The 111,777-nt window shown below is 69.9% G+C and carries 112 protein-coding genes and 2 pseudogenes (2 of these 114 only partly in view); 66 read left to right on the top strand and 48 right to left on the bottom strand.

Going from position 1 to position 111,777, the window contains the following annotated elements; genetic code table 11:
* On the bottom strand, positions 1-402 hold the 5' portion of the coding sequence (locus AORI_RS54360; protein WP_016333036.1) for a cupin domain-containing protein. The gene continues 780 nt to the left of window position 1, outside the view; 402 of the gene's 1,182 nt are visible here — the first part of the coding sequence; it begins with the start codon at positions 400-402; its stop codon lies beyond the left edge, outside the window.
* Positions 403-534, bottom strand: coding sequence for a hypothetical protein (locus AORI_RS84560; protein WP_005157133.1), 132 nt, complete (start codon positions 532-534; stop codon positions 403-405). It lies immediately after the preceding gene.
* A 171-nt stretch (positions 535-705) separates the two neighbouring features.
* Between AORI_RS84560 and crcB (AORI_RS54355) the strand changes: the two genes are divergently transcribed.
* Complete coding sequence (gene crcB / locus AORI_RS54355) at positions 706-1,116, top strand: fluoride efflux transporter CrcB (RefSeq protein ID WP_016333035.1); 411 nt, start codon at positions 706-708, stop codon at positions 1,114-1,116.
* Complete coding sequence (crcB, locus tag AORI_RS54350) at positions 1,113-1,487, top strand: fluoride efflux transporter CrcB (protein WP_016333034.1); 375 nt, start codon at positions 1,113-1,115, stop codon at positions 1,485-1,487. The genes crcB (AORI_RS54355) and crcB (AORI_RS54350) overlap by 4 nt, the downstream gene beginning before the upstream one ends.
* Position 1,488: 1 nt before the next feature.
* Here the strand turns inward: crcB (AORI_RS54350) and AORI_RS54345 are convergent, their stop codons facing one another.
* Complete coding sequence (locus AORI_RS54345) at positions 1,489-1,914, bottom strand: MarR family winged helix-turn-helix transcriptional regulator (protein WP_016333033.1); 426 nt, start codon at positions 1,912-1,914, stop codon at positions 1,489-1,491.
* A gap of 86 nt (positions 1,915-2,000) precedes the next feature.
* Between AORI_RS54345 and AORI_RS54340 the strand changes: the two genes are divergently transcribed.
* Positions 2,001-3,077: an NAD(P)/FAD-dependent oxidoreductase gene (locus AORI_RS54340; RefSeq protein ID WP_016333032.1), complete on the top strand. Its 1,077-nt coding sequence runs from the start codon at positions 2,001-2,003 to the stop codon at positions 3,075-3,077.
* A gap of 69 nt (positions 3,078-3,146) precedes the next feature.
* Here the strand turns inward: AORI_RS54340 and AORI_RS54335 are convergent, their stop codons facing one another.
* From AORI_RS54335 to AORI_RS54325, 3 genes are read right to left on the bottom strand one after another with little or no spacing between them, the layout of a single operon-like run.
* Entirely contained in the window at positions 3,147-4,097 is a 951-nt protein-coding gene (locus tag AORI_RS54335; RefSeq protein ID WP_016333031.1) for an LLM class F420-dependent oxidoreductase, read from the bottom strand.
* On the bottom strand, positions 4,094-6,208 hold the full coding sequence (locus AORI_RS54330) for a prolyl oligopeptidase family serine peptidase (protein ID WP_043848719.1): 2,115 nt from the start codon (positions 6,206-6,208) through the stop codon (positions 4,094-4,096). Before AORI_RS54330 ends, AORI_RS54335 begins: the two co-directional genes overlap by 4 nt.
* Before the next feature lie 21 nt (positions 6,209-6,229).
* Positions 6,230-7,084 (bottom strand): PPK2 family polyphosphate kinase, encoded by an 855-nt coding sequence (locus AORI_RS54325; RefSeq protein ID WP_016333029.1) that lies wholly within the window; start codon positions 7,082-7,084, stop codon positions 6,230-6,232.
* Positions 7,085-7,240: 156 nt separating this feature from the next.
* Here AORI_RS54325 and rocD point away from each other — a divergent pair, with 156 nt between their 5' ends.
* Together rocD and AORI_RS54315 are read left to right on the top strand one after the other, a co-directional pair.
* Positions 7,241-8,443: an ornithine--oxo-acid transaminase gene (gene rocD, locus AORI_RS54320; RefSeq protein WP_016333028.1), complete on the top strand. Its 1,203-nt coding sequence runs from the start codon at positions 7,241-7,243 to the stop codon at positions 8,441-8,443.
* A 31-nt stretch (positions 8,444-8,474) separates the two neighbouring features.
* On the top strand, positions 8,475-9,836 hold the full coding sequence (locus tag AORI_RS54315; protein WP_016333027.1) for a DUF2252 domain-containing protein: 1,362 nt from the start codon (positions 8,475-8,477) through the stop codon (positions 9,834-9,836).
* A gap of 159 nt (positions 9,837-9,995) precedes the next feature.
* Here AORI_RS54315 and AORI_RS54310 read toward each other — a convergent pair whose 3' ends face one another.
* Entirely contained in the window at positions 9,996-10,871 is an 876-nt protein-coding gene (locus AORI_RS54310; RefSeq protein ID WP_016333026.1) for an FAD-dependent oxidoreductase, read from the bottom strand.
* 70 nt (positions 10,872-10,941) lie between these two features.
* On the opposite strand from AORI_RS54310, the gene AORI_RS54305 reads away from it, so the two are divergent.
* Positions 10,942-11,550, top strand: a complete 609-nt coding sequence (locus tag AORI_RS54305) for a phosphatase PAP2 family protein (protein ID WP_016333025.1) — start codon at positions 10,942-10,944, stop codon at positions 11,548-11,550.
* On the opposite strand, the gene zapE is transcribed toward AORI_RS54305, so the two are convergent.
* Positions 11,504-12,538 carry a cell division protein ZapE gene (gene zapE / locus AORI_RS54300; protein ID WP_016333024.1) on the bottom strand — a complete coding sequence of 345 codons (1,035 nt, stop codon included), beginning with the start codon at positions 12,536-12,538 and terminating at the stop codon, positions 11,504-11,506. The two genes, AORI_RS54305 and zapE, sit on opposite strands and share 47 nt — an antisense overlap.
* A 98-nt stretch (positions 12,539-12,636) precedes the next feature.
* On the opposite strand from zapE, the gene AORI_RS54295 reads away from it, so the two are divergent.
* From AORI_RS54295 to AORI_RS54250, 10 genes are all read left to right on the top strand, one after another.
* Positions 12,637-13,383, top strand: a complete 747-nt coding sequence (locus AORI_RS54295) for a pyrimidine reductase family protein (RefSeq protein ID WP_016333023.1) — start codon at positions 12,637-12,639, stop codon at positions 13,381-13,383.
* Positions 13,380-13,937: an RNA polymerase sigma factor gene (locus tag AORI_RS54290; protein ID WP_016333022.1), complete on the top strand. Its 558-nt coding sequence runs from the start codon at positions 13,380-13,382 to the stop codon at positions 13,935-13,937. The genes AORI_RS54295 and AORI_RS54290 overlap by 4 nt, the downstream gene beginning before the upstream one ends.
* A complete protein-coding gene (locus AORI_RS54285; RefSeq protein WP_016333021.1) occupies positions 13,937-14,362 on the top strand; it encodes an Asp23/Gls24 family envelope stress response protein in 426 nt (141 codons plus the stop codon). The genes AORI_RS54290 and AORI_RS54285 overlap by 1 nt, the downstream gene beginning before the upstream one ends.
* A gap of 134 nt (positions 14,363-14,496) precedes the next feature.
* On the top strand, positions 14,497-14,958 hold the full coding sequence (locus AORI_RS54280; RefSeq protein ID WP_016333020.1) for an Asp23/Gls24 family envelope stress response protein: 462 nt from the start codon (positions 14,497-14,499) through the stop codon (positions 14,956-14,958).
* Positions 14,958-15,134, top strand: coding sequence for a hypothetical protein (locus AORI_RS83870; protein WP_005157087.1), 177 nt, complete (start codon positions 14,958-14,960; stop codon positions 15,132-15,134). The genes AORI_RS54280 and AORI_RS83870 overlap by 1 nt, the downstream gene beginning before the upstream one ends.
* Entirely contained in the window at positions 15,131-15,487 is a 357-nt protein-coding gene (locus AORI_RS54270) for an Asp23/Gls24 family envelope stress response protein (protein ID WP_016333019.1), read from the top strand. Before AORI_RS83870 ends, AORI_RS54270 begins: the two co-directional genes overlap by 4 nt.
* 13 nt (positions 15,488-15,500) lie before the next feature.
* Positions 15,501-16,037, top strand: a complete 537-nt coding sequence (locus AORI_RS54265) for a DUF6286 domain-containing protein (RefSeq protein ID WP_016333018.1) — start codon at positions 15,501-15,503, stop codon at positions 16,035-16,037.
* Positions 16,034-16,621, top strand: a complete 588-nt coding sequence (locus AORI_RS54260; protein ID WP_016333017.1) for an Asp23/Gls24 family envelope stress response protein — start codon at positions 16,034-16,036, stop codon at positions 16,619-16,621. Before AORI_RS54265 ends, AORI_RS54260 begins: the two co-directional genes overlap by 4 nt.
* Positions 16,622-16,649: 28 nt before the next feature.
* Positions 16,650-17,729, top strand: a complete 1,080-nt coding sequence (locus AORI_RS54255) for an ATP-dependent DNA ligase (protein WP_043848718.1) — start codon at positions 16,650-16,652, stop codon at positions 17,727-17,729.
* A 72-nt stretch (positions 17,730-17,801) separates the two neighbouring features.
* Complete coding sequence (locus AORI_RS54250) at positions 17,802-19,358, top strand: alpha/beta hydrolase (RefSeq protein WP_016333015.1); 1,557 nt, start codon at positions 17,802-17,804, stop codon at positions 19,356-19,358.
* Positions 19,359-19,620: 262 nt separating this feature from the next.
* Here AORI_RS54250 and AORI_RS54245 read toward each other — a convergent pair whose 3' ends face one another.
* Positions 19,621-19,863, bottom strand: a complete 243-nt coding sequence (locus tag AORI_RS54245; RefSeq protein ID WP_016333014.1) for a DUF2630 family protein — start codon at positions 19,861-19,863, stop codon at positions 19,621-19,623.
* 90 nt (positions 19,864-19,953) lie between these two features.
* Here AORI_RS54245 and trxA point away from each other — a divergent pair, with 90 nt between their 5' ends.
* Positions 19,954-20,310, top strand: a complete 357-nt coding sequence (gene trxA, locus AORI_RS54240) for a thioredoxin (protein ID WP_007033511.1) — start codon at positions 19,954-19,956, stop codon at positions 20,308-20,310.
* A gap of 87 nt (positions 20,311-20,397) precedes the next feature.
* On the opposite strand, the gene AORI_RS54235 is transcribed toward trxA, so the two are convergent.
* Together AORI_RS54235 and pruA are read right to left on the bottom strand one after the other, a co-directional pair.
* Complete coding sequence (locus AORI_RS54235; protein WP_016333012.1) at positions 20,398-21,327, bottom strand: proline dehydrogenase family protein; 930 nt, start codon at positions 21,325-21,327, stop codon at positions 20,398-20,400.
* Between the two features lie 16 nt (positions 21,328-21,343).
* Positions 21,344-22,972 carry an L-glutamate gamma-semialdehyde dehydrogenase gene (gene pruA, locus AORI_RS54230; protein ID WP_016333011.1) on the bottom strand — a complete coding sequence of 543 codons (1,629 nt, stop codon included), beginning with the start codon at positions 22,970-22,972 and terminating at the stop codon, positions 21,344-21,346.
* 206 nt (positions 22,973-23,178) lie between these two features.
* Between pruA and AORI_RS54225 the strand changes: the two genes are divergently transcribed.
* A complete protein-coding gene (locus tag AORI_RS54225; protein ID WP_016333010.1) occupies positions 23,179-24,693 on the top strand; it encodes a PucR family transcriptional regulator in 1,515 nt (504 codons plus the stop codon).
* Positions 24,694-24,708: 15 nt separating this feature from the next.
* Here the strand turns inward: AORI_RS54225 and AORI_RS54220 are convergent, their stop codons facing one another.
* The 5 genes from AORI_RS54220 to AORI_RS54200 form a co-directional block, all read right to left on the bottom strand.
* Positions 24,709-24,945 carry a S1 RNA-binding domain-containing protein gene (locus AORI_RS54220; RefSeq protein WP_043848717.1) on the bottom strand — a complete coding sequence of 79 codons (237 nt, stop codon included), beginning with the start codon at positions 24,943-24,945 and terminating at the stop codon, positions 24,709-24,711.
* Between the two features lie 152 nt (positions 24,946-25,097).
* A complete protein-coding gene (locus tag AORI_RS54215; protein WP_016333008.1) occupies positions 25,098-26,138 on the bottom strand; it encodes an LLM class flavin-dependent oxidoreductase in 1,041 nt (346 codons plus the stop codon).
* 7 nt (positions 26,139-26,145) lie between these two features.
* Complete coding sequence (locus tag AORI_RS54210) at positions 26,146-26,538, bottom strand: DUF6221 family protein (protein ID WP_016333007.1); 393 nt, start codon at positions 26,536-26,538, stop codon at positions 26,146-26,148.
* A 224-nt stretch (positions 26,539-26,762) separates the two neighbouring features.
* Positions 26,763-27,782 (bottom strand): DNA polymerase domain-containing protein, encoded by a 1,020-nt coding sequence (locus tag AORI_RS54205; RefSeq protein WP_016333006.1) that lies wholly within the window; start codon positions 27,780-27,782, stop codon positions 26,763-26,765.
* Between the two features lie 19 nt (positions 27,783-27,801).
* On the bottom strand, positions 27,802-28,359 hold the full coding sequence (locus AORI_RS54200) for a GNAT family N-acetyltransferase (protein ID WP_051552939.1): 558 nt from the start codon (positions 28,357-28,359) through the stop codon (positions 27,802-27,804).
* A 24-nt stretch (positions 28,360-28,383) separates the two neighbouring features.
* Here AORI_RS54200 and AORI_RS54195 point away from each other — a divergent pair, with 24 nt between their 5' ends.
* From AORI_RS54195 to AORI_RS54160, 8 genes are all read left to right on the top strand, one after another.
* A complete protein-coding gene (locus AORI_RS54195) occupies positions 28,384-29,070 on the top strand; it encodes a TVP38/TMEM64 family protein (RefSeq protein ID WP_043848715.1) in 687 nt (228 codons plus the stop codon).
* Between the two features lie 166 nt (positions 29,071-29,236).
* Positions 29,237-30,838, top strand: a complete 1,602-nt coding sequence (locus AORI_RS54190) for a serine/threonine-protein kinase (protein ID WP_016333003.1) — start codon at positions 29,237-29,239, stop codon at positions 30,836-30,838.
* 73 nt (positions 30,839-30,911) lie between these two features.
* Entirely contained in the window at positions 30,912-31,217 is a 306-nt protein-coding gene (locus AORI_RS54185; protein WP_016333002.1) for a hypothetical protein, read from the top strand.
* Positions 31,218-31,236: 19 nt separating this feature from the next.
* Complete coding sequence (gene msrB / locus AORI_RS54180; RefSeq protein WP_016333001.1) at positions 31,237-31,659, top strand: peptide-methionine (R)-S-oxide reductase MsrB; 423 nt, start codon at positions 31,237-31,239, stop codon at positions 31,657-31,659.
* Positions 31,660-31,728: 69 nt separating this feature from the next.
* Positions 31,729-32,571, top strand: a complete 843-nt coding sequence (locus tag AORI_RS54175; protein ID WP_016333000.1) for a TIGR04222 domain-containing membrane protein — start codon at positions 31,729-31,731, stop codon at positions 32,569-32,571.
* A gap of 80 nt (positions 32,572-32,651) precedes the next feature.
* Positions 32,652-33,581: a TIGR04222 domain-containing membrane protein gene (locus AORI_RS54170; protein ID WP_016332999.1), complete on the top strand. Its 930-nt coding sequence runs from the start codon at positions 32,652-32,654 to the stop codon at positions 33,579-33,581.
* The gene (locus AORI_RS54165; protein WP_043848714.1) at positions 33,571-34,386 is read left to right on the top strand and encodes an MbnB/TglH/ChrH family RiPP precursor modification enzyme; all 816 of its coding nucleotides are present in this window, start codon (positions 33,571-33,573) and stop codon (positions 34,384-34,386) included. Before AORI_RS54170 ends, AORI_RS54165 begins: the two co-directional genes overlap by 11 nt.
* Positions 34,383-34,727 carry an SCO6045 C-terminal-like domain-containing protein gene (locus tag AORI_RS54160; RefSeq protein ID WP_043848016.1) on the top strand — a complete coding sequence of 115 codons (345 nt, stop codon included), beginning with the start codon at positions 34,383-34,385 and terminating at the stop codon, positions 34,725-34,727. Before AORI_RS54165 ends, AORI_RS54160 begins: the two co-directional genes overlap by 4 nt.
* A gap of 16 nt (positions 34,728-34,743) precedes the next feature.
* Here AORI_RS54160 and AORI_RS54155 read toward each other — a convergent pair whose 3' ends face one another.
* The 4 genes from AORI_RS54155 to hemE are packed head-to-tail and all read right to left on the bottom strand — an operon-like array spanning position 34,744 to position 39,269.
* The gene (locus tag AORI_RS54155) at positions 34,744-36,090 is read right to left on the bottom strand and encodes a CoA transferase (protein ID WP_043848713.1); all 1,347 of its coding nucleotides are present in this window, start codon (positions 36,088-36,090) and stop codon (positions 34,744-34,746) included.
* A gap of 11 nt (positions 36,091-36,101) precedes the next feature.
* Positions 36,102-36,794 (bottom strand): hydrogen peroxide-dependent heme synthase, encoded by a 693-nt coding sequence (gene hemQ / locus AORI_RS54150; protein ID WP_016332997.1) that lies wholly within the window; start codon positions 36,792-36,794, stop codon positions 36,102-36,104.
* Between the two features lie 25 nt (positions 36,795-36,819).
* Complete coding sequence (gene hemG, locus AORI_RS54145; RefSeq protein ID WP_016332996.1) at positions 36,820-38,199, bottom strand: protoporphyrinogen oxidase; 1,380 nt, start codon at positions 38,197-38,199, stop codon at positions 36,820-36,822.
* Positions 38,196-39,269, bottom strand: coding sequence for a uroporphyrinogen decarboxylase (hemE, locus tag AORI_RS54140; RefSeq protein WP_043848015.1), 1,074 nt, complete (start codon positions 39,267-39,269; stop codon positions 38,196-38,198). The genes hemG and hemE overlap by 4 nt, the downstream gene beginning before the upstream one ends.
* Before the next feature lie 88 nt (positions 39,270-39,357).
* On the opposite strand from hemE, the gene AORI_RS54135 reads away from it, so the two are divergent.
* From AORI_RS54135 to AORI_RS54125, 3 genes are all read left to right on the top strand, one after another.
* Positions 39,358-39,921 (top strand): DUF3000 domain-containing protein, encoded by a 564-nt coding sequence (locus AORI_RS54135; RefSeq protein ID WP_016332994.1) that lies wholly within the window; start codon positions 39,358-39,360, stop codon positions 39,919-39,921.
* Between the two features lie 902 nt (positions 39,922-40,823).
* Positions 40,824-41,540: a response regulator transcription factor gene (locus AORI_RS54130; RefSeq protein WP_034318331.1), complete on the top strand. Its 717-nt coding sequence runs from the start codon at positions 40,824-40,826 to the stop codon at positions 41,538-41,540.
* Between the two features lie 68 nt (positions 41,541-41,608).
* On the top strand, positions 41,609-42,874 hold the full coding sequence (locus AORI_RS54125; protein WP_016332993.1) for a ribonuclease D: 1,266 nt from the start codon (positions 41,609-41,611) through the stop codon (positions 42,872-42,874).
* A gap of 7 nt (positions 42,875-42,881) precedes the next feature.
* Here AORI_RS54125 and AORI_RS54120 read toward each other — a convergent pair whose 3' ends face one another.
* On the bottom strand, positions 42,882-43,538 hold the full coding sequence (locus AORI_RS54120; protein ID WP_016332992.1) for a TetR/AcrR family transcriptional regulator: 657 nt from the start codon (positions 43,536-43,538) through the stop codon (positions 42,882-42,884).
* Between the two features lie 177 nt (positions 43,539-43,715).
* Here AORI_RS54120 and AORI_RS54115 point away from each other — a divergent pair, with 177 nt between their 5' ends.
* The 6 genes from AORI_RS54115 to AORI_RS54090 all read left to right on the top strand — a co-directional run bounded on the left by AORI_RS54115 (position 43,716) and on the right by AORI_RS54090 (position 52,501).
* Positions 43,716-45,182, top strand: coding sequence for an amino acid permease (locus AORI_RS54115; protein ID WP_016332991.1), 1,467 nt, complete (start codon positions 43,716-43,718; stop codon positions 45,180-45,182).
* 11 nt (positions 45,183-45,193) lie between these two features.
* Positions 45,194-45,976 carry a DUF1989 domain-containing protein gene (locus AORI_RS54110; RefSeq protein ID WP_016332990.1) on the top strand — a complete coding sequence of 261 codons (783 nt, stop codon included), beginning with the start codon at positions 45,194-45,196 and terminating at the stop codon, positions 45,974-45,976.
* Positions 45,973-46,587 (top strand): urea amidolyase associated protein UAAP2, encoded by a 615-nt coding sequence (locus AORI_RS54105; RefSeq protein ID WP_016332989.1) that lies wholly within the window; start codon positions 45,973-45,975, stop codon positions 46,585-46,587. Before AORI_RS54110 ends, AORI_RS54105 begins: the two co-directional genes overlap by 4 nt.
* The gene (gene uca / locus AORI_RS54100) at positions 46,584-50,150 is read left to right on the top strand and encodes an urea carboxylase (RefSeq protein WP_016332988.1); all 3,567 of its coding nucleotides are present in this window, start codon (positions 46,584-46,586) and stop codon (positions 50,148-50,150) included. The genes AORI_RS54105 and uca overlap by 4 nt, the downstream gene beginning before the upstream one ends.
* Positions 50,147-51,760, top strand: a complete 1,614-nt coding sequence (atzF, locus tag AORI_RS54095; RefSeq protein ID WP_016332987.1) for an allophanate hydrolase — start codon at positions 50,147-50,149, stop codon at positions 51,758-51,760. Before uca ends, atzF begins: the two co-directional genes overlap by 4 nt.
* Positions 51,761-51,913: 153 nt before the next feature.
* Positions 51,914-52,501: a D-alanyl-D-alanine carboxypeptidase family protein gene (locus tag AORI_RS54090; protein WP_043848711.1), complete on the top strand. Its 588-nt coding sequence runs from the start codon at positions 51,914-51,916 to the stop codon at positions 52,499-52,501.
* 100 nt (positions 52,502-52,601) lie between these two features.
* Here AORI_RS54090 and bla read toward each other — a convergent pair whose 3' ends face one another.
* On the bottom strand, positions 52,602-53,519 hold the full coding sequence (gene bla / locus AORI_RS54085) for a class A beta-lactamase (RefSeq protein ID WP_043848014.1): 918 nt from the start codon (positions 53,517-53,519) through the stop codon (positions 52,602-52,604).
* Positions 53,520-53,704: 185 nt separating this feature from the next.
* On the opposite strand from bla, the gene AORI_RS54080 reads away from it, so the two are divergent.
* From AORI_RS54080 to AORI_RS54070, 3 genes are all read left to right on the top strand, one after another.
* Positions 53,705-54,946, top strand: coding sequence for a thiolase family protein (locus tag AORI_RS54080; protein WP_016332984.1), 1,242 nt, complete (start codon positions 53,705-53,707; stop codon positions 54,944-54,946).
* 1 nt (position 54,947) lies between these two features.
* Complete coding sequence (locus AORI_RS54075) at positions 54,948-57,059, top strand: 3-hydroxyacyl-CoA dehydrogenase NAD-binding domain-containing protein (RefSeq protein WP_016332983.1); 2,112 nt, start codon at positions 54,948-54,950, stop codon at positions 57,057-57,059.
* 224 nt (positions 57,060-57,283) lie between these two features.
* On the top strand, positions 57,284-58,885 hold the full coding sequence (locus AORI_RS54070; protein ID WP_016332982.1) for a CehA/McbA family metallohydrolase domain-containing protein: 1,602 nt from the start codon (positions 57,284-57,286) through the stop codon (positions 58,883-58,885).
* 16 nt (positions 58,886-58,901) lie between these two features.
* Here AORI_RS54070 and AORI_RS54065 read toward each other — a convergent pair whose 3' ends face one another.
* From AORI_RS54065 to AORI_RS54055, 3 genes are read right to left on the bottom strand one after another with little or no spacing between them, the layout of a single operon-like run.
* Complete coding sequence (locus AORI_RS54065; RefSeq protein WP_016332981.1) at positions 58,902-59,726, bottom strand: aldo/keto reductase; 825 nt, start codon at positions 59,724-59,726, stop codon at positions 58,902-58,904.
* A 27-nt stretch (positions 59,727-59,753) separates the two neighbouring features.
* A complete protein-coding gene (locus AORI_RS54060; protein ID WP_016332980.1) occupies positions 59,754-60,881 on the bottom strand; it encodes a sensor histidine kinase in 1,128 nt (375 codons plus the stop codon).
* On the bottom strand, positions 60,878-61,555 hold the full coding sequence (locus AORI_RS54055) for a response regulator transcription factor (RefSeq protein ID WP_007033550.1): 678 nt from the start codon (positions 61,553-61,555) through the stop codon (positions 60,878-60,880). Before AORI_RS54055 ends, AORI_RS54060 begins: the two co-directional genes overlap by 4 nt.
* A gap of 287 nt (positions 61,556-61,842) precedes the next feature.
* Between AORI_RS54055 and AORI_RS54050 the strand changes: the two genes are divergently transcribed.
* A complete protein-coding gene (locus tag AORI_RS54050) occupies positions 61,843-63,015 on the top strand; it encodes an IS481 family transposase (RefSeq protein WP_228688344.1) in 1,173 nt (390 codons plus the stop codon).
* Between the two features lie 281 nt (positions 63,016-63,296).
* Here the strand turns inward: AORI_RS54050 and AORI_RS83770 are convergent, their stop codons facing one another.
* Positions 63,297-64,781 carry a PucR family transcriptional regulator gene (locus AORI_RS83770; RefSeq protein WP_200870967.1) on the bottom strand — a complete coding sequence of 495 codons (1,485 nt, stop codon included), beginning with the start codon at positions 64,779-64,781 and terminating at the stop codon, positions 63,297-63,299.
* A 111-nt stretch (positions 64,782-64,892) separates the two neighbouring features.
* Between AORI_RS83770 and AORI_RS54040 the strand changes: the two genes are divergently transcribed.
* The 5 genes from AORI_RS54040 to AORI_RS54020 are packed head-to-tail and all read left to right on the top strand — an operon-like array spanning position 64,893 to position 71,832.
* Entirely contained in the window at positions 64,893-66,344 is a 1,452-nt protein-coding gene (locus AORI_RS54040; protein WP_016332977.1) for a sodium:solute symporter family protein, read from the top strand.
* A gap of 21 nt (positions 66,345-66,365) precedes the next feature.
* On the top strand, positions 66,366-67,319 hold the full coding sequence (gene speB, locus AORI_RS54035) for an agmatinase (RefSeq protein WP_016332976.1): 954 nt from the start codon (positions 66,366-66,368) through the stop codon (positions 67,317-67,319).
* The gene (locus AORI_RS54030; protein ID WP_016332975.1) at positions 67,316-68,965 is read left to right on the top strand and encodes a thiamine pyrophosphate-binding protein; all 1,650 of its coding nucleotides are present in this window, start codon (positions 67,316-67,318) and stop codon (positions 68,963-68,965) included. Before speB ends, AORI_RS54030 begins: the two co-directional genes overlap by 4 nt.
* On the top strand, positions 68,962-70,368 hold the full coding sequence (locus AORI_RS54025; protein WP_016332974.1) for an aminobutyraldehyde dehydrogenase: 1,407 nt from the start codon (positions 68,962-68,964) through the stop codon (positions 70,366-70,368). The genes AORI_RS54030 and AORI_RS54025 overlap by 4 nt, the downstream gene beginning before the upstream one ends.
* Positions 70,369-70,389: 21 nt before the next feature.
* On the top strand, positions 70,390-71,832 hold the full coding sequence (locus tag AORI_RS54020) for a purine-cytosine permease family protein (protein ID WP_016332973.1): 1,443 nt from the start codon (positions 70,390-70,392) through the stop codon (positions 71,830-71,832).
* On the opposite strand, the gene AORI_RS54015 is transcribed toward AORI_RS54020, so the two are convergent.
* A complete protein-coding gene (locus tag AORI_RS54015) occupies positions 71,829-72,644 on the bottom strand; it encodes an oxidoreductase (protein WP_016332972.1) in 816 nt (271 codons plus the stop codon). The genes AORI_RS54020 and AORI_RS54015 overlap by 4 nt on opposite strands.
* 92 nt (positions 72,645-72,736) lie before the next feature.
* Between AORI_RS54015 and AORI_RS54010 the strand changes: the two genes are divergently transcribed.
* Entirely contained in the window at positions 72,737-73,264 is a 528-nt protein-coding gene (locus AORI_RS54010; protein ID WP_016332971.1) for a TetR/AcrR family transcriptional regulator, read from the top strand.
* A 204-nt stretch (positions 73,265-73,468) separates the two neighbouring features.
* On the opposite strand, the gene dxs is transcribed toward AORI_RS54010, so the two are convergent.
* Positions 73,469-75,373 carry a 1-deoxy-D-xylulose-5-phosphate synthase gene (gene dxs / locus AORI_RS54005; RefSeq protein WP_016332970.1) on the bottom strand — a complete coding sequence of 635 codons (1,905 nt, stop codon included), beginning with the start codon at positions 75,371-75,373 and terminating at the stop codon, positions 73,469-73,471.
* A gap of 216 nt (positions 75,374-75,589) precedes the next feature.
* Here dxs and AORI_RS54000 point away from each other — a divergent pair, with 216 nt between their 5' ends.
* The 5 genes and pseudogenes from AORI_RS54000 to AORI_RS84265 all read left to right on the top strand — a co-directional run.
* Positions 75,590-77,074 (top strand): aldehyde dehydrogenase family protein, encoded by a 1,485-nt coding sequence (locus AORI_RS54000; protein WP_016332969.1) that lies wholly within the window; start codon positions 75,590-75,592, stop codon positions 77,072-77,074.
* 16 nt (positions 77,075-77,090) lie between these two features.
* Positions 77,091-78,602, top strand: coding sequence for an APC family permease (locus tag AORI_RS53995; RefSeq protein ID WP_016332968.1), 1,512 nt, complete (start codon positions 77,091-77,093; stop codon positions 78,600-78,602).
* Positions 78,599-80,152 (top strand): GMC family oxidoreductase, encoded by a 1,554-nt coding sequence (locus AORI_RS53990; RefSeq protein WP_016332967.1) that lies wholly within the window; start codon positions 78,599-78,601, stop codon positions 80,150-80,152. Before AORI_RS53995 ends, AORI_RS53990 begins: the two co-directional genes overlap by 4 nt.
* A gap of 232 nt (positions 80,153-80,384) precedes the next feature.
* Positions 80,385-80,927, top strand: coding sequence for a DUF1062 domain-containing protein (locus tag AORI_RS53985; protein WP_016332966.1), 543 nt, complete (start codon positions 80,385-80,387; stop codon positions 80,925-80,927).
* Between the two features lie 230 nt (positions 80,928-81,157).
* Positions 81,158-81,304 (top strand): annotated as a pseudogene (locus AORI_RS84265) (HNH endonuclease); the annotation flags it as partial.
* Positions 81,305-81,565: 261 nt separating this feature from the next.
* Here AORI_RS84265 and AORI_RS53980 read toward each other — a convergent pair.
* From AORI_RS53980 to AORI_RS53970, 3 genes are all read right to left on the bottom strand, one after another.
* Entirely contained in the window at positions 81,566-81,910 is a 345-nt protein-coding gene (locus AORI_RS53980; RefSeq protein WP_228688343.1) for a hypothetical protein, read from the bottom strand.
* Between the two features lie 191 nt (positions 81,911-82,101).
* Positions 82,102-83,307: a class I SAM-dependent RNA methyltransferase gene (locus tag AORI_RS53975; RefSeq protein ID WP_016332964.1), complete on the bottom strand. Its 1,206-nt coding sequence runs from the start codon at positions 83,305-83,307 to the stop codon at positions 82,102-82,104.
* Positions 83,304-85,331, bottom strand: a complete 2,028-nt coding sequence (locus AORI_RS53970; RefSeq protein WP_016332963.1) for an APC family permease — start codon at positions 85,329-85,331, stop codon at positions 83,304-83,306. The genes AORI_RS53975 and AORI_RS53970 overlap by 4 nt, the downstream gene beginning before the upstream one ends.
* 97 nt (positions 85,332-85,428) lie before the next feature.
* Between AORI_RS53970 and AORI_RS53965 the strand changes: the two genes are divergently transcribed.
* A complete protein-coding gene (locus tag AORI_RS53965; RefSeq protein ID WP_016332962.1) occupies positions 85,429-86,094 on the top strand; it encodes a potassium channel family protein in 666 nt (221 codons plus the stop codon).
* Positions 86,094-86,750: a potassium channel family protein gene (locus AORI_RS53960; protein WP_016332961.1), complete on the top strand. Its 657-nt coding sequence runs from the start codon at positions 86,094-86,096 to the stop codon at positions 86,748-86,750. The genes AORI_RS53965 and AORI_RS53960 overlap by 1 nt, the downstream gene beginning before the upstream one ends.
* On the opposite strand, the gene AORI_RS53955 is transcribed toward AORI_RS53960, so the two are convergent.
* Positions 86,747-87,475, bottom strand: a complete 729-nt coding sequence (locus AORI_RS53955) for a DUF3159 domain-containing protein (protein WP_016332960.1) — start codon at positions 87,473-87,475, stop codon at positions 86,747-86,749. The two genes, AORI_RS53960 and AORI_RS53955, sit on opposite strands and share 4 nt — an antisense overlap.
* Positions 87,476-87,484: 9 nt before the next feature.
* The gene (locus AORI_RS53950; protein ID WP_005164535.1) at positions 87,485-87,865 is read right to left on the bottom strand and encodes an OB-fold nucleic acid binding domain-containing protein; all 381 of its coding nucleotides are present in this window, start codon (positions 87,863-87,865) and stop codon (positions 87,485-87,487) included.
* A 103-nt stretch (positions 87,866-87,968) separates the two neighbouring features.
* Between AORI_RS53950 and AORI_RS53945 the strand changes: the two genes are divergently transcribed.
* Positions 87,969-88,676 carry an alpha/beta fold hydrolase gene (locus AORI_RS53945; RefSeq protein ID WP_200870966.1) on the top strand — a complete coding sequence of 236 codons (708 nt, stop codon included), beginning with the start codon at positions 87,969-87,971 and terminating at the stop codon, positions 88,674-88,676.
* Here AORI_RS53945 and AORI_RS53940 read toward each other — a convergent pair.
* Positions 88,673-89,326, bottom strand: coding sequence for a DUF3710 domain-containing protein (locus tag AORI_RS53940; protein WP_016332958.1), 654 nt, complete (start codon positions 89,324-89,326; stop codon positions 88,673-88,675). The two genes, AORI_RS53945 and AORI_RS53940, sit on opposite strands and share 4 nt — an antisense overlap.
* Positions 89,326-89,808, bottom strand: coding sequence for a dUTP diphosphatase (gene dut, locus AORI_RS53935; RefSeq protein ID WP_007033571.1), 483 nt, complete (start codon positions 89,806-89,808; stop codon positions 89,326-89,328). The genes AORI_RS53940 and dut overlap by 1 nt, the downstream gene beginning before the upstream one ends.
* 24 nt (positions 89,809-89,832) lie before the next feature.
* Here dut and AORI_RS53930 point away from each other — a divergent pair, with 24 nt between their 5' ends.
* On the top strand, positions 89,833-90,327 hold the full coding sequence (locus AORI_RS53930) for a DUF3093 domain-containing protein (protein ID WP_046199774.1): 495 nt from the start codon (positions 89,833-89,835) through the stop codon (positions 90,325-90,327).
* Positions 90,328-90,435: 108 nt separating this feature from the next.
* On the opposite strand, the pseudogene AORI_RS82170 reads toward AORI_RS53930, so the two are convergent.
* Positions 90,436-90,745: pseudogene (locus AORI_RS82170) on the bottom strand (DUF4193 domain-containing protein).
* 454 nt (positions 90,746-91,199) lie between these two features.
* Between AORI_RS82170 and cei the strand changes: the two are divergent.
* Positions 91,200-91,883, top strand: a complete 684-nt coding sequence (gene cei, locus AORI_RS53920) for an envelope integrity protein Cei (protein ID WP_016332954.1) — start codon at positions 91,200-91,202, stop codon at positions 91,881-91,883.
* Positions 91,884-91,967: 84 nt separating this feature from the next.
* Here the strand turns inward: cei and AORI_RS53915 are convergent, their stop codons facing one another.
* Positions 91,968-92,786, bottom strand: coding sequence for an inositol monophosphatase family protein (locus AORI_RS53915; protein WP_016332953.1), 819 nt, complete (start codon positions 92,784-92,786; stop codon positions 91,968-91,970).
* A gap of 67 nt (positions 92,787-92,853) precedes the next feature.
* On the opposite strand from AORI_RS53915, the gene ppgK reads away from it, so the two are divergent.
* The 3 genes from ppgK (at position 92,854) to AORI_RS53900 (ending at position 95,874) form a co-directional block, all read left to right on the top strand.
* The gene (gene ppgK, locus AORI_RS53910) at positions 92,854-93,615 is read left to right on the top strand and encodes a polyphosphate--glucose phosphotransferase (RefSeq protein ID WP_043848708.1); all 762 of its coding nucleotides are present in this window, start codon (positions 92,854-92,856) and stop codon (positions 93,613-93,615) included.
* Positions 93,616-93,861: 246 nt separating this feature from the next.
* Complete coding sequence (locus tag AORI_RS53905) at positions 93,862-95,262, top strand: RNA polymerase sigma factor (RefSeq protein WP_016332951.1); 1,401 nt, start codon at positions 93,862-93,864, stop codon at positions 95,260-95,262.
* A gap of 93 nt (positions 95,263-95,355) precedes the next feature.
* A complete protein-coding gene (locus tag AORI_RS53900) occupies positions 95,356-95,874 on the top strand; it encodes a pyridoxamine 5'-phosphate oxidase family protein (protein ID WP_016332950.1) in 519 nt (172 codons plus the stop codon).
* A gap of 192 nt (positions 95,875-96,066) precedes the next feature.
* Here the strand turns inward: AORI_RS53900 and AORI_RS53895 are convergent, their stop codons facing one another.
* Positions 96,067-97,266, bottom strand: a complete 1,200-nt coding sequence (locus AORI_RS53895; RefSeq protein WP_228688342.1) for a hypothetical protein — start codon at positions 97,264-97,266, stop codon at positions 96,067-96,069.
* 46 nt (positions 97,267-97,312) lie between these two features.
* On the bottom strand, positions 97,313-97,579 hold the full coding sequence (locus tag AORI_RS53890; protein ID WP_016332948.1) for a hypothetical protein: 267 nt from the start codon (positions 97,577-97,579) through the stop codon (positions 97,313-97,315).
* 62 nt (positions 97,580-97,641) lie between these two features.
* On the opposite strand from AORI_RS53890, the gene AORI_RS53885 reads away from it, so the two are divergent.
* Together AORI_RS53885 and AORI_RS53880 are read left to right on the top strand one after the other, a co-directional pair.
* The gene (locus tag AORI_RS53885) at positions 97,642-98,433 is read left to right on the top strand and encodes a class I SAM-dependent methyltransferase (RefSeq protein WP_016332947.1); all 792 of its coding nucleotides are present in this window, start codon (positions 97,642-97,644) and stop codon (positions 98,431-98,433) included.
* Positions 98,430-99,620, top strand: a complete 1,191-nt coding sequence (locus AORI_RS53880; protein ID WP_016332946.1) for a hypothetical protein — start codon at positions 98,430-98,432, stop codon at positions 99,618-99,620. The genes AORI_RS53885 and AORI_RS53880 overlap by 4 nt, the downstream gene beginning before the upstream one ends.
* Here the strand turns inward: AORI_RS53880 and AORI_RS53875 are convergent.
* Together AORI_RS53875 and AORI_RS53870 are read right to left on the bottom strand one after the other, a co-directional pair.
* Complete coding sequence (locus AORI_RS53875; RefSeq protein ID WP_016332945.1) at positions 99,612-99,821, bottom strand: hypothetical protein; 210 nt, start codon at positions 99,819-99,821, stop codon at positions 99,612-99,614. The two genes, AORI_RS53880 and AORI_RS53875, sit on opposite strands and share 9 nt — an antisense overlap.
* The gene (locus AORI_RS53870) at positions 99,818-100,402 is read right to left on the bottom strand and encodes a hypothetical protein (protein WP_016332944.1); all 585 of its coding nucleotides are present in this window, start codon (positions 100,400-100,402) and stop codon (positions 99,818-99,820) included. The genes AORI_RS53875 and AORI_RS53870 overlap by 4 nt, the downstream gene beginning before the upstream one ends.
* A 110-nt stretch (positions 100,403-100,512) precedes the next feature.
* Between AORI_RS53870 and AORI_RS53865 the strand changes: the two genes are divergently transcribed.
* The 3 genes from AORI_RS53865 (at position 100,513) to AORI_RS53855 (ending at position 104,018) form a co-directional block, all read left to right on the top strand.
* Positions 100,513-101,691, top strand: coding sequence for a sensor histidine kinase (locus tag AORI_RS53865; protein WP_016332943.1), 1,179 nt, complete (start codon positions 100,513-100,515; stop codon positions 101,689-101,691).
* Positions 101,688-102,350: a response regulator gene (locus AORI_RS53860; protein WP_016332942.1), complete on the top strand. Its 663-nt coding sequence runs from the start codon at positions 101,688-101,690 to the stop codon at positions 102,348-102,350. The genes AORI_RS53865 and AORI_RS53860 overlap by 4 nt, the downstream gene beginning before the upstream one ends.
* Positions 102,351-102,578: 228 nt before the next feature.
* On the top strand, positions 102,579-104,018 hold the full coding sequence (locus AORI_RS53855) for an APC family permease (protein ID WP_016332941.1): 1,440 nt from the start codon (positions 102,579-102,581) through the stop codon (positions 104,016-104,018).
* On the opposite strand, the gene AORI_RS53850 is transcribed toward AORI_RS53855, so the two are convergent.
* The 3 genes from AORI_RS53850 to AORI_RS53840 are packed head-to-tail and all read right to left on the bottom strand — an operon-like array spanning position 103,993 to position 105,918.
* Complete coding sequence (locus AORI_RS53850) at positions 103,993-104,661, bottom strand: DUF6885 family protein (RefSeq protein ID WP_016332940.1); 669 nt, start codon at positions 104,659-104,661, stop codon at positions 103,993-103,995. The two genes, AORI_RS53855 and AORI_RS53850, sit on opposite strands and share 26 nt — an antisense overlap.
* Positions 104,661-105,077, bottom strand: coding sequence for a GNAT family N-acetyltransferase (locus AORI_RS53845; RefSeq protein WP_016332939.1), 417 nt, complete (start codon positions 105,075-105,077; stop codon positions 104,661-104,663). The genes AORI_RS53850 and AORI_RS53845 overlap by 1 nt, the downstream gene beginning before the upstream one ends.
* Positions 105,078-105,123: 46 nt before the next feature.
* Positions 105,124-105,918 carry an EamA family transporter gene (locus AORI_RS53840; RefSeq protein WP_043848707.1) on the bottom strand — a complete coding sequence of 265 codons (795 nt, stop codon included), beginning with the start codon at positions 105,916-105,918 and terminating at the stop codon, positions 105,124-105,126.
* A gap of 339 nt (positions 105,919-106,257) precedes the next feature.
* On the opposite strand from AORI_RS53840, the gene AORI_RS84260 reads away from it, so the two are divergent.
* The 3 genes from AORI_RS84260 to AORI_RS53825 all read left to right on the top strand — a co-directional run bounded on the left by AORI_RS84260 (position 106,258) and on the right by AORI_RS53825 (position 107,999).
* Positions 106,258-106,437, top strand: a complete 180-nt coding sequence (locus AORI_RS84260) for a DUF7455 domain-containing protein (RefSeq protein ID WP_016332937.1) — start codon at positions 106,258-106,260, stop codon at positions 106,435-106,437.
* Between the two features lie 106 nt (positions 106,438-106,543).
* A complete protein-coding gene (locus AORI_RS53830) occupies positions 106,544-107,407 on the top strand; it encodes an alpha/beta fold hydrolase (RefSeq protein WP_016332936.1) in 864 nt (287 codons plus the stop codon).
* Positions 107,388-107,999 carry a TetR/AcrR family transcriptional regulator gene (locus AORI_RS53825; protein ID WP_016332935.1) on the top strand — a complete coding sequence of 204 codons (612 nt, stop codon included), beginning with the start codon at positions 107,388-107,390 and terminating at the stop codon, positions 107,997-107,999. Before AORI_RS53830 ends, AORI_RS53825 begins: the two co-directional genes overlap by 20 nt.
* Positions 108,000-108,058: 59 nt before the next feature.
* Here AORI_RS53825 and AORI_RS53820 read toward each other — a convergent pair whose 3' ends face one another.
* The 4 genes from AORI_RS53820 to AORI_RS53805 all read right to left on the bottom strand — a co-directional run.
* Positions 108,059-109,240 carry an ROK family transcriptional regulator gene (locus AORI_RS53820; RefSeq protein WP_046199773.1) on the bottom strand — a complete coding sequence of 394 codons (1,182 nt, stop codon included), beginning with the start codon at positions 109,238-109,240 and terminating at the stop codon, positions 108,059-108,061.
* 11 nt (positions 109,241-109,251) lie between these two features.
* Positions 109,252-110,712: a sugar ABC transporter permease gene (locus AORI_RS53815; protein ID WP_016332933.1), complete on the bottom strand. Its 1,461-nt coding sequence runs from the start codon at positions 110,710-110,712 to the stop codon at positions 109,252-109,254.
* A 23-nt stretch (positions 110,713-110,735) separates the two neighbouring features.
* Positions 110,736-111,509, bottom strand: a complete 774-nt coding sequence (locus AORI_RS53810) for an ATP-binding cassette domain-containing protein (protein WP_005164482.1) — start codon at positions 111,507-111,509, stop codon at positions 110,736-110,738.
* A 79-nt stretch (positions 111,510-111,588) separates the two neighbouring features.
* Positions 111,589-111,777: the 3' portion of a sugar ABC transporter substrate-binding protein gene (locus AORI_RS53805; protein WP_016332932.1), read on the bottom strand. Its footprint extends 945 nt past the window's final position; the window shows 189 of its 1,134 coding nt (coding positions 946-1,134); its start codon lies beyond the right edge, outside the window; it ends in the stop codon at positions 111,589-111,591.

The raw sequence follows: 111,777 nt of genomic DNA, 5'->3' as shown, positions 1-111,777 counted from the left end.
GACCTGGACGCTCTCGCGGAGGTCGTGTTCGAGACTCCTGGCGAGATCGCCGATCGGGTCGCTGAGTTCCTGGATGACGTCGAGCACCATCGTCGCGCCGCCGCGCAGGTGCTCGGTGAACGGAGCGGCCTGGAGGCGGGGGACGGTGCCACTGCGGCGGGTGGGGACGAGATCGGTGTAGCTCTCCATGGGCACCGGGGTGCCGTCGAGCGCGAGGCGCAGCCGCGGGAACTCCAGGCGGTGCTGCCGGAGGATCGCGTTCAGCGCCGGCCACGGCAGCAGGTCGGCGAACCGGCCCGCGCGGCCTTCGAAACGGCGGTAGGTCTCGCCCTGGACGTCTTGGAAGAACTGGCTGACCCCGAGCGGAGCCACGAGGTCAGCCAGCGTCGGCGTTCCGGGCACTCAGCCGTCGTTGCCGTCGTTGTCGGCGGCCGCGCCGTTGGCCTTCCCGCGGTCGACCGCGGTCGGGATCTTTTCGACCTCCAGCAGCAAACCGCTGTCGGGAGCCTGCGTACCTGACTGTTCCTGTGCCATCCTGCCACCTTTTTCTAGACGAGCGGACGGACCGAAAATCGGCCTGGAGCGCCGCCAAGCCTACGACACGTTCCCGGAAAATTCACTGTCCAGCAGGGAAAAACGGCCTTGTGAGCGATCTTCGACACCGTGGCGCCGGTTCACCCGGACAGCGGTTCTAAGCTGCCATTCATGGCTGAACCGGCATCCGTCCCCCGCCCGCGCTGGGACGCGTTCGCGGCCATCGGGGCGGGTGGCGCGCTGGGCAGTCTCGCCCGCTACGGCCTCTCCGTCGCGGTCCCCCACTCCTCCGGCCGGTTCCCGCTTTCCACCTTGGCCACCAACGTTTCCGGGTGCCTGCTGATCGGTGTCCTGATGGCGTTGCTGACCGCGGCGAAGAAACCGCACAGACTGCTGCGGCCGTTCCTCGGGGTCGGGATCCTGGGCGGCTACACCACGTTTTCGACCTATGCGACGGACACACTCGATCTTGTGACGGCGGGACGTCCGTTCACCGGGTTGGCGTACGCGTTCGCCACGGTGGCCGCCGCACTGGTAGCCGTCTACGCCGGACACGAGATCACCCGCGCGGTGAGGAAATGACCGTTCTGTTCGTCTCGCTCGGCGGCGGCCTCGGCGCGATCCTGCGCTTCCTGACCGACCGGCGCGTCCAGGCCTGGCGGAAATCCGCGTTCCCGTGGGGCACGCTCACGGTGAACGTCGTCGGCTCGGCGGTCCTCGGCGTGCTGACCGGCTGGGCCCTGCACGGCGGTCAGCCGGACGCGGTCCGCGCGCTGCTGGCCGTCGGTTTCTGCGGCGGGCTCACGACGTTCTCGACGTTCGGGTACGAAACCCTGCTGCTGTTCACCGGGAAGACGCGAGCACGCGCCGTGCTGTACGTCGGCGTCACGATGGCCGCTGGGATCGGCGCCGCGGCGATCGGGCTGCTGATCGCGTCCGCGATCTGGCGCTGACTCAGTCTTCGGGCGCCATCCGCCACGCGGCCGCCGCGATCGCCTCGCGCTGCTCGGCCGGGAGGTCGGCCGCCATCTCCTCCAGCTTCTCGACGACGCCTTCGTGGGCGGCGTTCGCGAGCCGGAGCCCTTCTTCGGTCAGCGTGATCTTCAGCGCGCGGCGATCGCAGGAATCCGCGACCCGCTCGACGAGCGCGCGCCGCTGCACACGGTCCACCAGGCCGGTGACGCTGGACTTCTCGAGGTTCAGCATCTTGCCGAGGTCGGTCATCCCGACGCCCGTCTCCCCCTGGGCCAGCACGCAGAGCAGCTGCGCCTGCTGCGGCGTGAGGTCGTGGGACCGGCCGACGTCGATGAAAGCCCGCTGCACGAGATGCGAAAGCCGCACCAGCGCCGTCGCGAATCCGAGGTCTTCGGCCGTGGTCATGACCGAAGTCTACTTGACGATCGTTCGGAGTACGAACTACTGTAGTTCGCAGTACCAACATTACGCACTACGAACTAGGGGATCTCATGACCACGACCGTGGCCGTCATCGGCGGGGGATACGGCGGCACCACCGTCGCCAAGGAGCTGGACTCGTTCGCCGACGTCGTGCTCGTCGAGCCGCGCGAGGACTTCGTCCACCACGTCGCCGCCTTGCGGGGGCTCGTCGATCCCGAGTGGACGGATCGGCTCTTCTACCCGTACGCCGGGCTCCTCGAACGCGGACGGGTGCTGCGCAACCGCGCGGTGAGCGTGGACCAGGGGGGCGTCACGCTCGCGTCGGGCGAGCGGCTCGCGCCGGACTACGTCGTGCTGGCGACCGGTTCGGCGTACCCGTTCCCGGCGAAGATCGATTTCCACGACAGCGCTTCGGCGAAGGCGAAGATCCGCGCCACCCGGGAGGAACTCGCGGGCGCGGAGAAGGTGCTGCTGCTCGGCGCGGGCCCGGTGGGGCTCGAACTGGCAGGCGAGATCAAGGCGGTCTGGCCGGAGAAGACCGTGACGATCGTCGACCCGGCGCGGGAGATCCTGGCCGGTTTCCCGGACGAGTTCCGCGCGGAGATCCGCCGCCAGCTCGACGACCTGGGCGTCGAACTCCTGCTCGGCACTTCGCTGGCCGAGGCTCCGGTCTCCGAGCCGGGACAGGCCAAGACGTTCACCTCGGGCCTCACCGGCGGCGGTGAAGTGACCGCCGACCTGTGGTTCCAGTGCTACGGCGGCGCGCCGCACACCGCTTACCTCGACGGCGAACTGGCCGCCGCGCGGCAGGCGAACGGGCGGGTCGAGGTGACGCCCGAACTGCGTCTTCCCGGGCAGCCCCGAGTGTTCGCGCTCGGCGACATCACGGCGCTGCCGGAGGGGAAGCTCGCGAAGGTGGCCGGTGACCACGCGGAGGTCGTCGTGGCCAACATCCGGGCGCTGGTCGAGGGCGGCGAACTGCGCACGCACACGCCGGGCGGGCCGATGATCTCGTTGCCGCTCGGGCCTTCCGGGGGCGCGACCTACGCCGAGGAGGTCGGCGTCCTGGACGCGGCGACGACCTCGGAGATCAAGGGGTCGCACATGATGGCGTCGCGGTACGACGAGCTGTTCAACGTCGCCTGAGTGCCTCGGATGTCATGAAAGGGTCGTTCAGGACAAAAGATGTCCTGAACGACCCTTTCATGACACGCGTCAGCGCGGAGCGAGACCCCGCACGTGCGCGAAGGGGTCCTCCCCCGTCGGCAACAACGCGATGATCGGCGTCGTCAGCCCGTTGTCCACATAGGACTGCACCTGCTCGCGGCAGGATTCGAGGCTGCCGTGCACGATCAGGTCGTCGACGACCTCGTCCGGGATGACCTGGTTCGCCTTCTGCCGATCGCCCGCCGCCCACGCCTCGTGCATCGGCGCGAGCGCCTCACCGCGGCCGAGCCATTCGTGGAACGCGGCGTACACCGGCACGGTCAGGTAGCTCGAAATGAGCATCCGGCCGAGCCCCCGCGCGGCGTTCTTGTCCTCGGTGGGGCACACGAAGATCCGCGCCGCCAGTTCGACGTCCGGCCCGATCTCCGCCCGCACCTTCGGCACGTCGGAGGCGGCGAGCCAGTTGGTGATGGCGCCGTCGGCTTCCTTCGCGGCCAGCCGCAGCATGCCCGGCCGCAGCGCGGCGAGCATGATCGACGGCGGCGGATCGGTGGGCCGCTCCAGCCGGAACTTGCTGACGGAGAACGATTCGTACTCCTCGGTGACCTTCTCCCCCGCCAGCGCGGAACGCAGGAAGCGCAGGGTGTCCCGCGAGCGCGCGAACGGCGCTTCGAACTCGGCGGCGTTCCAGTTCCGCACGATCACCGGCGACGACGCGCCGATGCCGAGCACGAACCGGCCGGGCGCCAGTTCCGCGACGGTCGCCGCGCTCATCGCCAGCAGCCCGGGCCCGCGCGTGTACACCGGCACGATCGCGGTGCCCAGCCGCAATTGCGGCGCCCACTGCGAAGCCAGCACCAGCGGGGTGAAGGCGTCGTGGCCCGCGGTCTCGGCCGACCACGCGTCGGTGTAGCCGAGATCCGGCAGCTCCCGCACCATCTCCTCGTGCGCCGCGAGCGGCACCCCGGTCAGCGGAATGGTGATGCCCCACCGTTTCATGCGTTCTCCTCGCTCTTGACCGCGGCACCGGACAGCTCACGCACGATCCAGTCCACCTGCGTGCGCATCAGGTTCTCCGCGACCTCTTCGGCCTGCGGCGTCATATGCGTCGCGCCGGCCAGCGGCAGGAACACGTGCGCGCGTCCCTTGGCCAGCAAGGCCGACGACAGGCGCAACGAGTGGGCGACGAAAACGTTGTCGTCGGCCAGTCCGTGCACGATCAGCAGCGCCCGCGAGAGGTCACCGGCGCCGGCGATCAGCGAGTTGTGCTCGTACGAAGCCGTTTCTTCCTGCGGCAGCCCGAGGTAGCGCTCGGTGTAGTGCGTGTCGTACAGCGACCAGTCGGTCACCGGGGCGCCCGCGACACCGGCGTGGAAGACGTCGGGACGCCGCAGCACGGCCAGCGCGGACAGGTAACCGCCGTAGGACCAGCCGCGGATCGCGACCCGTTCCAGATCCAGTTCCGGATGGAGCGCGGCCGCCGCATGCAGGGCGTCGACCTGGTCGGCGAGGGTGACGTCGGCGAGCTTGCCCGCGATCTCCTTCTCCCAGGCCGAACCCCGGCCGGGTGTCCCGCGCCCGTCGGCGACCAGCACCGCGAAACCCTGGTCCGCCAGCCATTGCGGGGTCAGGAAAGCGTTGCGGGTCTGCAGGACACGCTGGGCGTGCGGGCCGCCGTACGGGTCGAGCAGCACCGGGAGCTTGCCCTCGCTCTCCTCGTACCCGGTCGGCAGCACCAGCGCGGCACGCAGGCCCCGCTCCCCCAGCGTCAGCCAGGTCAGGTTCGGCACGACGTCGGGGTCGACGGTGTAGGAACCGATGCGCGCCACCGTCTTCTCACCGGACACGACGGTCACCACCGGGCCGCTGCGCTCCAGGCTCCACGACGAGAGCACGGTCAGCGAAGCGTTGCCGGAGCCGACGTGCACACCGTCCTCAGTGGACAGACGACGCAGCTCGCCGCCCTCCGTGCGGAAGACATGGATCTGCGTCGGGTCGGCCTCCGAGGCGCTGAACAGCACCTCGTCGCCGACGTGCAGGACCGAGCGCACCTGCAGCCCCGGCGGGGTGACGGCCACACCGTCCACGACCAGCCGGTGGTCGCCGTCGGCGGCACTCTCTCGCACAAGACGGCCGTCGGAGGTCCACGCCGGGACACCCGCGGCGAGCTCGACCCAGTGCTCGTCGGTCTCGGTGTGCAGCACCTCGACGGAACCGGTCGCCGGGTCGACCGCCTGGATCTGGAGTTCCCGCTGGTCACGCGACTGGACCGACAGCAGCGGCTTGCCCGCGGCGGACCAGTGCACCGCGGCCAGGTACTCCCAATCGGTCTTCTCGACGTCGACGCGGGAGCCGTCGAGGCCGAGGATCGCCAGCGTCACGTCCGCGTTCGTGGTGCCCGCGGCCGGATACGCGACGACGTTGGCGGCCGACTGCGGGTTGGCCGGGTCGGCGATCGTCCAGCGGGGCACGGCGGCCCGGTCCGAGCGCTCGACGAGCAGGCTTTTCCCGTCCGGCGACCACCAGTACCCGCGGGTGCGGCCCATCTCCTCGGCCGCGATGAACTCCGCGAGCCCCCAGGCGATGTCGTCACCCGCCTCCTCGACGAGCACGCGGTCCTCCCCGGTCGCCCGGTCGATCACCCGCAGGCGACGGTCGCGGACGTAGGCGACGTGGGTGCCGTCCGGGCTCGGCCGCGGGTCGACGACCGAACCGTCGACCAGCACCGCGACCTCACCGGTGGCCAGGTCGAGGGTGTGGAGCTTGCCCGAGAGCGAGAACGCGGCGACGGTGAAGGCGTCGTCGACCGCGTAGCCGACCACGCCACCGCCGGTCTCCCGGCTGCGCTCGCGGCGAGCGCGCTCCTCCGGCGGCAGGTCCTCTTCACCGGGCAGCAGCTCGGCCGCGTCGACCAGCTTCGTCTCCTCGCCCGACGCGACGTCGAACGACCACAGGCTGTGCCGCGGGTCCGTCCCGGACTCGGACCGCAGGAACAGGATGCGGGAGCCGTCCGGGGAGACCTTGAACTCTTTGGGCGCGCCGAGGGTGAAGCGCTGGGTGCGGGCCTGACGGCGGAGGAACGGGAGATCTTCGAGGCTGTTGTCGGTCACGTCCCGCACTCTCTCAGACGATCAACCGGGGACGCCAACGCCTTCCAGCTTCTTCAGCTCCGTCTCGGGATCGAAGCCGGCGGGCGGGAACTTCGGGTCCATCTCCTCGATCGTCTCGATCAGCAGCCGCGCGACCAGCCAGTTGCGGTACCACTTGCGGTCGGCTGGGACGGCGTACCAGGGCGCGGCCGCCGTGGAGGTCTTGGCGAAGATGTCGGCGTAGGCCTTCTGGTAGTCGTTCCACTGGGCGCGTGCGTCGAGGTCGGCCGGGTTGTACTTCCACCACTTCGCCGGGGTCTCCAGCCTCGCCTTGAGCCGCTTCAGCTGCTCCTCCGGCGAGATGTCGAGGAAGACCTTCACGATGGTCGTGCCCGCCTCGGTCAGCTCCTTCTCGAACGCGTTGATCTCGGTGTAGCGCTTGCGCCATTCCGCCGCGGGCACCAGCTTCTGGACGCGCGGCACCAGGATATCCTCGTAGTGCGAACGGTCGAAGACGCCGACCTGCCCCGGCACGGGCAGCTGTTTGCGGATCCGCCACAGGTAGTGGTGGCGCGCCTCGGCCGCGGTCGGCTTCTTGAACCCGGCGTACCGCACGCCCATCGGGTTGACGAGGCCGAGGACGTGGCCCACGGTGCCGCCCTTGCCGGAGGTGTCCATCCCCTGCAGGACCAGCAGGAGGCTGCGGTTGCCGCCGCCGACGCCCTCCGCGTACAACGCCTCCTGCAGCTCGGCGAGCCTGTCCCCGGCGTCCGCGAGGTCTTTGAGCCCCTTGGGCTTCTTGGTCGGCCCGATCGGGAACGAGCCCGGGTGGTGCCGCTCGACGCCCTTGCCGATCCTCAGCGTGTCCCGGACGGAGACGGTGTCCTTTTTCGCCATCCGGCGACGATAACCGCGGTCCGGGCCCGGCGCCTCCGGTGATCGAGTACGCCGCTGCACGATTTCGCCACTCGATGGAGCCGATACGCAACGAACAACGGGTCAAAGCAACGTTTCCCGGATGAAAGCAGCCGGATGGGCATCTAACCTGAACGCATGACGACCGCCGACTTCATCGCGCTCGACGAGCAGTGGAGCACGCACAACTACCACCCCCTGCCCGTGGTGATCGCCACCGCCGAAGGCGCCTCGGTCACCGACGTCGAGGGCAAGACCTACCTCGACTTCCTCTCCGGCTACTCGGCGCTGAACTTCGGGCATCGCCACCCCGGGCTCATCGCGGCCGCGGTCGAGCAGTTCGGCCGGGTGACGCTGACCTCGCGCGCCTTCCACCACGACCAGCTCGGGCTGTTCTGCAAGGAGCTCGCCGAGCTGACCGGTACCGAGATGACCCTGCCGATGAACTCCGGCGCCGAAGCCGTCGAGTCCGCGGTGAAGATCGCCCGGAAGTGGGCGTACCGGGTCAAGGGCGTCCCCGACGGGACGGCGGAGATCATCGTCGCGGGCTCCAACTTCCACGGCCGGACGACGACCATCGTGTCCTTCTCCACCGACGAGACCGCGCGCGCCGACTTCGGCCCGTTCACGCCGGGCTTCGTCACGGTCAAGTACGGCGACGCCGAAGCGCTGCGCGACGCCATCACCGAGCGCACCGCCGCGATCCTGCTGGAGCCGGTGCAGGGCGAGGCGGGCGTCATCGTGCCGCCCGCCGGATACTTCGCCGAGGCGCGGCGGCTGTGCGACGAGCACGACGTCCTGCTGATCGCCGACGAGATCCAGTCCGGGCTCGCCCGCACCGGCACCGTCCTCGCGCTCGACCACGAGGGCGTCCGTGCCGACGTCTACACACTGGGCAAGGCGCTCGGCGGGGGCATCATGCCGGTGTCCGCGGTCGTCGGCGGCAAGGACGTGCTCGGCGTGCTGCGGCCGGGTGAGCACGGCTCCACCTTCGGCGGGAACCCGGTCGCGTGCGCGATCGGCCGCGCCGTGGTCGGCCTGCTGAAGACCGGCGAGTTCCAGGAGCGGTCGCGGGAACTGGGCACCCACCTGCACTCTCGGCTCGGTGAACTGGTCGGGAACGGGCTCGCCGAGGTCCGCGGGCGCGGGCTGTGGGCGGGCATCGACATCGCCCCCGGCGGGCCGACCGGGCGCGAGGCGTCGACGGCGCTGGCCGAACGCGGCGTGCTGTGCAAGGAGACACACGACCACACGCTGCGGATCGCGCCGCCGCTGGTGATCAGCCGTGAGGAGCTCGACCGCGGTATCGACGCCATCACGGACGTCGTCAAGACGCGGTGAACCTTTCGGACGGGTTGTACGTTGCCTGTCCATGGGAGAAGAGCGGGAGTGGGTGGAGCGGCCGCTGGTCGGCACCGAGACGGTGTCGCCGGAGGACTGGTCCGCGAGGGGCAAGGCGCTGCGGGCCGAGGCGCCGACGTCCGCGCACGATCACGCGGCGGCGGGTGAAGGACGGCCGAGTGTGGCGGAGTTCTTCGCGCGCACGAACGAAGGCCGCCTGCCGGAGCTGGTGGAACTGCGGCGCGAGCGCATGCTCGCGTCGCCGTTCACCTTCTATCGCGGGGCCGCCGGGCTGATGGCCGCCGATCTGGCCGGCTCTCCGTCGTCCGGGCTGACGGCGCAGCTCTGCGGCGACGCGCACGCCGCGAACTTCGGGCTGTACGGCACGCCCGAAGGCCAGATCGTCATGGACATCAACGATTTCGACGAATCGGTGCCCGGCCCGTGGGAGTGGGATCTCAAACGGCTCGCCGCGAGCCTCGTCCTGGCCGGGCGTGAGGGCGGGATCGGTGAATCGGGGTGCCGCGAAGCCGCCGAAGACGCGGTGAAGTCGTATCGGCGCACCATCCGGGGGCTGGCGGAGCTGCCGTTCCTGCGGTCGTGGAACGCGTTGCCGGACGCGTCGGTGCTGAGCAAGGTCAAGGCGCACGACCTGATCGACGACTTCGAGGAAGCGGCCGAAAAGGCACGGAAGAACACCAGCGCCAAGGTCACCGCGAAGTGGACGAGGCGGATCGACGACCACGAGACCGGCCTCGAACGGCACCGCTTCGTCGAAGACCCGCCCGTGCTCACGCACGTCGACGACGCGACCGCCGAAGCCGTCGTGACCGGGCTGGTGTCCTATGTGGACACGCTGCGCGAGTCGCGGCGGACGCTGATCTCGCGGTACCGGGTGTCCGATGTGGCCTTCCGGGTGGTCGGCACCGGAAGTGTCGGGCTGCGCAGCTATGTCGCGCTGTTGCACGGGAACTCCGGCGAAGACCTTGTCCTGCAAGTGAAGCAGGCCAACCCGTCGGCGCTCGCGCCGTTCCTCGGCCTTCCCGCCCCGAAGCACGAGGGCCGCCGGATCGTCGAAGGCGCGCGGCTCGTGCAGGCCGAGACGGACATCCTGCTCGGCTGGACGACCATCGACGGCGTGCCGTACATCGTGCGGCAGTTCCGGAACCTCAAGGGCGACATCGACCCGGCGGAGCTGAAGAAGGACCACCTCGACGACTACGGCCGCCTGGCCGGCGCGTTGCTGGCGCGGGCGCACGCGCGGTCACTGCATCCGCGGATGCTGGCCGGCTACTTCGAGGACGACGAAGACCTCGATGAGGCCATCGGCGCCTACGCCGTGCGGTACGCGGACCAGACCGAAGCGGACTTCGAGGCCTTCGGCCGCATTTAGTCCTCTGAATGCGGCAGGTCGGCGGCCGGGGACCAAACCGATCCGGCACCTTCGCGCGGCTCCTCACGGGGGTCGTGAGTGGCGATTAGGGTTCTAACCCGAATCGCCACTCACGACCACCTGGACCGAGTCGGCCGCATTTAGTCCTCTGATGCGGGCTTAGACCAGGGCCAGGACGTCGTCGGCGCAGCCCCACGCGACGGTGATCCCCGCACCCCCGTGCCCGTAGCAGTGCACGACGCGGCCGTCCCGCTCCAGCCGCACCTCGGGCCGGAACGGCCGCAAGCCGACCTTCGCGCCCAGCACGGGCGCGTCGGCCAGCGCGGGCACGAGTTCCCGGCAGCGCCGCACGATGTCGGCGGTCACGCCGGGGTCAGGCTCGACCGAATCGCGGCCGGGCTCCTGCGTGCCACCACAGACGACGTGACGGCCGTGCGGGATCACGTGTCGCAGCACCGGCGTCGAGCCGTCGACGATCCATTCGGTCAGCCCCGGATCGGCGAGGTGGACGACCTGGCCGCCGACCGGCACCACGGTGCCGTCCCCCGCCAGCCGTCCCCCGCCGAGCCCGGCGGCGTTCACCACGAGGTCCGCGTCGAGGTCGTCCAACCGCGACACAGTGCGGTACTCGGTGCGCACGCCCAGCGCGGCGACCTCGCCGGCGAGCCAGTCGAGGTACACCGGGGTGTCGACGAGCGCGGTGGTGAAGGTGAGCCGTCCGGGTTCGTGGTCGAGGCCGGGCATGGACAGCGCCCACGACGGCAGCGCCGCCTCGCGCGGGACGACGTAGGTCCCCCGGAGCATGCGGACCCCGGGCGCACCGAGGGTGCGGTACTCCTCGACGCTCGTCGTGGTCCAGCGGTCGACCCGGTCGGAGTTCGCCGCCAGCGGCGGGAACAGCACGCCGCCCGCGACCGCCGACGTCGTCTCCCCCGGCCCGGCTTCGGTGAGCACCGTGACGTCGTGTCCTGCGCCCGCCAGCCGGTGCGCGCAGCTCAGCCCGATCACGCCACCGCCGACCACGCTGATCCGCATCGAAAGCCCCCTTCGTCTTCGCGAGCCGTCCCTGCATGGTGACTGATCGCCCGTCACGTAATCTCCCCGGATGAGCGGAAGAGCGCCGTACGGGCTGGTCGCGGTGACCTGTGCCGTGATCATGGTCGTGCTCGGGGTGCTGGTGTCCGGCGAAGGTGTCTCGGGTCCGGACGAATTCGCCGTGCGCTGGGTGGAGCGCGCCTTCGGTCCCGACACCGACCTGCTGCGGCTACTGGTGCTGCCGACCGAGGCCTACGTCCTGATCCCGATCGCGGTGCTGGCCGCCGTCCTGTGCCTGATCGGCGGGCGCAGGCTCGAAGCGGTGCTGACCATCGTGGGACCGCTCGTCGCGATCCTCGCGAACACCTGGGTGCTCAAGCCGCTTTTCGACCGCTGGAAGTACACCTACCTCGCCTACCCCAGTGGGCACACCGTCGCGCTGGTCGCGGTGCTGACCGTGCTCGTCCTGCTCGCCCGCCCCGGCGTCGCCAAGGCGGTCATCGCGACGGTGGGCGCGGTGGCGTTGTGCGGCGTGACGATCGGCATGATCGGCCTCGGCTACCACTACCTGACCGACGTCGTGGGCGGCACGCTGTTCGCCGTCGCGACCGTATGCGCCACGTGGGTGCTGCTCACCTGGGCTGCACGGCGTCGCGCGCCAGTGCCGTCAGACGGCTGACCGCGCGCAGGTACTTCTTGCGGTAGCCGCCGTTCACCATTTCCTCGGTGAACAGTTCGGGCACCGGCTCGCCCGAGACCACCAGCGGGATCGCGCGGTCGTAGAGCCGGTCGGCGAAGGCGACCAGCCGCAGTCCGACGTTCTGGTCGGGCACCGGGTGGATGTCGCGCAGGTGCACCCGGGTCACGCCGTCGAGAAGCCTTCCGTAGCGCGAAGGGTGCAGCTTGCCGAGGTGCTCGCACAGCGCGTCGAAATCGTCCACAGTGGACTCGGGATGCGCGGCGGCGGAGGCTTCCAGCTCTTCGGCGCTCGCCGGCGGCGGCGCGTCCGGCAGGCCGCGGTGGCGGTAGTCCGGGCCGTCCACGCGGCAGACGCCGAACCGGGCGGACAGCGACTGGATCTCGCGCAGGAAGTCCGCGGCGGCGAACCGGCCCTCGCCGAGTTTGTCCGGCAGCGTGTTGGAGGTCGCCGCGACGAACACCCCCGCCGAGATCAGCTCCTGCAGCAGCCGCGTGACGAGCATGGTGTCGCCGGGGTCGTCGAGTTCGAACTCGTCGATCGCCAGGAACCGGTGCTCCGACAGCCGCCGCACCGCCTCGGCGAACCCCAGCGCGCCGACGAGATGCGTCAGCTCCACGAAGGTCCCGTACGCCTTGGGCGACGGCGTCTCGTGCCACGTCGAGGCGAGCAGGTGCGTCTTGCCGACGCCGAACCCGCCGTCGAGATAGAGCCCCATCGGCCCGGACGGCGCCTCGTCCCCGCCGCCGAACAACGCGCGCAGCTTCGACTTCGGCTTCCGGTTCGAGGCCTCCGCCACGCGCTTCGCGAACGCGCCGCAGTCGACGACGGCCTGTGCCTGGCTCGGCTCGTCCGGATTGGGCACGTAGGTGGAGAACCGGACCGCGTCGAACCTCGGCGGCGGGACGAGCGCGGTGATCAGCTCGTCGGCGGACAGCTCCGGACGGCGATCGATCAGGCGGGCGGGCATTCGCCGAGGGTAACGGCACCGTCGTCGCGGGTTCACTCTCCCTGACCGGGCGTATCCCCCGCTCAGCGGTGCCGTCGGGCGCGTGCTGGGATGGCGGTGTGCAGCTTTTGTGGCCAACGACACCGGCGGAACCCGTCTCCGACGGAGACCTCGAACGGCTCTACGGGTATCCGGAAGGCCTGACCCGGCCCTGGGTCCAGGTCAACTTCGTCAGCTCCGCGGACGGCGCGGTGGCGGTCGACGAGCTGTCCGAGGGGCTGTCCTCCCCCGCCGACAAGCGGATCTTCCTGATGGGGCGGCTGCTTTCCGACGTGATCCTGGTCGGCGCCGGCACGGCGCGCGCCGAGGGTTACCGCGGCGCGAGGGTCAATCCCGAACGCGCCGCCCGCCGCGTCGCGCTCGGGCTGTCCGAGGTGCCGCCGATCGCGGTGGTGACCCGTTCCGGTGAACTCGACCCCGAAGGCCCGTTGTTCACCGACACCAAGGTCCCGCCGATCGTCATCACCACCGAGAAGGCGTCCCGGACTGCGCTGGAGCGCGCGGGCGCCGAGGTGCTCGTCGCGGGGGCCGAAGACGTCGACCTGCACCGCGCGCTCGCGCTGCTGGACGAACGCGGGCTGCGCCGGATCGATTGCGAGGGCGGGCCGGCGCTGTTCGCCGACCTGATCGCGGCCGACCTCGTCGACCAGCTGTGCCTGACCGTCGCCCCGCTGCTGGCCGGCGCGGGCGAACGCCGGATCGCCGACGGCCGCCCGTCCCCGGAACCACGGCGGATGGACCTCGCGTCCGTGCTCTTCGAAGACGGTTTCACCATGCTGCGCTACCGCCGCCGGGAGGGCGGGTGAGCGAGGCCGCGCCGGTTCCGGACGAGGAGCTGGCGGCCCGGGCCGCCGCCGGGGACCACGGTGCCTTCGACATCCTGGTCCGGCGGCACACGGCCAGGATGTACCGGGTGGCGCTGCGGATCACCGGCAGTTCGTCGGAGGCCGAGGACGTCGTCCAGGAGGCCTGGCTCTCCGCGTGGCGCTCGCTGCCCGGCTTCCGGTTCGAATCCGCGGTGTCGACCTGGCTCTACCGGGTGACGACGAACGGCGCGCTCGGCGTGGTCCGCCGGCGGAAACCGACGGTGCCGCTCGACGAGGGCGACGCGGGTGTCGTGCCTGGTCCGGAGGGGTACGTGGTGAGCGCCGAACAGGTCGGCACGGTGCTGCGCGCGATCGCCGAACTCGACGTCGGCCAGCGGATCCCGCTGATTCTGCGAGAATTCGAAGGGTTGACCTACGACGAGGTGGCCGAGGTGCTGGAAGTCAGCGTGCCCGCCCTGCGCGCCCGCCTGCACCGCGCGCGGGTGGCGCTGCTGGCGAAACTCGGCGACAACTTCCGACCCGGGGAACGGTGATGAGCGAGGATCCGCGCGACGACCCCCGGTGGCAGCAGGTACGCGCCGCCGCGAGCCGTCCGGTACCGACGCCGCCGGGACTCGTCGAACGGGTGCTCCGCTCGGTCAGCGGCGTCCGCGGCGGGCACACCACCACCCCGCTCGATCTGCCGTCCTCGGGCGGGAAGACCCAGGTGTCGGAGCGGGCACTGGTGCTGATGACCAGGAACCTCGCCGCCGAGATCGGCCGCGAGCTCGGCGGGGTCCACGTCTCGGCCGTCGCGCTCGAAGAGGACGTGCTCCAGGTGCTGGTGACGATCCGGTTCGGCGTCGAGGCGGCCGTGGCGGAGCTGCTGCGGCACCGGGTCAGCACGGCGCTGTCCGGGCAGCTCGGTTCGGCCCCGCCCACGATCAACGTCCACGTAGTCGACGTCCACCCGGACTGATGTCCCGGAATTGATTACTCCATCCGGGGGATGAACCGTGACGGCTCGGCATGCGCGTGTGTCCTGCTCGGTGAGACCGTAGGGACCGCCGCGCGCGCAGGTCGCGCGGCACAGGCCGAGAAGGAGCGAACTTCATGGCGCAGCCGAGCGCGAGCAAGCCCGACACCCCCTCGGTGGGGGCTGGGTCGGGGTCGTCCCTCAACGAGGAAGGAGCCGCCGGCAAGACCACGATCTCGTCGGTGGTGGTGCAGAAGGTGGCCGGGCTCGCCACCCGCGAGGTGACCGGGATCCACGCGCTGGGCGGCGGCGTCTCGCGGGCCTTCGGCGCGATCCGCGAGCGCATCCCCGGCTCCGGCACCGTCACCACGTCCGGTGTCTCGGTCGAGGTCGGCGAGAAGCAGGCCGCGATCGACCTCGACGTGGTCGTCGAATACGGCGCCCGCATCGTCGACGTCGCGCGCGCGGTGCGCCGCAACGTGATCGGCCAGGTCGAGCAGATCACCGGCCTCGAGGTGATCGAGGTCAACATCGCGGTCAACGACATCCACCTGCCGGACGAGAACGGCGGCGAGACCGAGACCTCGCGGGTGGAGTGATGAACGGGACCCAGACCGGCCTGCTCGCCGGCCTCATCCTCGGCCTCGCCGCGACCCAGGGCTTCACCGCCTTCCTGGTGACGCTGGCCGTCGGCGTCATCGGCCTCGTCCTCGGCCGCGTGCTCGACGGCGAACTCGACCTCGGCGACCTGTTCGGCCGGGGCCGCGACAAATGACCCTCCCGGCCGAACCCGAGGACCGCGGCACCCTCACCATCGCGCCGTCCGTGGTCCGCAAGATCGCGCAGCACGCCGCGGACCAGGTCGACGGGACCACGCGTGCCGAGCGGCGGATCGCCGGGCTCGGGCTGGGGACACACGGCGCGAGCGCGAAGGTCGGCGGCGAGGGCAACGACGTCGATCTCGTGCTCGACGTCGCGCTGAACTACCCGGCGCCGGTGCGGCGGATCGTCGGCGACCTGCGCGCCAAGGTCACCGAGGAGGTCGAACGGATCACCTCGTACCAGGTGCGGGACATCTCGGTGACGGTCTCCGCGCTCCTGCCCGACATCGCGCCCCGCGTCCGCTAGAAGGAGCACCCGCATGCGTTTGATCGTCCGCCTGCTGTCGGCCCTGCTCGGGCTGGCACTGGCCGCCGCCGGGGTCCTGCTGGCGCTGGAGGTCGGCTGGGGCTGGTGGCGGCCGGGACGCGGGCCGCTGTTCGTCCCGTGGGACGACTGGCGCGACAGGCTCGCGGAACTGTCCTGGAACACCGCCGAAGTCCGGTATCTCTCCATCGCCGTCGCGGTCGCCGGGCTGCTGCTGATCCTGGCGGCCGCCTCGGCCGGGCGGCGCGCCATCCGGCTGACCGATCCGGCGAACGAGGTCAGCGTGACCACATCGCCGCGTTCGCTGGCCAGGCTGGTCGGGGTGACCGTGCGCGCGCAGGAGAACGTCGCGGGCGCGAAGGTCACGGCCACCGCCAAGAAGATCCGCGTCCGCGCGACGAGCAGGCTGGAAACCGAAGGCGAGCTGCGGCCGCGGCTGCTGGAGACGGTGTCCGGTCTGCTCGACGACGTCCCGCTGGCACGGCGGCCGAAGGTGTCGGTCGTCGTCGACTCCCCGAAGGACCGCCGATGACCCGTTCGGTCTCCGCCAAGGCACTCGGCCGGTCCACCGGCACGGAACGGACGCTGACCGTCCTCATCGGACTCCTCGCGCTGCTCGGCGGGGCCGCGGCGCTGGTGGTCGGCGCGGGCTGGCTCGGCACGTACCGCGCGGGCCGGCCGCTCGTGGACCCGATCGCCCTCGATTGGCTGTCGGGGCACGCGCTCGCCGCCCGCGTCGGCGCGCTCGTGCTCGGCGTGGTCCTGCTGTGGCTGGGCCTGTGGTGGTTCTTCCGGTCACTGCGCCCGGAAGGCCGCCCGGACCTCGAACTCGGCGACGATCTCGTGGTGACCTCCTCGGCCATCTCCGAGGCCGTCCGCCTCGACGCCGAAACGGTCGACGGCGTCGGACGCGCCCGGGTCCGCGCGGTCGGCGACAAGGAGAACCCGGCGCTGCGCATCACGCTCTGGCTCGTCGAGGGCACCGACCTGAAACGGGTCTGGGAGCAGCTCGACCACACCGTGCTGGCCCGGGCGCGGGAATCGCTCGGGGTGGACGTCCTGCCGACCGCCGTCCGGATCGAACTCGACACGACGGCACCGCAACGGGTGCGCTGACCGCGCCGGTGCGGCAAGAATGGCCGTCATGTCGCTTCCCTTGACGCCGCCGGTCAAACCGATGCTCGCCAAACCGGCGAAGGCGATCCCCGACTCCGGCGGGCTGCTGTTCGAGCCCAAATGGGACGGCTACCGCTGCCTGGTGTTCCGCGACGGCGACGAGCTGACCCTGCAGTCGCGGTCGGAGAAGCCGCTCAACCGGTACTTCCCCGAGGTCGTCGAGCGCTTGAAGGCGACGCTGCCCGAGCGGATCGTGCTGGACGGCGAACTGGTGGTCGCCCGGGGCGGGAAGCTGGACTTCGACGCGCTCACCGACCGGGTCCACCCTGCCGAAAGCCGCATCAAGCTGCTGGCGGAGCAGACCCCGGCGGAGTTCGTCGCGTTCGACCTGCTGGCGCTCGGCGACGAGTCCTTTCTGGACGAACCCACGTCGAAGCGGCGCGAACGGCTGGAGAAACTGGCCTCCGACGGCATCCACCTGACCCCGGCCACCGCGGATCCGGCGGTCGCGCGGCACTGGTTCGAGCTGTTCGAGGGCGCCGGGCTCGACGGCGTCATCGGCAAACCGCTCGACGAGCCCTACACGCCCGGCAAACGGGTGCTGCTGAAGTACAAGCATTCGCGCACCGCCGACTGCGTGCTCGCGGGGCTGCGGTGGCACGTCGACGGCGAACCGGGCGAGCTGGTCGGCTCGTTCCTGCTCGGGCTCTACGACGAGAACGGCGTGCTGCACCATCCCGGTGTCGTCGGCTCGTTCCCGGTCACCCGGCGGCGTGAACTGGCCGAGGAGCTGGCGCCGCTGATCACCGACGGGGCCGATCACCCCTGGCTGGGTGACAACGTGCGGGAGCACCAGCGGATCCCCGGCGGGATCACCCGATGGAAGGCCAAGGAAGCCCCGTGGGTGCCGCTGAAGCTGGAGAAGGTGGTCGAGGTCGGCTACGAACACACGGAAGGCGGATATCCGTCGCGGTTCCGCCACACCGCCCAGTTCAAACGCTGGCGCCCCGACCGCGAGCCGGACTCCTGCACCTACGCCCAGCTCGACGAGGTGGCCCGCTACGACCTGGACGCGGTCTTCCGCGGCGAAGTGAAACGCACCCGCTAACCGTGTCCTGACATCCGACCTGCGAAGCTCTGTCCCGAGCTTTTGTCATGCCTTGGAAGTGAGGACCAGCCCGTGAGCACCGCCCGCCGCACGCCACGGCTGATCCTGACGACCACCGTGGTGGCGGCCGTGCTCGCGGGCTGCACCGCCGGCCCGTCGGTCCGGCCCGCGGTGATCGACAACGACGGAAAGCCGGATCCCGGCGGCCAGACGGCGGCGCAGCAGGTGCCGCTGCCGCCGCTGGCCGAACCCCGGTCGCCGTCGATCAAATGGGAGGACTGCGACGAGGCGACCCGGCAGCGGCTGGGTCAGCCGTCCGTGCCGGACACGCTGAAGTTCTCCTGCGCCAGGGTGGCCACCACGCTCGACGCGCCGGATCTGCCCGGCCGCGGGCTCTCGCGGCTGTCGGTGGTCAAGACCGGCGGCGGGCCGATCCCGCTCGTCGTGGTCAACGACGTCGACGGTGATCCGGGTTCGCTGTACGCCGCGCGGCTGGCCGCGACGCTGCCGCCCGAGTTCCTGCAGAAGTTCTCCCTGATCGGGGTGGACCGGCGCGGGACCGGATCGTCCGCGCCGGTGCAGTGCATCCCGGCGGAGATCCGCACCGAACTGCTGGGCGGCGACCCGGCGGCCGCCGACCTCGAAAGCGTCGTCGACGCGGCGCGCAAGGCGGGCCAGCAGTGCGCCATCGAACTGGACGACTCGCAGGTCGCGATGGACAGCTGGCGGGCCGCGGGCGACCTCGAAGAACTCCGTGAACAACTGGGCATGGACAAGCTGCACGCGCTGGGCCGCGGCGACGGTTCGAAGGTCCTCGCCGAGTACGCCGTGCGCTACCCGGCCCAGGTCGGCCGGGTGATGCTCGACGGGCTGCCCGACCCCGCCCCCGACGCGACGGCCGTGCAGGAATCGGTCGCCGCGAGCGCGCAGGCCACCCTCGACGCCTTCGGCGCCGACTGCATCGCGAGGGGCTGCCCGATCGGCGACGCCCGCTCCGCCGTGACCGCCGTCGCGGACCGGCTCCGTTCCGCCTCCGCGACGACCACCGACGGCGCGGAGATCACCCCGGGGATCGCGCTGTACGCCATCTACTCCGGGCTCGCGCAGCGCTCGCGCTGGGTGGAACTCGCCGAAGCGCTCAAGACCGCGCAGACCGGCGACGTCACCCCGCTGGCCGCGTTCGCCGAACCGGTGCTGAAGGACTCCCGGGCGCGGCCTTCGCGACTGGACGGCACGCTCGCGACCAAATGCAACGACAGCGCGACGCGGCTCTCGGCCGAGGAGCTCACGCGCGCGGCCACGACACTGCGCGACAAGTACCCGCAGTTCGGCGTCTTCGCCGCGCAGCAACTGGCCTGGTGCAGCCCGTGGCCCGTGCGCCGCGAACCGCTCCCGCCCGCGGGCGCGCCGGGGGCGCCGCCGATGCTCGTCGCGGGCACGGCGACCGACCCGGTCACCCCGGAGCAGGGCACCGGCCGGGCCGCCGACCAGATGCCGAGCGCGGTCACGATCACCTGGCAGGGGGCCGGGCACGGCGCGCTGAGCCTCTCGCCGTGCGTCGCGGACGCGACGCGGGCCTTCCTGATCGACGGGAAGGTGCCCGTCGACGGGACCCTGTGCCCGGCCTGAGCCCCGTCGCCCGCGTCGTGTCGTGAAGTGTCATGAAAGGGTCGTTCAGGACGTTTTTCGTCCTGAACGACCCTTTCATGACACTTCTGGTGCGACTCCAGCGAGCATCCCGCGCTCCGCCGAGCATGGCGTCGCTGGGCCCAGGGCGCGTTGCGAAAGCCGCTTTCGCAACCTCACCCGCCTCACTCGCGCGCCATGAAAGGTCCTTTCCTTGCAAATTTTGCAAGGAAAGGACCTTTCATGGCGTCAGCCGGGGCCCGGGCTACTGCCGATACGACTCCACCTCGGACACCGGCCGTGCCGTGGCCTGATCCGGGTCGTCGTCGAACTCCACCCGCGCCCGCCGCTGCCGCAGCAGGTCCCAGCACTGGTCCAGCTGCTGCTCCACACTCGCGAGCCGGGACCGGTCGTCCGAGCTGAGCCCGGTGCCGATCGCCCGCGAACGGAGCTCGTGCTCCTCGCTGACCAGTTCGTCAATCCGGCTGAGGATGTCCCCGTCGGCCATACGCACCTCCCGCGAAACGTGGGTTGCTCCATCCGAGACGCTACGCGCACTCGCGGGAATGCGCGTACCGCCCGATTCGTTACGCCGGGCATGAGCACTGTGGAGCTGACCGCCGCCAACTTCGACCAGGTCGTGTCCGAGAACGACTTCGTCATCATCGACTTCTGGGCGGGCTGGTGCATGCCGTGCCGTCAGTTCGCGCCGACCTACGAGAAGGTGTCGGAGAACCACGACGACATCGTGTTCGCGAGCGTCGACACCGAGGCCGAGCAGCAGCTGGCCGCCGCCTTCGACGTGCGCTCGATCCCCACGCTCGCGGTCATCCGCGACAAGACGGTGATCTACGCCCAGCCGGGCGCGCTACCGGAGAAGACGCTCGAAGACCTCATCCAGCAGGCGCGCGACATCGACATGGACAAGCTCAAGGAAGAGGCCCAGGAGGCCTGACGAGCATGAAGAAGGGGCCCTGCCCGGCGGATTTCGCCGGGCAGGGCCCCTTTGTACTTCAGCGGAACAATGCCACTCGGGACCGGGTCAGCCCCTGGTGGCGAGTCCGCGCAGGAAGAACGCCAGGTTCGCCGGGCGTTCCGCCAGCCTGCGCATGAAATAGCCGTACCATTCGTCGCCGTAGGGGACGTAGACGCGCATCGTCTTGCCGTCGCCCGCGATCCGGCGCTGCTCTTCGGGACGGATCCCGTACAGCATCTGGAATTCGTGGTCGTCCGCCTTGCGGCCCGCGTCCGCCGCGAGCTTCTCGGCGATCGCGATCATCCTCGGGTCGTGCGAGGCGACCATCGGGTAACCCTTGCCCTGCATGAGGATCTTCAGGCAGCGCACGTAGGACTTGTCCACTTCGGACTTGTCCTGGAACGCGACCTCCTCGGGTTCGGCGTACGCGCCCTTGCACAGCCGGACGCGGGACCCCTCGACCGCCAGGTCGCGGCAGTCCTGCTCGGTGCGCCGCAGGTAGGCCTGCAGTACCGCGCCGACCCACGGGTACTCGGTGCGCAGCTCCTTGAGGATGCCCAGCGTCGAGTCGGTGGTGGTGTGGTCCTCCATGTCGAGGGTCACCGTGGCACCGACCGCCTCGGCCGCCGCGCAGATCTTGCGGGCGTTCTCCAGCGCGACCTTCTCGCCGTCGGCGGGCAGGAACTGGCCCACCGCGGACAGCTTCACCGACACGTCCGCGCCGAACGCGAGGCCGTCGGCCGCCAGCGCGGTCAGCAGTTCCTCGTAGGCGCGGACGGTCGTCGCGGCCTGCTCGGCGTCGGTGGTGTCCTCGCCGAGGTGGTCGAGGGTGACCCGGAGGCCGTCGTCGGCCAGTTCGCGGACCACCCGGGCGGCGTCGGGCGTCTTCGCGCCGGCGACGAACCGGCTGACCACCGATCGGGTGGCGGGGACGACCTCGACCAGCTTGCGCATCCGCTGGGATCGAGCGGCGGCGAGCAACGGGGCACGCAACATCACGAACTCCTGGTTCTCAGCCCTGGTGGGGGTAACGGACGCTGGTGGGCGGGACGAAGGTCTCCTTGACCGAGCGCGGGCTCGTCCAGCGGAGCAGGTTGAACACCGAACCGGCCTTGTCGTTGGTGCCGGACGCGCGACCGCCGCCGAAGGGCTGCTGGCCGACGACCGCACCGGTCGGCTTGTCGTTGACGTAGAAGTTGCCGGCGGCGAAGCGCAGCGCCTCGGACGCCTTCGCCACGGCGGTGCGGTCGTTCGCGATGACCGCACCGGTGAGCGCGTAGTCGGCGGTCTCGTCGACCAGCTTCAGCACCTTGTCGAAGTCCTCGTCCTCGTACACGTGCAGCGCGAGGATCGGGCCGAAGTACTCGGTGCGGAAGATCTCGTGGTTCGGGTTGTCCGACACCAGGATCGTCGGGCGCACGAAGTAGCCGACGCTGTCGTCGGCGGTGCCACCGGCGATGACCTCGATCTCGGCGTCCTCGGCCGCGCTGGCCAGCACGGCGGCGTGCTTGTCGAAGGCGCGGCGGTCGATCACGGCGCCACCGAAGTTGTCCAGGTCGTTGACGTCGCCGTAGGTGATGGCCTCGGTCTCGGAGACCAGCTCGTCCTTCAGGCTCGCCCAGAGGGAGCGCGGGACGTAGGCGCGGGACGCGGCCGAGCACTTCTGGCCCTGGTACTCGAAGGCGCCGCGGATCAGCGCGGTGCGCAGGACGTCGACGTCGGCGGAGGCGTGCGCGAGCACGAAGTCCTTGCCGCCGGTCTCGCCGACCAGGCGCGGGTACGTGCGGTAGCCGGAGATGTTGGCGCCGACGGTGGCCCACAGGTGCTGGAACGTCGCGGTGGAGCCGGTGAAGTGGATCCCGGCCAGGTCGCGGTGGGTCAGGGCGACCTCGGAGACGGCCTTGCCGTCACCCGGGAGCAGGTTGATGACGCCCGGCGGCATGCCCGCCTCTTCGAGCAGCCGCATCAGCATGTGCGCGGCGTAGCTCTGCGTCGGCGACGGCTTCCACAGCACCACGTTGCCCATCAGCGCGGGCGCGGTCGGCAGGTTGCCGGAGATCGCGGTGAAGTTGAACGGCGTGATGGCGTACACGAAGCCCTCGAGCGGGCGGTGCTCCATCCGGTTCCAGATGCCGGGCGAGCTGACCGGCTGCTCGGCGAGGATCTGACGGCCGAACGCGACGTTGAAGCGCCAGAAGTCGATGAGCTCGCAGGCGGAGTCGATCTCGGCCTGGAAGGCGGTCTTCGACTGGCCGAGCATGGTGGCGGCGTTCAGCTTGGCGCGCCACGGGCCGGCGAGCAGGTCGGCGGCGCGCAGGATGATGGCGGCGCGGTCGTCGAACGACAGCGCGCGCCAGCCGGGAGCGGCGGCCTTGGCGGCGGCGATCGCGTCGTGGGTGTCCTGCGCGGTCGCGCTGTGGATGACGCCCAGCACCGCCTTGTGGTTGTGCGGCTGGACGACCTCGATCTTCTCGCCGCCGCCCTTGCGCTGCTCACCACCGATCGTCGCGGTGATGTCGATGGGGTCGGCGTTGCCCAGCAACTTGAGCGCGCCCTCGAGTTCAGCGCGCTCAGCGCTGCCCGGCGCGTAGTTCAGCACCGGCTCGTTCTTCGGGGCGGGGGTCTGGGTCACGGCGTCCACTGACTGCTCCTGACTTCACTTCGCCGGATAGAGGTCTCACCCCGAACGGTAGACCGGACGGCTTCGCCACGGCTTGTTCGACTGGCTAGAATCGGGGTGACCATCTTGTCCGATCGGCTTAATCCGGTGATGATCTGACCACGGATACGACCACAGGCGCCTCGCTCCGGCATGTCCTCGCCACGCTCGGGGAACCGCTGGTCAGGATGCTCGCGGCCCCCGGCGGGCTCGGCGTGCAGGTGGAGGACGTCGTCATCCACGATCCGGAGGATCCGCCCGACGCCCATCCGGGTGACCTCGTCCTGGTGATCGGCGCTCGCGGGCGCTCGGCCTCCGGCGCGATCCGGGCGGCGGGGCGGTCCGGCGCGGCCGCCGTCGCGGTCAAGAACGGCTCGGCCGTCGTGAACGTCGCGGCCGACGCGGGGATCGCGCTGATCGAGGTCGGCCACGAGGCGCGCTGGGAGCAGGTCGAAGCCCTGGCCAGGGGCGTGGTCGACGCGGCGCGCGCGGGTGGCGAGGCGGACAGCGGCGAGGTGCTGGGCGATCTGTTCTCGCTCGCGCAGACCATCGCGACGCTGACCGGCGGCCTGGTCAGCATCGAGGACACCGCGAGCCGCGTGCTGGCCTACTCGCGGGCGGGCGACGAGGTGGACGAACTGCGCCGGCTCTCGATCCTCGGCCGCGAGGGCCCGGAACGGTATCTCGCGATGCTGCGCGAATGGGGCGTCTACCAGCGGCTTCGCGCCGGTGAAGGCATCGTCCGCATCGACGAGCGGCCCGATCTCGGCATCCGGCGGCGGATCGCGGCCGGGATCCACGCCGGATCGCAGCCGCTGGGCACGATCTGGGTCCAGGAGGGCGCGCATCCGCTCACCGAAAGCGCGGAGGTCGCGCTGCTCGGCGCGAGCCGGGCGCTGGCACCGCAGCTGATCCGCCACCGCACACTGCCCAGCCCAGAGCTCCGGCTGCGCGAGGATCTGCTGGCGGGCCTGCTCGACGGGCGCGTCGACGCCGAGTCCGTCGCCGACGACATCGGCGCGGATCCCGGGAAACCCGCCATGGTGCTGGCGTTCTCGCTCCCACGCGACCGGGCCGCGACCGACCGGCAGCTGCGGCGCGCCGAGCTGGTGCATCTGATCACCGTGCACACCGCCGCGTACCGGCGGAGCGCGCTGGTGAGCGTGATCGGCGGCCGGGTCTACGCGCTCCTCCCCGACCTCCCCGAGCACGCCGAAGCACGAATCCTGGCGCTGGCCAAGGAAATCGTCGGTACCGCGCAACGGCATCTCGACGTCCGCGTGCGCGCGGCGCTGGGCGGTGTCGTGCCCCGGCTCTCGGACGCGGCGGCCTCACGCGGCGACGCGGACCGCGTGCTGGCGACGATGGCCCGCGGGCACGAGACCGCGGACGTCGCCTCGCTGGCCGACGTCCGCGCCGAAGTCCTGCTCTCGGAGGTACTCGCCTTCCTCGGCGAGCAGCCGAGGATCCGCGATCCGCGGCTGACCGGACTGATCGCGCACGACGCCGAGCACGGCGGCATCCTGGTGCCCGCCGTGCTCGCGTACCTCGACGCGTTCGGGGACGTCCGGCGCGCGGCACGCGAGCTGAACATCCATCCGAACACGGTCCGCTACCGGGTGCGCCGCGCCGGCGAGGTGTCCGGGATCGACCTGGACGACCCCGCCCAGCGCATGCTCACCCAACTCCTTTTGCGCCTCTAGGGTTTCCACCCGGGCTCAGGCCAGGGTCAGACTGAACCGGCGGTTCTGGACGTCCAGTTTGTCCAGTCGCACCGCGACGGCCGCCCCCGCGGCGAAGGGGCCGGTTCCGCCGACGGTCGGCAGCAGCCCCTCCATCCCGGGGGCCACTTCGACGAACGCGCCGAAGGGGAACACTCGGGTGACGATTCCGTCCAGGACGCCGCCATCGGCGTGCGCGACGACGAACTCGCGCCAATTCTCGGTGGGAGACATGCGATTCACCTCCTTTCCGCGCATGGTCCACATGAGGACACCTACGCGGAGGCGGGCTGCGGGCCCGCGCGGAGATCAAGCGGCGGCCGGGGAACCCGTCCGCTCACGGCACGAGGCCGACCCGGCAGTCATGGGCGTGACCCTAGCAAAGGTCACGCCACCGCGGCGAGACTCTGCAGCCCGGCGACCTCGGCCAGCGCGCGATAGGACTCCAGCCGCTCCGCCTGGTCGAAAGTGCTGGTGGTCACCAGGATCTCGTCGGCACCGGTCTTGGCCACGAGGTCGGCCAGCCGGTCGCCCACCTCGTCCGGGGTGCCGGCGAGCTGACCGTCGAGCGCCCGGTCCAGCCGGTCCCGGTCGCGGTCCGACATCGGCCCGGCGAGGATCTCCTCCACCGGCGACAACGGCGGGAAGACACCGTGCGTGCGCGAGTAGACGGTCGACCACGCTTCGGGGATCAGCAACCGCCGGGCCCGTTCGGCCGTCTCGGCGACCGCGATGGCCGTGGACACCACGACATACGGCCGGGAAGCCCGCGCGGAAGGGCGGAACCCGGAGCGATACCCCTCGATGGCCTCCAGCAGCGGTCCCTCGCCCCGGACGGGCGCGATCACCAGCGGCAGCCCCAATTCCGCGGCCAGCCGCGCCCCGGCACCGGTGGCCAGCAGGAACGCGGGCACGCGCAGGCCCTCCGCGGGAATGGCGTGCACGCCCGGATACGTCGTCTGATCGCCCGCGAGGAAGCCCAGCAGCTCGCGGACCTGCTCACCGAAACGATCCGCATCGTCCTTCTCGTGCCCGAGTGCCTGCCGGACCCCGCCGGTGAACCCGACCGAACGCCCCAGCCCCATGTCGATCCGGCCGGGGAAGAGCGATTCGAGCACGCCGAACTGCTCCGCGACCACGAGCGGCCGATGGTTGGGCAGCATCACGCCGCCGGTGCCGACCCGGATCCGCTCGGTCGCCGAGGCGACGGCCGCCGCCAGGACGGTGGGCGCCGAACCGGCGACCCCGGGCACGCTGTGGTGTTCGGAAACCCAGAACCGGTGGTAGCCCAGGGCTTCGATGTCCCGTGCGAAGGCGACGGTGTCCCGCAACGCGCGGGGCGCGTCGCCGCCGCGGCGGGTCGGGGACCGGTCCAGTACCGAAAGGGTGATCACCTTCGGGTCAACGCGGCCGGGCCGGGCGGGCATTCCCCGCTCAGGGGCGCCAGCGCTCGCTGTAGTCCGGGTGGTCGGCGTGCGGCAGGGCCAGCAGCCGCAGGGTCAGGCACCAGTTCGTGCCGGCCTCGTCGGCGGGCACATGGCAGGTCTCGCACCAGTACTCGTTGCCGTACAAGGGGAATCCCGGGACCTTCTCCGAAACCGTGGTGCGATGCGCCTGCAGGAGCCGCCGGGTCGCCTCGATCTCGTTGATCATCTGATTGACCGCGTCGAGTTCGATGTCGTTGAGCGAGCGGATCTTCTTTTCGATGACGACCTTGGTCTCACCACGATTGAGCGATTCGTTGATCTCGGTTTTCTTGACCGCCTGCATGATCAACGCCTGGCGTTGCCCCACACGCGCGGCGAGAAAGGCGATCAGGTCGTCCACGGGTACTCCTTCGTCTCCCCCAGCCTAGTGTTCGGAGGGAACCGTCGCTGGCAGGAAGCCCGGCGTTACGACTGAGTCCCACGCGTCACACAGTCTTGTATCGGTTCCCGACGGACCGGTAACCGGTTTCTGGATCGACACGAAAGCGCAATCACTCCGCGAGCAAAACGAAGGAAAGACGGGAATTCGTCACCGACGCCGCACGCGTCGTCACTTGATGCGTGCTACGTGTCGTCCCGCGCCTTGCTCGGCTGGACGCGTTTCGGCTCACCCGGCATCTTCGGATAGTCCGGCGGATACGGCATCTCGCCGAGGCCGTGGTCGCGCTCGTCCCGCGCGTACCACTCCAGCAGCGTCTCGATGCCGAACGCCCGCTCGTCCATGGGCGCGTGCAGGTCGCCACGCTCGGCGTAGAAGGCGCCCGCGGTGAGGACGTCGAAGTCGTCCGGATCGACCTCGGTCAGCAGATCCCAGGTCAGCGGCGTCGACACCGTCGCCCGCGGGGTGCCGCGGACCGACCAGGACGACGCCACCGTGCGATCGCGGGCCGCCTGGTTGTAATCGATGAAGACCCGGCCGCCGCGTTCTTCCTTCCACCACGCGATGGTCGCCTTGTCCGGGATCCGGCGCTCGACCTCGCGGCCCAGCGCGATCACCGCGTGCCGGACGTCGATGAAGTCCCAGTCCGGCCGGATCCGCACCAGGACGTGCACCCCGCGCCCGCCCGAGGTCTTCGGGTAGCCGGTCAGGCCCGCCGCGTCGAGGACCTCGCGCACCACGCCCGCGACCTCGACCGCGTCGGAGAAGCCCGCCTCGTCCGGCGGGTCGACGTCGATGCGGAGTTCGTCGGGGTGGTCGACGTCGGGCCGCCGCACCGGCCACGGGTGGAAGTCGAAGGTGCCCAGGTTCGCCGCCCACGCGAACACGGCGGGCTCGGTCGGGCAGACCTCCTCGGCGGTCCGGCCCGACGGGAAGGTGATCTTCGCGGTCTCCACCCAGTCCGGGGCGCCCTTCGGCACTCGCTTGGCGTAGAACCACTCGCCCTCGACGCCGTCGACGTAGCGCTTCAGCGTCGTCGGCCGCTCCCCGATCGCGCGCAGCAACGGCTCGCCGACCGCGACGTAGTGCTCCACGACCTGGCGCTTCGTGATCCCGCGGGCCGGGAAGTACACCTTGTCCGGACTGGACACCCGGACCTTGCGCTCGCCTGCCTCGACCTCGATCGGCTCACCGTTCTTGGGCATGCGCCCACCGTATCGCCGATCAGGGCCGGGGATCGGTCTTCAGCACCGCCATCGTGACGACGTCATGCCATTCGCCGTCCCACCACAGTGCTTCCCGCTGGAGCCCCTCACGGACGAACCCGGCCTTCTCGTAGGCACGCTGCGCACGCGGGTTGTAGTCGAAGACCTCCAGCGAGACCCGGTGCAGGCCGACGACGTCGAACGCGTAGTCCAAGACCAGCCTGGTCGCCTCGGTGCCGTAACCCTTGCCGAAGAACTCCGGCCCGTTCAGGGCGATGCGAAACGCCGCGGAGCGGTTGTCCTCGTCGATGTCGTTGAGCGCGAGGTCGCCGACGTGGACGCGGTCGGCCTTGCGCACGATCGCGTAGTCCGCGCGGTCGCCGAGCCCCGTCCGCCCGGCCAGCCAGATCCGGATCTGCTCGGGCGTGAACTTGGTGTGCGTCCCGGTCAGCCGGGTGGTTTCGGGCTCCTGCAGAGCTTTCCACGCGGTCTCGAAGTAGGTCTCGTCGAGCTGGGTGAGCACGACGCTCTCGCCGGTGAGTTCGGGCTGTGCCCGCAGCGCCTCGGTGTCGATCACGGCGGACACGGTACGGTGGACGCGGTGTCCGGGCGTACCAAATTAATCCTCGCGCTCACCGTGCTCGCCCTGTTCGTGGCGGCGGCGGTGCTGCTGCCGATCCCGAGTCCGGCCGGGCTGCGGTCCTGGGCCGCCGAGACCGGCCCGGCCACTCCGCTGGTGTTCTTCCTGGTCTATTCGGTGCTCACCGTGGTGCCGATCCCGCGCACCGTGTTCAACCTGGCGGGCGGGCTGCTGCTCGGCGCCACGACGGGCATCCTCGTCGGCATCCTGGCGACCATGGTCGCGTCCGCGCTCTCGTTCGCTCTTTCGAGGGCACTCGGCCGCGATCTGGTCACCCGGCACCTGCACCGGGCGAAGGTCCGCGCGGTCAACGACCGGCTTTCGGACGGCGGGGTACTGGCGGTCACCTCCTTACGGCTGATCCCGATGGTGCCGTTCGCTCCGTTCAGTTACCTGTGCGGAGTGTCATCCGTCCGTTTCGCCCCGTATCTGATCGGGACCGCGCTAGGCAGCCTGCCGGGGACGGTCGCGGTCGTCGTCCTCGGCGACGCGCTGACCGGGGAAACACCTCCCGCCCTGCTGATCTGTTACGCCGTGTTCGCCGCCGCGGGGGCCATCGGGCTGGTCAAGGTCTTCCGGCGCAAGGCCCGTCCGATACCCGAACCCAGCGGCGAGGAAGAATTGCCCGCCTCCGCACCGGCGAGCTGACGGGGAGCCGAAACCGCCGCCCGCTACACTCGATCGGGTGCGCGGGACCTGTCAGGCCGCGTAGCGCCACCATCACCCGGAGAATGTGTCAGGAGCAGTCGCCATCGACACCGGTCAGCTGATCGCTGGGCACTATCGCCTGGTCGAGCAAATTGGTAGCGGTGCCATGGGGGTGGTCTGGCGTGCCATCGATGTCCGCCTCGAGCGCTCGGTGGCGGTCAAGCAGATCCTCCCGCAGCCGGGTGTCTCCGAGGCCGAACGCGACAACATGCGCCAGCGCGCCATGCGCGAGGCGAAGAACGCGGCCCGGTTCCAGCATCCGAACGCGATCGTGGTGTTCGACATCGCCGAGCACGGCGGCGACCCCTGCCTGGTGATGGAGTACCTGAACGGCCCGAGCCTCTCGGCGATCATCTCCGAGGAGGGCACGCTGCCGCTGGGGCGCGTCGCGAAGATCGGCGAGCAGGTCGCGTCGGCGCTGGTCGCCGCGCACCGCGCCGGGATCGTGCACCGCGACGTCAAACCGGGCAACATCCTGATCGACGAGGCTGGCACCGCGAAGATCACCGACTTCGGCATCTCGCGCGCGGCCGGCGACATGACGCTCACCCAGACCGGCCTGATCGGCGGCACCCCGGCTTACCTCGCGCCCGAGCTGGCGCGCGGCTCGGATCCGGTGCCCAGCTCCGACGTCTTCGCGCTCGGCGCGACGCTCTACCAGGCGATCGAGGGCCAGACCCCGTACGGGAACAGCTCCAACCAGCTCGCGCTGCTGTACGCGGCCGCGAACGGTCAGATCAACCCGCCGCAGCAGGCGGGCGCCGCGACGGCGCTGCTGATGAGCCTGCTGCGCACCGAGCCGACCGAGCGCCCGACCATGGCCGAGGCCAGGGAGCGCCTCGCCGCGCTGGCGGCGAACGAATCCGGCGCGGGCACGGCCGCCTCGCCGCGGCTGTTCGGAGCGGGCGGCGGCAGACAGCCCGCCGTGCCCGAAACCCCCGGACACGGCCTCCCGGGCGGAGACCGCCCGCCGTGGCAGCGGACCGACAAGCCGGTCCCCTCCGCAGCGGCTCCCCCGCAACCCACCAAGACGCACACGCCGACGGCCGCGTTCATCCCGATGCGCTCGCCGTCCGCCCCGCCGAACACCCCGCCGCGCCCGGTCGCCGCGATGAGCCCGCCGCCGTCGGCGGCCGCCCCGATGCGGCCGTCGCCCGCCAAGCCGACCGACGCCAAGCGCAAGGCCGTCCTGTTCGCGGGCGCCGGTGCCGCGGTCGTGGTGATCGCCGTGATCGTGTTCCTGATCCTGAACTCGAGCAACGGGGCCAACACCCAGGCCGGGGGCAACACCGGGGTGAATCCGCCGCCGGGCACCTCGGCGCCCAAGTCGAGCGCCCCGTCTTCGTCGCGCCCCTCGCCCGCGGGACTGGGCAAGACGCCCAGCGAAAAGATCACGAGCTACTCCAGCGTGGGCAGCTTCGTCCTCGACTTCTTCGACACCGGCAAGATCGGCACGTCCGCGAGCTGGAACATGCTCACGGACGCCGCGAAAGAGGTCTACGGTTCGGAGCAGGCTTTCGCCGAGTACTGGAGCACCCACAAGGTCACCAGCGCCGACACCGCCCGCGCGGACAAGGGCGGCGGCAACGCCGACGGCTCGATCGACATGAACATCACGCTCAACAAGGGAACACGCCCGGCACTGCGCGTGGTCCAGGTCGGTGGGCAGTACTACATCGACGCCGACACGCGAGTACTCGGCAACTGACGCAGCGTGGCGGCGGTGAGACCCGCCTCGCTGGTGGTAGGACAATCGCCGATCGTGGCTTACTGTTGCCGGTATGGCCGATAGCGGACCTTTCGGACCTGGCCAGAATCCTCGCTTCCAGGAGGACCTGGTAGGCCTCGACCCGTACGATCCCGAAGCCCGGGCCTTCGCCGAGCATCTGGACCGCATCGAACGCTGCGGCCCGAACTTCACCGTGGAGGCCTGCCTCGACGGTGTCTCCGATTTCGCCGACTCCAGCAACCGTCTCGGCGGGCTGCGCTGGTGGGTTTCGGCACTGGTCGTGGTCCTCATCGTGCTCGGCGTGATGGTCACCGCATGGGACATCATCGGCCGGGCCATCGCGTGGCTCGCGGGGTAACGTGGAACCGGTGAAAGGCATGAAACCCGTTGTCGGAGCCACGCCGCGCGTGGTCAAGTCCGAGCAGGAATGGCGGGAGCAGCTCAGCCCCGACGAGTACGCCGTCCTTCGCCAGGCGGGCACCGAGCGCCCCTTCACCGGCGAGTACACCGATGAGAAGACCACCGGTGTCTACCAGTGCCGAGCCTGTGGCGCCGAACTGTTCCGCAGCGAAACGAAATTCGACAGCCACTGCGGCTGGCCGTCGTTCTACGACCCCGCCGACACCGACGCCGTCCTCCTGCGCGAGGACACCACCATGGGGATGCGCCGGATCGAGGTGCTGTGCAAGTCGTGCCACAGCCACCTCGGGCACGTCTTCGAAGGCGAGGGCTACGCCACGCCGACGGATCAGCGGTACTGCATCAACTCGATCTCGCTGAAGCTCGTTCCCGAGTCGTAACCGACCGAAGCGAACCACCGCCCTCTTCGACGCGTTCACGAGGAAACACGTCGGGGAGGGCGGTGTCGTATGAACGAACCCTGGGGGATCTCCGGACCGGTTTTCGCGTGGCTGTACGGCTGCCTCGCCGTCCTGCCGTTTCTCGTCGCCGGTCTATGGGCACAGTCGCTGCGGCGTCGTGCCGCCGACGAATGGACGCCGCCTGGCCCGTATCACCTCGCCGCGCTGGCCGGTGGCACCGAACGGGTCGCCGATGTCGTGGTGGCCACCATGGTCGCCGGTGAACAGGTGCGGCTGGACAGCCAGGGACGGCTCACCGTCCTCCGGGCCGCATCGGGAGATCCGCTCGTACGCGCCGCCACCGACCTCGTCCCGCGAGTGGGCGCCGGCGGGCATTACCGGTTGAAGAAGCTGCTGAGCCGGAGCGCCGCCGTCCAGGAAGTGCGCAACGATCTTCAGCTGAGCGGCCTGCAAGTGGACGAACGTCGCCGTCGCGTGGGATGGCTGGCGGCCTTGATCGTCTATCTCCCGGTGCTCGCGCTCGGTCTGGCGAGGTTCGCGAACGCCATTCCACTGGGCCGCCCGGCCGGCGTGCTGGCGGCTCTCCTCCTCGCGGTGGTCGCGGCCATCGCCGGGACCGCCCTTCTCCTGCGGCCGAGCCGTACCGTCCTGCCGACCGTGGCCGGACTGCGCGTCGTCGGCGCGGCACGGCGGGATCCGCTTCTGGTCCCCGGAGTGGCGGGCGCGGTGGCGCTCGGCGGGCTGGCGGCGTATCCCGATCCGGTGATGGCGGACATGCTGGTCAGGACCGGCGACGCCACCGCTAAGGAATCGGCGGGTTCGTCGGGCGGGGGAAGCGGCTGTGCGGGCGGTTCGTCCTGCGGTGGCGGCGGAGGTGGTTGCGGCGGCTGAACCCTGGAATCACGGAACCACGACCGGACGGAAAAGCGTCCGACTACGGTAAGTGCACCTGCTCGTGAAAGGCCCGTGCGATGGAAGACACTTGGGGCATCCCCGGACCCACGTTCCTGGCGATCTATGGCGCCCTGATCGTGTTCCCCGCGGTCGCCGGTTTCGCGTGGACGATCATGGCCAAACTGGGCGGCAAAGCGCCGCGCGCCGAACTGAGCGGCCCGCAGCCGACGGTGTACGAGTTCGCCTATCTCGCCGGCGGACCGGACCGGGTGGTCGACACGGCCATCGCGACGCTGGTCGACCGCGGGACCTTGCGGGTCAGCAGTACGAAGCAGCTCCAGCTCACCGGTCCCGAGCCCGCCGACCCGATCGAAAAGGCCGTCGCCAAGGGCGCCAGGCCGGGCTACAACGCCACGACCCGCGGCATCCGTGACCGGCTCCGGATGTCGGGCCCGATGCAGGCGCTCGCCAAGGATCTGGAGGCACGGGGGCTGGTCGTCGTCGACCAGACGCCACGGATCCGCCGGGTCGTGTACTTCCTGTACCTCGCCGTACTCGTCCTCGGTGTGGTGCGCCTGATCGCGGGGATCGCCGGCGACCGCCCGGTCGGATTCCTGATCCCGATGCTGATCGCGGCCGTGTTCGCGACGCTGATCTCCCGTGCGCTCAAGAACAAGCGGCCGGGCCCGCGTCCGACCAGCGAGGGCGCCCGGGTCCTCCACAAGGCCAGGTCCGCCCACGGACGGGAGCGCAAACGCGGCATCCCGAACGGACCGGGATACGTCGGCGGCGCGGTGCTGGGCGGCGCCGCGGCGGCGGTCGCGTTCGGCGGCCTCGCCTCGTACCCCGACGAGGAGCTCAGCGCGGCCTTGATCCCGCCGCCGGTCTCCAGCGGTTTCGGCGGCGGCTCGTCCGGCGGCGGCTCTTCGTGCAGCAGCGGCGGAAGCTCGTGCAGCAGCGGAAGCAGCGGCGGCGGTGGTTGCGGTGGAGGCGGCTGTGGCGGCTGACGGGTCCGGCACGCTCGGGATCGGCATCGGCTGGCGGCACGAGCTCGACCTTTCGATCGCGCGGTTGCCAGGGGTCGACTGGGTCGAGGTCGTCGCCGAGAACCTGCACGCCGCGCATCTTCCGGAAACCCTGCTCGCGTTGCGCGACAAGGGAATGCCGGTCCTGCCGCACGCCGTCTCGCTGTCGCTGGGCGGGGCCGAGCCGCTGGACACCGCGCGCGTCGAGCATCTCGCGGAGATCACCCGCGAGCTCGGCGCACCGCTGGCCAGCGACCACGTGTGCTTCGTGCGCGCGGGCGGCCTCGACTCGGGCCATCTGATGCCGCTCCCCCGCACCCGGGAGGCGCTCGACGTCCTGGTGGACAACGTCAAACTGACGCAGTCCATCGTGGAGGTCCCGTTCGCGCTGGAGAACATCGCGGCGGTGCTGGAATGGCCGGACGCGGAGTACACCGAGTCGGAGTTCCTGCGGGAGCTCACCGACCGGACCGGCTGCCTGCTGATCGTCGACGTGGCCAACCTGTACGCCAACGCCCGCAACCTCGGCACCGATCCCGAACGGTTCCTCGACGAGATCCCGTGGGAGCGCCTGGCGTACACCCATATGGCGGGCGGGGTCGAACGGGACGGCGTCTACCACGACACGCACGCCCATCCGGTGGTGCCGGAAGTGCTGGACCTGCTGCGCGAACTGCGGCGGCGCACCGAACCGCCCGGCGTCCTGCTGGAACGCGACGACGACTACCCGTCCGACGCCGAACTCGCGGCGGAGCTGGCCGCGCTGCGAGACGCGGTCTCGCCGTGACGTCGCCCCGGGAGCGGCTCGCCGGGCAGCAGGCGGAGCTGCTCAAGGCGCTTCTCGCCGGTGGCGACGCCCCGGCGGGCTTCGACGCGGACAGGCTCCGCATCGAGGCCAACGTCATGCGGAACAAGCAATGCAGGCTGGCCGCCTACCTTCGGCCGGACCTCGCCGAGGCCCTCGGTGACCGGTTCGCCGCGCTCTTCCGCGAGTACGCGACGGCTCACCCGAAGACCGACACGATCCGCGCGCGGGCCTACGCGGACGCTTTCGGCACGTGGCTCGTGGAGCGCGGCGAAGTCCCGAAACCCCGGGGCCGGTTCGCGAGCTGGCTCCGCCGCATTTAGTCCTCTGAATGCGGTTTCACCAAACCGGGCGGTCGCTCCCCGGTACGTGCGTCGCTTCCGTCCATTGTGGATTCGAGCCCGGCAGGGTGCCCGCCATCTTGACCCGGGTGACCCGGCCGAGCTGGCCGTCGACGTCTTCGAGCCACTCGCCGCCGTCGAACCCGGCAGGCCCGGCTTCCTTACGGCCCAAGGAGTTCAGCCACTCCCCGGTCCCCGCGAGCGAGGTACGGACATGCCGGCTGCCGCCTTCGGTGGCCGCCTGACGGACGGCGGTCATGATCGCCGCCGCGGTGAGCCAGCCGGTCGCGTGGTCGAGCGCCTGCACCGGAAGCGGTCCGGGGCCGTCGAGCCCGGCGGTCCTGCCGCCCTCCTCGGCGATGCCCGACGCCATCTGCACCAGGCTGTCGAACCCGCGCCTGCGTGCCCACGGCCCTTCCCAGCCGTACGCGGACAGATCCGCGACGACGATGCCCGGCCGGAGCTCGGCGATCGCTTCCGGCGAGAAACCCTTGGCCGTCAACGAACCCGGCCGGAAACCCTGCAGCACGACGTCGGCGCGGGCGATCAGCTTGCGCAGCCGCGAGCGTCCGGCTTCGGTCTCCAGGTCGACGTACGCCGAGAGCTTCCCCATGCCGGTGTCGACGGCCAGCGGCGGCACGGTCGGCAGCTGCGCCGAACCGATGTGCATGACGGTCGCCCCGTGCGCGGCGAGCACGCGGCCCGCGACCGGCCCGGCGATGACATGGGTCAGGTCCAGGATCCGCACCCCGCCCAGCGGCCGGCCGGATTCGAACAGCCGCACCGGCTCCGACGTCCCGAGCGGCCGGATGTCGGCCACCGGCAACGCGCTCGACGCCTGCCCTTGCTTGTGCGCCAGCCACTCGTCACGGGTGCGCAGCACGGCCGCGGCACCGCCCGCGCCGACCACGGCCGACTCGACCTCGTACTTCGACTTGGCCGCCACGACCTTCTCGAACGCCGCCCGCGTCGCGGGTACGCCGAGACCCCAGCACACGGCGGACACGTGCCGCGGGTAGTTGCAGTGCAGCCGCACCCAGCCGTCGTTCGCGCGGTAGTCGCCGGACAGCGGCGCGCTGAACGGCACCGGCTCCCCGTCGACGCGGAGGTACTGCTCGCTGTGGAACGCCGCCGCTGCGTGCCGGGTGTCGACCGAGACCTTGCCCGGCTCGATCCCCCTCAGCCGCAACAGTTCCCCGGCCGCGAGCGTCGCCGCGGCGATACTCGTCGTCGCCGCCTCCTCGACCCGGAAGGTCCCGGGCAGCACCGACTCGGGGCCGGTGATCTCGACGGCGTCTTCGGCGAGGGTGTCGCCGGTGAGCGTGGTCCAGACGCGGGTGTCCACGGAGGCCTTCACTAGGGCAGGAGCGCGATCAGCTCGGCGGGGGCCACCTTCGTCCCGGTGTAGAACGGGATCTCCTCGCGCACGTGGAGGCGTGCCTCGGTGCCGCGCAGGTGACGCATCAGGTCGACGATGCGGTGCAGTTCGTCGGCCTCGAAGGCGAGGATCCACTCGTAGTCGCCCAGCGCGAACGACGCGACCGTGTTGGCGCGGACGTCCGGGTAGTCGCGGGCCTCCTTGCCGTGGTCGGCGAGCATCTTGCGGCGCTCGTCGTCCGGCAGCAGGTACCACTCGTACGAGCGCACGAACGGGTACACGCAGATGAACTTGCGGGCCTCTTCACCGGCGAGGAACGCCGGGATGTGGCTCTTGTTGAACTCCGCCGGGCGGTGCAGCGCGACCTGGCTCCACACCGGTGCCGACGCGCGGCCGAGCGGGGTGTGCCGGAAGCCGCTGTACGCCGCCTGGACCTGCTCGATCTCCTCGGCGTGCCACCAGATCATGTAGTCGGCGTCGGCGCGCAGCCCGGAGAGGTCGTAGACACCGCGGACGACGACGCCCTTGGCTTCCAGCGCGTCGAGGTACTCGGTGGTCTCCGCGGTCGCCTTCGCCCGGTCTTCGCCGAGCTTGCCCTGCTCGGCCCGGAAGACCGACCAGGCGGTGTAGCGGATGGTGTCATTGAGCTCGTTGTAGTTCAGCCGCGCCATACCGCCATCTTGGCACTGCCGGTGCTCAGGAGCCTTCGTGGGGCGGTGTGATCCCGGCGATGCGGCGGGCGGCGGCGTCGGCGGTGGCGATGCAGGCCGGAAGCCCGACGCCGTGCAGTGTCGCGCCAGCCACGGCGAGCCCGGGAACGGCGGCGACGGCACGTTCGATCCGCTCGACGCGGACGAGGTGCCCGGTGCCGTACTGCGGGAGTCCGCCACCCCATCGGGTCACGAGGATGTCGATCGGCTCGGCGGTGACCCCGGTCAGCCGGGCGAGATCGTCGCGGACCACGCGCACGAGTTCGTCGTCGTCGGCGTGCAGCGCGCCCGGTTCGCCGAAGCGGCCGACCGAGCCGCGCACCAGCACCGGACCTTCGCCGTACTGCGCCCACTTGCGGGACGAGAAGGTGAACGCCTTGGCGGCGAACGGCTTCCCGGCGGCGTCCCGTTCCCCGGCGCCGATCAGCACCCCGGACGACTCCGGCAGCGCGGTCCCCGGCGGGAGCGCGAGCGCGACCACCGCCATCGACGCGAGTTCGACCTTCGCGAACACCGACGAGGCCACTCCCGCGACGCCGTCGAGCAGCCGCCGCGCCGAGGGCGCCGGGACGGCGAGAAGGACGGCGTCGGCGTCGAGGTCGTCGACCTTCCAGCCGGTGGGGGTGCGGTCGAGCGCCGTCACCGTGGTCCCGGTGCGGATCTCGGCGCGGGACAGCTCCGCGAGCCGAGCGATCAGCGTCCCGAGCCCGCCCAGCAGGGTGCCGAAGACCGGCGCCGTACTCGGCGAGGCGGGCAGGCGGGAGGCGGCGCCTTCGGTGAGCGAAGTCGCGCCGCGATCGATCGCGGAGGCGAGGCCGGGCATGGTCGCGCGCAGGCCGAGCCCGTCCGCTCCCCCGGCGTAGACCCCGCCGAGCAGCGGATCGACGAGCCGGTCGACGAGTTCGTCGCCGAACCGTTCGCGCAGCAGCGGGCCGAGCGGCACATCTTCCGCGGGCAGTTCCAGCGGAGGCAGCGACGCCTCGGCCTCGACCAGCGCGCGGCCCTTCTCCGACAGCATCCCCGCGACCGCGCCGGCCGACGCCGGAACACCCATGACCGTGCCCGGCGGCAGGCCGAGTACGGAACCGCCGGCGTGGATCTTCGCGCGGGCCTTGGTGGGATGGACGAGGCTTTCGCCCAGCCCGACCTCACGCACCAGCGCGAGCGCTTCGGGACGGCGGGCGAGGAAGGCCTCCGCGCCGACGTCGTAGCGCTCACCGGCGAGTTCGACCGTGCGGAGTTTCCCGCCGAGCGACCCGGTCGCCTCGAAGACGACGATCCTGGCGTCCTCGCCGAGCAGGGTCCGCAGCCGGTACGCCGCGGTCAGTCCCGAGATCCCGCCACCGACGACGGCGACCGTCTTCACGGCTGAAGCTCGTGCACCAGCCCGACCACGCGCGTCAGTACGTCCGGGTCGACGCCGGGCAGCACGCCGTGGCCGAGGTTGAAGATGTGGCCGTCGGCCGCGCGGCCCTCGGCGAGGATGCGCCGCACCTCGGCCTCGATGACCGGCCAGGACCCGTGCAGGAGCGCCGGGTCGAGGTTGCCCTGGACCACGCCGCCGCCGAGCCGCCGCACGGCTTCGTCGAGCGGGATGCGCCAGTCGACGCCGACCACGTCGGCACCCGCGTCGCGCATGGCCACCAGCAACTCGCCGGTGCCGACGCCGAAGTGGATCCGGGGCACGCCGTAGCGCGCGACCGCGGACAGCACCTTCGCCGAATGCGGAAGGACGAACTCGCGGTAGTCCCGCTCCGAGAGCGCGCCCGCCCACGAGTCGAACAGCTGGATCGCGTCGGCCCCGGCGTCGAGCTGCGCGGAGAGGAAGGTGATCGCCATGTCCGCCAGGCGCCCCGCCAGCTCGTGCCACAGCCCGGGCTCGGAGTGCATGAGCGCCTTGGTGTGCTCGTGGTTGCGGCTCGGCCCGCCCTCGATGAGGTACGAGGCCAGCGTGAACGGCGCACCGGCGAACCCGATCAGCGGCGTCTCGCCCAGCGACCCGACCAGCAGCCGGACACCCTCGGCGACCCGCTCCACCTGCTCGGGCTCCAGCACCGGCAGCGCGCGCACGCCCGCGGCGTCGCGGATCGGCTCGGCGACGACCGGCCCGGTGCCCGCGACGATGTCGATGTCGAGGCCCGCCGCCTTGAGCGGGACGACGATGTCACTGAAGAGGATGGCCGCGTCGACGCCGTGACGGCGGATCGGCTGGAGCGTGATCTCGGCGAGCATCTCGGGGTCGAAGCACGCTTCGAACATCGAGGTGCCTTCGCGCAGCGCCCGGTATTCGGGCAGTGACCGGCCCGCCTGGCGCATGAACCACACGGGGGTGTGAGCCGGGCGTTCGCCGCGCGCGGCGGCCAGGAACGGCGCACCGGGCAGGGCGCGACGGGCCGCCGGGACGGTCTGCGCGGGAGAAGCAACTGAAGGAGACATCACGGTTCATGGTGCCATGTGCGCTCGGAGGCCTTACTCTCGGCGCGCCTGCGCCCCGAACCGGACGATCGCGTCTTACAGTCGGTTGGTGACCGCGATGACGTCAGTACCCGATCTCTTCCGTGAAGCCGTCGCGGCGTTGCAATCGGTCCGGCCCCGTCCCGAAGTGCGGCTGGAGAAGATGCGCCCGCCGCAGCGCCTGGCGCCGTGGTCCTACGCGGTGAGCTGCGAGGTGGAAGGGCCGGCGGACGTGCTGGCGTCGGGGCGGCTGGTGCTGCTGCACGACCCCGACGGCCAGGAGGGCTGGGACGGCGTCCTGCGGCTGGTCATGTACGTCCGCGCGGAACTCGACCGGGAACTGGCGACCGATCCCTTCCTGCCCGCCGTGGGCTGGTCGTGGCTGACCGACGCGCTGGAGACCTCCGGCGCGGAGTGGACGGCGCTGGGCGGCACGGTCACCGAGACGTCTTCGGCCCGGTTCGGCGACATCTCCGGGCCCGCGCGCACCGACGATCTGGAGCTTCGGGCGTCCTGGACGCCGACCGACGCCGCGTTGCGGCCGCACGGGCAGGCGTTCTGCCAGGTGATGGCGAGCGTCGTGGGACTGCCGCCGGTCGGTGTGACGCTGTTCGAGCAGCGCCAGTCCTCCTGAGCCGCTTCTCCGCAAGTCCGTGAAGGCCTCCTTGAGGGACTCTGGGTCCCTCAAGGAGGCCTTCACGGGCTCGGCCACGGTCCCGACACGCCGGATTCCCATCAATCGAGACATAGCATTCGGGTTATATTGCGAAGGTCGGCCATCTAGCGCCGCTAGGAAAACTAGCGCGGTAGCAAAGGTCCCTTGCTCCCCTCGCGGAGCCGTGAAGGCCTCCTTCACTACCCTCAAAGTAGGCAAGGAGGCCTTCACGGACAGCCGCCATGCCCGCGAAGGGCCCCGAAGCGCCTTCGCTACGCCATTCGCGAGCCCCTCAGAGCGTCCGTACACCCCCGAAACCCGCTTCGCGGCCATCTGGACTAGACCAGCCCTCACCTGCGCGGAGCCGCGCACACAGAGGTCTGGACCACCCCGTTCGTGCTAACCCGGCTGTCACCGTCCGCAACAAGATCGAACCGGCCCCCGAGGCCGCCGATACGCTTCCGGAGCGTTACCATCACGGTCACCGAGCGGAGCGATCATGACTCTCCGCGAAGTTGATCAAGCCCGACGCCGGAGGCACTTTCCGGCCCCCGCCGCCCCGCCCCGCGGAGGTCCCGGGCAGAGGCACCGGCAGGTGCACGGCTCATCTGCACAGTCGGTTGGACCCCGGTAACCCCAGTGCATCGTGTTCTTTCGGCGATGTGTTAGCCACCGGCTGTGTACTAGCCCGATCGTGTTACTACGAACTCCCTGAGTGACCACTGGTTTGAGATAGATACCCATTCGATCCCCCCGCGAAGGCCTCAGGGCGGCTACAGTGCCATCGACGACACCACTTTCGGTCTAAAGCTGGCGCGGCTAAACGGCCGAAAGTCCCGGTGCCGGTCGGGGGGCACGACCGACTCCAGGGAGGTAGTGACGTGGCTACCGTCGGCATTTCTCAGGCCGTCCGATCCACGCCAGCCGGTTCATTGCCGGCGAGCATGGTTCCGCACCCGCGGGAAGAGCTTTTTTCCGTGTTGGTGGTCGATGACCACCCGCTGTTGAGGGAGGCAATCTCAGCAAGACTCGCACAGATGGGTGCGGGCACCGTCCACGAGGCCGCCACGGTGGCCGAGGCGAGGGCGCGAGCACAGGCCACCGGGCCTTGTGACCTGGCGATCCTCGATCTCGGACTGCCCGATGGCAGCGGCATCGAGCTGGTTACGGAACTCCGTAGCCACGGCTGGCCTCGAGTAGTGGTGCTCGCTTCATCAGACGACCCGTACGCGGTCAGGTCGGCGTTCCAGGCCGGCGCCCAGGCATACCTGCTCAAGTCGGCTTCGCCGGTCGTGGTGACCGACGGCGTCCGCAGGGTGCTCGAGGGCGGCGTCTACGCGGACCCGAGCGTCGCACCGGTCTTGGCCACCGGCACCCGGGTCGCCGGCACCGACAACACCCCGCGCGAGCTTTCGGCGCGCGAGGTCGAGGTGCTGCAGCTCGTGGCCGACGGCCAGAGCAACAAGGAGATCGGCGAGGAACTCAGCCTCTCCGCTCTCACGGTGAAGTCTCACCTCTCCCGCATCGGGCGCAAGCTCGGCACGGGTGACCGGGCTCAGATGGTGGCGCTGGCCATGCGTGCCGGCGTGATCCGCTGACAAAGGCGAACAGCCCTGCGGGGCGGGCGGACCAGGCGCGGCCCGCTCGTCCCGTAGGGTCTTCACCTATGGAAGGCGACCGACCCGGAGAACCGCAGACGGACCCGAAGACCGGCACCGACGACACCGGTGGACCGGTCCTGCTGCGTGAGCCCGCCGAGGGCACTCCACCGGTGATCGCCGACGCGACCGCCCTCGCCGAAGCCTGCGTGAAGATCGCGGGCGGCAGCGGGGCCATCGCCGTGGACACCGAACGGGCGTCCGGCTACCGATACTGGCCCAAGGCCTATCTCGTGCAGCTGCGCCGCGAAGGTGCCGGCTCCTTCCTCATCGACCCCATTCCGCTCGAAGGGCAGCTCGAACCCCTCGCGGAAGTGCTCAACAACGCCGAATGGGTGTTGCACGCGGCCTCTCAGGACCTGCCGTGCCTCGCCGAACTCGACCTGCGCCCGAAGAGCCTGTTCGACACCGAACTCGCCGGACGGCTCGCCGGGTACGAGCGCGTCGCTCTCGGCACCCTCGTCGAACTCCTCCTCGGCTACCAGCTGGAGAAGGGGCACAGCGCCGCCGACTGGTCGAAGCGCCCGCTTCCCGTCGACTGGCTGAACTACGCCGCCCTCGACGTCGAGCTGCTCATCGAGCTGCGCGAGAAGCTCGAAGCCGATTTGGCCGCCCAGGGCAAGCTCGAATGGGCCCAGCAGGAATTCGAGGCCGTCCGCACCGCGCCGCCGCCCGCCCCTCGGGCCGAGCCGTGGCGCCGGACGTCCGGGGTGCACAAGATCCGCAGCGCCCGCGGCCTCGCCGCCGTCCGCGAACTGTGGCAGGCACGCGACGAGCTCGCCCGCAAACGCGACCGCGCGCCGAGCCGGATCCTGCCCGACAGCGCGATCATCAACGCCGTCACCGCCGACCCGAAGACCGTCGAGCAGCTTCAGGCGCTGCCGGTGTTCAGCGGCCGGGTGCAGCGCAAGTACACCGCGAGCTGGCTGCGGCATCTGCAGGCCGCCCGCGCGCTCCCCGCCGACGAACTGCCCAGCCCCGCGCAGCAGACCGACGGGCCGCCGCCGGTGAACCGGTGGTCGGACAAGGATCCCGACGCCGCCGCCCGGCTTTCCGCCGCCCGCGCGGCGCTGTCGGCCATCGCGGAGGACCGGCGGCTGCCGGTGGAGAACCTGCTGCTGCCGGAACTGGTGCGCCGCACCTGCTGGCGTCCGCCGTCGGACCTGAGCGAGGATTCCGTCGCCCAGGTCCTGCGCGAGGGCGGCGCCCGGCCCTGGCAGGTCGAGCTGACGGTCGCGGTGCTGAGCAAGGCGCTCCACTCCACCGCCGCCTGACCCGCCTTCAGCCCTCCAGCAGCGCTCGCGCGGAGCCGCGCAGAACGGCGTCCGGCTCCCCGAGCCCGACGAGCCTCAGCACGCTGTCGGCCCCTTCGACGGCGTGCGCCTCGACGTCCAGGTCCGGCTGGTCGCGCCGGACGATCGCGATGCTCTCGACGAGCCCGAACACGAGGTCGGTCCGGATCCCCTGGAGGGCGGCCGTGACGCCCGCCGCCGCGACGAGCGAGCCATAGACGCGTTTGAGCTCCGCCCGTTCGGCCCGGAACCGCGCGAGCCGCGGCGAGGAGATCTCCGGCAGCAGGTACAGGGCGCCGAGGTTGTGCCGCGCGCTGCCGAGCAGATGGATGTCCGCGTAGGCCAGCGCCCACAGCCTCGTGCCGACCGGCGCGAACTTGGCCGACAGCCCGCCCGCGACGTCCAGCGACGGCCGGACGGTGTCCTCCAGCAGCGCCGCGAGAATGTCCTCTTTGGACGGAAAGTGGTAGTAGAGCGACGCCTGGCGCAGCCCGGCGCGTTCGGCGATGGCCCGCGTGGTCGTCGCCGCGTAGCCGGCGCCGGTGAACAGCTCCCCCGCCGCGTCCAAGACGGCGAGCCGCGCCTCGCGCTTGCTGGCGGCGGCGCCGCTGGCTCTCGGTCTGCCCACCCCGGTCGTTTTCGTCATCTATCCGATCCTGCCATTTCTCCGCGAAGATCTTTGTTACGTCCGGCGGTCGGCCCAGGTTACCGAATCCGGTATCTGTTAACACCGCGCTTACCCGGCGGAGATCGGAAGGATCCCGCACGCGCTTAATTTCGGTCAGCCGATCGAAATCCGGCCCTTGAGACAGGAGCCTCCGCAATGCCTTCCGAAGACCTTTCCGCCTTCGGGTACCGCCAAGAACTTCGCCGGACACTGGGCGGTTTCTCCGCCTTCGCCGCCGGTTTCTCCTTCGTTTCCATCCTGACCACGGTGTTCCAGCTGTTCGCCTTCGGCTATTCCTTCGGCGACACGCTCTTCTTCTGGACATGGCCGCTGGTGATCGCCGGGCAATTGCTCGTCGCGCTCAACTTCGCCGAACTCGCGGCCCGATTCCCGCTGGCCGGATCGGTTTACCAGTGGGCGAAACACCTCTCCCCCGGATTCGCGGGGTGGCTCGCCGGCTGGATGATGCTGGTGGGCTGCGTCGTGGCGCTTGCCGGGGCCGCGATCGCGCTGCAGGTCGTCCTCCCGTCGGTCTGGAGCGGGTTCCAGCTCGTCGGCGGGGATCCGGCGATCACCTCCCCGACCGGCGCCAGCAACGCGGTGCTGCTCGGCACCCTGCTGATCGTCCTCACCACCGCGATCAACGCGGGCGGCGTGCGGCTGATGGCGCGGATCAACGACGTCGGGGTCGCGGCCGAACTCGTCGGCGTCCTCGTGCTGATCGCCGGTCTCGCGCTGTTCGCCGTCCGCGGCCCGCAGGTCGTGCTCCAGCCCGCGGGTGAAAGCCCGGGAGCCGGCGGTGTCCTCGCATCGGCGTTGATGGCCGCGTATGTGCTGTACGGCTTCGATACCGCCGCCTCCGTCGCCGAGGAGACGAAGGACGCGCGCCGCACCGCACCGCGTGCCGTGCTCCGCGCCCTCCTGATCTCCGGGATCGGCGGACTCGCCGTCGTCCTCACCGCGCTGATGGCGGCGCCGAGCCTGACCGACGGGCAGCTCGCCGGGAAGGGCCTGCCGTATGTGATCACGGCGGTCTTCGGCGACACCCTCGGCCGGGTCTTCCTCGCCGACGTCGCGATCGCGGTCGTCGTGTGCACCCTGACCATCCAGACCGGCACGGTCCGGCTGATCTACTCGATGGCCCGCGACGGCGCGCTCCCCGGCGCCAAACGCCTTTCCGCGGTGAACCCCCGCACCGGCACGCCGATCGCGCCCGCCGTGCTTTCCGGGGCGCTCGCCATCGGGCTGCTTCTGCTGAATCTAGGGAATCCGACGATCTTCAGCACCATCACCGGCACGTCGGTGGTCGTGGTCTATCTGGCCTATCTGCTGGTGACCGGACCGCTGCTGATCCGGCGCCGTCAAGGCCGGTTCACCGCCGAACCCGGCCATTTCTCCCTGGGGCGATGGGCTATTCCGGTCAACATCGCGGCAGTAGGGTACGGCGCGATGATGATCGTCAACATCGCCTGGCCACGAGCCGAGATCTACGACCTGGCGGGCACCGGTTCCGTCTGGGTCCTGTTGTTCCCGATCGAGTTCGTCGGCGCCGCGCTGCTCACCGGCTACCTCTGCTGGCGCCGCCGCTCCGCGCTCACCACGGTTCCCGTCCCCGCGACCTGAAGGAAGGTTCCATGAGCACGACATCGACCACGTACGGCGCTCGCGACCACGCGCGCGCCCAGGCGGGCACGGTCACCGAAGCGATGCCGGCCATCCCGGCGTCCACCTGGCCGGACCCGCCGCCCGGGATCGACCCGGCGAAGCTGGTCTGGGCCGAGACCGTCGCCGGCGGCGGGTACACCCACAAGGTCCTCGCGAGGGGCACCGAACTCCGGCTCACCGACGTCGAAGGCGACGCCTGCGCGCACGTGCTGCTGTACAACGCCGACCAGCCCTGGGAACGGCTGAACGTCGCGGACACGGTGAAGGTCCAGTGGAACGCCTATCTCGGCGAGGCGATCGCACTGCTTTCGGATCAGGCGCGGGTGCTCGCGACCGTCGTCACCGACGAGAGCGGGAAACACGACGCGCTCTGCGGAACGTCCACTGTGAACGGCGTAACACTGTTCACCCTGGCCGCCGCCAAACACGGCCTCACCCCGCGTGATCTCCCGCCGAGCCTGTCCTTCTTCCAGGGCGTCCACGTGGAGACCGACGGCGGGCTGACGTTCACCGGTTCGGCGGGCCCCGGCAAATCCGTGGTCCTGCGCACCGAACTCCCGGTGATCGTCCTGATCGCCAACGTGCCGCACCCGCTGGACCCGCGCCCGGACTCCCCGATCACACCGCTGCGCGTCCTCGCCCAGCGCTCCGCGCCGTCCACACCGGACAGTCCTGAATGGACCGCGTCACCCGAGGCACAGCGCGCCTTCGAGAACACCGCCGACTACCTCACCGCTAGGGGCCTGGCATGACCACGATCATCTCCGACACCGAGGTCGCCGCGCGGGCGCCGTACTCCACCGTGCTGCGGAAGGGCGAGACACTCGCGATCATCGACCTCGGCGGCAACCAGGCCGTCGACTTCCTCTGCTACGACGCCGCCGACACGGCGAAGAGATACAGCGCGGCGGCCACGATCGCCGCGCAGCGCAACATCTTCCTCACCACCGGCAGCGTGCTGCGCACCGGCGAGGGAGCGCCGCTCCTGACCGTCGTCGAGGACACCTGCGGGCGGCACGACACGATCGGTGGTGCCTGCAGCAAGGAATCGAACAGCCTCCGCTACGGCCAGCACACGCGGTACCAGCACGCCTGCGTCGAGAACTTCCTGACCGAGGGCGCGAAATGGGGTCTCGGCAAACGAGACCTGGTCAGCAACGTCAACTGGTACATGAACGTGCCGGTGGAACAGGACGGCACGCTCGGCATCGTCGACGGCATCTCCGCGCCCGGCCTCGAAGTCAAGGTGCGCGCCGAGACCGACGTGCTCGTGCTGGTGTCGAACTGCCCGCAGATCAACAATCCGTGCAACGGCTTCGACCCGACGCCGGTCCGGATGATCGTCACCGGCGGTGGCGCGTGAAACTGCTCGTCGCCAACCGGGGGGAAATCGCCGTCCGGATCATCCGGACGGCAAGGGAGATGGGCATTCCGACGGTCGCCGTCTATTCCGACGCCGACCGGACGGCCGCGCACGTACGGCTTTCCGACGAAGCCGTCCGGCTCGGCCCGGCGCCGGCGAGGGAGAGTTATCTCCTCGGCGACGCCATCATCGAAGCCGCGCTGAAGACCGGCGCGGACACGATCCACCCCGGCTACGGTTTCCTGTCCGAGGACGCCGCCTTCGCCAGGGCGGTGGAGGCGGCCGGACTCCGGTTCGCCGGTCCCACGGCGGACCATCTCGAAGTCTTCGGCAGCAAGCACACCGCACGGGAGAAGGCCGTCGAAGCCGGGGTCCCGCTGCTGCCGGGCACCGGGCTGCTGGCCACCCTGGCCGACGCCGAAGCGGCGGCGGACGAGATCGGCTACCCCGTGATGCTCAAGGCCACCGGCGGTGGCGGCGGGATCGGCATGCGGGCCTGCGCGTCGGCCGGGGAACTCCGCGACGCCTGGGAGGCGGTGCAGAGCATCGCGGCCAAGAGCTTCTCGACCTCGGGGGTGTTCCTCGAACGGCTCGTGACCCGCGCGCGGCACGTCGAGGTCCAGGTGTTCGGCGACGGTACGGGTGAGGTGCTGGCGCTGGGCACGCGGGACTGCACCCTGCAGCGGCGCAATCAGAAGGTGCTCGAAGAGTGCCCCGCCCCGGGACTTTCCGAAGCGGTGCGGGAGAAACTGGTCTCGGCGGCCGTCGGCCTCTGCGCTTCGGTGCGCTACCGCTCGGCCGGGACGGTCGAGTTCATCTACGACCCGGCGCGCGAGGAGGCCGCGTTCCTCGAGGTCAACACGAGGCTGCAGGTCGAACATCCGGTCACCGAGGCGGTATACGGCATCGACCTGGTCTCGTGGATGCTCCGGCTCGCCGACGGCGACACCGGGATGTTCGCCGCCACGCCGTCGCCGCGCGGGCACGCGATCGAAGCCCGCGTCTACGCGGAGGATCCGGCCGCCGGGCACCGGCCGAGCGCGGGCCTGCTGACCCGCGCCGACTTCCCCGCCGAGGTCCGGGTCGACACCTGGGTCGAGGCCGGGTCGAAAGTGACGACGCATTACGACCCGTTGCTCGCCAAGGTGATCACCGTCGGCGCGGACCGGGCCGAGGCGCTGGCCGCGTTGGGCGAGGCGCTCGGCGGGAGCCGGGTCGACGGCGTCCGGACGAACCTCGGCCAGCTGCGCGCGGTCGCCGCGGATCAGCGACTCGGCGAGGTCACGCACGACACCGCGACACTCGACACGATCACCGACCCCGAACCACGGATCGAGGTGCTGCGGGGCGGCACGATGACCACCGTCCAGGACTGGCCGGGGCGGCTGGGGTTCTGGCACGTGGGTGTCCCGCCGAACGGGCCGATGGACGAGCTGTCCCTGCGGCTGGGCAACCGGGCCCTCGGCAACCCCGAAGGCACGGCGGGCCTGGAGTGCACTGTGGACGGTGTCTCGCTGCGGTTCACCGAGGACGCAATCGTTTGCGTCACGGGATCGCCCTCGCCGGTGACCGTCGACGGCGCTCCTGTTCCACAATGGACGCCGGTCGAGATCCCCGCGGGCGGCGTGCTCGACGTCGGCACCGGGACCGCCGGGCTCCGCGCGTACGTCCTGGTGCGCGGCGGGATCGACGTGCCGGACTTCCTCGGCAGCGCGGCGACGTTCACGCTCGGCGGTTTCGGCGGGCACGGCGGGCGCGCGCTCGCGACCGGCGACGTCCTCTACCCCGGGCCGCTGCCGGAGAAGGCCGTCACCGGTCCCGTCCCCGAGGCCGAACGGCCGGTTTTCGCCACGCACTGGGAGATCGGCGCGGCCGAGGGACCGCACGCGGCGCCGGAGTTCTTCACCCCGGACGACATCGAGACGTTCTACGCCACCGATTGGGAAGTGCATTTCAACTCCGCGCGGACAGGTGTCCGGCTCGTCGGGCCCCGGCCGCGCTGGGCACGGGAGGACGGCGGCGAGGCGGGGCTGCACCCGTCGAACATCCACGACACGCCGTACGCGATCGGCGCCGTCGACTACACCGGCGACCTGCCGATCCTGCTGGGACCGGACGGGCCGAGCCTCGGCGGGTTCGTCTGCCCGGCGACCGTGGTGACCGGGCAGCGGTGGAAACTCGGCCAGCTGCGGCCGGGCGACACCGTGCGGTTCGTGCCGATCACCACCGAGCACGCGGGCTCTTTGCGTGTCTCGCCGGGTACGGCGGTCAAGGCGAGCCGGAAGCCGATCGACGACGGCGGCGTCCTCGGCCGTCTGTCCACATCGGACGATAACCCCGAGGTCACCTACCGGCGCAGCGGTGACGACAACCTGCTGATCGAGTACGGGCCGATGAAACTCGACCTGGCGCTGCGGATGCGGGTCCACGCGCTGGCCGATCGGCTGGCCACGGAAGGTCTGGACGGCGTCGTGGACCTCACCCCGGGGATCCGCTCGCTGCAGGTGCACGTCGATCCGGACGTGCTGCCGGTGCCGAAACTGCTCGGCCTCGTGCAGGAAGTGGAGCACGACCTGCCGCGCACCGGCGATCTCGTGGTGCCGAGCCGGACCGTGCGGCTGCCGTTGTCCTGGGACGATCCGGCGACGCGCGAGGCGATCGAGCGGTACATGGCGGGCGTGCGCGACGACGCGCCATGGTGCCCGTGGAACATCGAGTTCATCCGCCGGGTGAACGGTCTGTCCAGTGTGGACGACGTCTACCGCACGGTGTTCGACGCGGAGTACCTCGTGCTCGGGCTCGGCGACGTCTACCTCGGCGCGCCGGTGGCCACTCCCCTGGACCCGCGGCACCGGCTGGTGACCACGAAGTACAACCCGGCCCGCACGTGGACCGCGGAGAACTCGGTCGGGATCGGCGGCTCGTACCTGTGCATCTACGGGATGGAGGGCCCCGGCGGCTATCAGTTCGTCGGGCGGACGGTGCAGGTGTGGAGCGGCTGGCGGCAGCGCGGATCGTTCGAGCCGGGTTCGCCGTGGCTGCTGCGGTTCTTCGACCGGATCTCCTGGTACCCGGTGAGCGCGGAGGAACTGCTGGAGCTGAGGGCGCAGAGCTCGGCCGGCGAGTTGGAGCTCGACATCACCGACGGCGAGTTCGCGCTGGCCGACCACGAACGTTTCCTGGCCGACAACGCGGCCGACATCGCCGCGTTCCGGGCGAAGCAGAGCGCGGCGTTCGAGGCGGAGCGGCAGGCGTGGGCGGCGGCGGGCGAATTCGACCCGCGGCCGGAACCGGTCGGCGCGAAGGTGCCGACCACGAAGGTCGAGGCCCCGCCCGGCGGGCACGTCGTCGAGGCGCCGTTCGCGGCGACCGTGTGGCGGGTGGACGTCGAACCCGGCAAGAAGGTCGACGCGGCCGAGACGCTGGTGATCCTCGAAGCGATGAAGACCGAGGCGCGGATCCCGGCGCCCGCCGGCGGCGAGGTCGTCGAGGTCCTCGTCTCGCCCGGTGATCAGGTCGCCCCCGGCACGCCGCTGGTGGTTCTGGGAAGGAGCGCGGGATGAGCGTGCGGGAACGGGTGCGCGCCGCATACCACCGGATCGCGCGGGTCGACCGGCCCGAGATCTGGATCGACCTGCGTCCCGAGGAGGACGTGCTCGCCGACGCGGAGAAGCTGGAAGCCCGTCGCGCGGCGGGGGAATCCCTGCCGCTGTACGGGAAACTCGCCGCGGTCAAGGGCAACATCGACGTCGCCGGGCTGCCGACGACGGCGGCGTGCCCCGAGTACGCCTACTCGCCCGCCGAGGACGCGCCGGTGGTGGCGCGGCTGCGCGCGGCCGGGGCGCTGATCCTGGGCACGACCAATCTGGACCAGTTCGCGACCGGGCTGGTCGGGACGCGCAGCCCGCACGGGGCGGTGCGGAACGCGGTCGATCCGGCGTACGTCTCGGGCGGGTCGAGTTCGGGGTCGGCGGTCGCGGTGGCGCTCGGGATCGCGGATCTGGCGCTGGGCACGGACACCGCGGGATCCGGCCGGGTCCCGGCGGCGTTCAACGGGATCGTCGGGCTGAAGCCGACGCGGGGGTTGCTGCCGACGACGGGTGTCGTGCCCGCGTGCGCGAGCATCGATTGCGTGACCGTGTTCGCGCGGACGGTCGACGAGGCGACGGCGGCGTTCGCCTGCTTGAGCGAGCCGCGGGATCTTCCGGTGCTGAACCGTCCTTTCCGGATCGGCGTACCTTCCGAGCTGGGCGCGTTGCAGGACGGCTGGGCCGAAGCGTTCGCCGCGGCGGCTCGCTCGTATCGGGAGGCGGGCGCCGAGCTGGTGCCTGTCGACATATCACCGTTCCTGGCCGCCGCGCGCCTGCTGTACGAAGGCGCCTTCGTGGCCGAGCGGTATTCGGCGGTCGGCGAGTTCATCGACGCGCATCCGGACGCCGTCGACCCGGCCGTGCGGCGAATCATCGGCGCGGCGAAGGACGTCCCGGCGCATCGGTTGTTCAGCGACCTGGCGACGCTCGACGGTCTTTCGGCCGAGGCGTCGGCGATTTTGTCCACAGTGGACTGTCTTCTGCTGCCCACGACGACGGAACACCCGACGATCGCCGACGTCGAGGCCGACCCGCTGGGCGTGAACGCGCGGCTGGGCCGGTTCACGAACTCGACGAACCTGCTGAACCTGTCGTCGCTCGCCGTGCCCGCCGGGACCGTCGGCGGACTGCCGTTCGGGGTGATGCTGGTCGGGCCCGCGTACGCCGACCGGATCCTCGCCGATGTCGCCCGCTCGGTGCCGCGACGGACGCGGATCGCGGTCGTCGGCGCGCATCTGCGCGGGCAGCCGCTGAACCACGAGCTGACCTCGCGGGGTGGCCGGTTCGTTTCCGCGGGACCGACGGCGGCCGAGTACCGGTTCTACGCGCTGGACACCGTGCCGCCCAAACCCGGTCTCGTCCGGGTCGCTTCGGGCGGCAAGCCGATCGAGGCGGAGGTGTGGGATCTGCCGCTGGGCGGCTTCGGCGAGTTCGTGGCGGGCGTTCCCGCGCCACTGGCCATCGGGAAGGTGCGGCTGGCCGACGGGAGTGAGGTGCCGGGGTTCGTGTGTGAGCCCGGTGCGGTGGAGGGTGCCCAGGACATCACGGGGTACGGCGGGTGGCTCGGGTACTTGAGCCGTTGAGTCGCGTCTCGTGAGTGGCGTTTCGGGTTCTAACCCGAAACGCCACTCACGACCACCCGGACCAGGCGTTTTCCGATTTGGTTGGCTTCACGGGGCGTTCTGGGAAGAAGCTCACAAACCGTGGCGGCCCGTCGTGGGCTGGGTAGCTTCGGGGTGGTGCCGACCACATCCACCTCCAGCCGCAGGACCGTGATCAGCGTGTTCGCCGCGCTGGGCCTCGTCGTGGCCGCGATGGTGACGCTCGGCGCCACCGGACTGGCCGTCAAACCGGTGAACGGGCAGGCGCTCGCGATCCTCGAAGAGGTCCCCGGTCCCGAGAGCGGCCCGACCTGCGCCGTCGACAAGCGTTATGTCGACGAGGACACCTTCGGCATGCGCCCGGACGTGATCGAGGCGTGGAACGCCATGCGCGCCAAGGCCAAAGCCCAGAACGTCACGCTCTGTGTGAACGACGGCAAACGCAGCCGGAGCCAGCAGCAGCGCGAGTTCGACAAGGCCGTCGAACGATTCGGCTCCGTGGAGCAGGCCAAGAAGTGGGCGCTTCAGCCCGAGACGTCCATGCACGTCAAGGGAATCGCCGTCGACATCCAGCCGCTGAACTCGGCCTCGTGGGTCGACAAGAACGGCGGCCCGCTCGGCTGGTGCCGCCGCTACGACAACGAAAAGTGGCACTTCGAGTACGACCCGGCCTACAAGACCGCCGGCTGCCCGGCCCTGCTCCCCAGCGCCACCGGCAACTAGCGCGTAACTCGCGTGATCAGACGCGTAACTCGCGTGATTGAAGACGGAACTCCTCCGATCACGCGAGTTACGCCTTCAATCACGCGAGTTACGAGTTCCCTCACGTAAGGGTTTCGACGACGTACCTCGCGGCCTCGGCGAGTAGCGCTTCGTCGTAGGGAGCGTCCTTCGCCGCCTTGCTGGACATGACCGCCAGGACGATCGGGGCCTTACCCGGCGGCCATAGGACGGCGATGTCGTTCAGCGTGCCGTACTCGCCTGTTCCGGTCTTGCCGGCGATGGTCCAGCCGTGCGGCAGGCCCGCCCGGATCCGGCCGGCGCCGGTGACGGTGCGCTGAAGCAGGTCGCGCAGGAAGTCGCGTTTGTCGGCGGTCAGCGTGTCCCCCAGCACGATCTCCCGGTAGTCGGCCGCGAACGCCCGTGGCGTGGTGGTGTCGCGGAGGTCGCCCGGCGTGGCCTCGGTGATGGCCGGTTCGATCCGGTCCATCCGCGTGACCGTGTCGCCGAGACCGCGCGTGAACGCCGTCAGCGCGGCGGGGCCGCCGAGATCCCGCAGCAGGAGGTTGCCCGCCGTGCCGTCGCTGAACCGGACGGCGGCGTCGCACAGCTGGCGGATCGTCATGCCCGTGGCCACGTGCCGCTCGGTGACCGGGGCGTGTTTCATCAGGTCGGCCCGCGAGTAGCTGACCCGGGTTTCCAGATGCGACAACGGATTGCGCTGCAGGACCGCGGCCGCCGCGACCCCCTTGAACGTCGAGCAGAACGCGAACCGCTCGTCGGCGCGGTGTTCGACGGTGCCGCCGCCTTCGGTGTCGAGCGCGTAGACGCCGAGCCTGGCGTCGAACTTGTTCTCCAGCTCCAGCAACCGGTCGTGGAACTGGCGGGTGGTGGACGGCGGGGGCGGCGAGGGATCCGGCGACGGCACGGGCGGGTTCGCCCGCGTGCAGGCGGCCAGTGACGCGAGGACCGCCATCCCCAGTAGCGCACGACGGGTGACGGCCGGCCCCGGCGAGTTCATCGTGATCCCTCCCCCTGATCACTTCGAACATAGCAATTTCCCCACCTCCCCCGGATCGGCCAAGCGGCCGAGGCGGGTGACCCCGGGAGTGTGCCTTCCCCCACTCGACCGGGCCACCATCCTGGTTACCGACGGGTAACCGGGGCTAGGGTGCGGTCAGGACAACCTCTACTTCAGGAGCATTCGTGGCCGCAGGAGCAACACCGCTCGCGCCGAACGCGCGGTCGGTACGCAATGTCGCCTTCGTCGAAGGGGTGCGGACGCCCTTCGGCAAGGCAGGCGAAAAGGGTATGTACGCCGGCACCCGTGCCGACGATCTCGTCGTCAACGCCATCCGTGAACTGCTGCGGCGGCATCCCGAGCTGCCGCCCGAGCGCGTCGACGAGGTGGCGATCGCCGCCACCACCCAGATCGGCGACCAGGGCCTGACCATCGGCCGCACCGCCGCGCTGCTGGCCGGCCTGCCGAAGTCGGTGCCCGGTTTCGCGCTCGACCGGATGTGCGCCGGCGCGATGACCGCGGTCACCACCACCGCGAGCGGGATCGGCTTCGGTGCCTACGACATCGCCATCGCCGGCGGCGTCGAGCACATGGGCCGCCACCCGATGGGCGAGGGCGTGGACCCGAACCCGCGCATCATCGCCGACAAGCTCGTCGACCCGACGGCGCTCGTGATGGGCCAGACCGCGGAGAACCTGCACGACCGGTTTCCGGCGATCACCAAGCAGCGCACCGACGCGTACGCCGCGCGCAGCCAGGAGAAGTACGCCGAGGCCGTGAAGACCGGCAAGATCGGCCCCGAGCTGGTCCCGGTCGCCACGCGCTCGAAGGAACTTGGCTGGGGTCTCGCGACCGAGGACGAGCCGCCGCGCCCCGGCACCACCGTCGAGCAGCTCGCCGGGCTGAAGACGCCGTTCCGGCCGCACGGCCGGATCACCGCCGGCAACGCGGCCGGGCTCAACGACGGCGCCACCGCGGCTCTGCTCGCCGACGAGGACACCGCCCGCGAACTCGGCCTGCCGATCGGCATGCGCCTGGTGGGCTACTCGTTCGCCGGTGTCGAGCCGGAGGTCATGGGCATCGGCCCGGTGCCCGCCACCGAGAAGCTGTTCGCGCGCACCGGCCTGTCGATCGACGACATCGGCCTGTTCGAGATCAACGAGGCGTTCGCGATCCAGGTGCTCGCGTTCCTGGACCACTTCGGCATCGCCGACGACGACCCCCGCGTCAACCAGTGGGGTGGCGCGATCGCCTGCGGTCACCCGCTCGCGTCCTCCGGGGTGCGGCTGATGACGCAGCTTTCGCGTCAGTTCGCCGAGCGCCCCGACGTGCGCTACGGCCTGACCACCATGTGCATCGGCATCGGCATGGGCGGCACCGTGATCTGGGAGAACCCGGCCTACAGCGACTCCAAGGGGGCGAAGTAACATGACTTTCACCGCTGACCAAGCGAAAGCCGCCTTCCCCGACGAGGTCGTCACGAACGCCGTCACCCGGCTGGTGAAGGTGCCCGGGCTCGACAAGCCCGTCGCGCTGATCACCCTCGACAACGGCCACGACCACACCCGGCCCAACACCTTCGGCCCGCAAGGCCTGGTGAGCCTCAACGCCGCTATCGACGCCGCCTTCGCCGCGGACCCCGCCGCGATCGCGGTCACCGGCAAGCCGTTCATCTTCGCCGTCGGCGCCGACCTTTCCGGCGTCGAAGCGGTCGCGGATCCGGCGCTGGCGCGGGAGATCGCGCAGACCGGGCACGACGTGTTCCGGCGCCTCACCGAAACCGAGATCCCGACCTTCGGGTTCATCAACGGCGCGGTGATGGGCGGCGGGCTCGAACTCGCGCTCTCCTGCCACTATCGCACGCTTTCGGAGAACACCGCCGCGATCGCGTTCCCCGAGGTCTTCCTCGGCCTGTTCCCGGGCTGGGGCGGCACGCAGCTGCTGCCGAACCTCATCGGCCCGGACGCCGCGGTCACCGTGATCATCGAGAACGCGCTGGCCCAGAACAAGATGCTGAAGGTCGCGCAGGCGGCCGAGCTCGGCATCGTCGACGAGGTCTTCGGCTCGGCCGACTACCTCGAGCAGTCCCTGCTGTGGCTGGTGAAGGTCGTCAACGGCGAGATCAGCCCCGCCCGTCGCGAGATCGACCGCGGCGCGGGCTGGGACGCCGCGATCGCCCGCGCCAAGGCCATTGTGGACGGTCGCACGAAGGGCGCGTCCCCCGGCGCGACCAAGGCCGTCGAGCTGCTGGAGCTGGCCCGCGAGAACGATCTGGACCGCGGCTACGCGGCCGAGACCGACGGGCTCGCCGAACTGCTCATGGACGACACCCTGCGCGCCGGGCTGTACTCGTTCAACCTGGTCAACAAGCGGGCCAAACGGCCGGCGGGCGCGCCGGACAAGTCGCTGGCGCGCAAGGTGAACAAGGTCGGCATCGTCGGCGCGGGGCTGATGGCCAGCCAGATGGCGCTGCTGTTCGTGCGCAGACTCAAGGTGCCGGTGGTGCTCACCGACGTCGACCAGGAACGCGTCGACAAGGGTGTGTCCTATGTGCACGGTGAGATCGACAAGCTGCTGGCCAAGAAGCGGGTCTCGCCGGACGGCGCGAACCGGCTGAAGGCGCTCGTCACCGGCTCGCTCGACAAGTCGGCCTTCGCCGACGCCGACTTCGTGATCGAGGCGGTGTTCGAGGAGCTGGGCGTCAAGCAGAAGGTCTTCGCCGACCTGGAGCAGTACGTCTCCCCCGAGGCGATCCTGGCGACGAACACGTCGTCGCTGTCGATCACCGCGATGGCGTCGCAGCTGAAGCATCCGGAGCGCGTGGTCGGGTTCCACTTCTTCAACCCGGTCGCGGTGATGCCGCTGCTGGAGATCGTCCGCGCGGAGAAGACCGACGACGCCGCGCTGGCGACGGCGTTCGCGCTCGGCAAGCAGCTGAAGAAGTCGAGCGTGCTGGTCAAGGACGCGTCCGCGTTCGTGGTCAACCGGCTGCTGCTGCGTTTCCTCGGCGAGGTGCTGGTGACCGTCGACGAGGGCACGCCTTTCGACGTCGCCGACAAGGCGCTCGAGCCGCTGGGCCTGCCGATGACGCCGATGACGCTGATGCAGCTCGTCGGCCCGGCGATCGCCCTGCACGTCGGGGAGACCCTGCACGAGGCGTTCCCGGACCGGTTCACCGTCAGCGAGAACCTGGACCGCTTCGTCAAGGCGGGCAAGAAGGGCGTCTGGCAGTGGGATGACAAGGGCAACGCCACCGTCGACCCCGAGGTGGCCGAGCTCTGGCAGCAGGGCGACTCGCCGTCGACGTCCGAGCAGGTGCGTGACCGCGCGCTGGCCGCGATCGCCGAAGAGATCCGGATCATGCTCGACGAGGGCGTGGTCGCCGAGGCGCAGGACATCGACCTGTGCCTGATCCTCGGCGCGGGCTGGCCGTTCTGGCTGGGCGGCATCACGCCGTACCTCGACCGGGCGGGCGTGTCCGAGAAGGTCAACGGCAAGCCGTTCCTGGCCCCGGGCGTGGCGAGCGTGCCGCTCTCCTGAGCCTCGGCGAAAGGCCACCGTCGGCGATCCCTTGATCGCAGGCGGTGGCCTTTCGCGTTTTTCGTGGAATCGATGGCGAGCGGCTACGTTTTCGTGAAAGCCTGGGGTCCTGCAAGGGAACGGTCGTCTCCCCGGCCATCCCCCGGGGAGACGGGCATCACAGAGCGCCGTTCGTTGGCCGTCCGGACATCGTCCGTTCAACGAGGCTCTTTAGCGTCCGGCCGGTGAACAGCGAAAAACCCGGCGTCGACCGCCGCGGATTCCTCAAGCGCGCGGGCCTCGTCTCCGCGGCGGCCGCCGGCGCCCCACTCGCCGCCGCGGCACCGGCGGACGCCCTCGACCTGAACCTCGACCTCGATCTCGGCCTTGTCTTCGGCCGTGACCGCTATCGGTGGCTGGCGGGCGATCACCACATCCACACGCAGTACTCCTACGACGCGATGTACACAGTGGACGGAATCGCCACCGACGCGCGCCGTCACGGCGCGGACTGGGCGGTGATCACCGATCACGGCCACGCCGCGCACGAGAAGTCGTCGGTGGAGCGCACGAACGCCGCGATCCGGGCGGCGCAGCGCGAACATCCCGATCTCCTGCTGTGGCAGGGCATGGAATGGAACGTGCCGGGTGCCGAGCACGCCACGCTGTTCTTCCAGGCGGGCGCGGACCAGGCCGCGAAACTGCGGGAGTTCGAGCGCGCCTTCGACTGGCGGCTCACCGGCACCGAACCGGGCACGCCGGACAACGAGGCGCTGGCCGTCAAGGCGATCCGCTGGCTCGCCGCCGAAGAGCGGGCACGCCGGATCCACGCACCGGTGGTGGTGATCAACCATCCGCTGCGCAACGGCCGGATCGCCCCGCACGAGATCCGCGCGCTGCGCGACGCCGCGCCCGGCATCGTCATCGGCATGGAAGGCGCGCCGGGAGCGCAGGCCGACGGCTTCCCCAAACCGCTCGGAAGTGGCGGTGGCGCGCGCGGCGGGTACGGCAACTCGCCCGGCTCGAACTCGTGGCCGGGTTTCCCGGAGTCGGCCTACCGCACCTACGGCGGCTTCGACTGGAGCACCGCGACCGTCGGCGGGCTCTGGGATTCGCTGCTGGCCGAAGGAAAGCCGTGGTGGATCACCAGCAACTCCGACTCGCACTACAACCGCGGCGACACCCACGTGCGGCCCAGCGTCCCCGACGGCTACTACGACGAGCACGGCGGCTACCCGGACCCGATCGACACCGGCGTTCCGCAGACCCTGCCGCCGTACGCGGACTTCGCTCCCGCCGAGTTCAGCCGGACGATGGTCGGCGTGACCCGCCGAAGCCACGAAGGCGTGCTGGAAGGGTTGCGCGCGGGCCGCGTCTGGGTGGTGCACGGCGGGCTGGCGCAGGAACTGGAGTTCGGCGCGTACAGCGGCTGGAGCTCGGCGACGATGGGCGGCAGGCTGCGGGTCCGGCGCGGATCCGACGTCACGGTGGTCGTCTCGGCGAAGCTCGCGGCCCGGCCGAACGGCGGCGGCGCGATCCCGCGGCTCGCGCGGCTCGACCTCGTGTCCGGACCGGTGACCGGCCCGGCCGCCGACCGCGACACGCAGACCGCCCCGGGCACGCGGGTGGTGCGGTCCTTCGAGCCGCGGTGGGCGCCCGGGCGGCGGGTCACCTTCCGGCACACGTTCCGCGACGTGCGCGAGCCGTTCTTCGTGCGGACACGCGGCACGGACGGCAAGAAGCACGTGCCCGGCGGGATCGAGCCGAGCGCCGACGTGATCGGGCAGTCGAACCCGTTCGAAGACCTGTGGCTGTACGGGAACCCGATCTTCGTCGACGTGCGGTAGGCGACCGGGGCCGGGTCTAGGCGCCCAGTGTGTCCGGATCCGGCCCCAGCCGCTTCCCCTGCTCCAGCGTCGCGATCGCGGCGGTGTCGTGCGCGTCGAGCGCGAAGTCGAAGACGTCGATGTTCGCCTTGATCCGTTCGGGCGTGACGGACTTCGGGATCACCAGATGGTCCATCTCGACGTGCCAGCGCAGCACGACCTGAGCAGGCGTCTTGCCGTGTTTCTCGGCGATCGTGGTGAGCTTCTCGTCGGCGAGCAGGTCTCCGCCGCGCGCCAGCGGGCCCCACGCCTCGGTGACGATCTCGTGCTTCTCGTGGAAGTCCCGCAGCAACGGCTGCTGCAGCCACGGATGGCATTCGATCTGGTTCACCGCCGGGACGATCCCGGTCTCCTCGATCAGCCGCTCCAGATGCGGGATCTGGAAGTTCGAGACGCCGATCGCCTTCGCCCGGCCGTCGGAGGCGATCTTTTCCAGCGCCCGCCACGTTTCCACGTACTTGTCCTGCGCGGGAAGCGGCCAGTGGATCAGGTACAGGTCGACGTAGTCGAGCCCCAGCTCGCTCAGGCTCGTGTCGAAGGCGCGCAACGCCGGGTCGTAGCCGTGTTCGGTGTTCCAGAGTTTCGTGGTGACGAACAGTTCCTCACGCGGCAGCCCGCTGGTGCGGACAGCCTCGCCGACGCCGCGTTCGTTCGCGTACAGGGTCGCCGTGTCGATGGCGCGGTAACCCGCCTCGATGGCGGTGCGGATCGCGCCCACGACCTCGTCGTCGCCGATCTTGTACACCCCGAACCCGAGTTGCGGGAGGGATGTTCCGTTGTTCAGCCGATTACTGGGAACCATGCCCGAAACCGTAACCCCAGCCGGGGGTCAGGGCAGAGCGGGCAGGTGGACGGTCACCGAAAGACCGCCGCCCACAACGGGTTCCGCGAACACGGTGCCACCGTGCGCCTGCACCGCGGCCCGCACGATCGAGAGCCCCAGCCCGGCCCCGGTGCGGGCCGTCCTGGCGACGCCGGCGCGGCGGAACGGCTCGAACAGTTCGGGGACCGCCGCCGGATCGAGCAGCCCGCCCGAGGAACGCACCCGCAGCACCGACCACTGTGGACCGGCCTGCGTGACGACGTCCAGCCAGCCGCCGTCGACGTTGTGCCGCACGGCGTTCTCCAGCAGGTTGCCCGCGATCCGTTCCAGCAGCGCGGGATCGCCGAAAGTCGGCGCGCCGGGGGTCGCGAATTCGGTGCGGATGCCGCGCTTTTCGGCTTCGACGCGCACCGCGCGCCACGCGCTCGCGACGATCACCGCCAGGTCGACCGGTTCCCTGGCCACCAGCCCCGCGCCGTCCGTGCGCGCGAGCAGCAACAGGGAACCGACCAGCCGCTCGGCCCGTTCGGTCGCGTCGCGGACGACACCCGCCATCCGGCGTAACTCGGCTTCGTCCGCGTGCTCGTCGGCCAGGGTGACGTCGAGTTCGGTGCGGATGACCGCGAGCGGCGTCCGCAGTTCGTGGCTGGCGTTCGCGACGAAATGCCGCTGCGCGTCGAACGCGGCCTGCAACCGGTCGAGCATGTCGTCGAAGGTCTCGGCCAGTTCGGCGAGTTCGTCCTTCGTGCGGACCTCACCGATCCGCTCCCCCATCGACTCGATCGAGAGGCGGCGCGCGGTGCCGGTGATCTCGCGCAGCGGCTGAAGGACCCGCGCGGTGAACGTCCACGCGAGGATCCCCGCCGCCAGCACGACGAAACAGAACGCGACCGCGCCGAACAGCAGCACCCGGTTCCGGGCGTAGACCCGCAGATGTTCGGTGACGGCGGACGCGTCGACCTCGACGCCGTCGACGCGCACCATGGTGCCCGGCGGTAGCTGCGGCACGGCGGAGACCGCGTCGCCGACCAGATTCCAGGTCAGCCAGAGCAACAGGAGGCTGACCAGTGCCACCAGCCCGGTCGCGAGCAACGTGACCCGCGCGCGCAGGCTGCGGGCGCCGGACAGGTTCACCCGCGTGCGGTCCCCTGCTCCGGCACCCGGTAACCGGAGCCGACGACGGTTTCGATGATGCCCGGCTCGCCGAGCTTCTTCCGCAGGGTCATCACGGTGACCCGGACGGTGGTGGTGAACGGGTCGGCGTTCTCGTCCCACACGCGTTCGAGCAGTTCCTCGCTGCTGACCACCGAACCGGCGGCCGACAGCAGCACCTCCAGCACGCCGAACTCCTTGCGGGTCAGCTCGACCGGACCGCTCGCGCGGCGGACGGTCCGCCTCGCCGGGTCCAGTTCGACGTCGCCGGAAGTCAGCAGCGGCGGCGCGGCCGGGGTCGCGCGGCGGCCCAGCGCCCGCACGCGCGCGACGAGTTCGGGGAAGGCGAACGGCTTGGCGAGATAATCGTCGGCGCCGAGGGAAAGCCCGTCGACGCGGTCCGAAACGGAACTGCTCGCGGTGAGCATCAGCACGCGGGTCAGCTCGCCGGACGCGACGATCTCGCGGCACAGGTCGTCACCGGACATGCCGGGGAGATCGCGGTCGAGCAGCACGACGTCGTACCGGGTGACGGCGGCCTTCTCGTGCCCGTCGTCACCGGTGAGCGCGATGTCCACCGCCATACCCTCGCGCCGCAGGCCGCGTGCGATCGCGTCGGCGAGGGGTTCTTCGTCTTCGACTACCAGAATTCGCACGACCCTACGTTGCCACACATTCCTGAGAGTGACCTTATTGGAGTCGTGAGGCGTTTTCGGCACCTGCTGGCTCCTGGCCGCTGCTCCCGGGGCCGGTCCGTGAAGGCCCCCTTCACGGACTGCAAGGAGCACCGGTACCGAGGCGGTCGGGTCTCGTGAGTGGCGATTCGGGTTCTAACCCGATGTCTGAGTTCAGGACATGTCGGACAGTTGATGTTTCAGGACCTCACGGACACTGATCGGCCTGTCGGTGTGGTGACCAGGGTGTTCGTGGTGATCATGCGACGATGGGCAGTACAGGGTTTTCGATGGATCCTGAGTTCGTCGCCGCGGTCGCTCGGGCAGCCGTGGGCGAGAAGGTCAACGTGTCGCAGTTCTGCCGTGAGCACGGGGTTTCCCGGGACACGTTCTATCGGTATGTGGCCCGGGTGCGGAGCGAGGCGGCGAACGGGTTCATCCGCCGCAGCACCGCCCCGCGCCACCGTCCCACCGCATTAGGCGCGGAGGTGGCCGAGGCGGTGCTGCGGGCCCGCAAGGAACTCGCGGACGAGGGCTGGGACAACGGGCCGATCTCGATCCGCTGGCGGCTGGAGAAGGCGGGGTTCGCGCCGGTGCCGTCGAAGTCGGCGATCTACCGGATCCTGTGCGAGCACGGCCAGATCGAACCGGAGCCCCGCAAGAGACCCCGCACGAGGCGCCGGTTCGAGTACTCCGATCCGAACGGGTGCTGGCAGATCGATGGCATGGAGTACTACCTGGCCGACGGCCAGAAGGTCTGCATCGTCCAGATCCTCGACGACCACTCCCGCCTCGACGTCGGCTCCTACGCCGCCGCCAGCGAGAACGGCACCGACACCTGGGCAGCGCTGCAACAGGCCTTCGCCGGCCACGGTCTACCGGTCAAAGTGTTGTCCGACAACGGATTAGCTTTCTCCGGAAAACACCGAGGGCAGAGGGTCGAACTCGAACGTCACCTCGCCGAACACGGCGTTACCGCCATCGCGTCCAGGCCCTATCGCCCGCAAACCTGCGGCAAGAACGAACGTGTCCACCGAACCCTGAGGAAATGGCTCGCCGCCCGCCCTCCTGCCGAGAACCTTGCCGTCCTGCAACAGCTACTCGAGGACTACCGCCACATCTACAACAACCACCGGCGCCACCAAAGCCTCGACGGCCACACCCCACGGCAACGCTACGACGCCAGCCCCAAAGCCACCCCCGCCACCGGCCGCAACACCCCCAGCGGCCGCACTCAACGCACCGTCTCAGCCACCGGCGTCATCGCCTTCTCCGGCTACTCCATCGTCCTGGGCCGAAACTGGACCGGACACACAGCCACCGTGTTCTGGCAAGGCGACCGTGTCACCATCATGATCGGCGACACCATCGCCCGCCAGCTCACCCTCAACCGAGCAGTACGCTACCAACCACTCAACACCAAACTGTCCGACAAGTCCTGAAACACATCTGTCCGTGAGGTCCTGAAACAGCACATCGGGTTCTAACCCGAATCGCCACTCACGACCACCTGTACCGAGACGGTGGCTTCGCGTGATTGGGCGGACGGCACGTGTGATCAGACGGACGACACACGTGACCAGATGGACGACACGCTCGCGGCGAAGCTTTCGCCGTGAGTCGTCCGTCCAGACACGCGTGCCGTCCGTCTGATCACGTGTGTCGTCCATCCAGTCACGCAAGACCGCCAGTAGGCACCCTTCGCCCTAGCCGCCGCTACCACTCACGAGGACCAGCGCAGGGCGAACCACAGCCGCATCCGCGTCTCCGGATCCGCCAGATCCACCCCCAGCGCCCGTTCGATCTGCCCGATCCGGTGCCGGACACTGTTGCGGTGCACGCCGAGTTCGGCGGCCGTGCGGTCCCAGCCGCCATGGTGCGCGAGCCAGGTCCGCAGCGTGCCGACCAGTTCGCGCTCACCCTTCCGGTCGAGTTCGCGCAGCGGCGCCAGCATCTGTGCGGCGAACCCGGCCGCGGCGCCCGGATCGATCAGCGCGTCCAGTCCCGAAGGGCTTTCCGCCATCACCGGCCGTCCCAGCGCGGCCGCCCGCGTCAGCAGCAGCTCGATCTCGCCCGCCGCTTCGGGAAGCCGTCCGGGCGGGACGGGCGAACCCACGACCGCGAGCCAGCCGTCGGCACGGAGCCGGTCGAGGTCGCCTGCCTCCGGCGCCTCGCGGACGATCGCGTCGAAGCGCGGCCCCGGCCGCAGCCGCACGAGCGGGGTGTCGAGCCGGGCGCGCAGCCAGTCGTAGCGGACGGCGACCTCGTTCGGCCCCTTGCGGTACGCGATCCCGGCGACCAGACGGCGTTCGTCCCCGCCGATCACCTCGGTCTCCCCCAGCAGCAGTCCCGTCGCGGTGGCGCCCAGCCCGGCCGCGTCCGAACCCGCGCGGCCCGCCAGCCCGAGCAGCGCCGCCCCGACCGACAGGATCGACCGGTCCGCGCCGTCGAACCGCGCGACCCGGCCGACCACGACCAGATGCGACGCCGTCGCCTGCGGGTACACCGGCTGCGCGACGACGTGCGTGCCGTCGGCCAGTTCCGTGGTCGCGCTGCGGATCCCCCGGCCCGCCCGCAGCGTGGCGACCAGTTCCCGGACCTCGGCGGGCAGCGGTGACGGCGCCCCGTGGTCCGCGGCCAGGACGTCGCCGGCGCCGACCAGCGCCACCCACGCCCCGAGCCGTCCGGCCAGCGCGCTCGCCAGTTCGCCGAGCCCGTCGCCCGCCGCCCTGGTCAGCGCCTCCCGCGCGGCCGCGATCCGCCGCTGTTCCCGCTGCCCTGCCTCGGCGAGCGCGACCGACACGGCCCGGCTGATCGCGAGGAACGGCGTCTGCGGCTGGACGACCAGCAGCGGGAGACCGTGCCGGGCGCACGCCGCCAGCAGGGGCGGCGGCAACGTCTCGTAGGCGCCCGGGGTGAGCCCGAACCCCAGCGCGGAGATCCCGCTGCCGGCCAGCCGCCGGACGTAGCGGTCGATCTCGGCCGGTTCCACCGGCAGGTTCACCCCGGCGGTGAGCAGCAGCTCCGCCCCGAGCAGGTACGGCACGGGATCCAGCAGCTCGCTGACGTGGGCCCAGCGCACCGGGGCGTCGAGCGCGCCCGGCCGCAAGGTCTCCACGACCGGGTCGAGTGCCAGTTCCGGGTTGCCGACCACGGCCCGTAACGGGACATTCACATCCGAGTCGAACGGATCGCGGCTTTGGGTCATTCCATCCTCATCCACACCGAAGTTCGGATGGATCATCCCATGTCGTTCAAGCTGCGAACGAACCTACGGTGACCCGAACGAAGCGAACAGCCCCAAGTCAAGGAGGACACCGTGGCCGGTGACTACGCGGTGATCGCGCTCTACATAGCGGGCATGATCGGGGTCGGGTGGTTCGGGCTGCGGCTCGCCAAGACCAAATCGGACTATCTCGTCGCGGGCCGCCGCCTCGGCTGGTTCATGTACTCGGGCACGATGTCCGCGGTCGTCCTCGGCGGCGCTTCGACCGTCGGCGGGGTGAAACTCGGCTACACCTACGGCATCTCCGGCGCCTGGCTCGTGATCGCGATCGGCGTCGGCATCCTGGTCCTGCACACGCTGTTCGCGCGGCGGCTGGTGAAACTGCGCGTCTACACCGTCGGCGAGATGCTCGACCTGCGTTACGGCGGCTCCACCAGCACCATCTCCGGCGTGGTCATGTGGGGCTACACGCTGATGCTGACCGTCACCTCGACGCTGGCGTTCGCCACCATCTTCAAGGTCCTGTTCAACGTGCCGAGCTGGGCCGGTATCGCCATCGGCGGCTCGATCGTGGTGCTCTACTCGGTGCTCGGAGGCATGTGGTCGATCACGCTGACCGACATCGTCCAGTTCGTCATCAAGACCATCGGCATCCTGCTGATCCTGCTGCCGGTCTCGATCGTGTCCGCGGGCGGTTTCGACGGTATGGCCGCGCGCCTGGACGAGAGCTACTTCGAACTCACCGCCATCGGCGGCGACACGATCTTCACCTACTTCCTCATCTACAGCTTCGGCCTGCTGATCGGCCAGGACATCTGGCAGCGCGTGTTCACCGCGCGGACGCCGGGCATCGCGACCGGCGGCGGCGTCATCTCCGGCGTCTACTGCCTCGTCTACGGTCTCGCCGGCGCGCTGATCGGCACCGCGGCCAAGACGCTGTACCCGAACCTCGCCAGCGCGCAGGACGCGTTCGCGACCATCGTCGAGCAGCAGCTGCCCGCCGGGATCCGCGGGCTGGTGCTCGCGGCGGCGCTCTCGGCGATGATGTCGACCGCGAGCGGCGCGCTCATCGCCTGCTCCACGGTCAGCACCTCGGATCTGCTTTCCAAGCTGGGCCTCAAAAAGGCCGGCAACGAGGTGACAAGGAACCGGATCACCACGCTGGTCCTCGGCATCGCCGCGATCGGCATCGCGATGATCGTGGACGACGTCGTCAACGCGCTGACCATCGCCTACGACATCCTCGTCGGCGGCCTGCTGGTCGCGATCATCGGCGGGCTGGCCTGGAAACGCGGCACCCGGCAGGGCGCGCTCGCGTCGATGGTGGTCGGCGCGAGCGTGGTCATCACGTTCATGTTCGTCGACGGCGTCGAGGCCAACAGCCCGATCTACTGGGGCCTCGGCTCCAGCCTCGCGGTGTACCTGCTGGTCAGCTTCCTCACCCCGCGGACCTCCGACGAAATCCTCACCTTGTGGACCCGCCGCCTGAACGGCAGCGCGGCCGCCGAAGAAGAAGAGGCGAAACTCGCCGCTTCGCAGTCCTGAACCACCTAAGAAGGAGACACAGTGCCTGAGCAGAACCCGATCGGACCCGTCGACTCTTCGAAGGTGCCCCGGTTCGCCGGTTTCGCGACCTTCGCGAGGCTTCCGCGGATCGATCAGGTCGAGCGCGCCGACGTCGCCGTCGTCGGGGTGCCGTTCGACGCCGGGGTGTCCTACCGCCCCGGCGCGCGCTTCGGCCCCTCCGCGCTCCGTGAGGCCAGCCGGCTCCTTCGCCCGTACCACCCGGAACTCGACGTTTCCCCGTTCGCCGAAACGCAGGTGGTCGACGCCGGCGACATCGCGCTCAACCCGTTCAACATCGGCGAGGCGATCGAAACGCTGCAGAGCGAGGCCGAGGCACTCACCGCGGACGGGACGCGCCTGGTGACCGTCGGCGGCGACCACACGATCGCGCTGCCGCTGCTGCGGGCGGCGGCGAAGAAGCACGGACCGGTGGCGCTGCTGCACTTCGACGCGCACCTCGACACCTGGGACACCTACTTCGGCGAGCCGTACACCCATGGCACCCCGTTCCGGCGGGCGTCCGAGGAAGGCATCCTCGACACCGAAGCGCTGTCCCACGTCGGCACGCGCGGCCCGCTGTACGGCAAGCGGGATCTGGAAGAGGACCGCCGCCTCGGATTCGGCATCGTCACCTCCGGCGACGTCATGCGCCGCGGGGTCGCCGAGACCGTCGACGCGCTGCGCCAGCGCATCGGCGGCCGCCCGCTCTACATCTCGGTCGACATCGACGTGCTCGACCCGGCGCACGCGCCCGGCACCGGCACGCCCGAGGCGGGCGGGATGACCAGCCGCGAACTGCTGGAGATCCTGCGCGGGCTGCGGGACTGCAACCTCGTCGGAGCCGATGTGGTGGAGCTGGCCCCGGCTTACGATCATGCCGAGATCACCGCCATCGCGGCTTCCCACGTCGCCTACGACCTGGTGAGCCTGCTCAGTTTGGGGAAGAGCGCATGACACAACGCATCGGCGGCGACGTCGTCGTCGAAACCCTCCACGCGCTCGGCGCGGACACCGTGTTCGGCCTGCCGGGCCAGCACGCGCTCGGTCTGTTCGAAGCGTTGCGGCGCACGGACGACCTGCGCGTCGTCAGCTCGCGGGTGGAGAACAATCTGGCGTTCGCGGCCGACGGGCACGCCCGCGCCCGGCTCGCGGCCGATCCCGAAGGCCCGGTCCCGGTGACGCCGATGATCGTGTCGACCGGCCCTGGCGCGCTGCTGACTTTGGCCTCGTTGCAGGAATCGCGGGCGGCGTCGGTCCCGGTGCTCGGGATCTCCAGCCAGGTCCCGGTCGCCGGGCTCGGCGGTGGACGGCACGGCTATCTGCACGAACTGCCCGATCAGCAGGCCAGTTTCCGTGACGTGGTGAAGTCGGTGCACGTGGTGCGTACCGTCAGCCAGATCCCGACGGCGTTGCGCGAGGCGTGGGAATCGGCGGCGACCGCGCCGTACGGCCCGGTGTGGGTCGAGATCCCGCAGGACATCCTGCTGGCGCCGGCGGGCCTGCCGCGGATCACGTCCGTGACGGCACGGCCCGCTCCGCTCGCCCCGTTGCCGGAGCTCGTCACCGAGGCCGCGAATCTCCTTGGCACGGCCGGGAATCCGGTGATCCTCGCCGGTGGTGGCGCGCTGCGCTCGGGCGCGCACGCGGAACTGAAGGCGCTCGCGGAGGCACTGCGCGCGCCGGTGCTGTCGACGTTCGGCGGCAAGGGCGTCTTCGGCTGGGAGCACGAGCTGTCCGGGCAATCGTGGCTGGAGGACTGGCACAGCACCGAATTCCTCTCGGCCGCGGATGTGCTGCTGGTGCTGGGTTCCGGGCTCGGCGAGCTGTCCAGCAACTACCGCGAGTTCGCCCCGCGCGGCCGGGTGATCCAGGTCGAGGCCGATCTCGGGAAGCTGGAGTCGAACTACCCGGCGCTGGGCATCCACGCCGACGTCCGCCTTGTCCTGCAAGGACTTCTGGAGCAGGTTCCGTTCCGGCAGTCGGACGGCGCCGCCGAAAAGGCGGTGGCGGATCTGCTGACGAAGGTGCGCGAACGCCTCGAGGGCCAGCCCCTCGAAGCCGAGCGCAAGCTCATCGACGACATCCGCGCGGCGATCCCCGAAGGTACCCAGACGTTCTGGGACATGACGATCGCGGCCTACTGGGCCTGGTCGGCGTGGAATCCCGAGGGCGCGCCGATCCACACCGCGCAGGGCGCGGGCGGGCTCGGCTACGGCCTGCCCGGCGCGCTCGGCGGCGCCGCGGCGACCGGCGGCCCGGCGCTGGCGGTGTCCGGCGACGGCGGCGCGATGTACGGCATCGCGGAGCTGGCCACGGCGGTCCAGCACGGGCTGGACGTCACGTGGCTCATCGTCGACGACGGTGGTTACGGCATCCTGCGCGAGTATCTGACCGGCGCGTTCGGGCAGTCCACCGCCACCGAACTCGCCCGCCCCGATTTCGCCGCGCTGGCACAGTCCTTCGGCGTCCCGGCCACGGTGTCCTCTTTGGACACCGTCGGGAAGGACCTGGCGGACGCGCTGGCCACGCCCGGCCCGTCTGTGGTCGTCCTGCCCGCCCTGCTCAAGATGTTCGAGCCGACCCACCTGGAGAAGAAATGACTCAGGTCCTCAATTTCGTCGACGGCGCCGAGGTACCGGCGTCGGGCTCGCGGACGCTCGACCTGGTGAACCCCGCCACCGGCGAGGTCTTCGGCACGAGTGTCCTGTCGGAGCAGTCCGATGTGGACGCCGCGCTGGCCGCGGCCGAACGGGCGTTCAAGGTGTGGCGCAAGAGCACGCCCGCCCAGCGTCAGCTCGCGCTGCTGAAGATCGCCGACGCGCTGGAGTCCCGCGCGGAGGAGTTCGCCGAGCTCGAAATCCGGGAGACCGGCAAGATCCGCGCCGTCGTGCTGGACGAGGAGATCCCGGAGTGCGTCAGCGCGCTGCGGTTCTTCGCCGGTGCGGCGCGGCAGCTCGAAGGCACCGCGTCCGGCGAGTACCTGCCGGGGCACACGTCGGCGATCCGCCGGGAGCCGGTCGGCGTCTGCGCGCAGATCGCGCCGTGGAACTACCCGCTGATGATGGGTGTCTGGAAGATCGCCCCGGCCTTGGCGGCGGGCAACACCGTCGTGCTCAAGCCCGCGGAGACCACGCCGTCGACGGCCGTCCTGCTCGCGAAGGTCGCGGCGGAGTTCCTGCCGGAGGGCGCTTTCAACGTGCTGTGCGGCGACCGCGACACCGGCCGCGCGCTGGTGAAGCATCCGATCACCGAGCTGGTGTCGATCACCGGGTCGACCCGCGCCGGGATCGACGTCGCCACCGTCGCGGCGGCCGACCTCAAGCGCACGCACCTCGAACTCGGCGGCAACGCGCCCCTGCTGGTCTTCGGCGACGTGAACCTCGCCGAAGCGGCCGAGGGCATCGTCGGCGCGGCGTTCTACAACGCCGGGCAGGACTGCACGGCGGGCAGCCGGGTGCTGGTGGACGCGGCGATCCACGACGAGTTCGTCGCGGAACTGACCAAGGCCGCCGCCGCGCAGGCCCCGGGCGAGGACTTCGGCCCGCTCAACAGCGAGGCGCAGTTCGGGCGGGTCCGCGGACTCGTCGATCGTCTCCCTTCGCACGCCCGCGTGGAGACCGGCGGCACGCCCGCCGGCGACCGCGGTTTCTTCTTCTCCCCCACCGTGATCTCGGGCCTGAAGCAGGACGACGAGATCGTGCAGGAGGAGATCTTCGGCCCGGTGATCACCGTCCAGTCCTTTACGGACGAGGACGAGGCGGTGCGCCTGGCCAACGGCGTCCCCTACGGGCTGGCGTCGTCGATCTGGACCAACGACCTGTCACGCGCGACCCGCGTTTCGGGCGAACTCGACTTCGGCTGCGTCTGGGTCAACACCCACGGGCCGCTGGTCTCGGAAATGCCCCATGGCGGCTTCGGGCACTCGGGCCACGGGAAGGACCTCTCGTCCTACTCCTTCGCCGAGTACACCCGCGTGAAGCACGTCATGACCCGCTTCGCCTGAAGCTCTTAGCCGGAGGTCCCCATGGGTGACAAGGTCACCGAAGTCGAGCAGCACGGCATCGCGCCGATCCCGCCGGAAGAACAGACCTCGCGTCCGCGCGACCTGTTCCGGATGGCGTTCGGCGGCGCGAACACCTTCGCCACCATCATCCTCGGGACCCTCCCGATCGCCTTCGGGCTGAGCTTCTGGGCGGCGATGGCGGCCACCGTCGCGGGCGTGGTCGTCGGCGCGCTGGTGCTCTCGCCGATGTCGTTGTTCGGCCCGCTCACCCGCACCAACAACGCGGTCTCCTCCGGCGCGCACTTCGGCGTCGTCGGCCGTTGTGTCGGCTCCTTCCTCTCGCTGCTGACGGCCATCACGTTCTTCGCCATCTCGGTCTGGGTGAGCGGCGACGCCGTCGCCGGTGCGGCACAGCGGCTTTTCGGTTTCGACGGCGGCGAAGTGCTCCGCGGCGTCGCGTACGGCGTCATCGCGATCGCCACGCTGGTGGTGTGCATCTACGGCTACCGGTTCATGCTGCTGGTGAACCGGGTCGCCGTGGTGCTGGGCACGGCGATCATGCTGCTCGGGATCGTGGCCTACGGCGGCACGTTCGACCCCGGGTTCGCCGGCACCGGCACCTACGCGCTCGGCGACTTCTGGCCGACGTGGATCCTGGCCGCGCTCACCACGATGGCGAACCCGATCTCGTTCGGCGCCTTCCTCGGCGACTGGACGCGCTACATCCCCGCGCGGCACAGCCGCCGTTCCCTGCTGGCCGCGCCGTTCCTGGCGCAGGTGGCGACGTTGCTGCCGTTCGGGTTCGGCATCGCCACCGCGACCCTGGTCGCCGATCCGGCCGACTACATCACCGGCCTGACCGCGATCTCCCCGCTCTGGTACGCGATCCCGCTGATCGTGGTCGCGCTGATCGGCGGGCTGTCCACCGGCACGACGTCGCTCTACGGGACCGGGCTGGACTTCAGCTCGATCTTCGTGAAGCTGAGCCGGGTGCAGGCGACGCTGCTGATCGGCTCGCTCAGCGTCGTGTTCATCTTCGTCGGCAATTTCGTGCTGGACATGGTGTCCAGCATCAACGCCTTCGCCACGCTGATCGTGCTGTGCACGTCGCCGTGGATGGTGATCATGATGATCGGTTTCGTGCTGCGGCGCGGGTTCTACGACCCGGACGACCTCCAGGTGTTCAACCAGGGCCGCAAGGGCGGGCGCTACTGGTTCACCCGCGGGGTGAACTGGCGCGCGATGGCCGCCTGGATCCCGGCGACGACGCTGGGCCTGCTGACGGCCAACACCCCGATGATCGCCGGGCCGCTCAAGGACATCGCGGGCGGCGTCGACATCAGCATGGTGGTGACGCTGTGCACGGCGGCGATCGCGTATCCCGTGCTGGTGAAGCTCTTCCCCGAACCGCGGGAGGTCTACTCGTACGCGGAGCCCGTCGCCGAACCGGCCGTCGCCGCTTAGGCGAAGCGGCGCAACGCCCCGAGGAACAACGCGTCGAAGGCGCGGTCCGGGAGCACCCGGCGCACGAACAGGATCGGCTTCGCCCCGAAACCGGCGGCGTAGCGGGTCTTCGGGCGCCGGGCCCGGACGGCCTTCAGGATGACGTCGGCGATCACCTTGGGGTGGGAACCGCGCGCGGCCTGGTCGAAGAACTTCGCCAGTGCCTTGGCCTGCGGCGCGTACGCGGTGTCGCCGGAGGTCTTCATCAGGTTCTCGATGGCGATGCCGCCCCATTCGGTTTTGATGGCACCGGGTTCGACCACCACGACGTCGATGCCGAACGGCTTCAGTTCCAGCCGCAGTGAGTCGCTGAGTCCTTCGACCGCGAACTTCGTCGAGTGGTACCAGCCGCCGAGCGGTTCGTAGATCTTGCCGCCGATCGACGAGATGTTCACGATCTTGCCGGAACCCTGGGCGCGCATCTGCGGCGTGGTCAGCTGGACGAGCCGCGCGAGGCCGAACAGGTTGACCTCGAACTGGTACCTCCCCTCCGAGAGCGGCACGTCCTCGAAGGCGCCGTACGAGCCGTAGCCCGCGTTGTTGACCAGGACGTCGATGCGACCCGATTCCTCGATGATCCGCTCGACACCCGCGACCATCGACGCGTCGTCGGTGACGTCCATCGCGAGGACCTTGACCCCGCGCTCGGCGAGCCCCGCCATCCGCTCGACACGCCTCGCGGCGCCGTAAACCGTGTAGCCCGCGTCCTGCAGCGCGAGTGCCGTGGCTTCGCCGATTCCCGCGGAAGCCCCCGTGACCAGTGCGACCTTCATGTTCCTGCTCCTAACTAACCAGTTGGTTGCCAATTCAGCCTGCCATGGGGTGCGGCTGGCTGTCAACCAACCAGTTAGTTAGAGTGGGTCACATGGTCAGGGACAAGGAAGCGACCAAGCGGAAACTGCTGGACGCGGCGACGACTGAGTTCGCGACGTACGGCATCGCCGGCGCCAGGGTGGACCGCATCGCGAAGAACGCGGGCGCGAACAAGGCGCTGATCTACGCCTACTTCTGCAGCAAGGAAGAGCTTTTCGAGAAGGTCGTGGAGGAGCAGGTGGACCTCGCCATCCGGACCCTCACGATCACCCCCGAAGACCTGCCCGGTTACGCGGGAAGGCTGTTCGACCGCTACCTCGAACACCCCCATCTCCTGCGGCTCATGGGCTGGCTGCGGCTGGAGAACGGCTTCGACGCGGCACCCGAAGCCGAGGTGCGGGCGCACGCGGACAAGGTCGCCGCGATCCGGGAGGCGCAACGGGCGGGCACCGTGCCGGACCACTTCGACGCCGAGGAACTGCTGAGCCTCGTCGTGCACCTGTCGATCCTCGGGTTCTCCTCGCCGATCGCGACGCGTGATCTCGTCGTGCGCGCGGTCGGCCGGATCGTGGGCACGTAAGGCGCTTTTCGCGCGACCGCCGGGTGTGCGGCGCCGAACTCCCGGGTGTCATGAAAGGGCCGTTCAGGACATTTTTCGTCCTGAACGGCCCTTTCATGACACCCGGGGGCTAGCCGGATCACCCGCCCGGCCTCGGTACAGGTGGTCGTGAGTGGCGACTCGTGTTCTAACCCGAATCGCCACTCACGACCGTCGACGCCAAACTCAGCGGCGCGTGTCCTCCGGCGCCGGAGTCCGGCTCGCCAGCTTCGCCGACCATTCGGTCACCCGCCGCGCCACGTCCTGCGCGGTGAGCCCGACGCGGGCCAGCACCTCCTCGCGCGAACCGTGGTCGTGGAACACCTGCGGCACCGCGAGATCCCGCAGCGGCACGTCGCATTCGGCGTCGCGGAACAGCGCCGCCAGCGCGGAGCCGAAGCCACCGTGCCGCCCGCTGTCCTCGACGGTCACGACGAGCTTGTGCTGCTCGGCCAGCGCCACCAGTTCGGCCGGGGCCGGGACGACCCAGCGCGGGTCCACCACGGTCACGCCGATGCCCTGGTCGGCCAGCCGGTCCGCGGCGGCGAGCCCGAGCATCGCGAACGCGCCCACCGCGACGAGCAGGACGTCGGCGTCGCCGGCGGGCTTGCGCAGCACGTCCACCGTGCCGACGCGTTCCACGGCGGGCACGGAGTCGATCACGCCGCCCTTGGAGAACCGCAGCGCCGTCGGCCCGTCCTCGACCGCGACGGCCTCCCGCAGTTCCTCGCGCAGGGTTCCGGCGTCACGCGGAGCGGCGACCCGCATCCCGGGCACCATGCCCAGCAGCGAAAGGTCCCACATGCCGTGGTGGCTGGGGCCGTCCGGGCCGGTGATGCCCGCGCGGTCCAGTACCAGCGTCACCGGCTGGCGGTGCAGCGCGACGTCCATCAGGACCTGGTCGAACGCGCGGTTCAGGAAGGTCGAGTAGACGGCGACCACGGGGTGCTTGCCACCCATCGCGAGCCCGGCGGCCGAGGTCACCGCGTGCTGTTCGGCGATGCCGACGTCGTACCAGCGGTCCGGGTACGCCTCGGCGAACTTGTGCAACCCGGTCGAGCGCAGCATGGCCGCGGTGATCGCGACGACGTCCTCGCGGTCGGCGCCGATCTTGACCATTTCGTCGGCGAAGACCCCGGTCCAGCTCGGGCCCTTGACCGGCGGCAGGCCGGTTTCCGGGTCGATCGGGTCGGTCTGGTGCATCTGGTCGGCCTGGTTGGTGACCGCGGGCTCGTAACCGTGGCCCTTCTCGGTGACCACGTGCACGATGACCGCGCCGCCGAAGTCACGGGCGCTCTGGAACGCCTTCTCCAGCGCGGCGAGGTCGTGCCCGTCGACCGGGCCGAGGTACTTGAGGCCGAGGTCGGAGAACATCATCTGCGGGCTGAGCGCGTCCTTGAGGCCCGCCTTCGCCGCGTGCAGCGCCGCGTAGATCGGCTTGCCGACGACGGGCGTGTGCCGCAGCAGTTCCTTGCCGCGGTCCAGCACGCGCTCGTAGCCGGGCTTGAGCCGCAGCGACGCGAGATGGTCCGCGACGCCGCCGATGGTCGGCGAGTACGAGCGGCCGTTGTCGTTGATGACGATGACGACCGGGCGGCGCGGGTTCGCGGCGATGTTGTTGAGCGCCTCCCAGCACATGCCGCCGGTCAGCGCGCCGTCGCCGACGACGGCGATCGCGTGCCTGCCGCCGCCTTCGAGTTCGAACGCCTTCGCCAGACCGTCCACATAGGACAGCGCGGTCGAGGCGTGGCTGTTCTCGACGAGGTCGTGCTCGCTCTCACAGCGCGCCGGGTAGCCGGTGAGGCCGCCGAGCTGGCGCAGCTTGCCGAAGCCGTCGTGACGGCCGGTGACGATCTTGTGCACGTACGCCTGGTGGCCGACGTCCCACACGATCGCGTCGTCCGGCGAGTCGAAGACCCGGTGCAGCGCCATGGTCAGCTCGACCACACCCAGGTTCGGGCCGAGGTGACCACCGGCGAGCCGCACCTTCTCGACGAGGAAGTCCCGGATCTCCGCGGCCAGCTCGCCGAGCTGGTCCTGGTTCATCCGCTTCAAGTCGGCCGGTCCGTGCACGGACTCGAGCAACGTCACTCTCCCACCTCGCCTGGTTCCTCTTCCGCCGTTCCGGCCAGTCTACGGAGGTCGCCTGAGAGTCTTCCGTCCGCCGCGTCACGGGTCACATGTCAGAAAATCACCACTCGACACCCAAGGGTGTGAACATGGTCTCTTTTGCCAAGTAGCGGTCACGTCGGGTGGCCGCGATAATCGCTGATCGACGGTTGAGCAGGAGCCGGTTCGGAGGGCTTGATGGCGGACTTTTTCATCGGTGGCGAGTGGGTCGACGCGGTCGGCGGTGGTCGCCGGGAAATCCGCTGCCCCGCCGACGGGTCGCTGGTCGCGGAGGTCGCCGAGGGCACCCGTGAAGACACCGAAGCGGCCATCGCCGCCGCGCGGAAGGCGTTCGACACCGGCCCGTGGCCGCAGACGCCCGCCCCGCAGCGCGGTGACCTGCTGCTGAAGGCCGCCGACCTGCTCGACCGCGACGCCGCCGCCTTCGCCCGCGCCGAATCGCTCGACACCGGGAAACGGCTGGTCGAGAGCGAATACGACATGGCCGACATCGCCGCGTGCCTGCGTTACTTCGGCAAGCTCGCCGCGAACGACGCGGGCCGCGTGGTCGACACCGGCAACCCGGACGCGTTCAGCCGGATCGTGCACGAGCCGGTCGGCGTCTGCGGGCTGATCACGCCGTGGAACTACCCGCTCCTGCAGACCATCTGGAAGGTCGCCCCCGCGCTCGCGGCGGGCAACACGTTCGTCCTCAAGCCCAGCGAGCTGACCCCGCACACCTCGATCATGCTGATGAAGCTGCTGACCGAGGCAGGCCTCCCCGGCGGCGTCGCGAACCTCGTGCTCGGCGCCGGCGCGCAGGCCGGGGCGCCGCTGTCCGAGCACCCCGACGTCGACCTCGTGTCGTTCACCGGCGGCCTCGCGACCGGCAAGATCATCGCCGCCTCCGCGGCCGCGACCGTCAAGAAGGTCGCGCTGGAACTGGGCGGCAAGAACCCGAACGTCGTGTTCGCCGACTCGGATTTCGACACCGCCGTCGACTACGCGCTGACCGCGGTGTTCCTGCACTCCGGGCAGGTCTGCTCGGCGGGCGCGCGGCTGATCGTCCAGGAGGAATGGCACGACGAGTTCGTCGACGAACTCGTCCGCCGCGCCGAACTGATCCGACTGGGTGGACCTTTCGACCCGAAGGCTGAAACCGGCCCGCTGATCTCGGCCGCCCATTTGGAAAAGATCGAACGCTACGTCGCCGCGGCGCTCGAAGAGGGCGCCGTCCTGCGCACCGGCGGCAAACGCCCCGACGATCGCGAGCTCGCGAAGGGGCACTACTACCTGCCGACCATCCTCGACAACGTGAAGCAGGGCAGCAGCGCCGTCGTCGACGAGTCGTTCGGCCCGGTGCTCACCGTCGAGACGTTCACCGACGAGGACGACGCCGTCCGCATCGCCAACGACACCCATTACGGCCTCGCCGGCGCGGTGTTCACCTCGGACGCCTCCCGCGCGCAGCGGGTCGCGAACCGGCTGCGGCACGGCACGATCTGGATCAACGACTTCCACCCGTACCTGCCACAGGCGGAATGGGGCGGCTACAAGCAGTCCGGCTTCGGGCGCGAACTCGGCCCGACCGGGCTCGCCGAGTACACGGAGGCGAAGCACATCTACCAGAACCTCCGGCCCGCTCCACAGCGCTGGTTCTCCGGGGAGCCCGCGTCCAACTGAAGAGGGGAAACTGCCGATGAGCACTCCTTCCGACGACGGCTTGGCCGGTTTCGGCTACAAACAGGAACTCGAAAGAACGCTCGGCAATTTCCACACCTTCGCCGCCGGGATCAGCTACATCTCGATCCTGACGGGGACCTTCCAGCTGTTCTACTTCGGCTTCAGCTTCGGCGGGCCGGCGTACTGGTGGTCTTGGCCGATGGTGTTCGCCGGCCAGCTGATGGTGGCGCTGTCGTTCGCCGAACTGGCGGCGCATTATCCGGTCGCCGGGTCGATCTACAACTGGTCGAAACGCCTCGGCAGCCCGCACGTCGCCTGGATGGCCGGGTGGATGATGCTCACCGCCTCGATCGTCAGCATCGCCGCCGTCGCGCTGGCGTACCAGATCACGCTCCCCCAGATCTCGTCGTTCTTCTCCTTCTCCGGCGACAGCGCGGTGAACGCGGTCATCCTGGGTACGGCGCTGATCGTGTTCACGACGCTGGTGAACGCCTGGGGTGTCAAGCTGATGGCGCGGATCAACAGCGCCGGCGTGTTCATCGAACTGATCGCCGCGGTGCTGCTGATCATCGCGCTCGCGGTGAACATCACGCGGGGCCCCGAGGTCGTCATGCAAACGAACAACACCGGCGCCGACCAGCCGTGGGGGTACTTCGGGGCGTTCCTGGTCGCTTCGCTCGCGTCGACCTACGTCATGTACGGCTTCGACACCGCCAGCTCGCTCGGTGAGGAGTCGCACGACCCGCGCAAGAACGCGCCCAAGGCGATCCTGCGCGCGCTGATCGCGTCGTTCGTCATCGGCGGGCTGATCCTGCTGCTGGCGCTGATGGCGGTCGGCGACATCAACAACCCCGAGATCGCGACCGGCGGCCTGCAGTTCATCGTGCTCGACGTCCTCGGCAGCACGATCGGCACGATCTTCCTGCTCGCGGTGGTCGTGGCCATCACGGTGTGCAACCTGGCCGTGCAGTCGGCGTCGATCCGGATGATGTTCGCGATGGGCCGCGACAACAACCTCCCGGCCGGGAAGCACTTGGCGAGGGTGTCGCCGAAGACCAAGACGCCGGTGATCCCCGCGATCGTGTCCGGTGTGATCGCGGTGCTGATCCTGGTGGTCAACGTCGGCCAGCCGCAGATCTTCACGGTGATCACCAGTATCGGCATCATCATGATCTACCTGGCGTACCTGCTGGTCACCGTCCCGATGCTGGTCAAGCGGCTGCGCGGGCAGTGGCCACCGCCGAAGGTGGAGGGCACCAAGTACTTCTCGCTCGGCAAACTGGGGCTGCCGGTCAACATCCTCGGTGTGCTGTGGGGCGGCGCGATCGTGGTGAACCTGGCCTGGCCCCGGCGCGAGGTCTACAACGCGACCGAGCCGTATCACTGGTACCTCGAATGGGGGGCCGTGCTGTTCGTCGGCGCGGTGGCGGTCGCCGGTTTCGCGTATTACTGGTTCGTCCTGCGGCACAAGAGCGGCGTCCTGGCCGATCACGCCGCGGAAGCACATCCCGAGGAGGCAGCACAGTGACCGGAGAGTTCGACTACATCGTCGTCGGCGGCGGGACGGCGGGTTCGGTGGTCGCGGCGAGACTCTCGGAAGACCCGGACGTCACCGTCGCGCTCCTCGAAGCCGGACCGTCCGATGTGGACGATCCGGCGGTGCTGGAACTGACGAAGTGGATGGCCCTGCTGGAATCCGGCTACGACTGGGACTACCTGGTGGAGCCGCAGGAATCCGGCAACTCGTTCCTGCGCCACGCCCGCGCGCGGGTGCTCGGCGGCTGCTCGTCGCACAACTCGTGCATCGCGTTCTGGGCGCCGGCGGAAGACCTCGACGAATGGTCGTCGCTCGGCCTGCCCGGCTGGGCCGCGAAGGACATCTTCCCGCTGTACAAGCGTCTTGAGACCAACGACGGCCCCGGCGACCACCACGGCCGCTCGGGTCCGGTGACCATCCGCTCGGTGCCGCCGAACGACCCGACCGGTGTCGCGCTGTTGCAGGCGTGCGAGCAGGCGGGGATCCCGAGGACGGAGTTCAACTCGGGCAAGACCGTGACGCACGGGGCGAACTGGTTCCAGATCAACGCGCGCGAGGACGGTACGCGGTCGTCGGCTTCGGTGTCGTACCTGCACCCGATCATCGGCAAGCGGCCGAATCTGGAGATCATCACCGGCGCCCGCGTCCGGCGGCTGCTGTTCGACGGCAAACGCTGCACCGGCGCGGAATACCTGGCCGACGACCTGATTCACGGCATCCAGCTGCGCGCGCGGCGCGAGGTGATCCTGTCTTCGGGCGCGATCGACACGCCGAAACTCCTGATGCTGTCGGGAATCGGCCCGGCCGAGCATCTGCGCGAGGTCGGTGTGGACGTGCTGGTGGACTCCCCCGGCGTCGGCGAGAACCTGCAGGATCACCCCGAAGGCGTCATCCAGTGGGACGCCCTGCAGCCGATGACGACCGAATCCACGCAATGGTGGGAGATCGGCATCTTCACCACCACGGAGGAAGGCCTCGACCGGCCGGACCTGATGTTCCACTACGGCTCGGTACCGTTCGACATGAACACCCTCCGGCAGGGCTATCCCACCACCGAGAACGGCTTCTGCCTGACCCCGAACGTCACGCGTTCGCGGTCGACCGGGACCGTGCGGCTGCGCAGCCGCGATTACCGGGACAAGCCGAAGGTGGACCCGCGGTACTTCACCGACGAGCACGACATGCGCGTAATGACCTACGGGATCAAACTGGCGCGCAAGATCGCCGAGCAGCCCGCGCTGGACGAATGGGCGGGCACCGAACTGGCTCCCGGCAAGGACGTCAAAACCGACGACGAGATCGCGGACTACCTGCGCAAGACCCACAACACGGTCTATCACCCGTCGTGCACCGCGAAAATGGGCGGCGACGGCGACCCGATGGCCGTTCTGGACGCCCGGCTGCGCGTGCGCGGCGTCGAAGGCCTGCGGGTCGCCGACGGTTCGGCGATGCCGTTCCTGGTCGCGGTGAACCCGTGCATCACGACGATGGCGATCGGGGAGAAGTGCGCGGACATGCTGAAGGAGGACGCGCGCTCCTAGCACTCGCTCGTCCGGCCCCCTGGTTTCGGCCAGGGGGCCTTCTTCTTGCCCGGAAAACCGATGGAGCGGCCGCCGCCGGGCCGCTACCGTGCTGCCGGACCACGTCGCCGAGCCGAAGGCCTGCCGTTGTACACCCTGTGAGACCTCCCGAGCGCTGATTTCGTCGCGCGTCGCGCCTTTCGCGCCGCGCTTCCTTTTGCTGCGGACTTCTCACTGAACGGGTGTACTTCCCATGCTCGAAAACTGGGTGGTCGTTCCCACCTGCCTTCCTGTCGTCCTCCGCCGTTGCCATGCCTGCGGGTCCGGACGTTTCCGGGCGAACGGCAAATTCCGGGTCAACGCCAACCACAAACTCATCGACGTCTGGCTCCTCGTGCTCTGCACCGGCTGCGAGGACACCGCGAAACTCACCATCCTGGAGCGGGTGAACGTGCGCTCCGTCCGGCCTGACCTGTTGGAGCGGCTGCACGAGAACGACCTCGGCCTCGCCGCCGAACTGCTCCAGGATCCGGCCGTGCTCCGCCGTAACCACGTCTCCCTTGATTGGGAGGGCGCGTGGCGGCTCGATACCGGTTCCTTGTGCCATGGGGACTTTCGCGATGTCTCGGTTCGTTTCGAGGCCCGGATTCCGCTTCGGCCCGTGCGGCTGATCGCCGAAGGGTGCGGCCTTTCGCGGGGGGAGGTCGAGAGGCTGATCGAGGAGGGGAAGGTGGTTTCGGCGGTGCGGTTGCTGGGGAAGGTTTCCGGGGACTTCTCTTTTACGTTGAAATGCTGATCGCGGGTGTCGTGAGTGGTTAGGACGGTTCTAACCGTCCTAACCACTCAAGAGCCCCGGCCTGTTGCGCCAGCTCGCGAAGGCGTTTTCTCGCGCCTGCAGCAAGGATGACGGCCTTCGCCACCTTCAGTGTTGCGAAGAGGCTTTCGCAACACGCTGACCTCGCTTCCGCCTCCTCACCACTCACGAGCGTCACGATGCCCGCGACCCGAACCACCCGTCAGTGGTAAATGTGCACCTTCCACCACCGGCTCATCCACCACGGTGACTGGCAGGTCCGGATGGCTCCGGAGGGAAGACCGGAATTCGTGCCGCCCCAATACCTCGACCCACTACAGGTGCCACGGCGCAACACCCTCCACCGCGTCGTGACCTGACCCCTGTTTCCGAGGAGCCCGCCGTCCGCACCGGCGACGGGGTCCTCGGCATGCCCGTGTTCGCTGCCACCTGCTGATCGCGTGTCGCGAAAGCGACTATCGCGACGCACACTCAGAGCACAGGCCTCACCAAGCCACCCCGGCGGCGTAGTGAAGGCCTCCTTCCCTACCTTCAGAGTAGGAAAGGAGGCCTTCACTACCCCCTGGGCCGAGCGGGAAGAAATGCAGGTCCATTCCAACCCGAACCGCCACTCAGACTCCTCAAAGATAAACGGCCGCCGGAGTTCCCCGATTACCCGTCATCTGGTCCAGCGCCCACGCCCGCCCGAAATCGGCCAGCGCGGGACCCGACCAATAAGCGGGAATGCTGATTCCCTTCCACAAGGGCATCTTCGGCCCGCTCAGGGTTCCGTGACTGACCTGCACCTGGACCGCGCCTTCCACCCAGGTGAAGACGAAATGCGCGTACATGAACATCCACGCCTGCCTGCCCAGCAGATCACGCGCGAGCAGCGGCCCCTCGGAGGGGTACGGCGCCGTGTAGATGACTTGCTTCCGACCACTGCGATAACTGATCTCCTGTGCCGTGACACCAGGAGGAAGCATTGGGGGCTCCACTCGGTCAGTCCTCCACAATGGTGATCGTGCCGTGCCCGTCGCAGCCAGAACAACCTTTTCCATCACAGTCGCCACAGACAGAGGTAAGATAGTTCATGATGCGAGCAAGTTAACGAGCACGACCACACCCGGACAAGCCGAACGAAGCCACTCCATTCCGACGGATTACAAATCCCGAATCATTGCAGCAACGCAACGCATTCAACGTGGTGCGTCATCGGGAAAGCGTCGAAAGCGCGCAGATCCACCAGCCCGTATCCGTGTTCCTTGAACAGCGCGATGTCGCGCGCCAAGGCGGCCGGGTCGCACGCCACGTAGACGATCCGGTCGGGGGATCCCTCCACAATGGACTCCACGACCGCCTTGCCCGCGCCCTTGCGCGGCGGGTCGAGGACGACGACGTCCACCGGTTTGGGGGCGTCGGCCAGCAGGTGCTCGACGCGGCCGGAGCGCCAGCGGACCTGCGGGAGGTCGGCCAGGTTCTCCTCGCCGTCGGCGACGGCACGCCTGCCGGATTCGACGGCCAGGACCCGTCCGCGCGGGCCGACCTGCGAAGCGAGCACGGACGCGAAGAGGCCGACGCCGGCGTACAGGTCCCAGGCCACGCCGTCGCGCGGTGCCTCGGCCCATTCCGCGACGACGGCGGCGAGCGCGTCCGCGGCGGCCGGGTGGACCTGCCAGAAGCCGTGGGCGTCCAGGCGCCAGTCGCGACCGGCGGCGTGCTGCACCGCGATGCCACCCGCCAGCTGTCGTGACCGGGTCTTCCCATGGACCGTCGACAGGTCGCGAAGGTGCACTTGGCCCTCGCCGTCCTTGGTGACCTCGATTTCGCTGCCGGGGCGCCAGTTGCGCGACACGACGTCGTCGAGCGCGCCGGGGACGGTGATCGGGCAGTCGTCGATCGCGATCACGCGATGACTGTGGTGCGCCCGGAAGCCCGCCTTGCCGTCCTTGCCCGCGACGAGCCGCACCCGGCTGCGCCAGTCCAACGGGCCACCGTCGAGCGCTTCGACGACGACGTCGCGCTCGATCCCGGCGAGCCGCTTCAGCTGTTCCATGACCACGGCGGCCTTGAGTTCACGCTGATAGGCGGGCGTGGCGTGCTGCCAATCGCAGCCGCCGCACTCCCCCGGCGCCGCGAGCGGGCACGGCGGCTCCACGCGTTCGGGTGATGCCTGCAGGACCTCGATCGCGTCGGCGCGGCAGAACGAGCCGCCCTTGTCCTCGGTGATCGAGGCCAGGACCCGCTCACCGGGCAGCGCGTGCCGGACGAACACGACCCGGCCCTCCGTCCGCGCGACGCAGTGCCCGCCGTGCGCGACCGCGCCGACCTCCAGCTCGATGGTCCGTCCGAGCCAGGTGCCGGTCGACGCGTCCACACTCATTCTGCCTTGTCCTTAGTTTTCTCGGGTTGCTTGACGACCGGGGTGAATCCCCGGCGCACGTCACCGGCCGCCGGGCGGGCCTTCCGGTCGCGTTTGATCGCCTTTTCCGACGATTCGAGCTGCCACGGCACGCTGGTCACCATGACGCCGGGCTGGAACAGGAGGCGTCCCTTCAGCCGCAGCGCGCTCTGGTTGTGCAGCACCTGCTCCCACCAGTGCCCGACCACGTACTCGGGGATGAACACGGTCACCACGTTGCGCGGATTGTCGCCGCGGACGCGCTTCACGTAGTCCAGCACCGGTTTCGTGATCTCGCGATACGGCGATTCGATCACCTTCAGCGGCACCTTGAAATTGTGGTCGTCCCATTCCTGGACGAGTTTGCGGGTCTCGACGTCGTCGACGTTCACCGTGACGGCTTCGAGGACGTCCGGCCGCACCGCCTTGGCGTAGGAGACCGCGCGCAGGGTCGGCAGGTGCAGTTTCGAAATCAGCACGATCGCATGGTTGCGCGAAGGCAATACGGCCGGTTTCCGGTCCATTTCGCGCAATTCCTCGGCGACCCGGTCGTAATGCTTGCGGATCGCGGTCATCAGTACGTAGATCGCCACCATGGCCGCGATCGCGATCCAGGCGCCGAGGAGGAACTTCGTCACCAGCACGATGATCAGCACGGTGCCGGTCATGGTGAGGCCGATCGCGTTGACCGTCTGCGAACGCCGCATCCGCCGCCGCACCGCCGGATCGGTCTCCCTGGCCAGCAGCCGGTTCCAGTGCCGGATCATGCCCGCCTGGCTCACCGTGAACGAGACGAACACGCCCACGATGTAGAGCTGGATGAGCTTGGTGACCTCGGCGTCGAACGCGATGATCAGCACCAGCGCGAACGCCGACAGGAACAGGATGCCGTTGGAGAAGGCCAGCCGGTCGCCGCGGGTGTGCAGCTGGCGTGGCAGGTAACGGTCCTGCGCGAGGATCGAGCCGAGCACCGGGAAACCGTTGAACGCGGTGTTCGCGGCCAGCAGCAGGATGATGCCGGTGGCGAAGGAGATGTAGTAGAACGCGGGGGTGAAGTCGGCGAACACCGCCTGCGCGATCTGCGCGACGATCGTCTTCTGCTCGTAGCCCGCCGGAGTGCCGGTGAGCTGCGTTTCCGGGTGCTCGGCGAATTTGACGTCGGTGATGATCGCCAGCGTGATGATGCCGACCAGCATCGTCACCGCGAGCACGCCCATCATCAGCAGGGTGGTCGCGGCGTTCTTCGATTTCGGCTTCTGGAACGCCGGGACACCGTTGCTGATCGCCTCGACCCCGGTCAGCGCCGCCGCACCGGAGGAGAACGTGCGCAACAGCAGGAAGAAGAACGCGAAACCGGTCAAAGAGGCTTCTTCGTGCAACTGGAAGTCCGCGCTTTCGGCGCGCATGTCGGCGCCGGAGGCCGCCTCGATCAGGCCCCAGATCACCATGCCGAGGATGCCGATGATGAAACCGTAGGTCGGGATGGCGAACGCTTTGCCCGATTCGCGAACTCCGCGCAGATTCAGCGCGGTCAGCACGACCACGATGATGACCGCGGCGATCACCTTGTGCTGCGCCACCCACGGGATGGCGGACCCGATGTTCGCCACGCCGGACGACGTCGACACCGCCACGGTGAGCACGTAGTCGACCAGCAGCGCGCTGGCCACGGTGAGGCCGAATTTGCCGCCCAGGTTGGTGTTCGCGACTTCGTAGTCGCCGCCACCACTGGGATAGGCGTGCACGTTCTGCCGATAGGACGCCACCACGACCAGCATGACGAGCGCGACGGCGACGCCGATCCACGGCGCGAACGCGTACGCCGACAAACCGGCGACGCTGAGGGTGAGAAAGATTTCCTCAGGCGCGTAGGCGACGCTCGACAACGCGTCGGACGCGAAAATCGGCAGCGCGATGCGCTTCGGCAGCAGCGTATGCGAGAGGCGGTCACTCCGGAATGGACGTCCGAGGACGAGCCGCTTCAATACGGTCGGGAACTTCGACACCGCAGAAGACTAACGGTCGCCCCCCACGGTAGGTTCGGCGCTGGTATGTCTGGGTACCTGCGGACGGGTGAACGTCCGACGACGAAGGAGGCAGGGCGTGCACGTGGTGATCATGGGATGCGGCCGGGTAGGCGCATCCCTGGCCGCGGCGCTGGAGCGGCTGGGGCACGAAGTCGCCATCATCGACAAGACCCAGCAGGCGTTCCGGCGGCTCGGCAGTGATTTCCACGGTCAGCAGGTGGTCGGCGTCGGTTTCGACCGGCAGGTGCTGATCGAGGCCGGGATCGAACGCGCGGGGGCCTTCGCGGCGGTGTCCAGCGGCGACAACTCGAACATCATCTCGGCGCGGGTGGCCAGGGAGAACTTCGGCATCGACAAGGTCGTCGCCAGGATCTACGACCACAAACGCGCGGCGGTCTACGAACGGCTCGGCATCCCGACCGTGGCGACCGTGCCCTGGACGACCGACCGGTTCCTGCGCACCCTGCTCCCCGACGGCGTCGCCTCGGAGTGGCGCGACCCGTCGGGCAGCGTGGCGCTGCTGCAACTGCCGCTGAACGAGGGCTGGGTCGGGCACAGCGTGCGTGATCTGCAGGACACCACCGGCGCGCGGGTCGCGTTCATCATGCGGTTCGGCACCGCCGTCCTGCCCGACACCAAGGCCGTGATCCAGGCGGACGACGTCGTGTACGTCGCCGCGAAATCAGGCACTGTCAGCGACGTGACCAGCGTCGCCGCTCGCGAACCGGAAGAGGAGAACTGATGCGGGTCGCGATTGCCGGGGCCGGCGCGGTCGGCCGGTCGATCGCCGCGGAGCTGATCGACGGGCGTCACCAGGTGATGCTCATCGAGCGCGAGGCCGACCAGTTCGAGCCGCACACCGTCGAGCAGGCGGACTGGGTGCTGGGCGACGCGTGCGAGGTCTCGATCCTCGAGGAGTCCGGGATCGAGGAGTGCGACGTCGTGATCGCCGCGACGGGCGACGACAAGGCGAACCTCGTGGTCTCGCTGCTCGCGAAGACCGAGTTCGCGGTGCGCCGGGTGGTGGCGCGGGTCAACAACCCGGCCAACGAATGGCTGTTCAACGACGCCTGGGGCGTCGACGTCGCCGTCTCGACCCCGCGGATGCTCGCGGCGATGGTCGAGGAGGCGGTGAGCGTCGGTGATCTGGTGCGGCTGATGACGTTCCGGCAGAGCCAGGCGAACCTCGTCGAACTCACCCTCCCGGAGGAGACGCCGCTCGCGGGCAAGGCGGTCAGCGAGATCAACCTGCCGCGTGACGCGGCACTGGTGACGATCCTGCGCGGCGACCGGGTGATCGTGCCGCAGCCGGAAGATCCGCTGGAGCCGGGCGACGAGCTGCTGTTCGTGGCGACGTCGGACGTCGAGCCGGAGATCCGGACCGCGCTGGGTTATTAGTTGTCGACGGCGGGCGCCTGCGCGTACTTCGCGCGCAGGCGCGCCTCGATCTCTTCGTCGGTCTCTTCGCGCGGGGCCGCCTCGGCCTGTGCCTTGAGGTGCTTGTCCGACCGCCGCACCGCCCAGACGACGGTGAGCAGGCCGAGCGCGTACAGCGGGTAGCCCATCGCGATCTTCGCGAAGGCCAGCCAGCCGGTGTAGTCCTCGTCGTAGAGCCAGCGCTGCACGACGAACCGGGCACCGAAGATCAGCGCCATCGCGGCGGTCGCGATCGAGTACGAGATCAGCGACTTCTTGTCCTTGCGCCACGCGTGGCCGCTGCCGTTGAGCGCGTTCCACACCACGCCGGCGAGCGGCCAGCGGACGAGGATCGACAGCACGAAGACACCGCAGTAGACCAGGCTCGTCCAGATGCCGAAGAGGAAGAAGCCCTTGGCCGAACCGGTCCGATAGGCGATGAACGCCGCGATCGCGACGCCGAAGAACCCGGAGATCGCCGGCTGCAGCGGCTCCTTGCGGACGATGCGCAGCACGGTGATCGCCACCGCGCTGCCCACCGCGGCCCAGATCCCCACCGTGAGCCCGAAGATCGCGTTCGCGATCACGAACACGATGACCGGCAGCGAGGAATAGAACAGCCCGGACAGTCCGCCCATCTGTTCCAGCAGGGTGGGCTGGGGCTTCTTGTCTTCGGTCTTCTCTTCGCCGCCGACGGGTTCAGTCACGATGCGGGATCAACTCACAGGGCTCTGAAGTTCGTAATAGGGGTTGTAAAGCACCTTCTGACCATCACGTTCGGCCATCCGGCCGCGCACCTTGATGGTTCGCCCGGGTTCGATCCCGGGGATCCGGCGGCGTCCGAGCCAGATTAGCGTCACACCCTGTGTGCCGTCGAACAGCTCGGCCTGCAGTGTCGCCGCCTCGTTGGTCGGGCAGAGCTCCACACTGCGGAGTCTCCCGAGCACCGTCACCTCTTGACCCGACCGGCAGTCGCAGGCGCGCTGCGCTCCGCCGGCCTCGGATTTTTCGGACAGATCGTCGGCGTCGAGATCCTCGACGTCGCTGGTCAGCTTGCGGACCAGCCGGCTGAAGTAGCCGCCGTCTTTGGCGGGCATAACGGTGCTCCTGTGCTCCGGGGCCCCCGACTTGAACGGCCCGTGCGTAATCCAGCGTAACTGTGCTCGGACCAGGACAACGGGTTTGGGAGAAGATCGCAACGTGACCTCCGCTATTCCGCCTACGACGGCAGTAGTACTCCCCGGCACCGGGTCCGACGAAGTGTTCGTGCGCGCCGTGTTCGACGGTCCGCTGCGGGCGCTCGGCATCCGGTTGATCGCCCCGCCGCCTCCTCCTGGCGAGAGGCTCGCGGAGGGCTATCTCGCGGAGCTGGACAGGCTCGCCGGCGAGCACGGTCCGCTGCTCGTGGGCGGCATCTCGTTCGGCGCGCATCTCTCGGCGGAGTGGGCGGCGCGGAATCCGGGCCACTGCACCGGCCTGCTCGCCGCGCTCCCGGCCTGGAACGGCCCGGCCGGGCGAGCACCCGCGTCGCTCGCCGCGCGGCTGTCAGCGGATCTGGTGGCCGAAAACGGGGTCGGCGGCGCGCTGGCGAAATCCTCCGACGGCGTCCCGGAGTGGCTCGCGGCGGAGCTCGGCCGCGCGTGGCGTCGGCACGGCGCCGGGCTGGCGGCGGGCCTGCGGACGGCGGCGGCCCATCCCGCCCCGTCGCTCGAAGACCTCAAGGGCCTCGACGTGCCCGCGGGGATCGGCGCGTGCGTGGACGATCCGATCCACCCGGCGGAGGTCGCCCGCGCCTGGGCGGACGCCCTGCCGCGCGCCGAGGTCGGCGAGTCGACGCTCACCGCCCTCGGCGCGGACCGGGAGTCACTGGGCCGGGCGACCGTGCTGGCCTGGCTGAGGGCTCGTTAACCCTGCTGCTCGGCGATGTGCTGCGCGACGGCGTCGGGCAGCGTGATGGTCAGCGGGGTGCGGACCGGCATCGGCGCGTCACCGCGGTCGACGATGGTGTGCCGCACGATCTCCCGCAGCACGGCCGGCGCCTGCGCCGCCTGCGACTGCGGCCCGGCGATGACGCCGCGGAGCATCCATCGCGGGCCGTCGACCCCGACGAACCGCAGCGCGACGTCGCCGACGATCGCGGACAGCTCCAGCCCCCACTCCCCCATGCCGACCGACACCTTGGCGCCGTCGGCCCGCAGCTGCTCGGTGAGCTCGGTGCTGACGTCCTTCCACAGGCCGCCGGACCGGGGCGCCGCGTAGCCGCTGACGGTGATCTGGCCCTGTTCGGTGACGACGTGCACCGCGCGGACGCCGCCGCTCTCCGGGTCCATCTCGACCTGGACCTGGGAACCGTCGGGCACCGGCACCTTCACCGAGCCGAGGTCGATCCTCGGGATGCCGTCCTCGGGCGCGTCGGCGAGGTCGAAGGGGCCATCGGAGGTCTCCGACAGCTGCGACTCGATCTCTTCGTCGGCGTCGTCGGCAACTGGACGCTCGTCGACCTCGGGCGCGGCGTGCCGTCCGGTCGGCTTCGCGCGCTTGCGTCCGAAAATCCCCACTAGTTCTCCGTTCCTTCCCTGGCTCCGGCTCCCAGTGTGGCGTGTCCGCCCGTGGAGCCATACCCTCCCTCGCCGCGCTCGGACGGCTCGAGCTCGGCGACCTCGACGAACTCGGCCTGTTCGACCCGTTGCACGACCAGCTGCGCGATCCGGTCGCCGCGGGTGAGCACGACCTTCTCGGAGAGATCATGGTTGATCAGGCAGACGCGGATCTCACCGCGGTACCCGGAGTCGATCGTTCCGGGGGTGTTGACGACCGAGAGGCCGACGCGGGCGGCGAGGCCCGACCGCGGGTGCACGAAGCCCGCGTAGCCGGGCGGCAGCGCGATCGCGACGCCCGTGCCGACGACGCCGCGTTCACCGGGCGCGAGCACGAGATCCGAGGTGGTGACGAGGTCGGCGCCCGCGTCGCCGGGGCGCGCGTAGGCGGGAAGGGGGACCGAAGGATCGATCCGGGAAAGCAGTACCTGAACGGTGGACACGGGCGGCGAGACTACCCTGAAGAGGTGGTTGAAAGTGTGAGCGCGGCCGAAGGCGGCGACGTCAAGCATTCAGAGCGGCTCTATGTCCCGTGGTGGGGCTGGCCGTTGCCGCTGCTGGGCGGCGGGCTGCTGGCGGCGGAGATCGACATGGGCTACCCCGGGCTCCGCGGGTGGCTGCCGTACGTGGTGCTGATCCCCGCGGTGGTCGCGCTGATGATCTCGCTCGGCCGGTCCCGCGTCCGGGTGACCGGTGGAGACGAGCCGGAGCTGTGGCTGCGCGACGCGCACCTCCCGCTCAAGTTCGTCGGCGACGTCGACGTCATCGACAAGGAGGCCAAGCGCAAGGCGCTCGGCCGCGACGCCGATCCGGCGGCGTTCGTGCTGCACCGGGGCTGGGTGGGCCCGGTGGTGCGGGTCTGGCTCACCGATCCCGACGATCCGACGCCGTACTGGCTGTTCAGCACCCGGCATCCGGAGAAGGTGGCCGCGCTGCTGCGCCACCCCGCCTCGAAGCCCTAGACACAGGCTCGTGCTTGTTCAGGAAAGGGGGCCGGCCATCTGGCCGGCCCCCTTATTCCTGTTCAGACCCCGAAACCCCCTGTCGCGCCGTCCCCTGTGCCCGTAGGCTCAGGCGCAGTCGCGGCAGATGAGCCGTCCGCCACTCTCCTCCGCCAGCCTGCTGCGGTGATGCACCAGGAAGCAGACGGAGCAGGTGAACTCGTCGGCCTGCTTGGGCACGACCTTGACGGTCAGGTCCTCCCCGGAAAGTCCGGAGAGGTCCGCGCCCGGCAGCTCGAAGTTCTCGGCGGTCGCGTCCTTCGTCGACGTCCACGACGCCGGACTGGTTTTCGTTACGCCGTGCCTTCAGCTCTTCCAACGAGTCTTCGGCCAGCTCGTCGGCTTCGCTGCGGCGCGGAGCGTCGTAGTCGGTCGCCATTAGTCCCTCACCCCTGCGATGCTTTCGATGTCAGATGGCCCGGACACGCGAGCGCGCGGCTCGTGAGTCCTTCGTGCCGCTGGTTAACGTCCCAGCGCCCCTGTTTGTGCCCGGCTGGGCAGTGAGCGAGGTCTCTCTTTTGCGCCTCTTACTGCCGCCTGAGCCCGCGAAGGGTAGCTCACGCCGATACCGGCTCTGCAACGAGTCAGACATTGCCACGATTACGTCACCCAACAGGGGGAACCCTGCTGTCAAGACGCCTGTCGTCCGAATGGGTTGCGCCCGCGTCGGGTACCTCACCCCTTGGGCCCGGCCGCTTGCCCGGAGTGGCCATCGCGTGGTGCTATCCGGAGGCCCGCGCCGATCACCCTCGCCGCAACGCATAGGCTGATCGGACACGATGGTGAGATGAAGCACCGTCCGGGGATCCGGGCTTTGGGGAAGGGACTGGCAGGTGGCGTCGGGGAACGGCATCGGGGACCGCGGGGCGAGGCCGTATCGCAAGCACAACCCGCTGCCCGCGCTCATCGTCATCGGGGTGATGGCCCTCGGCGCGGTCATCGTCTGGGTGAACGTCGTGGCGAGCAAATCCGACATCGACGCCAGGGTCCGCTGCGATCCGCCGCCCGTGGCGCCGCAGGGTGTCACCTACACGCCGCTGGCGCACAACGGCCTCGACGACCGCGCGCCGGTCCCGCCGGACAAGGTCGCCGTCCAGGTGCTCAACGGCTCCCAGGTGCGCGGCCAGGGTGGCATCGTCACCAGCACGCTCCGGGAACTCGGTTTCTCCCAGATCGTCGAGCCGGACGTCGACCCGGCCTACAAGAACGCGGAAGCCAAGTGCCGCGGCCAGATCCGCTTCGGTGAGAACGGCGCCGCCGCGGCCCGCACGCTGAGCCTCGTGGTCCCGTGCGCCGAACTGGTCAAGGACAACCGCAAGGACGCTTCGGTCACCTTCACCACCGGCACCCTGCTCGGCGACGTCCGCCCGAAGGCGGAGGCGCGCCAGGTGCTCGACCAGCTCACGAAGTGGTCGAAGGCGCAGCAGGGCAGCGGTGGCGGTGAGCAGTCCGCGGGCGGCGGTGCCCCGGTGATCGACCAGGCGCTGCTGAAGGCCGCTCGCGAAGCCCCCTGCTGACCCGCTCTCGCTCAAATGTCATGAACGACCCTTTCCTGACGTTTTTCGTCAGGAAAGGGTCGTTCATGACATTTGGCGGCCCCCTCAGATCCCGCCCACACCCGAGTCGAGCAGCGCCTGACGCAACGGAGCCGCGATCGACGGCGCCACCGCGAACGTCGCGTCCGGCCCCAGCTCGGCGTCCTCACCCGGCAGCGACACCTGAGCGCCCGCCTCGGCCGCGATGAGCGCTCCGGCGGCCCAGTCCCAGTGCCCGAGGCCGTGTTCGACGTAGGCGTCCAGCCAGCCCGCCGCGACGGCGCACAGGTCCAGCGAGGCGGCCCCGTTGCGCCGGACGTCCCGCACCCGGGTGGCCAGTTCCGCGACGAACCGGGCCTGCTTCGTCCGCCGTTCGACCTTGTAGGCGAATCCGGTGCCGACGAGCGTCAGATCCAGCCGGGAAGGGGCGTTGACCGCCAGCGGCCGCCCGTCGAGGAACGCGCCCTGCCCGCGCGCGGCGGTCCAGCGGCGCCCGCTGACCGGTTCGACGACGGCGCCCGCCACCGACACCCCGCCGACCTGCGCGGCCACCGAGACGGCGAACCACGGCAGCCCGTAGAGGAAGTTCACCGTCCCGTCGATCGGGTCGACCACCCAGGTCACGCCGTCGCCGGCGATCCCGCCGCCCTCCTCGCCGAGCACGGCGTCGTCGGGGCGCAGTTCGGCGAGCCGCGCGCGCACCAGCCGTTCCGACTCGTGGTCCACCGCGGTCACCACGTCGGTGTCGGCGGATTTGGTGTCCACCCGCACCTCGCGGCCCGCGTTCATCCCGGTCCAGGCCTCGCGGACCAGTTCGGCGGCCTCGCCCGCGACACGCTCGGCGATACCCTTCAGCAACGTCTCGTCAACTCCCACGTCCGCCATGTCACCACATCCGGTTAAAGTCTCCGAGGCAGGCTTCTGAATCGTGCGAGAAGGGACCACGTCCGTGGTGGAGGCGACCCGAGGGTTCGGTATCGACATCGGCGGCAGCGGGATCAAGGGCGCGCTGGTGGACTTGGCGCAGGGACAGCTGATCGGCGACCGGATCCGCATCGACACGCCGAAGCCGTCGACCCCGGAGGCGGTGGCGGACGTCGTCGCCGAGATCACCGGCCAGGCGGGCTGGGACGGCCCGGTGGGGGTCACCCTGCCCGCGGTGGTCAAGAAGGGGGTCGCGCACACCGCGGCCAACATCGACCGCAAGTGGATCGGCACCGACGCCGACGCCCTGTTCGCCAAGCGCCTCGGCCGCGGCGTCGACGACATCGCGATGCTCAATGACGCGGACGCCGCCGGCATGGCCGAGATCCGCTGGGGCGACCCGGCGGCGCGGCGCGGCGTGACGGCGCTGCTGACCTTCGGCACCGGCATCGGCAGCGCGGTCTTCCAGGACGGCAAGCTCGTGCCCAACACCGAGTTCGGCCACATCGAGGTCGACGGCTTCGACGCGGAGAAGAAGGCCGCGGCGTCGGTGAAGGACAACGAAGAGCTGTCGTATCCCGAATGGGCGGAACGGGTGAACAGGTATCTCTCCGTGCTGGAAAACCTGATCTGGCCGGATCTGTTCATCGTCGGCGGCGGGGTCAGCAAGAAGTCGCACAAATGGGTCCCGCTGCTGGACATCCGCACGCCGGTGATCGTCGCGTCGTTGCAGAACAACGCGGGCATCGTCGGCGCGGCGGCCGCCGCGGCGGAGGGCATCGAGCACTGACGCGACCACGCTGACAACAGCCCCGCGGATGTCACTTCGGCGCGTCGCACGGCGTGTCGCGCCCGCCGTTCGGTGGTCCGCGCCGCGACGCTGTCACGTATCGTCGTTACAATGGAACACGGCCCCCGGCGGCGGCACCAACGAGAACAAGGGAAACCGCAGGCCGAGGGGTGTTCCCCGAAGTTTGAGGCAGCCGAGACCATCACGCCTCGGCTCGTCATGATCGACCGCTGCGAAAGGGCGTAAGTGGCAGCCGCAAGAACCGCAACCCGAAGCGGGACGAAGACAGCGACCGCAGCCGGCGAGCCGGCCGACGAGGCAGCCACCGACGCGGCGAAGCCCGCGGCGCGCAAGACCGCCGCCAAGGCGGCCGGCGCGAAGAAGGCCCCGGCGAAGAAGGCTCCGGCCAAGAAACCCAGCACCAAGAGTGCGAAGACCGAAGACGGCGACCCGGAAGACGGTCCCGGTGACCTCGACGAGGCCGACCTCGAGACCCCGGATCTGTCCGACCTCGAAGAGGTCGAGGTGGATGTCGTCGACGCTTCCGTCACCGAGGAGACGGATGAAGACGCGGAGTCCGAGGAGGACGTCGAAGAGACGCCCGCCCGCGGGCGCCGCACGTCGACCGACAAGAACGCCGGCAAGTCTTCCGACAACCCGGACTTCGTCTGGGACGAGGAAGAGTCCGAGGCGCTGCGCCAGGCCCGCAAGGACGCCGAGCTCACCGCTTCGGCCGACTCGGTCCGCGCGTACCTCAAGCAGATCGGCAAGGTCGCCCTGCTGAACGCCGAGGAGGAGGTGGAGCTCGCCAAGCGCATCGAGGCCGGGCTCTACGCCGCCGAGCGCGTCCGCAACGCCGAGGAGGAGGGCGAGAAGCTCGTCACCCAGATGCGGCGCGACCTCAAGTGGATCGTGCGCGACGGTGAGCGGGCGAAGAACCACCTCCTGGAGGCGAACCTCCGGCTCGTGGTCTCGCTGGCCAAGCGCTACACCGGCCGTGGCATGGCGTTCCTGGACCTGATCCAGGAGGGCAACCTCGGCCTGATCCGCGCGGTCGAGAAGTTCGACTACACCAAGGGCTACAAGTTCTCCACGTACGCCACCTGGTGGATCCGTCAGGCGATCACCCGCGCGATGGCCGACCAGGCCCGCACCATCCGTATCCCGGTGCACATGGTCGAGGTCATCAACAAGCTCGGCCGCATACAGCGTGAACTGCTGCAGGACCTCGGCCGCGAGCCCACCCCCGAAGAGCTCGCGAAGGAAATGGACATCTCCCCGGAGAAGGTCCTCGAGATCCAGCAGTACGCCCGCGAGCCGATCTCGCTCGACCAGACCATCGGCGACGAGGGCGACTCGCAGCTCGGTGACTTCATCGAAGACTCCGAGGCCGTCGTCGCGGTCGACGCGGTGTCGTTCACGCTGCTGCAGGACCAGCTCCAGTCGGTGCTGCAGACGCTGTCCGAACGTGAGGCGGGTGTGGTGCGGCTGCGGTTCGGCCTCACCGACGGCCAGCCGCGCACGCTCGACGAGATCGGCCAGGTGTACGGGGTGACCCGTGAGCGCATCCGGCAGATCGAGTCGAAGACGATGTCGAAGCTGCGTCACCCGTCGCGTTCGCAGGTGCTGCGCGACTACCTGGACTGAGCCCAGGGTTCCCGGAAAGCCCCGTCACCGTTTCGGTGGCGGGGTTTTCCGCGTCCGGTGTCGAATCGCGGCCCGCCCGTTCGACGCGTGGGTATGACGACACCTCACGCCACCAGGAACCTCGACCGCTACGGCTCCGCGGAACTCCCCTGGAGCCGCGCGCGGGACGTCCTCGCCGAGGACACCCCGACCGCCGACCTGACCTTCTTCGTGACCACCGTGCGTCCCGACGGGCGTCCGCATTCGGCGGGCGTCGGCGCCGTCTGGGTGGACGACGCCCTGTTCTTCAAAGGCGGGCCGGGCACCCGCCGGTCCCGCAACCTGGCCGTGAACCCGGCGTGCGCCGTTTCGGTGCGGCTGCGGGGAATCGACCTCACGATGGAGGGCGAGGCGCACCGGGTCACCGACCCGGCGACGCTGGAACGGGTCGCGGCGGTCTACCGGACGGGCGGCTGGCCCGCGACGGTGGAGGGCGACGCGCTCACCGCTCCCTTCAGCGCGCCCAGCGCCGGCGCCCCGCCCTGGTATCTGTACCGCCTCGCCCTGCGCCGGGCCATCGGGGTGGCGGGCGCCGAACCCCATGGCGCCACCCGCTGGGACTTCACCCCCTGACCTCCCGGCCCAAGGCACGTGACACTGCCCGGCCGCAGGCGCTTAAACACGGTCGGCAGTGGGCTGAAGGCTCCCTTCGCCGCATCAGACTCGGCGAAGGGAGCCTTCAGCCCACTCACCCCTCTTGAGAGGCCCCAGCGATGCGGTTCCTTGCGCGTGCAACTACCACATCGAGAGGACGAAATGCGGGCTTCAGGACCGGCCGGTCAAGGTGGTCCACGGGACGTGCACGGTCACCCGCTCCCGGAGTTGTTCGTTCATCAGCCACAGCTCCCCCGTCGCCGGCCAGTACGACAGGTTCTGCGAGTTCACCGGCGCCCGGCCGCTCAGCCGCGACGTCGACGTGCCGCCGACTCCGCCGTGCAGGCACGAAGGATGGTCGCCCGCCACCCCGGCGTACTCGGGGCACACACCGGTCAGCACGAAATATCCGTTGCGCGACACCGCTCCCTGCATGCCCCACACCGGCGACACGAAGCCTTCCTTCGCGTGCACGGTGCCGTCGGCCGAAAGCTGGGGCAGCCCGGTCGCGCGGTCGAACGGCCACCGCAGCACCCGGCCGCCCGCCGCGTTCGGGATGTGCTCCGCGGTCACGATCGAGCCGTCACTGTGGTCGAACGACATCGTCGCGAGACAAGGCCGTGTCCCGGGCGCGTTGGTGCAGGCGCCGCCGCCGGGGTACCAGTACGCGCCGATCTGCGGCATCGCGTAGTCGTAGAACGCCGCGTGGTACTTGCCGTCCGGGCCCTTGCCGACGACGCCGGAGCTGTCGTCGACCTTCCAGAAATGCGTGGTGTCGAAGACCCGCACCACGCCACCGGTGGTCGCGACGAACAGCCGGTTCCCGATCCAGGTCATGCCGTGCCCATGCCCTTGCACGACGGCGAAATTGTCGTTCGACGTCGGTTCGACGAGCAGCACGTGCCGATATCCCAGCCCCGTCGCGTCCACAAAGGACAGACGGACCATGGTGTCGCCGGGGGTGTGCCAGGACGTCGCCACCACCCGCTTGCCGCCGACCTTCCCGGTCGCCGCGTCGGCGTCGCCGGAACCGGTGAGTCCCTGCGGGATCCAGTCGTTGGTCTTGTCGTCGTTCGCGTCTTCCCAGCAGAATCCCGCCGGGTTCAGCGCCGCCGCGAGATACGTGGCGTGACACAGCGGCCGCGCCTTCCGGTTCGCCGACGACAGGATCTCCGGCAACCCGCGAGCCGGGAGGTGGTTCTCCAGCGCGGCGATCCGGGCGCCGTAGGTGCCGAAGCTCGAACCGGAGGTCCAGCGGAAACCGTCGACCGTGGCCGCGTCCATCTTCGGGAAGGCGGCAGCGGCGGAGGCCACGCCCGGGAGGAGCGTGAACACCAGCAGGAGTGAAGCGAGAAGTCCCAGCCTCTTCATGCCCGCGAGCCTTCCGGCCGCGCGCATACTTTCGATACAAACCGTGTCAGGACACGGAAAGCCCGCGCTCGGCCAGGGACTCCTCGACGCGCAGCCGTTCGATCTCCCGGTCGAAGCCCTCCGGCAGTTCACCCAGCCGGTGCACCCGGCGGAGATCGGCGGCGAGTTTCTCGATGGGCGGTCCGGCCGGGAGTTCCGGCCGGCGGCGGCCGCGCCACCACCGCACCCCGGCCGGCACTTTCAGCGCGCACCAGAAAAGCACCGAAGGCGCCACGGCGACAACGGCGTACAGCGCGACAGGCCCGATGGCCATGACTCATGGTAATCCCGCGCGGAGCGCCGGAGAATCCGCGAATCCGGGCTATATTCGCGACTGTGCTGACCGAGGGCTACCGCTATCCGGACGCCGGCGACCACGTCACCGGCGTGTTCATCCGACGGCACGAACCCTACGACGGCTACTGGACGGCCAGCGAGGACCGCGCGCTCGGGAAGGTCGCCGAGCGGCTCACCGCGATCCTCGGCCCACGCGACAAGGTGAAGGCACTCGACGCCGGGTGCGGCGAAGGCCGCCTTCTCCCCTGGCTCGCCCGGTTCTCCGCCGACGTCACCGCCGCGGATCCCGATCCGGACAGGCTGGCCAAGGCACGTGAGACCGTCGTCGAGGACACCGCGTTCTCCTTCGCCGTCTCGCCGATCACGGATCTGGACGGCGGCCCGTACGACCTCGTGGTGTGCAGTCACGTCATCCAGCACGTGCCGACACCGGACGTCGGGCCGATCCTGCGGCGCCTGGCCGGGATCACCGCGCCCGGCGGCGTACTGGTGCTCGCCTACAGCCGGTCGCCGATCGGGCAGGGCGCGTTCAGTCTCGACAGTGTCGAAGCGGGCGGCGAAGTCCGCTCACACCGGGTATCGCGCGAAGAGTTCGACAAGGCGCTCCACGACGGCGGCCCGGCGCTCCCGGTCCGCTATCTGGACCCGGCGGAGATCGCCGCCGACGCGGCCGAAGCGGGCTGGCGCACCGAGTGGGAGTGGACGTACCACGTCCTCGACGATCTCGGCCCGGCCGACGAGCACATCGACCGCGACGAACTGGTCAACGCCTCCGGCCCGCTGCGCCGTCACCTCGGCCGGGACCTGATCACCCTGCTGCGCCGCGGATGACCGCGGTTCTCCTCACCTTCGCGTGGGCGGTCCCGCTGTCGGAGCGGGAGGCCGGGAAGGTGCTGGACGGCGGACGGGACCGCGGCCTGCTCGCCCACCTCGACGGGAAGCTCGGCGACGAGTGGACGGCGGCGGAGAACTTCCTGGCCAATTACACGACACCGCCGCGAAGACGGGTGCTGCGCAAACGCAGGCTCGCGATCCGGGCCGGCGAGACCGGCCTGCCGTGCGAACTCGTCGTCACCTGGCATCCCGCCTATCACGCGATGACGCTGGTCCTCGCCACCACGATCACCGGCGCGGCGGCGGACGGGCCCGCCGCCGAGTTCGACCTCGCCATCGCGATCCTGCAAAGCCTTCAGGGCCGGGAGACGTCGAACGGGGAACGAGGGCTGCACGGCCGCTACGGCGAGAAGACGTTCCCGTCGCTGCTCAAGGCCGTCACCCATGTCTTCGAGGACCTGACCAAGGGCTGCGGCTTGACCGAGGGGCTCGGCCGCAAGGGCTGGTGCGTCGAACTGCGGTCCCACGACGGGCATCCGCCCGCCCAGCGGGTCGCCGCCGATCCCCGGCCGTTCTACGGGCTGGCCACCAGCGACGAGGGCTGGCGGTTCGTGCCCCGCGAGGTCGCCAGGGACGCGCTCGGCCCGTCGTGGGGTACGCGGTCGTTCGTCGCCGCGTACACGATGGCGGGCGGGATCGTCTGCCTCAACAGCAAGGACGCCGAGTACGTCGAGCACCAGGCCGAGCTGATGCGCGGCCCGTTCGGCGAAGCCGAGCCGTATTTCGGCATCGACAGCGAGATCGGCGGGCTCGACCACGGGATGCTCTTCATCCTCGAACGGGTGCTGATCCGGATGGCGCTGGCCGACCAGTGGCTGGCGTCGATGAAGAAGACCGGGAGCCGCACCCGGCTGTTGCGCGGCTCGCTCGACGACATCCTCGAAATGCTGCATTCGGTGCTGCCGCCCGAGATCGACTCGCTGGAGCGCCGGCTGGTCACCAGCATGGGCGTGGAGCGGATCATCGCCCAGCTCGACCGCCAGGCCGAGGCGATGGACGAGGAGACCAGGTACGCCTACGAGAACACGGTGAGCGCGCGGGTCACGCGGCTCACCGTGGTGACCGTCGTGCTGACGGTCGTCACCATCGTCCTCGGGGTCCTGCAGGTGCTCGTCTCACTCTGACCGGCGGCGCTGCTTGCGGGCGCGTTCGGCGAACAGCACCCCCACCCCCGCGGCCACCATCAGCGCGCTCGCCACCACGTGCATCCCCGGCGGGAGCAGATGGAGCTGGACGAACCAGCTCGGGTTCGTGCTCCCCAGCAACCGGTTGATCAGCCCGCCCCCGCCCTGCACCAGCAGGATGATCCCCAGCAGTTCGATCATCGTCGTACCCCTTCCCCGACCTTGTCCTTGGGTGACAACTCCTGCCACAGCGGCCCGGTGGCGAACCAGATGGCGGTCACGACCCCCAGCCGTGGCAGCCAGCCCCACAACGGGTCGACCTGTGCGGTGCCACCCGCCATGACGATCAGCAGGAGCAGCACCCCGGCGGCCAGCCCGCAGGCCAGCACGCATTTGAACCAGTCACGCCACTCGGCGCGCAGCTTCTCCCGGCCCCTCGGTTTGGGCGGCGGTGGCGGCCCGCCCGCGAACCGGTGCGCGAACCGCACGTCGGCCCACTTGATCATCGAATGCCCGAACACCACGCTGAAGCCCAGGTACACCGCGGCGAGGCCGTGCACGAAGTTCGCCGTGGCCCCGTCGCGCAGATCGATGACGGTCGCGACCAGCACGACGAGGTCGATCACCGGGGTCAGGAGCAGCAGCGCGACACCGGTGCGCTTGAGCTTGAGCGGATAGCGGGCCACGAGGCCGGCGAGGATGGCGACCCAGAAACCGATCTCCCCGCCGGCGATCACGGCCGCCATCGGGTTTTCCGCGATGAAGTCCCAGATCTTGTTCACGAGCCGAGTCTGTCCCGGGAGACGGCGAGTCCGCGTCGGCGTACGGCACGAGATCATCGTCATCAGTTCGTAGGACCCCGTGGCGGGTGCCGGTGTGCTGGGATGGAACGGTGCCCACGTTCGTCCCGCGCCTGAACCACCTCGCCGAATGGAAACAGGACCTCGTCATCGCCTTCGGCACCTGGGTCCTCGGCGTGCTGGTCTATCTCAGCGGGATGCACGTGCTGCTCAACGGCAAGGACGACACGCCACTGTGGATCCGGTTGACCGAGCTGACCGTGTTGTGCCTCCTGCAACTGCTGCGCCGCAAAGTCCCTTTCGGACTGCTGTGCGGGCTCGTCGTCCTCGCCGTGGACATCGCGTTCGGTCCCTCGCTGCCGATCTTCGTCATCTTCACCGACTTCCTCTACGCGACGACGCTGTACGGCTCACGACGTGTCAGCCGGGTGATGATCGGCGTCGCCGCGGTCGGGACGCTCGCGGCGGTCTGCCTGGCGCTCCTCTTCTCCGCGCAGTGGCGTACGGCGATCCTCGTCGCGTTCGCGTTCCTGCCGTTCCTGGTCACCCCGGTGTGGTGGGCGGCCAACGTCCGCCAGCAGCGGGACATCGCCCACAACGAGCGGGCGAACGCGGTCCAGCTGGCCACGATCGGCGAACTGGACCGGAAGGCCGCCGTGGCCGGGGAACGGTCGAAGATGGCGCGGGATCTGCACGACGTCATCGCCGGGCATCTCTCCGCGATCGCGATCCAGTCCGAAGCCGCGCTGTCGATGGCCACCGCCGACCCGAAGCTGTCCAGGAAGGTGCTGGAATCGGTGCGGGAGAACAGTGTCAGCGCGCTGGAGGAGATGCGCGCGATGATCGGGCTGCTGCGCGCGGACACCGAGATCGAGCCGACCGCGCCCGCCCGGCTGGCCGAACTGTCCAAACTGGTCGAATCGGCGCGGGCGAGCGGGCTGGCGGTCGAGCTCGGCGCGGTGCCGGACCGGTCCGCCGACCTGCCCGCCGCGGTCGACCTCACCGCGTACCGGATCGCGCAGGAGGCGCTGACCAACGCGATGAAACACGCTCCCGGCGGGCGGGCCGTCCTCGACATCCGGTCGAGCGGCGGCATACTCACCGTCGAGGTGCGCAACGATCTTCAGCCGGGCCGCTCCGGCGACGGCGGGACCGGCCTCGGCCTGCTGAACATGCGGGAACGCGCCGCCGCGGTGGGCGGCACCTTCACCGCCGGGCCGTCCGGCGGTCGCTGGCTGGTCCGCGCCGAACTGCCTCTGGAGGGGTCTTGAGCGACGGGAACATCAGGGTGCTGGTCGCCGACGACCACGGCGCGATCCGTGCCGGGCTGATGATGATCCTCGGCAACGCCGAGGGCATCGAGGTGGTCGGCGAGGCCGCGGACGGCGCCATCGCCGTCCGCCAGGCGAAGGCACTGAAGCCGGACGTCGTGCTGATGGACGTGCGGATGCCCGGGGTCGACGGCATCGCCGCCACGCGGGAACTGACCGCGGAGGGGTTGTGCGAGGTTCTCGTGCTCACCACCTTCGATCTCGACGAGTACGTCCACGCCGCGCTGCGGGCGGGCGCGGCCGGGTTCCTGCTGAAGTCGGTGGAGGCGTCGCGGCTGATCGAGGCGGTGAAACTGGTCGCGGCGGGCGAAGGAGTGCTCGCGCCGCAGGTCACGCGGAAGCTGATCGCCGCCTTCGCCGCCGGGACCCGCGAACCTTCCGCCGTCCCCGCCGGGCTCGAAGACCTGACCGAACGCGAACGCGAAGTGCTGGCGTGCCTGGGCGGCGGGCTGTCCAACGCGCAGATCGGGACCCGGCTGCACATCGGCGAGACCACGGTGAAGACGCACGTCTCCCGGGTGCTGACGAAACTGGGGCTGCGGTCACGCGTGCAGGCGGCGATCCTGGCGCAGGAGAACGGTGTCGTGCTGGAGGGGTGAACTCCCTTCCTGTCCGGGCGGTTCCGTCACTGTCGCGCGTGGGCTGAAGGCTCCCTTCACCGCGTCTGATGCGGCGAAAGCTCCCTTCGCCTCCGCCGGATACGGGTCGTGAGTGGCGTTTCGGGTTAGAACCCGAAACGCCACTCACGACCAGCTGGACCGATCCCACCGATCTGCGAGGTGGACGGCGATCTTCTAGCGTGACCCTTCATGCGGCGAACTCTGGACGTGGACGAGGTCCTGAAACGGCAGGATTCCGGTGAGCTGAAACGCCGCCTGCACGGGCGCGACCTGATCGGGTTCGGGGTCGGCATCATCATCGGCACCGGCATCTTCACCCTCGCCGGGGTCGAGGCGAAGACCCACGCGGGCCCGTCGGTGACGCTGTCGTTCGTGCTCGGCGCCGTCGTGGCCGGGATGGCCGCCCTCTGCTACGCCGAACTCGCCTCCAGCGTGCCGACGGCCGGAAGCGCCTACACCTACGCCTTCGCCACCCTCGGCGAGACCTTCGCCTGGATCATCGGCTGGGATCTGCTGCTCGAATTCGCCCTCGGCGCGGCCGTCGTGTCCCGCGGCTGGTCCGGCTATCTCGCGAATCTGATGGGGCTCTCCCCCGACTGGTTCGGCGAAGACGCGAAGGTGAACGTAGGCGCGGTCGTGATCATCGCCGTGCTGACCGTGATCGCCGTCCTCGGCATCAAGGAGTCGGCGCGGGTGACGAATCTGCTCGTGCTGGTCAAGGTCGCGGTCTGCGTGCTGATCCTCGCGGTCGGCGTGTTCTACATCCGCGGCGAGAACCTCACGCCGTTCATCCCGGCCGCGCAGCCGCCGACGGAGACCGCCGGGACACTGCATCAGCCGATCGTGCAAGCCGCGCTCGGGCTCGAACAGTCCGTCTACGGCATCGCCGGGATGGTGACCGCCGCGGCCGTCGTCTTCTTCGCCTACACCGGTTTCGAGGCACTCGCCAACCTCGGCGAGGAGACCGTGAACCCGAAACGCGATCTGCGGGTCGGCATCCTCGGCGCGCTCGGCGTCTGCGCGCTGCTCTACATCGGCGTCTCGCTGGTGCTGACCGGGATGGTCCCGTTCGCCGAGATCGACGCGGGCGCCCCGCTCGCCGACGCCTTCGACCGGGTCGGCCAGCACTGGGTGGGCGCGCTGATCTCGCTCGGCGCCGTCACCGGGCTGACGTCGGTGATGATGGTGGAGCTGGTGACGATCGGCCGGATCGGCTTCGCGATGGGCCGCGACGGGCTGCTGCCGAAGAAGTTCGGCACGGCGCATCCGCGCTGGGGCACCCCGCACCGGATGACCATCGCCGGCGCGGTGCTGATCGCGGCGCTGGCCGCGTTCGTCCCGATCTCCGAACTCGCCGACATGGTCAGCATCGGCGCCCTGTCGGCGATGATCATCGTCGCGCTGGCCGTCCCGGTGCTGCGCAAACGGCGGCCGGATCTGGAACGCCCGTTCACCGTGCCGTTCTCGCCGTATCTGCCCATCGTGGCGGCGCTGGCGTGCTTCTACCTGATGCTGAACCTCGACGTGATGACGTGGCTGCGGTTCGCCGCGTGGCTGGGCCTCGGCATGCTGATCTATCTCTTCTACGGGCGCAAGCATTCCCGCTTCGCGAAGGACGAGCTCAGCTCCACAGACCGGCCGTCGTGATCGCGGCGACGGCGGCCTCGGTGTCGCCGTCGTCCACCACGACCAGCATCCGCTTCAGCGCCGCGGCCATCCATTCCACCGGCTGGTCGTGTAAACCGTTGTCCCCCAAGGACGGGTAACCGTCCATAATGGACACCAGGGTGCCTTCGGCGCCGATCCGCATCCCGGCGGCCAGCACGTGATGGCCGGCGGGCGGACGCCAGCGTGACGACCACAGCGGCGGGATCCCGGTGTCGAGATAGTCGAGCAGCGCTCGCGCCGGGGTGTCGTGCGCGCCGAATTCGCCCGCGTCGACCTCCGCGATCAACGCGACCCTCGGCAGCCGCCACAGCGCGGCCAGGAGCATGAACAACGAATGCGGAGCCCAGTTCCCGGTGGCGGGCACGGCGACGAGCCGCCCGCCCGACAGTGTTTCGATCGCCCGCGCAAGGCCTTCGTGTGTGGTGCCGGACAGGGCCGCGACCTCGTCCTGGTCCGCGACGTCGAAGCCCGCCGCGCGGAGGGCGGCCAGCGCGGTGAACGGCCCGGCGAGACCGTCCCGCTGCGGCAGTTCGGCCCGGGCGACGGCGACGAGGTGCTCGCCCCCTGGCAGCCAGCGGCGATCGGACAGTCCCGTCCGGTCGCCGTCGATTCCGGACGACATCAGTCTTCGAACGTCCACGACTGCATGATGAACGGCCCGTCGTTCGACGCACCGGCCGAGGTGTAGGTCGCCAGCGCGGCCTTGTTGTCCGTTTCGACGCCGACCCACATCCCGCGGCAGCCGCGTTCCCGCGCGATACCGGCCAGCGCGTCGACGAGGTCACGGCCGATGCCGCGCCGCTGGTAGTCGGGGCTGACGTCGAGTTCGTTGAGGAACATCTCGGTGCCCTTGTCCGGATGCGTCACCTCGGTACCGGTGATCATCCCCGCCGGTTCGCCGTCCTCGTAGGCGATGAGGAGGTGGTTCTCCTCCCCCGCGAGGAACTTCTCGGACGCCTCCCGTTGCGCGGGGCCGTCGAACAGGTGCTGAGCGGCGACGACCTCCTCGACGGTGCCCGCCCGCCGGATCTCGGCCACGTGTCCTCCCGGTGCTGAAAGCGCCACAGACCGCTCAGTATCCCGCTCAGAGGGGCGCCGAGTCATCACGTTTCCCCGGAGAGCGCAGCGCCACCCCGGCGACGACGGCCAGCGTGCCGAGGGCCTCGGGCAGGGCCGGGACCTGACGGAGCCAGAGGAAGCCGATCACGCCGGCCGTGACCGGCAGCAACGCGAGCAGCAGCGCGAACCGCGCCTGCCCGGCCTTGCGCAGGACCACTTGGTCGAGCGCGTACGGCACGACGGTCGAGAGCACGCCCACCCCGACGCCGAGCAGCAGCAAACGTGGCGAACCCCACACCGCCCCGGTGCCGAGCGCCAGCGGCGACAGCACCACGGTGCCGACCGCGAAGCCGACGGCCAGCCCGTCGATCCCGTTCCCGCCGACCGCGACGCGCTTCCCGAGCAGGATGTACCCGGCCCAGGCGGCTGCCGCGCCAAGGGCGAACAGCACGCCGAGCAGGCTGCCTTCGAGCCGGACGTCCGCGATGGCGACCACCCCGGCCGCCACCAGCAGCAGCGCGAGGACGTCGCGACGGGTCCGCGAGCCGAACGCCGCCACCACCACGGGCCCGGCGAACTCGAGGGCGACCGCGGTGCCCAGCGGCAGCCGCGCGATCGCCTCGTAGAAGAGCACGTTCATCCCGGCGGTGACGACGCCGAAGGCGCCCGCGAGCAGGAACGTGCGGCCGGTCCACGCCGAGCGGGGTGGCCTGCGCCACGCGAGGAGGACCACCGCCGCCCCGAGACAGCGGAGCCAGGCCACCCCCGCGGGGGAGGCGACCGAAAAGAGACCTACGGCGACGGCCGCACCGGCGTACATCGAAATTCCGCTGAGAACGAACAAGACCGGCGCAGGCACGCTCGCGACACGGTTCCGGACGACTGCGATTCCCACCCCTGCATGGTGCCTGACATGGGAAAAGAGCCTTCGGCGGGGAGTCTTCTCCCACGTTGCGTGATTACGCTACGGCATCCGAGGTAATTACCAGTGACAAATGAGACACCCGCACGGGAACACTTGCGGGCCGCCAAACGTCTGGAAGAGTGGAAGCACGAACACGGCGGAGCCGGGAACGAACGTTGCCGGCATCAGTGCCGAAGTGGTCGTAGCTGGATCGATGGCACCGGGCCACCGGTGCCGGGACGGAGGGAGACTCCAATGACTTCACCGACGCTCACCCGCCCCGAACTGACCGCTGCCGACCGATGCGACCGGTGTGGAGCTGCAGCCCAGGTTCGAGCCATTCTCAGCACCGGTGGCGAGTTGCTCTTCTGTGGTCACCACGCCCGCGCACACGAGACGAAGCTCAAGGAAATGTCCGCGGACATTCAGCGGTAGCCCACCAGTCCACGACCACCGGCGGCCGGCTACTCCCCTCGGGGAGAGAGCCGGCCGCCCTGTTTTTGTCGTACAAAAACATACAGACAGCATGTATGTTGGTTCCATGACGACCAGCGACCTCCTCGGCGAAGCCCACGTGGTGGATCTCGGCGACGCCCGCCTCCGCTATCGCGACCGCGGCGACGGCCCTCCCGTGGTCTTCGTGCACGGCCTGCTGACCAACGGCCTGCTCTGGCGCAAGGTGGCGCCCGCGGTCGCCGACGCGGGCTTCCGCTGCCTGACCCCGGACTGGCCGCTGGGTTCGCACGAGATCCCGGTCCCCCACGCCGAGCTGAGCCCGCCCGGGGTCGCGGCGCTCATCGCGCGGTTCCTCGAAGCGCTCGACCTGACCGACGTCACCGTGGTCGCGAACGACACCGGCGGCGCGCTGACGCAACTGCTCATGACCACGAACCCGGAGCGGGTGGGCCGGGTCGTGCTGACCCCGTCGGACTCCTTCGAACGCTTCCTGCCGCCGTTGTTCGCGGGGCTGAGCCCGCTGGCGCGGATCCCCGGCGGCGTCGGACTGGTGACCGCGGCGCTGCGCTGGCGGTGGCCCCTGAAGGCGACGGACTTCCTCTGGCTGGCCAAGCACCCGGTCCCGGACCACATCCTCGACGCGTACCTGCTGCCCAGCCGCCGGAGTGCGGAGATCCGCGACGATCTGCGCCGGTTCATGGCGAGCGTCCACCACCGCTACACCCTGACCGCCGCCGAGCGGCTGCCCGCGTTCACCAAGCCCGTGCTGCTGGCCTGGGCACCCGAAGACCGGCACTTCCCGTTGTGGGTGGGCCGCAAGCTCGCCGGGATCCTGCCGAACGCCGAACTGAAGACGATCGAGGACTCCTACGCCTTCGTGCCGGAGGACCAGCCGGAGCGGCTGAGCGGCATGATGGTGGAATTCCTGCGTGCCCACGCCACGACGTAGCCAGACCGAACGCTCGCAGTCGACGCAGGCCGCGTTGATCACGGCGGCGCGGACACTGTTCGCCGAACAGGGTTACGCCGCCGTGCCCGCCGACGAGATCGTCCGGGCGGCGGGTGTCACCCGCGGCGCGCTGTACCACCACTTCGGGGACAAACAGGGGCTGTTCCGCGCCGTGATCGAGCAGATCGAAACGGAGATCACCGAGGAGCTGAAGACCGTCCTGGACGCCGCGGGCGACCCGTGGACAGGGGCGCTCGGGGTGCTGAGCCGGTTCCTGGACCTGTGCCTGCGGCCCGAGGTGGTGCGCATCGCGCTGACGGACGCCGTCTCCGTCCTCGGCTGGCAGGAATGGCGTGAACTGGAGGCCCGGTACGGGCTGGGCCTGATCACGGAGATCCTGGAGTCCGCCGCGGCGGACGGGCTGCTGATCGACGCACCGATCCCGGAGCTGGCGCAACTGGCGCTGAGCGCCTGCGCGGAGGCGGCGCTGATGATCGCGCACGCCGAAGACCGCGAAGCCGCGAAGGAGAAGTCCCTGGCCGCCCTGGTGGCCCTGCTGTCCGGCCTCGTGAAGCAGCCCCCGGTGTCATGAAAGGGTCGTTCAGGACGTTTTTCGTCCTGAACGACCCTTTCATGACATCCGCGCGAGCGTCAGACGGTGTCCAGGATCATCTCGAACGCCGCCTCGGCTGCCCCGAGCAGCTTCACGTCCGCCCCGAGCGCGGAGCTCACGATCTGCGTCCCGCCCACGGCCCGGCTGACCAGGCTCCGCCGCCGGACCTCGGCCGCCACCGACTTCACGACCGAATCCGGCAGCACGGTGAGCAGATCGCCCAGCACCACCAGCTGCGGGCCGAGCAGGTTGACCACGTTCACCAGGCCCAGCGTCAGCCATTCCGCGAACTCCGACAGCCGCTCCTCGGCCGCGTGCGGATCCCGGCCCAGCTCGCGCAGTTCGAACAGGATCGCCCCGCGCGGGGTGTTCTCGGGCAGTTCGAGCGCGCGGCACAGCGCCGCCTCGCCGACCTCGGTCTCCCAGCAGCCGCTGGACCCGCAGTAGCAGGGACGGCCGCCCGGCCGGATCGCCATGTGCCCGATCTCGCCGACGTAGCCCGCGCCGCCGCGCAGCGACGAGCCGTCCGCGATGATCCCTCCCCCGACCCCGACGTCGGCGGAGACGTACACGGCGTCCGACGAGCCCCGCGCGGCGCCGCGCAGGTGTTCGGCGATGGCGCCCAGTTCGGCGTCGTTGCCGACCAGGACGGGAATACGCAGCACACCGCCGAGCCGTTCCCCGAGCGCCACGTCGGTCCAGCGCAGGTTGGGCGCCTCGTGGACGTGCCCGTCGGCCCGGCGGACGACGCCGGGCACGGACACGCCCGCGGCGATCGGCTGGACACCCAGGTCACCCGCCAGGACGGTGGTCGACTCGATCACGTGCGTGATCACCTCGTCGGCCTCCCGCGTCCGGCCGTGGAGGTTCCAGCTGTTGCGCCCGAGGATCTGGCCGCCGAACCCGACGAGCGCGATCGCCACGTGTTCGACCTGGAGATCGACCGCGAGCACCACCGCCGCGTGCGGCTGCGGCAGGACCAGGAGCGAGGGGCGGCCCGCCCCTCGTCCCGGCCTCGGGACCCGCTCCTCGACGACCCCCGCTTCCGCGAGGCCGTCGACGAGGGTCTTGATGGTGCTGCGGTTGAGCCCCAGCTCGGTGGCCAGCGTCGCCCTGGTGCTCGGGCCGCTGACGTGCAGCAACCGGAGCAAGGTCGTGCGGTTGTGCCTGCGCACCTCGTCTGGTCGTGCAACGGGTGTGCTGGTCACGGGCTTCATCATTCCATGCGGACTCAGCGCGGCGACGCAGCCGCGCGGCGACGGGACAGCGCGTCCACCGTGGCCGCGAGAAGCAGCACCAGACCGGTGACGATGTTGACCACCGCCGCCGACTGCTTCAGCAGGCCCAGCGCGTTCTCGACGACCGCCAGCACGAGACCACCGATCACCGCGTCGACGACCCGGCCCTTGCCGCCGAACAGCGACGTACCACCGATGACGGCGGCACCGACCGCGAACAGCAGCGTGTTGAGGCCACCGGCCTGCGGGTCGACCGAACCGACCTTCGACGAGTAGACGATCGCGCCGACCGCCGCCACCGCCGAGCAGATGACGAACACCGAGGCCCGGATCTTCTCGACGTTGATACCGGCGCGGCGGGCCGCCTCGCGGTTACCGCCGACGGCGTAGATGTGGCGGCCGTACTGGGTGCGGTTGAGCACGTAGGTGCCGAGTACCAGCAGGCCGAGCACGATCGGCACGACGTACGGGACACCGGAGATGACGATGTTCGGGTTCGGCGCGCGGTTCAGCGTGAGCAGGTAGGTCGCGATCGCGGCGACCACGCCGATCGCGCCGACCTTGAACAGCACCATCGGCGTCGGCTGGGTGACCAGGCCGCGCTTGAGCCGAGAGAAGTGCTGTCCCAGTGTCACGGCGGCGAAACCACCGGCGGCGATCAGGAACAGGATCCAGCTGCCCACAGTGGACAGATTGCCGTTGGCGACCTTGAACAGCACGTCGGAGGTGCTGATGCCGAGCGTGCCGCCCTCACCGATGAACTGGAGGATGACACCCTGCCAGGCGAGGAAGAGCGCCAGCGTCACGACGAACGAGGGCATGCCGATCTTCGAGACGAGGAAGCCGGTGAGGACACCGATCGCGCCACCGACGGAGATCGCGAGCAGCATCTCGATCCACGCGTTGGCCGCGGTTCCCGACAGCACGAGCGCGATGGCGAGCACGGCGAACCCGACGCCCGCCCAGATCCGCAGGATCACGCCGAGCAGCGCGGCGATGGCGAGCACGACGAGGAACGCGATGAACACGCCGTTCCCCATACCGCCCAACAGGTTTCCGTTGCGGACGTAATGCATCGCCAGCACCGCGGCGGTGACACCGGAGGCCGTACCGGCGGAGAGGTCGATCTCGCCGAGCAGCAGCACGAACACGATGCCCATCGCGATGATCGCCTTGCCGGCGCCCTGGGCCATCAGGTTCGCGATGTTGTTCATCGTCAGGAAGGTGTCCGACAGCGAGGCGAACACGATCACCAGCACGAGCAGGCCGAGCAACGCCGGGAGCGAACCCAGCTGTCCGGCCTTGAGCCGGGAGAAGTAGTCGCCGACGGCTTCGCGCGTCGACATCGATGTCGTGTCGATGCCGAAGTCCGTGATGGCCGCCGACGGGTTGAGCGCGGCGGCCGCCGACTTGCCCCCCTCCGGCGAGGCGGGCTTTGCAGGTGTCTCAGTCATTTCCGGTTCTTTCTCGCCTCGGATCAGAGGACGGCGGCTTCGGGGCGGGCAAGGCCGAGGTCGCCGGAGCGACCGGCGGTGATCAGTTCCACGACCTGGCCGTGGGTGACGTCCTTGGTGTGCACCTCGGCGACGAGACGGCCGAGGTAGAGCACGGCGATCCGGTCGGCGACCTCGAAGACGTCGGCCATGTTGTGGCTGATCAGCACCACACCGAGGCCCTGTTCGGCGAGGCGGCGGACGAGGTCGAGCACCTGCCGGGTCTGCGCGACACCGAGCGCGGCGGTGGGCTCGTCGAGCAGGACGACCTTCGAGTCCCACAGCACGGATTTCGCGATCGCGACGGTCTGCCGCTGCCCACCCGAGAGGGCGGAAACGGGCGTGCGGACCGATTTCACGGTGCGGACCGACAGCGACGCGAGCGTCTCGCGGGCGGCCTTCTCCATGCTGGCCTCGTCGAGCAGCCATTTGCTGCCGCGTTCCCGGCCGAGGAACATGTTCTGCACGATGTCGAGGTTCTCGGCGAGCGCGAGGTCCTGGTACACGACCTCGATGCCGAGGTCCGCGGCGTCGCGCGGGCCGTGGATGTTCACCTGCTTGCCCTGGAACGTCACCGTTCCCGAGTCGTAGCCGTGGATCCCGGCGATCGACTTGACCAAAGTGGACTTACCGGCACCGTTGTCGCCGACCAGCGCGGTGACCTCGCCGGCGCGCACGTTGAAGTCCACGTCGTGCAGGACGTGGACCGGCCCGAAGCTCTTGTTGAGCTGCTTCAGTTCGAGGATGGGTTCACTCATGGGGGTTCTCCCGGCTGGGTACCGGGCCGGTGCGCTCCGTCGGGGGAACACACCGGCCCGGTCGTCTGGATTTAACGGGTCAGGAGATACCGAGCTGCGTGCACGCCGCGGCCAGGTCGCCGCCGCAGATCTCGGCGGCCTTGACGTAGCCCTGCGTCACGACCTCCTTGACGCCGTCCTTGGTGGTCAGCTTCGGCTCGAGGAGCACGGACTTGACCTCGCGGTTGCCCTTCGGGTCCTTCGCCTTGCCGGTGGCCAGCGCGTCGGC

Origin of the sequence: Amycolatopsis keratiniphila, assembly GCF_000400635.2 — a bacterium.
GTDB classification, from domain to species: Bacteria; Actinomycetota; Actinomycetes; order Mycobacteriales; family Pseudonocardiaceae; genus Amycolatopsis; species Amycolatopsis keratiniphila.
This window is presented reverse-complemented; position numbering and strand designations above follow the sequence as displayed.

What these genes read in the sequence shown, in the direction of transcription:
- AORI_RS54255 (WP_043848718.1), top strand. Translation starts at nt 16,650, where the DNA reads ATGTCGCTTCCCTTGACGCCGCCGGTCAAACCGATGCTCGCCAAACCG.
- AORI_RS54335 (WP_016333031.1), bottom strand. Translation starts at nt 4,097, where the DNA reads ATGAAACGGTGGGGCATCACCATTCCGCTGACCGGGGTGCCGCTCGCG.
- AORI_RS54340 (WP_016333032.1), top strand. Translation starts at nt 2,001, where the DNA reads ATGACCACGACCGTGGCCGTCATCGGCGGGGGATACGGCGGCACCACC.
- AORI_RS54205 (WP_016333006.1), bottom strand. Translation starts at nt 27,782, where the DNA reads ATGCCCAAGAACGGTGAGCCGATCGAGGTCGAGGCAGGCGAGCGCAAG.
- AORI_RS53815 (WP_016332933.1), bottom strand. Translation starts at nt 110,712, where the DNA reads ATGACTGAGACACCTGCAAAGCCCGCCTCGCCGGAGGGGGGCAAGTCG.
- AORI_RS53975 (WP_016332964.1), bottom strand. Translation starts at nt 83,307, where the DNA reads ATGAGTGTGGACGCGTCGACCGGCACCTGGCTCGGACGGACCATCGAG.
- AORI_RS54345 (WP_016333033.1), bottom strand. Translation starts at nt 1,914, where the DNA reads ATGACCACGGCCGAAGACCTCGGATTCGCGACGGCGCTGGTGCGGCTT.
- AORI_RS54050 (WP_228688344.1), top strand. Translation starts at nt 61,843, where the DNA reads ATGGGCAGTACAGGGTTTTCGATGGATCCTGAGTTCGTCGCCGCGGTC.
- AORI_RS54115 (WP_016332991.1), top strand. Translation starts at nt 43,716, where the DNA reads ATGCCTTCCGAAGACCTTTCCGCCTTCGGGTACCGCCAAGAACTTCGC.
- AORI_RS54325 (WP_016333029.1), bottom strand. Translation starts at nt 7,084, where the DNA reads ATGGCGAAAAAGGACACCGTCTCCGTCCGGGACACGCTGAGGATCGGC.
- AORI_RS83870 (WP_005157087.1), top strand. Translation starts at nt 14,958, where the DNA reads ATGAACGGGACCCAGACCGGCCTGCTCGCCGGCCTCATCCTCGGCCTC.
- AORI_RS53915 (WP_016332953.1), bottom strand. Translation starts at nt 92,786, where the DNA reads ATGGCGGACGTGGGAGTTGACGAGACGTTGCTGAAGGGTATCGCCGAG.
- AORI_RS54310 (WP_016333026.1), bottom strand. Translation starts at nt 10,871, where the DNA reads ATGCGGATCAGCGTGGTCGGCGGTGGCGTGATCGGGCTGAGCTGCGCG.
- AORI_RS54280 (WP_016333020.1), top strand. Translation starts at nt 14,497, where the DNA reads ATGGCGCAGCCGAGCGCGAGCAAGCCCGACACCCCCTCGGTGGGGGCT.
- AORI_RS53960 (WP_016332961.1), top strand. Translation starts at nt 86,094, where the DNA reads ATGCGGGTCGCGATTGCCGGGGCCGGCGCGGTCGGCCGGTCGATCGCC.
- AORI_RS53820 (WP_046199773.1), bottom strand. Translation starts at nt 109,240, where the DNA reads ATGATGAAGCCCGTGACCAGCACACCCGTTGCACGACCAGACGAGGTG.
- crcB (WP_016333035.1), top strand. Translation starts at nt 706, where the DNA reads ATGGCTGAACCGGCATCCGTCCCCCGCCCGCGCTGGGACGCGTTCGCG.
- AORI_RS54020 (WP_016332973.1), top strand. Translation starts at nt 70,390, where the DNA reads ATGGGTGACAAGGTCACCGAAGTCGAGCAGCACGGCATCGCGCCGATC.
- AORI_RS53875 (WP_016332945.1), bottom strand. Translation starts at nt 99,821, where the DNA reads ATGATCGAACTGCTGGGGATCATCCTGCTGGTGCAGGGCGGGGGCGGG.
- bla (WP_043848014.1), bottom strand. Translation starts at nt 53,519, where the DNA reads ATGAACTCGCCGGGGCCGGCCGTCACCCGTCGTGCGCTACTGGGGATG.
- AORI_RS84560 (WP_005157133.1), bottom strand. Translation starts at nt 534, where the DNA reads ATGGCACAGGAACAGTCAGGTACGCAGGCTCCCGACAGCGGTTTGCTG.
- AORI_RS53840 (WP_043848707.1), bottom strand. Translation starts at nt 105,918, where the DNA reads ATGTACGCCGGTGCGGCCGTCGCCGTAGGTCTCTTTTCGGTCGCCTCC.
- atzF (WP_016332987.1), top strand. Translation starts at nt 50,147, where the DNA reads ATGAGCGTGCGGGAACGGGTGCGCGCCGCATACCACCGGATCGCGCGG.
- AORI_RS54245 (WP_016333014.1), bottom strand. Translation starts at nt 19,863, where the DNA reads ATGGCCGACGGGGACATCCTCAGCCGGATTGACGAACTGGTCAGCGAG.
- msrB (WP_016333001.1), top strand. Translation starts at nt 31,237, where the DNA reads ATGAAACCCGTTGTCGGAGCCACGCCGCGCGTGGTCAAGTCCGAGCAG.
- AORI_RS54105 (WP_016332989.1), top strand. Translation starts at nt 45,973, where the DNA reads ATGACCACGATCATCTCCGACACCGAGGTCGCCGCGCGGGCGCCGTAC.
- AORI_RS54215 (WP_016333008.1), bottom strand. Translation starts at nt 26,138, where the DNA reads ATGCCCGCCCGGCCCGGCCGCGTTGACCCGAAGGTGATCACCCTTTCG.
- AORI_RS54120 (WP_016332992.1), bottom strand. Translation starts at nt 43,538, where the DNA reads ATGACGAAAACGACCGGGGTGGGCAGACCGAGAGCCAGCGGCGCCGCC.
- AORI_RS54315 (WP_016333027.1), top strand. Translation starts at nt 8,475, where the DNA reads ATGGGAGAAGAGCGGGAGTGGGTGGAGCGGCCGCTGGTCGGCACCGAG.
- AORI_RS54265 (WP_016333018.1), top strand. Translation starts at nt 15,501, where the DNA reads ATGCGTTTGATCGTCCGCCTGCTGTCGGCCCTGCTCGGGCTGGCACTG.
- AORI_RS54125 (WP_016332993.1), top strand. Translation starts at nt 41,609, where the DNA reads ATGGAAGGCGACCGACCCGGAGAACCGCAGACGGACCCGAAGACCGGC.
- AORI_RS54285 (WP_016333021.1), top strand. Translation starts at nt 13,937, where the DNA reads ATGAGCGAGGATCCGCGCGACGACCCCCGGTGGCAGCAGGTACGCGCC.
- AORI_RS54000 (WP_016332969.1), top strand. Translation starts at nt 75,590, where the DNA reads ATGGCGGACTTTTTCATCGGTGGCGAGTGGGTCGACGCGGTCGGCGGT.
- AORI_RS54305 (WP_016333025.1), top strand. Translation starts at nt 10,942, where the DNA reads ATGAGCGGAAGAGCGCCGTACGGGCTGGTCGCGGTGACCTGTGCCGTG.
- AORI_RS54260 (WP_016333017.1), top strand. Translation starts at nt 16,034, where the DNA reads ATGACCCGTTCGGTCTCCGCCAAGGCACTCGGCCGGTCCACCGGCACG.
- zapE (WP_016333024.1), bottom strand. Translation starts at nt 12,538, where the DNA reads ATGCCCGCCCGCCTGATCGATCGCCGTCCGGAGCTGTCCGCCGACGAG.
- trxA (WP_007033511.1), top strand. Translation starts at nt 19,954, where the DNA reads ATGAGCACTGTGGAGCTGACCGCCGCCAACTTCGACCAGGTCGTGTCC.
- AORI_RS54270 (WP_016333019.1), top strand. Translation starts at nt 15,131, where the DNA reads ATGACCCTCCCGGCCGAACCCGAGGACCGCGGCACCCTCACCATCGCG.
- AORI_RS54185 (WP_016333002.1), top strand. Translation starts at nt 30,912, where the DNA reads ATGGCCGATAGCGGACCTTTCGGACCTGGCCAGAATCCTCGCTTCCAG.
- AORI_RS54065 (WP_016332981.1), bottom strand. Translation starts at nt 59,726, where the DNA reads ATGGTTCCCAGTAATCGGCTGAACAACGGAACATCCCTCCCGCAACTC.
- crcB (WP_016333034.1), top strand. Translation starts at nt 1,113, where the DNA reads ATGACCGTTCTGTTCGTCTCGCTCGGCGGCGGCCTCGGCGCGATCCTG.
- AORI_RS53810 (WP_005164482.1), bottom strand. Translation starts at nt 111,509, where the DNA reads ATGAGTGAACCCATCCTCGAACTGAAGCAGCTCAACAAGAGCTTCGGG.
- AORI_RS54030 (WP_016332975.1), top strand. Translation starts at nt 67,316, where the DNA reads ATGACACAACGCATCGGCGGCGACGTCGTCGTCGAAACCCTCCACGCG.
- AORI_RS53830 (WP_016332936.1), top strand. Translation starts at nt 106,544, where the DNA reads ATGACGACCAGCGACCTCCTCGGCGAAGCCCACGTGGTGGATCTCGGC.
- AORI_RS54015 (WP_016332972.1), bottom strand. Translation starts at nt 72,644, where the DNA reads ATGAAGGTCGCACTGGTCACGGGGGCTTCCGCGGGAATCGGCGAAGCC.
- AORI_RS54220 (WP_043848717.1), bottom strand. Translation starts at nt 24,945, where the DNA reads ATGTCTCCCACCGAGAATTGGCGCGAGTTCGTCGTCGCGCACGCCGAT.
- AORI_RS54190 (WP_016333003.1), top strand. Translation starts at nt 29,237, where the DNA reads ATGGGGGTGGTCTGGCGTGCCATCGATGTCCGCCTCGAGCGCTCGGTG.
- rocD (WP_016333028.1), top strand. Translation starts at nt 7,241, where the DNA reads ATGACGACCGCCGACTTCATCGCGCTCGACGAGCAGTGGAGCACGCAC.
- AORI_RS53895 (WP_228688342.1), bottom strand. Translation starts at nt 97,266, where the DNA reads ATGAAGAGGCTGGGACTTCTCGCTTCACTCCTGCTGGTGTTCACGCTC.
- hemE (WP_043848015.1), bottom strand. Translation starts at nt 39,269, where the DNA reads ATGTCTCCTTCAGTTGCTTCTCCCGCGCAGACCGTCCCGGCGGCCCGT.
- AORI_RS54110 (WP_016332990.1), top strand. Translation starts at nt 45,194, where the DNA reads ATGAGCACGACATCGACCACGTACGGCGCTCGCGACCACGCGCGCGCC.
- hemQ (WP_016332997.1), bottom strand. Translation starts at nt 36,794, where the DNA reads ATGGCGCGGCTGAACTACAACGAGCTCAATGACACCATCCGCTACACC.
- AORI_RS54170 (WP_016332999.1), top strand. Translation starts at nt 32,652, where the DNA reads ATGGAAGACACTTGGGGCATCCCCGGACCCACGTTCCTGGCGATCTAT.
- AORI_RS53985 (WP_016332966.1), top strand. Translation starts at nt 80,385, where the DNA reads ATGCTCGAAAACTGGGTGGTCGTTCCCACCTGCCTTCCTGTCGTCCTC.
- AORI_RS54010 (WP_016332971.1), top strand. Translation starts at nt 72,737, where the DNA reads ATGGTCAGGGACAAGGAAGCGACCAAGCGGAAACTGCTGGACGCGGCG.
- AORI_RS53900 (WP_016332950.1), top strand. Translation starts at nt 95,356, where the DNA reads ATGACGACACCTCACGCCACCAGGAACCTCGACCGCTACGGCTCCGCG.
- AORI_RS53980 (WP_228688343.1), bottom strand. Translation starts at nt 81,910, where the DNA reads ATGCTTCCTCCTGGTGTCACGGCACAGGAGATCAGTTATCGCAGTGGT.
- AORI_RS54025 (WP_016332974.1), top strand. Translation starts at nt 68,962, where the DNA reads ATGACTCAGGTCCTCAATTTCGTCGACGGCGCCGAGGTACCGGCGTCG.
- AORI_RS53890 (WP_016332948.1), bottom strand. Translation starts at nt 97,579, where the DNA reads ATGGCCATCGGGCCTGTCGCGCTGTACGCCGTTGTCGCCGTGGCGCCT.
- AORI_RS54225 (WP_016333010.1), top strand. Translation starts at nt 23,179, where the DNA reads ATGCTCGCGGCCCCCGGCGGGCTCGGCGTGCAGGTGGAGGACGTCGTC.
- AORI_RS54075 (WP_016332983.1), top strand. Translation starts at nt 54,948, where the DNA reads ATGACTTTCACCGCTGACCAAGCGAAAGCCGCCTTCCCCGACGAGGTC.
- AORI_RS54235 (WP_016333012.1), bottom strand. Translation starts at nt 21,327, where the DNA reads ATGTTGCGTGCCCCGTTGCTCGCCGCCGCTCGATCCCAGCGGATGCGC.
- AORI_RS53995 (WP_016332968.1), top strand. Translation starts at nt 77,091, where the DNA reads ATGAGCACTCCTTCCGACGACGGCTTGGCCGGTTTCGGCTACAAACAG.
- AORI_RS83770 (WP_200870967.1), bottom strand. Translation starts at nt 64,781, where the DNA reads ATGACCCAAAGCCGCGATCCGTTCGACTCGGATGTGAATGTCCCGTTA.
- AORI_RS53850 (WP_016332940.1), bottom strand. Translation starts at nt 104,661, where the DNA reads ATGTCGTCCGGAATCGACGGCGACCGGACGGGACTGTCCGATCGCCGC.
- AORI_RS53880 (WP_016332946.1), top strand. Translation starts at nt 98,430, where the DNA reads ATGACCGCGGTTCTCCTCACCTTCGCGTGGGCGGTCCCGCTGTCGGAG.
- AORI_RS54175 (WP_016333000.1), top strand. Translation starts at nt 31,729, where the DNA reads ATGAACGAACCCTGGGGGATCTCCGGACCGGTTTTCGCGTGGCTGTAC.
- AORI_RS53950 (WP_005164535.1), bottom strand. Translation starts at nt 87,865, where the DNA reads ATGCCCGCCAAAGACGGCGGCTACTTCAGCCGGCTGGTCCGCAAGCTG.
- AORI_RS84260 (WP_016332937.1), top strand. Translation starts at nt 106,258, where the DNA reads ATGACTTCACCGACGCTCACCCGCCCCGAACTGACCGCTGCCGACCGA.